The sequence below is a fragment of the Nonomuraea sp. NPDC049625 genome (assembly GCF_040675285.1).
GTDB classification, from domain to species: Bacteria; Actinomycetota; Actinomycetes; order Streptosporangiales; family Streptosporangiaceae; genus Nonomuraea; species Nonomuraea angiospora_A.
This window is the reverse complement of record NZ_JBFAOQ010000010.1, coordinates 55,976-165,755: the sequence shown is the minus strand read 5'-3', so window position 1 is coordinate 165,755 and position 109,780 is coordinate 55,976. Positions and strand designations below refer to the sequence as shown.

Here is a 109,780-nt window from a genome sequence, read left to right as displayed (position 1 = left end):
CCGCCGGCCTGCTGGACGACGTTCAGCAGGCCGGCGGCCGACCCGACCCCATGAGGACGGCGGCGCGCCAGGGGGCGGCGAAGAACGCGACGCTGGTCATCGTGTTGCAGGTGCAGCTCGGCCTGAAGCGCATGACGAACCACGCTTGGCGGCGAATGCGCGTGCGTTGTCGCCGCATGTCACGGTTTCCCCGGCGGCGGCCACCACCGACGCGGCTGTGACACAACCATGACACGGCGCGAACGAGGCGGGGATGCGGCCAGCAGACAGTGAACGGGTTGCACCGGCGGGCGAGTTACGGAGCGATCCGGCCGCTCGCGTCGGGTCGATGCTGTTCGGCCGGGGTGGCCTCGGTGACTGCGGCGTCTCCCTCATCAAGCAGGCGAGGTGAACCGGCCGGGGCTGCTGTGACCGTCCGCTGGGACAGAACGTTACGACAAAGGCGATCACGAAAGGGAGAAGGCGTGGCTGATGACGGGAAATGGGACCGGCATTCGGTGTTCCGGGGCGCCGCCGTGCTGGCCGGTGCCGCCGCGACCGCGCCGCTGCTGGGTGCGGCGGCCACGGCGTCAGCCGGCAGCGGTGACGCGGACGCGCTGTTCAAGGCCGGGGAGTTCGAGCAGGCCGGCCGCGCGTACGAGGAGATCCTGAAAACAGACCCCACGAACGTGCATGCGGCCCGCCAGCGCGGCTATGTAGGGCTGCTGTCCAACCGGTTCCCCGACGCCGAGAAATACCTCAAGATGGCCATCGACCTGGCGCCCGACGACAGCCCGAGGCTTCTCAGTTACCTGAGATGCAAGGTGTACGGCCTGAAGCTTGGCGACACCGAGCTGGACCAGCTCGCCTCCCTCGTCGCCGGCAATCGGTACGGCGACATGAGCTTCAGCTCAGCGGGCCGGGAGTGATTGATCACTGCTGCTCAGAGCGGATCATCTAACTGTTGAACCTCGGCGCTTGGTTCGGCCCGTAAGGGGCCCTTTTCATCCTTCAGCAGCACGAGCGCGTGATCAAGGGGCGGATCCCTTCTTGTCGTTCCGGCAGTGCCCATGCCCCGCCGGGTGCGACGCGCAAAGCGGCACCGCAGTTACATGCCTGCAACCTGTCTGGCCGCGGTGTCCACTTCGGGCTGGGCGCATCCGTCCACGACTGGAGCGACCCGTTCGGCCGGCTGTTCCTCCAGACCCTCGCCATGGTCGCGGGGTTCGAAGCGAACATCGGGCACCAGCGCACCCGCGAAGGCATGGCCCTGGCCAAGAAGAACGGCAAGCTCAAGGGCAAGCAGCCCAAGCTGCCCGAACCGGCGCGGCGTTCCATCCGCCACCGCTACGCCGAAGGCGAGGTCTCCCTGGCCGACCTGGCCACCCAGTACAGCGTCGGCCGCTCCACCATCTACCGCATCATCCACGGAGCCCCAGAAACCCCTAGGTAGAAAGCGGGATCACCGCCTACTCTGCCCCTCGCCGTAGCTATGGGAGCTCCGGGCCGGTTTGGGATCCTGCGCAGCGAGGTCACGGCGTCCCGACCGGCGAGCCCCGGCTCCTGCGCCACGACCCTGGCCAGGCCGCCGGTCGGCTGAAGATTCTCAGAGCGTGACCGAGCGCAGCAGTTGCTCCAGGCGCCGCTCGCCGTCGCGGGTCTGCGCGCCGGCCGCGAGCGCGCTGCGGAACAGTTTCTCCGCAGCGGGCCGGGCGAACTGACGTGCCCATGCCTCGTGCTCGCGCACCATCCCGGCGGCCAGGTCCTGCGGCGGCAGGGCACTCTTGACGGCCGCGATCGTGCCGTCCGGCAGGTCCGCGATGTTTCGGGCGAGCCGGTCGACGAACGCGTCGATCTCGTCGGCCGGCAGCGCGCGATTGACCCAGCCGTAGCGTTCGGCCGTCTGCGCGTCGAACAGATCCGCACCAAGGACGATCTCCAGAGCGCGGTTGCGGCCCGCCCGGGCCAGCAGGTACTGCGTGCCGCCGCCACCGGGCACGATGCCGCCCAGCACCTCCATCTGGCCGAGCCCGGCCCGGCCGATCGCCGCGAAACTCATGTCGGCCGCCGCGACGAACTCGGCCCCTCCGCCACGAGCCATCCCGGTCAGCTTGACGATCGTCACCTGGGGCTGGGTGCGCAGGGCCTCGCCGAGTGCCTGGAAGACGTTGAGCCCGGCCGGCGCCCCGGCGGTCGGGTCGGCGGTGGCGTCCTCGTCGTCCACGAGCGTCATGTCGACGTGGGCGATGAAGAACTCCGGGTCGGCGCTCTCGAACACGACAACCTTGGCCGTCTCGTCCTCCCGCAAGGTGGTCAGCAGCGTCATCAGGTCGGCCATCATCGCCAGGCTGAGAACGTTCACGGGAGGGTTGTCGATGACGACCTTGACGACGCCGCGGTCGCGCGTCACGTGCAGGGTGGGGAAGGTGGGCTGGCTCACGCCGGGGGACTCCTATCCGGAAGCGGCGACGGCAACGCGACAGTGGCTGCCGCGCCGCTAGGTATCTGATGTATACCTATGGTTGGGTGATCGCCCGGGGGCGTCAATAACGCACTTTTGGCATCTCAAGCATCGCGGAGGATACCTAGGTGACCGATACCAGCGAGCCGGACTGGACCTTCCGCGCCGACTGCCCGACCCGTCCGATCCTCGACCAGATCGCGGACAAGTGGTCGATGATGACGATGGCGGTGTTGGCCGAGCCGAAACGGTTCAACCAGATCAAGCGCCGGCTCGAGGGAGTCACCCAGCGCGTGCTCACCCAGACCCTGCGTCGTCTGGAACGCAACGGCATGATCGAACGCCGTGTCCTGCCGACCTCGCCCGTAGGGGTGGAGTACTCGCTCACGCCACTCGGCGAGTCGCTGCGCGAGCCGTTCTTGCACCTCTACACCTGGGCGGTCGAACACGCCGACGACATCGGCGCCCGGCAGCGGGCCTACGACGCGCGCTCCGCAAGCGCCCGCTCCAGTGATGGTTGAGCGCTCATCGTCCGTGATCGGCACGGCGGCAGTTCGCGGTCTCGGGCTGTTGGGACAACCGCCGGTCGGCGGGCCGCCCAGGCAAGGCATTCCGGCTCCTTCGTCGAGCTGGTCGCGCCACACGCCTTCGCTCTCCTCCAAGTAGTCGCCCTTCCCCCATCGCCCGTACGGTCCACGTGCCTTACGTGCCTGACAAGATCGTCGCGCTCTGACCTGCGGAAATAGGCAACAACCCAAGATAACGATTGAGCCCTGAGCTGCGCAGCGCGCCGTGAGGCCGTCAGTCTGTCCCGGTGGCGGGCACAGAGCCGGGCCCGCCGTCAGACCAATCCATTCCGACGGTGTAGTGGTCGATGCCGCTGTGGCCGGGAACGTTGTTGCATCGGAACCACATCCCGAGATATATGCTGTCGAACTGCTGTGTGGTGTCCCATGCCAGTTTCAGTGCGTTGCAGAACCCTTCGGGGAAATTCACTCCCGGCCGCCCGAACAGGCCTAAAACGCCCAGAGCACGGAAGATGAGGAGCTGGGCCGTATCCCGATTCTCTGGTGGTTCGGCGACGATGACACCCCAGACGGCGTTGTCCTCGGCTTCAGTCAGGTAGCGCAGGGGCGGGGGAAGCGGGACCGGCGTGGGGATCTGATCTTCGGACATGCCGTCACCATGGCATAGGGGCGTTGCCCCCGTCACCATGGCCACTTCGCGGACGGTGCCCTTCTCCCCCGGTCCCCTGCGTCGTACCTCGCTGGTCTGCCGCAAGCGGGGTTCGGACACACGGTTCGATGCACCTTTGATCGTCCGGTGTGCTTTCGGCGAGCTCGACGACGGTGGGGTCCACCCGGACGAGGGGCATGCCCATCATGGCGCCGAGCGAACGTGGGGTGGTGAGCACAGCGCGCAACAGGGCGATGCCGTCGTAACCGCTGCGCAGGCCGTCGTCCTCGCGCAAGGGGATCTCGTAGGCCGCCAGCCGGTCCGCCCGGCAGGCGCCGGCGGCGCCGACGACCACCCTGATCGCCTCGGCCGGAGCCGCGACTGGCAGAACGCCGCGGACACGCTCGGGGTCGAGGAGCAGGGCGTGGATGCGGTGGAGCAGCAGTCGGATGATGTCGACCTGCTGCTCCATGATTTCTTGGCGTGATTATGTCATCCCCCCATTTAGCCGCCCGTGGCCCTGCATCCAAGCAGGCGCTACATGATCGTTATCCAGAGGGGTCGAGCAGAATTGACGTTCTGGCCAGTGCGCTGATCGCCGTTGCCCCTTTCCGGCTTACGTGGCGTGCCCCGTCGAGACATGCCCCTCGCCGTAGCTTCGGGAGCACTGGGCCGTCCTGCGTAGGCCGCGTTGAGCAGTGCTGCACGGCCCCCGCCACCTTGGAACGTCCCGCCGCCCTCGGGGCATCCAGTTCCCTTTGCTAGGCTGACTTTAGGTCTAAACTCCAAGGAGGGATGAACATGACACGCACGACAGTGGTCACCGGCGGGGGCACCGGCATCGGCAAGGCGGTGGCAGCGCGCTTCGCTGCCGACGGCGACCAAGTCGTGATCATCGGCCGCCGCGCCGACACGCTGGAGCAGGCAGCCAAGGAGATCGGCGCCACCGCGCTGCCGGCCGACCTGAGCGAGCCGGCGCAGGTCGAGCGCGTGCGCGCCGACCTGACCGAACGCTTCGCCACGATCGACGTGCTGGTCAACAACGCGGGCGGCAACGTCGAGACGCACGGCGGTTCCGGCGGCCTCGCGGAGCGGTGGACGGGCAACTTCCGGGCCAACGTGCTGACGTCGGTGCTGGCGACCGAGGCGTTCCGCGAGCTGCTCAACCCGTCCGGGCGGATCGTGTTCATCAGCTCGATCGCGGCCTTGCGGGGTTCGGCCGGCACCTCCTACGGCCCGATGAAGGCGGCCCTGCACCCGTACGCGTTCGACCTGGCCACCGCTCTCGGACCGCGCGGCATCACGGTGAACGTGGTCGCCCCGGGGTTCATCGAGGACACCGAGTTCTTCGGCGGCACCCTGGACGACGGACGCCGCGCGACGCTCGTCGCGCAGACCCACACCGGTAGGCCCGGCACACCGCAGGACATCGCCGGGACCGTGCACTGGCTCGCCTCGCCCGACGCCGGGCACATCACCGCGCAGATCATCCAGGTGAACGGCGGCGCCGAACGTGGCCGCTGACCCGCCGCGCGACGGCGCCGACGCCATCCAGGATGCCTGGCGGCGCGAGCTGCCGGGCGTCCCGGTGGAGTCGATCGGAGTCATCACCCGGATCTGGTGGGCGGCCAAGGTCTTCGGCGACGAGCGCCGCCGCCTCCTGGCGAAGCTGGGCGTGGACGTCGCGACGCTGGATCTGCTGTCCACGCTGCGGCGTAGCGGCCCGCCGTACCGGATGAGAGCGGGCGAGCTGGCCGAGGCGTGCATGGTGACGCGCGGCGCGATCACCCAGCGCGTGGAGCGGGCGGCCCGGGCCGGGCTGGTCGAACGGACCACCGCCGGGTCGGGCTACCACGCGCGCGCGGTCGCCCTCACCGACGCGGGCAACGCCCTGCTCGACCGCGTCGTCGCCGACCTGCTCGCCACCGAGGACCGCCTCATCGGCCACCTCGCGCCCGAACGCCGCGACCAGCTCGCCGACCTGCTGCGCGACCTGCTCGCCGGACTGGACGGCACGACTGTGACCGGGCAGGTCGGGGACTGAACCCCACGTTCCGAACGTGGCCTCGATCCGTCGAATCAGCCGCCGGCTGCTTGACCCTTATCGTGACGGCGCGACGGGCTGAGGGTGAGAAGGTCCCCTCAGCTGTGCGTGGCCCAGTAGCGGCAGTGATGTTGTGCTGCGACATCTCCGTCGCGTCCATCCAGGGTCAGGGTGTGGACATCGTTCGCGCTGGTACTGGTCAGCGGCTTCCAGCGGGGCAGGCCGGGACCGTTCGGGTTGCCCATGGCGGCGAAGTTGGTCCAGTAGCTGGCCGGATGGGGAACGGGTGTCGATGGCGGCTCCCAATCGTCAAAGAGATAGGACAGTTCGGCGCCGGCCGGATCCCTTGCCGACAACCGCTTCGCGGCCCGGCCGAAGGCGGTGCGCAGGGAACTGCCCGGCTCCTGCGGCAGTGTGTCCGTTCCGTAGGAGGGTGCCCAGGTGGCGGGCACCTTCTGCTGCGCGGCGAGCAGTCGTGAGGTGGGCACGCGGCGCAGGCAGGGCATCGTCCGCGTCGCGTCCGTGCATGCGACCGGCTCGGCGACAGCTGCGGCGATGCGCTCGCCGTCCTGCCGGGACGGCCAGATCGTGTCTCCTCCGGCGGGGTCGATGCCCAGCTGGCGCATCGAGCAGCCACCGCTCTGGGTGATCGCCTTGTCGAACAACCCTGTCGCTACGGGTGAGGTCAGCTGGGCGCAGGTGCTGAAGGCACCGGCGTTATCTGGGGTCGCCGTGAGGCGTCAGGCACGTAGGGCATGTGGGGGTGGTGCGCACGTGGCTTGCGGACATCCAGGGGTTGTTCTGTCACGTCAGCCACGTAAGGGATGTGCCGTGCTCCAGACTTCGCCCTGAACAAACGGTGGGAGCGTACGCAGCGCACCGTCGGACCCCCGTCCGTCTCCACGGTTTGTTCAGGGGAATGTGGCACGCCGGCGTCCGGCAAGACCCTCACCATCGTCTGCTGGAGGTTTCCGTGTCGGAGGCCGACTACGGGTACGACTGCCTGCGCCTACGCGCCGCTCGGGAGGCACAGGGGCTGACGGTGGCGGAGATCGCGGCCGCTGCCGGTCTGTCGGAGCGGGCGGTGACCTTCTACTTGGCCGGCACCCGCCGCCCTCGCGCTCCGGTCCTGCCGCGGCTGGCTCGTGCGGTCGGCTCGCCCGAACCTCTCGACCTGTGTGACCTGCGCGACGGCGAGGGGATCGTGCATCTGCGCGTGCGAGTGGGCAAGAGCCGCGTCCAGATCGCCGCCGCCCTCGGGTGGCACCCCGACACCTCTCGGGACTGGGAGCTCGCCGGACGGGCCGAGGACAAGATGGGCGGAGAGCAAGCCCGGGAGAGCGATTTGGACCAGCCGGAGCGGGGTCGCTGGGCATCCGCGCCGTTCTTCAACCGGGACGTGCTCCAGCGCGGAGCCATGGTCGACGGCGGCTGGCGGCCGCCGGTGTACGGGCCTTACCAGTACGGCAATCCCAGCCACTTCGCAGCGTTCGAAGTCCCCGCCGAACGCCTCCGCCAGGCCCTCCAGCGCATCCGCGCAGACCGAGAAGCACAACTCGGAGAACTCCTACGTGGCTGACGCGCCTTACACCTCCCCGAGCTCCTGACCAGCGCTTTCGCTCAACCACCCCAGATAAGCGACGGGTCGTGGTCCAGGCGGCGGAAGGCCCGCGGGGCACCGCGGTGCATGCCGAGTACGAGCGCCTGGGCCTGGGCCTGGGCCTTCGACGTTGTGTACCGTCCAGCACATCCCTAGGGGACGTCGCACAGGCCAACTATGTTCCGTTTTACCTTGTCCCACTTCACGGCGTTATCGACGGTGCGATTGAGAATGTCATAGATCGGTTTGAGGGCATTGCCCGATGCGCAGCAGCTATCGGCACTTGAGTAGAGGCCTACTCATGCGCGAACGCGGCGCAGGAACCAGAGTTCCCGTAGCAAGCTCAGGCCTGAATCTCGGAGGACACATGGCACTGAAGCGAACCCTGGGCGTTCTGACCGGAGCAGGCGTCCTCGTGCTCGGCGGCGGGGTGGTGGCGTATGCCGCCATCCCCGATGGAGACGGCGTGTTCAACGGCTGCGTCGCCAAGCTGACCGGAGTTCTGCGGGTCATCGATCCCGCCGAGGGACAGCGATGCCTGGTCGTCGAAACACCGATCAGCTGGAACCAGGTCGGATCACAGGGTCCGGCTGGCCCACAAGGCCCACAGGGTGCCCAGGGGCCCCAAGGGCCGCCTGGCGTGGGTGCCAGCGGGCCCGTCTTACGAGTTGGCGCCGACGTCCACGTCCCCCAGGGGGAGAGAGCCTCCACCTTCGCGGCGTGCGAGCCAGGCGAGGTCGCCACCGGCGGCGGCTTCCATGGGACCATTGTCGCTGATTGGACCATTGAGAAATCCCAACCGGCGCTCATCCCTGAGGACCAGCAGGGCGCGAGCGTAGGTAGGCCCGGAGAGCCCGTCAACGGATGGTGGGTCATAGCAACGCCGACGCGCAGCGGATCGGGGTCGATAAGGGCCGAGGTTTGTGTATGAAGGTGAGATGACGGCATCCAGGACGGAATGCTCCTCCACGCTGGGTTCCAGCAGTCCGTAGCAGATGTCCATGCGCCTGCCTCGACCTTGACGTCCTCGTCGCCGTGGACGATCCACCGGGTCGCCAACGCGACGCCGTCCTCGGCGACGACCAGGCCGTCGGGCAGGTCCGCGTCCGACAGCGAGCCGACGCCGGCCAGGTGGTCACCGCTCTGGCCCATGGCGATGGTGTATGCGCGGTCACCAAGCCTCGAGACGGGCGATGATCTGGACGCTGTGGCCGGGACGAGGGCGAGGGAAGGCGGTACGGAGAGCACGCTGAGCGACGAACTGAGTGACATCCGGAATGCACTGCCCCGCTCAGCTGTGCACAACTCTGCACACGAAAACATCGAGTTCCAGGACACGCTCAAGCCGGTCGGCAGATTGTCCGTGCCCGCAGGTTGTCCGTGCCCGCAGGCTCCTATCTGGCGAGCGCGTACTTCTCACTGCGGAACGACTACGACTCCGCCGTACATCAGGTGACCTGCAGGCTCGCGGCCAACTGTCCACCCGGCGAGGCCCCGATGGATCAATTCGCGCTGTTCAACCTGCCGGTGCCGCGACAGGCGCCATATAGCATGCAGCAATGCCTTCACCTTGACGGAGCCCGGCTCCATCGTCCCGTCATGCCATGCAATCCCCGGCTGGACGGCACGGGTGACCAACATCCAGCTGACGCGATCCAGGCGTCCGCCGTGGTGAACGAGGACATCCGGGTCGAATGACTTCGTGTATCGGCATCCTCTGCCTGTCGTGCTGATCGCCCGGCGGAAGTTGAGCATGCCCTACTCATGCGGCGCCGCCGGTGATCCCTGACGCTGTTGACCATGACAAAACTCGTGGCGCTGTTCCTAGTGTTCTGGGGTCCTCTGTACCACCCGACGTACCTCGCCTCGATGTCCGGGACGTACGAGAACGGCGTGGTCGACGGGGAGATCTGGGCATACGCCGGCCAGTGCGCCAGGGCCTTCATCGAGACCAGCTACCAGCCTGCGGGCGCCGGATATTACATCAAGCGGTGGTCATACTCGGAGCCTGCCTGCTCGCCGACGGCGTTGGAGACTACGACACCGTTCCAGATGTACCTTGACGGGCCGGTCGAGGAGATCACCCACATCGGCGCCTCCGTCTGTCGGTGGACGGCATGGGAGTCCATGACCTGCGGCCCTACCCAGACCATCTTCGCTCGCTGACTTAGCTGGCCCCGTGCTCGCTGACCGCCTCTGCGCCGGGTTCTGCCGTACCCCATTTCTCGCCGACCTGGCCCACCACCGCCTGTGGCATCACCTCGGAAGGTTGCCCTGCCCCCAACCTTCCGGACTGCGGACCCCGAGTAGGGTTCGTCACGGAGGGGGGCGCTCCGATGGTTGCCGTAGGCGACCATGGCGACGGTATGCGGTATCGGGGTGGCCGTCATGACCCAGCGTGTGCGGCGACTTGTCGGTCTTGGCGCGCAGGGCGTTACTGCGAGCGGAAGACCATCCTGGCCGACGCCAGTAGCTTCCAGAAGGACGATCCCGCCGTCGTGCTCAGCCACGAAGTATCCGAGCCCACGACCTATCAGGGCACCCAGATCATCGAACTGGACTCCCCGCCGAATACTTCGCCCCACCACCCGAGCCACCGCTGATCGAGCAGATCACCCAGGCCGTGCGAAACCTGGCCGAGCGGCAGAGCGCGGTCGTGGCAGACCTGGAGGCACGAGTGGAGAGCGCGCCCGAGGCGGCACGCCAGTGGCTGGCGGACACGGCCAACTTCCACCGCAGCACCATGCCGAACATCACGGCTGTGGCCGACACCTGGCGCAGAACCCCGAGCCGGCGCTGGCCGAAGCCGACGCGCTGGTGGTCGGCGGCGGCAGCACCGATGCACCTCTGGGGATTCCGGGCCCATGCAAGGGATGAACGGCGGACGCGCTGGCCGATACCGCGCCACGGCCGCCGCTGCCGGGGAACGCCGACCACCTCCTGGTGATCACCGCGCTTGAGGGACAGGGCCGCGAACCTCGCGCTTATGGCTGCCCGGTTCAGCACCGTGCCTTACAAGGCTAACAAGATCATCTCGTTCTGACCTGCGAGAAAGGGCCAAGAACCCAAGATAGCGATTGACGCCGCAGTCTTCTAACGGATGCTGGTGGAGTACTTGGAAGAGCGCCGGCCCGCCCTGGGCTACGTCAGTCTGAGGACGCTGGCCTACCCACTCGGGAGCCAATTCTGGGCCGACATCGAGCGGCATCACCCCGGCATCGACACACGCGACTGCCTGCCGAGATTGCCGCCGCCTGGAAACAGCGATTGCGGACCCGGACGAAGAAGTCCACGACCAGCGGCGGGGAGACCGTCGAGGTCATCGCCGAGCGCATCAACTTCCGCGAGAGCATGACCCCGGATCCACGCCTGCCAGGATGGCGTACGTCAGTGGCTGTTCCGTAGCGGCTCAGTGGTGGCACCGTGTGCAGCGCGGATGTTCAGATGCGTGCCGCCCGCCAGACTGGCCGTACATCGTCGAACAAGGAGGTCACGATGCCCGACCCGACCGTGTTCCCGGATGCGGGGTGAGCGTCATGGACGGGCTCTCGATCCATTGGACGCCGTTGCTTGCTGAAGAGCGGCACCCGCCCGCGGACTGGCCGGCCGAGCGGCCCAGCAGAGCCGATCGCCGCCACCGCTCTGCCTGCCGTATTCGACGCAATATCACCGAACGCGCCGCGGGGGCCCCGATGGCCGTTGTCCACCGGGTCCAGCGGGGGCCGGCGTCATGACCGACGTGGACCTGGACGCCCACGCCCGGGGGCTGATGGACGCCAACCTGTACGCGGTCCTGGGCACCGCCGGCGCCGACGGCATCCCGTGGACGTCGCCCGTCTATTTCGCGACCGCCGACTACGCCGAGATCTTCTGGGTGTCCAGCCCCGATACGCAGCACTCCCGTAACCTCGCCGCGCGCCCTGAGCTGAGCATGGTGATCTTCGACTCGACGGTGCCGGCCTACCACGGCCGGGCGGTGTACCTGTCCGGCACCGCCACCGAGCTGACCGGCCGCGACCTGGACCGCGGTATCGAGATCTACCCCGGAGAGCCCAGCCGGGGCGGGGCCGCCCTGTCGCTCGAGGACGTCACCGCACCGGCGGCGTGGCGCCTGTATCGCGCGACGATCAGCGAGGCGTCCGTGCTGTGCCCCCGCGAGGCGCGCCGACCGTGCCCGCTGCACGGCCTCGCCTCCGACCACCGCGCGCCCGTGATGCCCTGGCGCCATCCGGCCTAGTGCTCGACGGCGACAGGCGTCGCGGCGCGCCTCGATCGCGTGGACGACAGCGGCCATGTCCCGCCCGCCGCGCCACGGATCCACCTGCCGCAGGAGCAACGCTGCGGCAGGCCTCGAACAAGGAACATCTGTCTGGCCGTTACCCCACATCCCCGTGACGGTACGGGCAGGCCACATAGTCAGGCCAGGTGCGCTCGCCCTGCGCCGGCAAGGAAGGAAACCAATATGTCGAAGTCCGTGTTGTACATGTCGATGTCGCTCGACGGGTTCATCACCGGCCCGGACGACGGTCCGGGCAACGGTCTCGGGAACGGCGGTCTGCGGCTGCACGAGTGGCTCGGCAAGTCCGTGTCCGATCCGCCGTACTTCGACCCGCCGGGGTTGAGCGGGCAGGTGTTCGGTGAGTCGATGGCGACGGGTGCGGTCGTGGTGGGTCGCAAGACGTTCGACTATGCCGGTCACTGGCATGGTGATCACCATGGTGTGCCGATCTTCGTACCCACGCGTGGTGTCCCGCCGGCGCCGCAGAGCGGCTGGGTTCACTACGTGCCCGAAGTCGCAACGGCGATGCGTGAGGCCAAGGCGGCCGCCGGCGACAAGGACGTGATGGTGCACGGTGCCGCACTCGCCCAGTCGCTGCTGGGCGAGGGTCTGCTCGACGAACTGGAGATCCACCTGGTCCCGGTCGTGCTCGGTGCTGGGCGGCGGCTGTTCGGCGCGGACCGTATCGAGTTCGAGCTGACCCGGGTGCTCGACGCGCCCGGTGTCACGCACCTGCGCTATCGGGTGACCTCGGGGGCCGGCCGGTGACCACGGCGACCGGCGCCACCGCCGCACACCGGACAACTCCCGCGAACGAGGGTGGGTCCTCCCCACCCATCAGCTGGCGCCTGCAGATCCGCATCAGCCTCGTCCATCGAGGTCGAGCGCATGGGTGGGCGATGTCCACCGGAGCGCCCGAGCTGGTCATGAGAGTCGATCAATAGCCAGGAGTGTCCATGTCCAAGGTGTGGTTCGTGACAGGAAGCACGCGCGGTCTGGGGCGTGCGTTCGTCGAGGTCGCGCTCGAAGCGGGTGATCGCGTGGTGGCGACGGCGCGTAATCCGGAGCGGTTGCGGGATCTCCTCGGCACCTACGGCGATAGGGTGCTCGCCCTGCGGCTGGACGTGACCGCCCATGACGCGGCCGTACGCGCGGTCGCTCAGTCCGTGGAAAGGTTCGGTCGCATCGATGTCGCCATCAACACTGCCGGCTACAGCGACCTGGGCTCGTTCGAGGACACCTCGATCGACTCCTTCCGTACGCAGGTCGACACCGTCTTCTACGGCGTCGTCAACGTTTCCAAGGCGGTCGTGCCGATCCTGCGCGGGCAGGGCCATGGTCATCTCATCCAGGTCTCCTCGCTCAGCGCCCGCTTCTCCGCCCCTGGCCTGACCGTCCACCAGGCGGCGTATCGATTCCCCTGCCTGCTTCGGTGGGTAGGTGCAGGCCCCGCTTACCGGCGGGGCCTTTGCGTTTTCCCCGCCTAGTTCGGCCGACAGATCCCTCATCATGGCCGGTTCCGCCGGTTTTCGCCAGCGCTTGGACCCGGTCAGAGTCCGACGTTGCGCATGGCGTTGTCGCGCCAGCGGTCCACGGCGCGGATGTAGCGCAGCACGACGGGCGAGGCGGGGGCCCAGCGGCCGTGCTTGGCGATGACGGCGACGGGGACGCCGGCGGCGTAGGCCACGGTGGCGCCGCCGGCGCGCAGGCTGTGTGCGGTGATGGTCTCCGCGCTGGGCACGCCGGCCCGGACGGCGAGGTCGCGGACAATGGTGTTAACGGCGTCGGCCCCGAGCGAGGGCCCGATGGTGCCGTGCCGGTTGATGCGGCGCAGCAGCCGCCCGCCGGTGTGTCCTGCCTGGTCGAGCACGGCGAGCCAGTCGCGCCAGGCGGCGACGGGGTCGGTGAGCGGGTGGCTGCCGCGCGGGATCGCGATGGTCTCGCCGGCCGAGTCCTTGTCGGTCTTGGAGGTGCGGATGGTGACCTCGAGGCCGTCGGCGACCTCGCGCACGTCCTCACGCAGCAGGGCGACGAGCTCGCTGCGGCGGCCCATCAGCGCCAGGCCGAGCACGAGCAGTAGCCGGTCACGCCGCCCGATCGTCGTGTCCAGGTCGCAGGCGGCGACCATGGCGCGCAGCGCGTCGATGGTGACGGGCGGGGCCTCGCGCTGGCCGCGGCCACCGGCTTCGGCGCGCTGGCGTTTGTAGGCGCGCAGCGCGAGGCGGGCCGATTCGGTGGCGGGCCGTCCGGTGTGGCCGGCCAGGCGGTGCATGGTGCGCACCGCGGCGATGGCCTGCTCGATGCTGGCCGGGGCCTGCCCGGCCTCGCACAGCTGGGAGGTGTATTCGGCCAGAGTGTGGGCGGTGGCGGGCAGCGCGACGCGGCCGTGGTCGGCGCACCAGGCGGTGAAGGTGGCCCACTGGCGGGCGTAGGCGCGGCGGGTGTTGGCGGGCACGCCGTCGGCAATCCGGGTGCGGGTCTGCTCGCTGAGACTGTAGTCGGCGGCGCTGTGCGAGCCGGTATTTTCTGGCGGCACGAAAATCGGCGGCCGCTCCCCCGCCGTCGACGCCGGCAGCGTCTCCCAATCGTCGTCCACGCCCGTCTCCTGCCCGCTTCCGGCGCGTCCCGGCGCCGTAATCCTGACCCGCGATAAGGAAGGTTATCACGGGTCAGATCATAAGTAAGAACCGATTGCGAACGCACGAAAAGGCTGCGTTCGAACGCCACGAACGGTAATCTGTGAGACTGTGGCAGACGATCAGGAAACTGTGGCGGTGGCCAACCCAGCCGAGGACGGCGAGCCGGCCAAGAAAGAGAAAGCCGGGACGGATCCGGAGCCGCAGTGCGCCGGTCCTGGGTGCGCCAAGACCTTGCCCGGGCGCAGCAGCCGCGCCAAGTACTGCAGCGACGCCTGCCGGGCCGCCGCCTATCGGGCGCGCACCACGGCGCATGCCGCCCCCGTGGCCAACGCCCTGCTACGCACCCAGGACCTGCTGCCGCCGCTGCTGGCCGCCGGCGAGCAGTGGCAGACCGCTCAGGACGCGCTGCGTAGTCAATTGGCCGAGCTGAGCAGCGGCGCGCTCGCCCAAGTCGAGTCCGCCGAACAGGCCGCCGAGGAGGCCCGCGCCGCCGCGGCGGCCGCCGAGCAAAACGCCACGGCCGCGACCGCCGCCGCCGCCGCCCGCATCGCTGCCGCGGAACAGGCCCGCGAACAGGCCGAGATCGCCCGCGATCGCGCCGAAGAACGCGAACAGGATGCCTGGCGCCAGGTCGGCGAACACCAGGCCGCCCGCGCCCAGGCCGAGCAGAGCGCCGCCGACGCCGCCGCCCGGCAGCGCCAGGCCGAAACAGACCGCGCCGCCGCCCAGCAGCGGACCGCCCAGATTACCGAGTTGCACACTGCCGCGACTAGTCGCATCACCCAACTGGAGCAGGAGGCCGACGACCGGCAGCACGAGTTCGCCGGCCTGCGCCGCCAGGTACAGGCCCAGGAAGAGCGCGCGCGCGAGGCCGAACGCGAACGCGACCAGGCTCGCGGTACCGCCGCGGCGCACGCCCAGGAAATCGACCGACTCCACCAGGCGCTGGCCGCCGAACAAGAGCGACGCGAGCAAGCGGTCACCGCCGCGGCCGTGGCCGAGCAGGCACGCACCGCAGCCGACCAGGCCAAAGAATCTGCGGCCATGGAAGTGGAACGGTTGCGCGAAGAGCTCACCAAACTAACCGCAGCGCTGACGGAAGAACACCGCCAACGCGAGCAGGCGGTCACCGCCGCGGCCGTGGCACAGGCCCTCCTGCGCGAGCACGAGTGTCCCAGCCCGGCTGATCATTCCGCATACGCCCCAGCGGTTCCTGCCGACACGACGGAGGCATCTGTGCCGTCGGACATTAATCCGTAGATTCCGAGTTCGAGCCCCGGGCGCCCTACCACTCCACACCCCATCCGACCTGGGATTTCTCGTTTTCCATGGGCCTTCGGCGAGGCGGAGACACGCCGTTGGTTGCTCGCCGGTTGCTCTTCGGCACGGTTCGGGCACATGGCCCGGCGTTCTCAACCTCCGCATGGGGCCGTTTGCCAGGCCAGACCCCAAAGACGATCAAGAGAATGCCATGCCAGAAGCTCTGGCGGGCGTGTGGGGTGCGGAAACTCGAATTGCGCGCTGATCTGGGGCTTCGTACGTGCTGTGTGGGGACACTGGATCTTCTATGCTGCGCGGTGATACTCGTTGATGATGCCGCCGAGGATCTTATGGCGTTCGATCCGGTGCTTGGTCAGATCCGCCGGTTCCGGCGGCGCATCGGGAGGGAAATGGTCCAGGGACCGGTGGGGCCGTTTGCGGTTGTAATGATCGACGTAGGCACGAAGGACTGCTCTGCAGTGTCGCTCCCCCAGGATCAGCAGCCGGTCCAGGCATTCCCGGCGAACGCTCCCCACCCACCGCTCGCAGATCGCGTTCGCCCGCGGCGCGCGAACCGGCGTCTTGACGATCCTGCATCCTTCACCGATGAACACCTCGTCGAAGGCCGCCGTGAACTGGGCGTCGCGATCATGAACGATGAATTTCACGCTGGCCAAGCGATCGCCGAGGTCCATGATGAGGTTCCTGGCCTGCTGAGCCACCCATGGCCCGGTCGGGTGGACGGTCACACCGGCCAGATGGACGCGCCGGTTGAGGTGCTCGATGAAGAACAACGCGTACAGCTGGACACCGAACAAGGTCTCCACGTGGAAGAAGTCGGTTGCGATGATGCCCTGGGCCTGGGCGGTGAGGAACTGCCCCCAGGTCGGCCCCGAACGGCGAGGAGCGGGACCAAGCCCGGCACGAGCAAGAATCATCCGGACCGTGGTCGGCGAGACGCGGTGACCCAGTTGCTTGAGCTCGCCATGGATGCGCTGGTAGCCCCAGTTCGGATTCTCCTGCGCCAGCCGGATCACCAGCTCACGCACCGTATCGGGCATCGGCGGGCGGCCTGGTGTCCGGCGGGGATAGCGCCATCGTCGCCGCATCAGATCACGGTGCCAAGCCAGCAACGTCGCCGGAGTGATGAAGAACGCACTCCAGCGCACGCGAGGAAGCAACGCGACAACGCGGCCAGCCACACCCGATCCGCAGGCTGCAGCAGCGGACGGGCGATCTGCCGCCGGAGCACGGCGACCTCATGCCTCAGCACCAGGATCTCGATTTCCTTGACGCCGCCGCTACGCGCGAGCAGCACCAGCCCTCCGACCAGATGCCGGACAATCATGTAGAGCACTGACCACATCATGCCTAGAGAACATGCCAGACGATCAGCCTTGATCACCGTATAACCGCAGGTAGCAGTACCAGGTCGAGTTTCCGCATCCCGCACCCATCTGAGCGACGTCGCCGGATATCGCTCAGGTCTTCAAAGCAAGGCGGCCCGCCTCAGAAGCTGGGGCGCGTCCGCTACGAGGGAATGACGTACGCGTTGGTGCTAGACCGGCCGGTGCCGTTCACGGCGGTGATGTACAGGAACGGCCGGCGCGGATCGACGTCGGTGGGCGTGGTGAAAGGGACCCATGCGGCACTCGCCTCGTCCGGACCTTGGGCGACGGTCACCGTCTTCATCGCCGCCCCGGCCCGAGCGTACCGGACCTTGATCGTCCCACCCGCGAAGTTGTGGCCGATGATCGCGATCCCCGCCGCGTTCCTGGTCGCGCCGACGATGCCCGCGCCGAGGTCCTCCTCGACGAAGCCATCACCCCGCCCCAGGTCGGGCCCGGCTGCCGGCTGTCGGGCGGATCCTGGCTGTCCTATTACGACGATCAGCCCGTCGACGACCCCGCCCAACTCGACGTCGACCACATGGTATCTGTAACTCCGCATAGATCAGCGATGTTCAGGCAGGTCAGAACGTCGATGACATACCGCTGACAGTCTGACCGGGGGTGCATCTATTCGCCGTCCAAGGCTGCGAGCCGTTTACCGGATCTGCCGATGAGAGGGCTCAAGTCTCCCGCGAGCAACCGCGCGGTCCGGCTAGGGACTGCGAGCCCGTTGTCTATACCTTGCTCGCCACCACCATGTAGTTCTCGGCCTCAGGGTTGAACGTGCTCATTTCCGCCCGGAGTCCGACGCGGTTCAACTCGACTTCGAGTTCGTCGTATCGGTACGGCCAGCACGACAGCAGTTCCGAGCGGACAAGAACCGACCCAGCCGCATCAACTTGCGCGATCGCAATCTCGATGTGGTGCTCGTCCTCCCAATGCGGCGCAATCTCCCAGCGGTAGACCACGACGGCATTGCGACCGTTCCGGCGGACGAGTCGGTCACTGATGTCCAGCCGGGAACCTCTGGCCCTCACAAGTTCCCAAGTACGGGAGGTGAGCACCAAGCGCCCGCCAGGGCGCAGAAGCCGTGACATCGACTCCAGAGCAGCAACCCTGCCTCTCGCGCCCACGGCATGGTGCAGCGAGTTACCAACGCAGAACACCATGTCGAAGGTGGCGTCATCGAAGTGGTCGGGCAACTCTTGCCAGTCCGCCCGCACTGTCCGGACAGATGCCTTGAACTCCTCAGACAACTCCGCGGTCCGGCGAACCATCGCTTCGCTGGCGTCAGTTGCGACAACCTGCATGCCAAGACCGGCGAGGCCGACCGCCAACTGTCCGGTTCCGCACGAACAATCGAGGACGTCAGCGTTCGACGGGAGGAGACTGAGGACGTCATCGAACGACGCAGCGAAGTCGGCCGGAGCCAGCTTTGCATCCGAGATGAGCCACTCGTACACCTCGGCAAGCGCATTATAACCCGTCACAACTACTACCTCCGTCACGCGGCAGACTCACGGTGGGACGTCAGTACATCAGCGGAGCAAGTCGGGCCACAAATGGTTTCGCAAGGGCAGCCCGTCCGCTCACGACCGCATTCCGCGCGCTTCGTGTCATCCCTCATACGCCTGAAGTCGCCGTCGCAGGCTGAGATTCTCGCCGTGCGCAGCGGCCAGTGCCTTCTGCAACTCCGCGACCTCGGTGCGGTGCTTGGCCTTCGCCTCACGAAGTTGGCCGGCCAGTGCTCGGACTGCACTGCTGGTCGTGTCCTCAGCCACATCGGGCGCATCGGCTGGCGGTGTCGAGCGACCACGAGCCTTCTGTCGTAGGGCCGTGATCTGGTCGCGGAACTGCGGGTGTCGGTAGAGGAAGTCGGTCGACACCTGCGCGTGGTTGGCGACTGCGACGAAGTGGACCTGGGCATCCTGACGGGGTCCCGCTCGCCGAAGCCTGGGATTCAGGCGCCTACGACTGGACCGCCGCCCAACGCCAGGACTACGCCAACGACCTGCGTGATCCCTGGCACCTGGTCGCTGTCACCGCCCGCTCGAACAGGCAGAAAGCCGATCAAGATCCCTCCACCTGGCAACCGCCGTACGAGCCCGCACGCTGCCGGTACGCCGCCGAGTGGACCGTTATCTTGGGTTGGCGGCCTTGTCTTGCAGGTCAGAGCAAGATGATCTCTTCTTCCACGTGTGGCACGTTGACCGCCTCTTCCAGCGCCGTATGTCAGTCCCCGGCTTTCCGGCCGGTTCCTGCCGCCCCGCCGCTCTCCTTGCTCTCGGCCAGGCGCAGCGTCTGCCACCCATCCGCCGTCTCCTCCACCCGCCAGGGGGGCGGCCACCTCTGCCGCACCCCCTCGGCCGCGGGCGCCACACGCACGTCCTCCAGGACCGCCGTCTCCAGCCCCGTTGCACCATCGAACAGGGCATGGCCGATGAAGGTCGCCCCGCTGAACAAGGCGTTGCCTGCGAAGACCACTCCGTCGAACCGGGAACCCACGTTGAAGGTCGCCTCCTCGAACGAGACTTCGCCGGTGAAGGTCGCCCTGTCGAACCGGGCGCCACGGGTGAAGGTCGCCCGGAAGAACCAGGCGTCTCCGGTGTAGGTCGCCCCGCCGAACCAAGTACCGAGGGCGAAGGTCGCCCCGCCGAACGAGGCCTTGCCGGTGAAGGTCGCCCCGCCGAACTGGGGACCGAAGGTGAAGGTCGCCCCGTCGAACGTGGCCTTGCTGGTGAAGGTCGCCCTGTCGAACCGGGCGGCGTTGAAGGTCGCTTTTTCGAACGAGACTTCGCCGGTGAAGGTCGCCCCCTCGAACAAGGCGTCGTCTACGCGACAGTAGCTCAGGTCGAGGTCGATCAGGATGGCGCCGGTGAGATCCAGGGTGATGTCGGGCCAGTGTCGCGGGTTGGGGTCAGGGGGTCGGCGTTGCCACCAGCGGTGGTGGGGTGGAGGCTCATCATGGCGTAGGTGGGCGGTCAGGATGCGCTGGGCGGTGAGGCGGACCTGGCGCTCCTCGAGCGGGTCGCGCCCGGCCGCCGGGGCGGAGACGCCGGCGATGGCGGCGCGCGGCACAGCAGGCTCGTCGGCGCTCTGGTCCGGGTTCTGGCCCGGAGGCGGGACGAACGGCATCCGGAGATACGCACAGATCACGTCCACGATGGTCTGCCGCAGTGTCGGGGTGTCCTGGGCCAGGCGTTCCAGGGCGTATAGGCCGGCCAGCCGTACCGGGGCCTGGTCGTTGCCGAGCTGCTCGGCGGCCTTGCCGTAGAGCTCGGTCACCCGGCGCTCGGCGGCGTCGTGCGTGGTGTGCGCGGCGGTCAGCTCCTGGTGCCGCTGGCGGCGTACGGCCAGCAGCAGGGTCACCGCGGCGCCAACGCCGGCCGCGGCCGCCAACGCCGTCCTGGTCGCCTCGATCCGGGCGGATACCTGCCCGGATACCGGCACCGTGTACAGGTCCTGCAGCAACCACGCGGCCGTCCCCCACGCGGCCGCGCCGATCAGCAGCGCCGCGGGCAGGGTCCACCACCACATCGAACGCGGCGGCCGCAACTCGGGCGGACGCGCAGACGGCCGGGGAGAGCGCCGGAAAAGCCCCATGCATCGATTCCACCCTGCCGCGAACCGTTCCGAGGCGCATTGCTCAACTCGTGATCGCACCCGAACACCATGAGGTGCGGCCTCGGCACCGTGAGGTTTCACCCTCACTGAAGAACCCTCACCACCATCGCTATCTGGGGTTCGGAAGCGAAGTAGCTGGTCAACGCGATACGGGCACCCGTCGTCAGCCCGGCCGGCGCGGGCATGGGCCTGCTTCCAGGCGCCCAAGAGGCCGGGCAGGTGCGTGAAGGGGCGCGCATGCTCGCCGAGACCCGCCCGGACGCGGCCGCCGCGGTGGCCATGCTGGCCGGGCTCGGCACCCGCAGCGGCTCGCTGCTCACGCTGACCGTCGGAGACATCCGCACGCTCGTCGACTTCCCCGGCGTCCGCCATCTGACCGTCTCCTTCCGCAACAAGGGCGGCACGGAGGAACTGCTCCCGCTGCCGACGCTGGCCACGGAACTGCTCAAACCGCTGCTGACCGGCCGCGCCGCCACCGAGCTGCTGTTCAGCAAGCGCGACGGGTGGCCCATCGACCGCTGGTGGGCCGCCGGCGCGCTGCGCGAAGCCGCCCGGCTGGGCGGCATCCCTGCCGAGCGCGCCGCGCAGCTGCACCCGCACATGCTGCGCTCCACCTACATCACCCACGCCTTCGCCCTGGTCATCGCACCGGACAAGGTGCAGGCCGCCGCCCGGCACGCCGGCATCGCCACCACGCTGCGCTACAACCACCCCGACCAGGACCTCGGCGGGCACGTCGCCTACCAGCTCGAAGCCGACTTCACGACCGAGACGAGTAGCGAATCGGGAGAGGCCCCGACATGATCTCTGCGCACGCGGCTCGTTCCAGCGCCGAGTTCGCCGCCGCGTGGTGGGCGAACTACCTGTGCGCTCCAGACGTCGAGGAGGGGGACCTGGCTGAGGTTGACCCGGCCACAGCAGTGCTCGAACCCACCATCGCGGTGATGCCAGCATCGGCGGTCGATGAGGGGGTGATCAGCCAAGAGCAGGTATCTCGGTTGTTCACCGGCATAGCCGAACGTGTGAGGGTCGAAGTCGGGCACGGTCGGCGAGTCCGGCTCCAGGTGAGCCGCCACGCCGTGGACGCGATCCTGGGCGGCGCTCTGGCCGACGCGGAGATCGACCTGAGCGACGGGCGTCTGGCGTTCGCTCTTCCGTCTGCCGCCATGGAGATCACCCATGACGCTGTTGTCGTCCAGCACGCCTACACCACTGATCCTCCGCAGATCGTGTGGCAGCCAAGCTCCGATCAAGCCGGCTCGTAGATTCCGCGCGGCCGCGGTGCCTGCAAGACGCCCTCCGCGCCAGCCGTTGGCGGGAGTAGATTGTTGACGAGCGATCGGGACAAGGTGAGCCGACATGGCACATCGAGTTCGAGGGGTGTCGGAACAGAGAAGCGGAGACCGACATGGAATCCGTTGATCTGCCACTCGACATCCGTCCCTTTGCACGCGGTGGTCGCCCCAAGAGCTAGGTGCCCTACACGGGGCGTGGTTTCCCAGACCGTGCCTCGCCCAAGGGCTGGGCTGTTGCAGTGCGAACTCGTCCCACAAGCCGTGGGGCGGGGTTCCCCCGACTACACGCGTTCGTGCCTGCCATCGGAAAGGACGGGGTCGATGTCCCCAGCCCTTCGTAAGGACAGCTAGCACAAGGTGTGGGCTGCGATCGGTGAAACGGTCAGCAGCCCCTACGTCTGGCTCCTACCGATCGCTCTACCAGTCGTGGCGTTTCTGGGAGTCCTTCGCCTTATGGCCAAGGGCGACGCACACAAGGTGGAGTCGCTGAAGTGGAAGACCAGATTCCTTGGCGAGCTTGAGCTGACCTTCCGCGAATCGGACTCCTCCGACATGGGGGACAGCAGTGGCGATGCCTTATCGGGCAACGTACCTGCATGGAAGAGATGGTGGCGTCGCCTACATAGGCGGGAGTGACCGCTCCTCCGAGGCATGAGCCCTCGAACCTTCCGCGGCCCGGCCATCCATCATGGCCGGGGCCTGCTGCTTTCAGGGTGCCCTAGCCGTCGAACCCCTCCAGCCGCCAGACGCGGCGGGCCACGTCCACCGAGGCCCACAGCCCAAGTACCCCGGCGGCCAGGTGGAGTTCGACCGCACATAAAAGCACTTAGCGAGCAACGCGACCTGGGAAAACGCGTCGCAGGGCGTTATCACGGCCCTCGCCGTTGACGGCGCGATGACCGCCGGCCGACGGGGGATCCCTGCTCAGCCTCGGGGCGTGGCGTCCTTCGCCGGCATGTCCAGCACCTGGAAAAGCATCGTCACGTACCGGGCGAGATCCTCCGGGGGCGCCTCGGCGAGCGCCGTCGTCCCGAGGACGCGGCGCATCAGCCACAGCCCCGCCTGCACGGCGAGCATCAGTTCCGCCCTCATCCCCGCTCCGGCACCGGACAGTTCCTCGCTCAGGTGCCGCCCGGCATGCCGGGCAATGGCGTCGCGCATGATCTCAGCCGCCCGCGGGTTGGCGGCCGACCTGAGCATGAGCAGGAACGGTCCGAGCTCTTCGGCCTCCGGTGCCGTCCGGGCCACGAGTGTCCGCGCGGTCTGTCCGGCCAGTTCCGTGCCTGTGCCGGTGATGACGGTGCGCGGGGCGAAGGCCACGTCGACCGCTTCGGCGAACAGGTGCTCCTTCGAGCCGAAGTAGCGGTTGATGAGCATCGCGGTCACCCCCGCGTTGTGGGCGATGTCGCGTACGCCCACTCCGTCATAGCCGTGCCGGGTGAAGGCGGTCACCGCCGCGTCGAGGATGGCCTGCCGGGTGGCGGCGGCGTCGCGTCGGCGCCGGTCGGGGGCGGGTTCGGAACTCATTCTACAAGTGTATACTTCGAGTAAGTCTACGACCGTAGACATGCGTTCCTGGGGGGAATCATGAACTTGCACCTGACCGGAAAACGTGCACTGGTCACCGGCTCCAGCTCGGGTCTCGGCGAGGTCACCGCCAAGGCGCTGGCCGCCGAAGGGGCCGCCGTCGTGATCCACGGTCGCGACCGCGTCCGCGCCGAGTCCGTCGCCGCCGCCGTCCGAGCAGAGGGTGGCGGCGCCGAGGTCGCCATCGGCGACCTGACCACCGACGCCGGCGCCGATGCGGTGGCCGAGGCGGCGCTGGCCGGTGGGCCGGTCGACATCCTGGTCAACAACGCCGGCGCGTATCCGCACCTTTCCTGGCACGACGCCTCCGCCGAGGACTGGCGCCGGACCTACGAGGTCAACGTCGTCTCCGGGGTTCGCATGATCCAGCGGATGGTCCCCGGGATGTGCGAACGCGGCTGGGGCCGGGTCATCCAGATCGGCGGCGGACTCGCCGTGCAGCCGATCGCGGACCTTCCGCACTACACGGCGACCCTGGCCGCCCGCCACAACCTGACCGTCTCCCTCGCCCGCGAGCTGAAGGGCAGCGGCGTCACCTCCAACACCGTCGCTCCCGGCGCCATCCTGGTCGACGCCGTCCAGCGGTTCGTCATCGACCTGGCTCCCGCTCGCGGCTGGGGTCAGATGTGGGAGGAGATCGAGCGCAACGCCATCGAGGACCTGGCGCCCAACGACGTCGGCCGCTTCGGCCGGGCCGAGGAGATCGCCGCCGCCGTCCTCTACCTCTCCGGCCCACTCGCCGACTACGTCACCGGCACCACCCTCCGCGTGGACGGTGGCGCGGTCAAAGGCGTCCACTGACCCAGCAGGCAGATGCGGAACTTCGCGACTCCGCCTTGTCGGTCATCTCCCGTTGCGGGATGGCGTCGAGCACGAGGCCGAGGAAGCCGTTCACGCCGAGGCAGGGGTTCATGGCGATCCGCTCGACACCCTCGGGCGAGGGCAGCAGTGAGCGGGTGATCGGCCCGGCTTGGGGGCAGAAGCCCTTTCGCCGGTGGCGGGTCCTTGGATTGCGCCTGGGACGGCTGATCGGCGCTGGCCTGATCACCCCGGAACTCGCACCCGGTGCGGAAGTTGAAGGACAAGATCGCGATCAACAGCCCGCTGACAGTGGAGCGACGATTCATGGAATCAAGCGTGTGATCCCGACTGCCGGATCGTCATGAGTAGCCCCCTGCGCATCGCCAGCACAGCGGCACGTTTTCCGGCGTGCTCCGGCCGCCCCCGGGGTTGAAGTCGCCCAGCAGAACGATCTTGTCCAGATCTTCCGCGGCGATGGCCGCGCCCAGTGCGGCGGCGCTCTCGTCCCGCCGGCCGGTGCGAAGCCGTCTGGCAGTCGGATACGGACCGAGGGCAGGTGGGCGATGTACACGGCCACGTCGCCGGATGGCGTCCGCACGGTGGACCGCACCCCTCGGCTCCGGTCTCCTCCGACCTCCACGGGCCTGATGTCCACTGGCCGGGAGTTCGCAAGGGGATACCTGGACCAGAGTCCGACAGTGCCCGAGACCGTGTGGTACGGATGGCCGAACGTGAGGACGGCCCCGTAGACGGGCAGGGCGTCAGGCGTCAACTCCTCCGGGGTCCCCGTAGCTTCGGCTGGAAATCCAACAGATATGCCTCTGGCCTGTATAGACAACAGGGCTCAGGTCTGGCCTATTAACCTGAGACCTCTACATAAGCGCAGGCGAGAGGCATATCCGTTGAATCCTTCGCCATTGCTACCAGGACCCCTCTACCGGGCGCTCGCCGAGCATGTGAAGGCCAGCGCGCCTACCCCGAAGCGATCGAGCAAGCACACGCCGACTTCGCGGCGGCCCTGCCGTAGGGTCCGCAGTCCTCGCGGCCAGAGAACCCGCTACAGGCGCACCAGGTAACCGGGTTCGGCATCCCCGCTCATCTGCTCGACTCCGGTTCCTGAGGAGACTCACAGGGTCGCGGGAGTGGCACCAGCCGGAATCCGGCCGTCGGTGGGCAGATCGTGTTCGGGGGCCCGCTGGTGGTCGCCGCTTACGGAGGATCTGGGCGCGAAGCCGTTTGTTCGTCGCCGTTGTTGTGGGTGCGTTGAGTGATGGTGCGTTCGAGGCCGTCGAGGAGGGCGAGGAGGCCGAATTCCTGGGTGGTGGTGGTTGAGGGGATGGTCACGGTGGTGGCAAGCAGCGGGAAGCGGCTGGCGTTGAGCAGTAGCAGGTCGCGCATGATGGGGGCGGCGCTGCCGTCCGTCCAGGTCTGAGTGCCTTGGGTGGCGGCCGGGTGGGTGGCGCGGATATGGTGGGACACCATCATGACCGCGTCGAGCCGTTCGCGTTCGGTCAGGGGGGTGTCGGTGAGGGCACTGAGGGCTGTTTCGGGCCATGCGGTCTCACGTGGTCCCATGACGCGGTCGCCCACGGTGACCGACGGCAGCCAGGGGTGGCGCCGCCAGGCGGTGGACAGTCCGCGGGCGTACTCCTCCAGCTTGGCCCGCCAGCCGGCCGCCCCGCTCAGGTCGGGGGGTGTGCCGACCGCCGCCTCGATCATGATGGCCATCAGCTCTGTCTTGCCGTTGACATAGCGGTACAGGGCCATCTTGGTGAGGCCGAGCTCGGCGGCGATGCGGTGCATGGAGACCGCCTCCAGGCCCTCGGTATCGGCGACCTTGACGGCGGTGTCGGCCAGCCGGGCGAGGTCGAAGGCGGGCCTGGGGCCTCTGATGCGCGGCTTCCGCAGGCCCCACAACAGTTCCGCCAGTGTCCTCGGATCCTCGTTGACCGCCACGTCGCCTCCCGCTTGCCATCCGCCAAAACTGTCTCTACCGTACACAGTGTTTTGGGGACACAGTTAATCTCCGGACCCGGGAGCAGGCGGTGGCCGAGGGGCCACGCCGTGAAACAAGGAGTGGGCCATGTCCAAATCAGTGCTCGACATGTCGATGTCCCTCGACGGGTACATCGCCGATCCCAACGACTTCCTCGGCGGCAACGATGGGGAGCGGCTGCACAAGTGGGCTGACTCGGACCAGCATCCCGGGCCGGTCAAGCAGTTCCAAGACGAATGGAACGGAGCTGGTGCGATCCTCGCGGGACGGCGGACCGCTGAGCTCATGGACCACTGGGGCGGCTCTCACGGCGGTCTCCCGATCTTCGTCCCCAGCCACCGGCCGCCCGGCCCGGCCGCCAGGTGGGGCTATCCGCTGGTGACCTACGTGAACGACGGGATCGAAAGCGCGATGGCGCAGGCGAAGGCCGCCGCCGGGGAACGGGACGTCCAGATTCGTGGCGGCGCGTACACGGTGCAGCAGGCCCTCGAGGCCGGAGTGCTGGATGAAGTGCAGATCCACCACATTCCAGTACTCCTGGGCGCAGGGCGCCGGTTGTTCGACGTCCTGCCGTCGGAGATCGAGTTGGAGATCATTCAGGTGCTCGACACGCCCGAGGCCACCCACATCCGCTACCGCGTCCGCCGCTGAGCCGATCGGCCACGGACCGGGCAGGGATGAGCGCGTCGCAGCGGATCGAGCTGACGTTGAGCATGACGACCGGGCCGCCACGGGCGGCGGAGCGCAGGTGGCCGGCCGTCGGGGGCAGCAGGAACGTCTCGAACCCCGGCAGGGCCCGGACCTCGCGTACCAGGGCCTCCCACCGGAGGGCCAGGCTCATCCTGCGGTCCACCGACGCCGCGACCGCGTTCAGCTCGGTCTCCTCCATCGGCGCCAGCGCGTCATCGTCGGTCCGTACCGTCGCCGCCGGCGCGTTGAGCTCGGTCCGTACGGCGCTGAGGGCGGCGGCGAGCCCCGGACGCGCCTCGCGCAGAGCGGTGATGTCGGTGGCCACGTCGAGGGACTACGCCCAGAGCACCCCGCGTCCCTGTTCGAGCAGTTCGATCGCCAGGTCCGGCCGGCCCCGCCGCAGTCGACGTCAAGTCCGGCGTCCTGCCCGACGAGGCGGTGCACTGGCTGAAGACCAACTTCTTCAAGACCGAACTCGAGCTCGGCCACTGCCTGCGCCTGCCAGCCGAGGGCCCATGCGAGTGCGACCTCTATTTGACCTGCGCCAAGTTCGTCACCACCCCGGACTACGCCCCCACGGCTCCGGGCCCGTCTAGAGGTGGAACAGCAACTGATCCAGGACGCCGACGAACGCGGTTGCACCCGCGAGGTCGAACGACATCAGGCCGTGGTCCGGCGGCTCGAAGCCCTCCTCGCTGACCTCGGACAAGGCCCCATCCAGACGACCCCTCCACCCTGCCGACGCAGATGATCGAAAGGTTTGTCGGGGTTGAATGCGAAACTCCGCACATGAATCTCTACGTTCAGGCAGCCTGACGTGTAGACGTTTGAGCCGTTCACCCTCGCGCCGACCAATGAAGAGTGGCGCAGCGCGAGAATCGCTCGCGGGGAGCTCTGCGATCAGCGGTTCCCATTTCCCGCCGGCGTGACCGACGTGATCTTCGACCGCGCGAGATCGGTCAAGGTGGACTTCACCGCGATGCGGTTGCCCTGTTTCGTTGCCTTTGGCAGCGAGTTCGACGGCTGCGACTTCACCGGCACCGCCTTCGAACAACTGTTGATGGGCAGCACCGGCACGGGCGGCGGCGGACAGGAGTGGGACGGCGCCGCGCGGCCGCAGACCGTCTTTCGCGATTGCGTGTTCCGCCGCACTCGATTCGCGGAGTTCACTGCCTTCGGCAACGTCCGGTTCGAGGGGTGCACCTTCGACCGGTCTCGCCTGCGGCAGCAGACGAACACGAGCGAGGCGGAGTTCGTCGACTGCGTCTTCCGCGGCCCGGTACGCAGCATCAACTTCTGGGGCCGCCCGGCCGATCGCGACCAGGCAGTGCTTGGCAGAGACCACAACGACTTCAGTGGCAACGACTTCACCGCCGCCGAACTCGACAACGTCTCCTTCCGCCACATCGACCTGCGGGCTCAGCGCTTTCCCGGCCTGCCCGGCTACGCGCTCCTCGACCGGATCGCCGAGCGGGCGAGTTCGGTGCTGCCGCTGGTCGACAGCTGGCCGGACGAGAAGCATCGCCAGGAGGCCCGTTCCGCACTGGAGTTCCTCGCCGACACGGCGCGCGCATGGACCGACGATCAGGCTCTGGTGAGCCCGGCGAGGCTGGGCCGCAAGCTACCGCCCGTCCTCCACGAAGAGCTGTTCGCCCCGTTCAGACGCACATCCAGCGATACATCCCGTGGCTGAGCCGCACCGCCTCGCGGGCCAGGTCCCGCAAGGCGGTGATGCGTTCGATCTCGTAGTCGTTGAGCAGCTCGTCCTCGGCATACTCACTCAGCCGCGCATTTTCTATGGCGGCGAGCGCGGCGACCGTCTCCGGCACCACCCGGTCCACGCCCGATACTTCACTGTCGTCCACGACGACCTCGCTGTCGCCGAACTCGCTGACGTCGCGTCCGCTGAGCTCGGCTACCAGGTCTCCGAGTTCGTCGATCCACCCCTTGCAGTCGACATATGGCAACTTCACGCGCGCGGGCCCGCCGGACAGAGCTCGTTCGGCTGACTGATCTGACTCTGCCGTGAAGTAGTCGACCAAGACGCCCATGGCCGAACACCTTATCGATCAAGGCGCCATGAGGACAGAGAACGTCGCTGCTTGACAGTGTCCACATAACGACCCTGGTGAACTTCGGGCTGTTCGACCTGGTCGGCAAGGCCCTCACCCCGCGGATCCGGGATTTGGGGCGGATCACGATGCTGCGCGTCGACACCCCCGGCGCGACCAACGCCCTCTACCCGCACGCCGGGCCGCTCCTGGCCGACCGGTGGAACACCGATCTGATCATCGAGTGCTATCCCGACCTGCTGCGGATGGGCGGGTCACTGAAGTTCGGCGAGGCGACCGCGTCGCTGATCGTCGGGAAGTGGTCGGCGGCGTCCCGGCAGAACACGCTGGCGACGGCGCTCAAGGAGTGGGGGCGGATGCGCCGGACCCTGCACGCGGCCCTAATAGCTACCTGTCGGATCCGGTGTACCGGCGGAAGATCTCCCAGCAGCTCAACAAGGGCGAATCCCTGCATGCCCTGCGCCGGGACCTGCACTACGCCCAGCAGGGCACCATCGTCCGCCCCACTTCCAAGACCAGACTGAGCAGGCGTGGTGCCTGACCCTGCTCACCAACGCCGTCATCACCTGGACGACCGAGTACTACGGAGTCGCGATCTCCGAGCTGCGCTCCCAGGGCCGGGAGATCCGCGATGAGCTGCTGTCGTTCATCGCCCCCGGCCACCGCGAGAACATCAACTTCTTCGGGTTCATCACCGTCGACATCGAAGCCGGACTCGCCAAGCTCGTCGAGGGCTGGCGGCCGCTGCGACCTACCGCCGTCACCGACGTGGGCACCAGCTTCCTCCTCAACCCCTGAGTCTCCCGCCTTCGCCTCGTTCGGGCTGGTCGTGGCGTTGAGCGTTTGTCGGCGTCAGATGAGTGAGTCGCGGATTGCGGCGGCTCGTTCTGGGGTGAAGACGCCGGTGTTGAGCATGTCGTGGATGGAGGTGACGGTTCCGCTGGATCCCCAGTTGCCTTCGTCGATGGTGCGGAAGTTGACCCACCAGGTGGGGGCGGGGGTGTCGGTTCCGCAGGCTTCGGCCATGGCGGCGAGGATGCGTTGGATGACGTCCGGCGCGGACGTCGGGGTTCCAGTGGGGGGGCAGACCAAGTAAGACGGAATGGGCTAATAGGGCTGGTCAGGAGACCGTCATCGACGAGGGCCGAATGGCTGGCCTGGTTGGGCAGCGCACCCTCTGATCCAGCCGCCCACCCGTGTGCCGCTGTCCGGCGTCGAGACGGGCGGCGGCATACGGTCAGCCCAGTTGGGCGGTCGCCAGCCAGCCGCGCCCGGCGTCCGCACGGTCGGGGTCGAACGCGGGCGGTGCGGGGCGTCGGCAGGCGGTGGCGGCCTCGGTGATGTCCGTCACGTCGGGCTGCCAGCCGCGCCTGGCGAGCCACGTGTCCAGGTTCTCGGCGGGGCCGCCCTGCCACAGGTCGACGAGTTCGGCGGAGATGTCCGCGCGGGCGGCGCGCAGCAGTTCGGAGTCCTCGGCGTGGTCAAGGACGAGTGTGCTCGCGGGGGCGGAGGCGGCGGTGATCCGGTCGAGGAGCAGGTCTGCGGCGCTGGGTGGGAGCGCGTAGAGAATGCCCTCGGCCAGCCAGGCGGCCGGTCGCTCCAGGTCGAAGCTGGCCGCTTCCAGCGCCTGTGGCCAGTCCTGGCGCAGGTCGGCGGCGACTTCGATGCGCTGGCACGCAGGGGTGGCATGGTGGCGAGCCAGTACGGCGCTCTTGAACGTGAGCACGTCGGCGAAGTCCAGCTCGAAGATCGTGGTGTCGGGCGGCCAGGGAAGCCTGAATGCGCGGGCGTCCAGGCCGCACGCCACGAGGACCACCTGGTCGCAGCCCTGCGCGGTCGCGTTCAGCAGCGCGCGGTCGAAGAAGCGGGTGCGTACGGCGACTTGTTCGGCCATCGCCTGCAGGAAACGTGCCGTTGCGGGTGAGGCGCCGGCGGCCCATGGAGTGGAGTCCGGGGCGACGGCCTGGAGAAAGCGCCGTGCGTAGGGGTCGTCGAACAGGCGGTCCGGGCGTTCGCTCTCTTGGGCGCGCAGGAGAGCTACTCCCAAGGCGGTCGCGCCGATCCCGGTCAGGCTGTCGGGGACGGTCGGGTCCGGTGTCATGGTGTCGTCTTTTCCTTTACGGGTGTGGTGCCCAGGGCGTGGAAGTAGTCGTTGACGGGTGCGAGGTCGATGCTGTCGCCGCGGTAGCCGACGTATTTGTCCGGGCGGATCATGTACAGGCTGGGGCGGCGGACGCCGTAGCGGTTGTGGGCCTCGCTGCGCAGGTCGGCGAAGACGCCGCCGGAGAGGCCGGATGGCAGGTGGCCGCGGGTGATGAGATGGACCTCGCCGTGCCCGGCCATCGCCTCGTATGCCGTGGCCTGCCAGTGGGCCAGGGTGGTGGAGTCGGTGGTGTCCGCGGTGAACAGCAAAAGGTGGTGGCCGGGGGTGCGGAGGAGGTGCCGCAGTGAGACCGGGCCCTGGCGGTTTTCGAGGTAGACGTCGCGCATCAGCTCGCCGGCTTCCGGTCCGGTACCGGCGATGTCACTCCACGCCCTGGCGGGGGACTCGTGCCAGCGTTGGAAGACGAGGTGGCTGTCGCGGTAGTGGACGAGGTGTTCGCCGAAGGCGTTCGACAGGCGCTGCTGCACGGGGTTGAGCCTGCCGAGCAGGCGCAGCGCGTGCCGTCTGGCTCTGCGGGCGACCAGGGTGGTGCCGGTGGCGACCTTCGTGGTGGTCGAGGTTGCCTCTACCACGGCCTTTACCACGGGCCAGCGTTCGGTCTGGTAGCTGTCCAGGAGGGATTCCTCGGCGCGGCCGGTGACGACGAGCGCGAGTTTCCAGCCCAGGTTGTAGGCGTCCTGCATGCCGGTGTTCATGCCCTGGCCGCCCACCGGGCTGTGGCTGTGCGCGGCGTCTCCGGCCAGCAGGATCCGGCCGTCGCGGAGCCGGTCGGCCAGGCTTTCGCGGGCCACGAACGACGAACTCCACTGCAGGTCGCGGACTCCAGGGTCGAGGGGGGTGCGTTCGGCGATCCAGGTGGCGAAGTCGTCCAGCCCGGGGGTGCGCGGTGGCCGGTCGTCCGGCGTGCTGGCCAGGATGCGCCAGTAGCCTCCGACCATGGGGAAGACGGCCACCAGGCCGGATCGGTCGAAGTAGACGTGGAAACGGTCCCGCGTCAGCGGCCAGTCCACGGCGACGTCGCCCAGGATGAAGCCCCGCTTCAGATCGGTCTTTGCCCGGCCGATGCCCGCCGTCTCGCGAACGGTGCTGTGGGCGCCGTCGGCACCGATCAGCCAGCCTGTTCGATACCGCTCGCGGCGGCCGTCCCCGTGCTCGAGTTCCACGCTGACGCCGTGCTCGTCCGCCTCTTGCCCGAGCAGGCGGGTGCCCCATTCGACGGTGACCCCGAGGTGCTCGGCGCGCTCACGCAGCAGCGCGACCGTCTGCCACTGCGGGATGCACAGGTCCAGCGGGAACGAGGAGTCCACGGCTGTCACGTCCATCTCGGCCAGGGTCGTCGTGCCCTGGTAGAAGTTCAGCGTGTGCAGCGGGACGCCTCGGTCGAGGGCGGCCTGGGCCAGCTCGAGGTCGTCCAGCATTTCCAGCGATCGAGCCACGATGGAGACCGCCCGGCTCTCTCGGTGGTCGGCGCTTTCGGCGTTGACGACGCGCGGGATCACGCCTCTGCGCGCCAGCTCTATGGCCAGCACCAGGCCGGTCGGTCCCGCACCGGCGATGAGGATGTCAGCGTTCACTGTCACGGATCCATCCCTAGAACGAATGATCGTTCTTTTAGAACAGCACGACCCCAACGCCAGCGTCAAGAGCGAATGTTCGTTCTCTATTGGCCGGTCTGCGCCGACGCCGACATTAGGGCCTTCAGCCCACTCCTGAACGCCGCCGGATCCGCGTGGCCGTACACCGCACGCAACACCAGGAACCCGTCCACAAGCGCCACCAGGACATCGGCCACATGCCCCGCCGGGACGTCCGCAGGCAGAAGCCCGCGCCGCTGGTGGCGGGCCACGAGGCCGCCGACCACGCTGCGCGCCTCCTGCATGACCTCCTTCAGCTTCGCGCACAACGACGGCGAGCGCAGCGCCTCCGACCACACCTGGACCAGCAACTGCGCGGACTCGCGTGAGCCGGACAGCGGCGGACGGCCGACGCCCAGCACGAGGTCGACGATGTCGTCCAGATCCGGCGGCGTCGCGTCGTCCGCCTCGAACGCCAAAGCGACCTCGGCCAGAGCTTCGGAGGCGGTCGCAGCGATGATGTCGTCCTTGCTCTTGAAGTAGCGGTAGACGGCTCCGGCCGACAGTTCCGCCTCGGCCAGCACGTCCTGCATGGACGTGGCGTGGAAGCCGTTGCGAAGGAAGCAGCGGCGGGCGGCGTCCAGGATCTGGCGGCGGCGGGCTTCGAGATGTTCTTTGGGCATGCGTGCCATGGGACAGAACGTAGAACGAACATTCGTCCTTGACAACTTCGCCGCCCACGCCATAGTGAAGGAACATTCGTTCTTTGTTGGAAGGGTTCATGCCATGTCGTTCGCCGCCACCACACTGAGCGCTCTGGTCGCTCTTGTCTTCCTGCTCGCCGGCGCTCAAAAGCTGCTGCTGCGCCCTCAGGTGACCGCCAACCTCTTGCGGCTCGGCGTGGGCTCGGCGATGACCCGAACCATCGGCGTCCTGGAGATCGCCGGTGCCCTGGGGCTTGTGGCTGGCCTCCTGTGGAGGCCGATCGCCGTAGCGGCAGCGGCCGGTCTCACGCTGCTGCTGATCGGCGCGATCGGCTATCACGTGCGCGCCCGCGACTTCGCCCATCGGCGCCACCGCTCCCACGCCACGGCTCCCGTGCTCCTGGCAGTGGTCGCCGGGGCAACCACGATGCTGCTGCTGCTGACGCCGTAACGATGACCAGGCACAAACCAGAAGGGCCATGCCCCGGACTGCCGCAGTAAATACCGGATTTACTGCGGGAGGACGGGAGGGTCGCGAACCATGAGCGCGAGCGCCGCCGAGGTGATCCCCCTCGGCCGCGACGAACCCGAGACCTACGCCGACGCGGTCGAGGCCTACCTCCGCTCCGCAGGGATCGGCGCGTCGTCCAAGCGCGCCTACAAGATCTCCCTCACCACGTGGGCGTGGCTCGCCCGCGGCGAGCAGGCGCCGCTCGGCGTCAACCGCCGCCGCGCCGTGCCGCCGGTCGTTGCATTCGCCGACCTGAACGCGCCCGGCGCGGTCGAGGCGATCACCGCCGCTTTCGTCGAGCGGGCACGCCTGGTCGACCCGAACACGGTCAACCGCGAGCTGTCGGTGATGAAGGCCGCCGTCGCCTGGTGGCGCGGCCGCGGCTGACTGACGGCCATCCCCATCGCCGGCATCGAACGCCGGCCCGCGCCGCCCGACCGCACCAAGGCCCTATCCCGCGACCAGATCGCCGACCTGTTCGCGTTGAAGGTCGCGCTGCGGGAGCAGGCGCTGTGGCGGATGCTGTACGAGACGTGCGCACGGGCGGAGGAGATTCTGACCCTCGACGTCGACGACCTGCTGCCCGACGACAAACGCGGCAAGGTCGTCTCCAAGGGCGGCGCGACCGACTGGGTGCACTGGCAGTCCGGCACCGCCCAACTCCTGCCCCGCCTCACCAAGGGCCGCAACACCGGGCCGGTGTTCCTCACCACCCGCAAAGCCCCCGCCCGCACCGCCACCAGGGACAAATGCCGGACCACCGGCCGGGCCCGCCTGTCCTACCGGCGCGCCGCCGAACTGTTCGAGTTCCACACCCGCGCTCTGGCCAATCCTGGCGTCACCGGCCCCGACGAACTCGAACTGCTCGGCGGATGGACCCTCCACCAGCTCCGCCACTCGGCGCTGACGCATGAGGCTGAGGACGGCACGAACACCCCGACCCTGCTCGCCCGTTCCCGGCATGCTTCGGTGCGCTCCTTGGAGCGGTACGCCCGGCCAGGCGTCGACGCCGTGGCCGACCACGTCGCCTCCCGCGACCCCGCCGCCGCCCGACGCAAACACCGATGACCGGGAGCTGACCGATCCGCGAATCCCGAAGGCTCCGCTGGCCACGGGTGGGTTCGTTGGATTCTCCGCTGTTGCTGCCCGACGGTCCTGTGCTCGGGGCCGCTCCCGATAGTTCCAGGGCCTGAACGCTCCACCAGCGGATGGATCGGGGTTGACAACCCTCTCCAAGCAGGCGTCCAGCGTGCCGATCAACCCACCTAAGAGCCGGTGTTAACGCAGGTCAGCGGCGGGTTCGTTGGATTTTCGGCCAAGGCCACTGAGCCCCCGGGACCACCCACCCACGACCCGGTCGACGTTGCCGCTGACGCCTGCAGGCGCTTCGCCACACATCTGGAGTTGCTGGCACACCAGCTCGGCGAGGCCGCCCTGGAACCGGGCGATCGTGAGCGCTTGGCCGCCGCGCTGAAGGCGGTCGAGAAAGTGGTCGAGAAAGTGGTCGCCAAGGTGGCCGCGAACGTTGGCTCGGCGGAGAGTTGACCGTTCCCACAGCCTGTTTACGGGCTGCGCTGACGTGCTGGCTCAGCGGAATCGGTCGTAGACCATGGCGAGTTCGCCCAGCTCGCCGGTCTCCTGGCGGGTGAGCGTCCATTTCGTAGCCGGCAGGCCGTCGTCGAACAGTCGTTGGCCGCCTCCGGCGATCTCGGGGAAGATCATGAGGTAGAGCCGATCGAGCAGGTCTGCCGACAGGAGTGGCTTGATGATGCTGGCGCTGCTGTTGACGAGGATGTCGCCTTCACCGCTGGTCTTGAGCTCGGTGACGACGTCTGCGGCGGGGGCGTTCACCACGCGGGCGCGTTCCCACGGTGCGTCGGTCAGGGTGGTCGACAAGACTACCTTTTCCGTGTCGACCAGCCACTTGGCGTATCCGCGGTCGCGCGGATCGGCGTTGTCGTCTTCGGCGACCGACGGCCAGTAACCCAGGAATCCCTCGGCGTTGATCCGGCCGAGCAGTACCGTCGTCGCGTGCTCCCACATGCGGGTCATGTGGTTGCGGGCGACGTCGCTGGTTACATACGGGGCGAACGCGGCGAAATCGCCGGGCCCGCCGGGACCGTTGTAGCGTCCGTCGAGGGTGAGGCTCAGGTTCGCGGTCACCCTGCGACCGGTCGTGTTCGTCATTTCGTGCTCCTTGTATTGGTGTTGTGCGTGTCGGTGTTGTACGTGGTGAGGGTCGCCGCAAGCTTGTCGAGGGTCTGGCCGTAGCCGATCTCGATGCCCGCGATGAAGTCCGCGGAGTCGACGGTGCTGTCGGTGATCTGAACTTGAACGTCGAGGTCGGTGCCGGTGTCGGTGGGCCGTAGGTCGAAGGCGACGTGGGTGGTGAAGGCGATGTCGCCGCTGGGAAGCATCGGGGAGGAGCGGTAGGCGAGGCGCTCGCCGGGGCGTACATCGTCGACGACTCCCTGCGCGCGCCCGGCGACCAGGTCGGAGCCGTCGGCGTCCTCGGCGTCGCGGTATTCCAGGACGATCCGTCCACCCGGTCGCGCCTCGAAGACGAGTTCGGAGACGCGCAGGTCGTCGGGCGTCCACCAGCGGGCGAGCAGGGGCGTTTCGGTGAGGTGGCGCCAGATCAGCTCGGGGCGCTGCGTCAGCGACCGGAGGAACCTGAACGAGCGGCCGTCGGCCCACCCCGGCTCCTCCGCGGCGAGTCGCTCCGCCTGGAGGCTGAGCCCGTACCGGTCGTAGGTCTCGCGCGGGCCGCCGGCCTGCTCTGCGGTGTCGGCGAGCCGGCTGAGCGCCGCTGCCAGGTGGCGCAGCGGAGCGGAGCGGAGCGCGTAGACGCGGCGCTGGCCGGTGCGCTGGGAGGTGACGACGCCGGCGCGCTCGAGGGTCTGCAGGTGCTTGGTCGTCTGCGGCTGGCGCGCCTCGGCGAGCTGGGCGAGGACGCCGACCGAGCGGGGCCGCTCGGCCAGCAGGGTCACTAGCCGCCAGCGGGCCGGGTCGGCCAGTGCGATGAGAAGTGCGTCCGCTGTCTCCATAGGCAGAAGTATTCGCCATAACGAATATTCGTGTCAAGGAATAGTTTGGGTGAGCCGGGAATCGGCCGAGCAGGCCCGGAACTCCCATAGCTCCGGCGAGCCGCCACTCGGTTGATCAGTGGGTACGGCGGCGGGGTGCCAGGACCAGGGTCCACCTGCTGATCAGCTCATTCCTGTTCCCAGTCGGTACGCACGTCGGAGTTCCTCCCCAGGCCCATGCCATCAACGGGCCCGATCACCATCGAGAAGCCCGGCCGTCGCGGGCATGCGAAAGGGCCCGCCGGTGGCGGGCCCTTGGGTCTGCGGGGTGGCGCGGTGCGGCGCCGGTGTCGGTGGGCGTGCTACTCGTCGCGGTCGGCCGGCCTGGGCAGGGGGCGCTGTTCGGCGTATCCCCGGATCCACGCGGTGCGCAGGGTCGACGTTCCCGGGTAGGGGCAGACGGTTGGCGGGTCGCCGCGGCGGCCTGCTTCGCGGCCGGCCGTGACTGCCTTAGTGTTGTCCTCGCGCGTGCCCATGCTGCGCCCTTTCCAGCTGTGACGTAGACGAACGGAAGTTCTGTGTCACGGTTGGGATGGGCCGAAGGCTCTGCCGCGAGCATGTGTTCCGCGCTCCTGAGTGGAGTGACGCATGTCACGTCGCGTCCTGTCATGTAGCTGTGATCCCCGGTGTCTTGAGGGCATGACCGAACACAACACATCCCACAAGGTCGTGGTCATCGGTGGCGGCTACGCCGGAACGCTGGCGGCCAACCGTCTGCGGATGCGCGACAACGTTGACATCACTCTGGTCAATCCCCGCCCGGAGTTCGTCGAACGCATCCGGCTGCACCAGTTCGTGGCCCGTACCGGCGACGCCACGATCGACTACGGCACGCTGCTCGGCGAGGGCATCCAACTGGTCGTCGACAGCGCAACGCGCATTGACACCGCCGCCCGCACCGTGCGGCTGGCGTCGGGCCGCGCGCTGGACTACGACTACATCATCTACGCCGTCGGCAGCACCGGCGCGGTCCCCTCGGTGCCAGGCGCGGCCGAATTCGCTTGGCCCATCGCGGAATTGGAGTCCGCGCAGCGGCTGCGCGCCAGGCTGGAGGAGTTGCCCCTCGATGCTCCGGTCACTGTGGTTGGCGGCGGATTGACCGGCGTCGAGACGGCCGCCGAACTGGCCGAACAAGGGCGCAAGGTCACGCTGGTGTGTGGCCGGACCCTGGCGCCCTACCTGAGCGCAGGGGGGCGCCGATACGTCGCCAAATGGCTGACCCGCCATGATGTCGCCGTGCTCGAGGGCGGCGCGGTGACCGAGGTTCGGCCGGACGCGGTCGTCCTGGCCGACGGTTCTGCCGACAGTGTGGTACGTCCGAGCGCACTGACCATCTGGACGGCCGGTTTCGGACTGCCGGAGCTGGCGGCTGCGAGCGGGCTGCGCACCGACGCGCTCGGGCGGCTGCTCACCGACGAGACGCTGACCAGCATCGACGACGACCGCATCGTCGCGGCCGGGGACGCCGCCGCACCGTCGGGCCAGCCGCTGCGGATGAGCGGCTACGCCGCCGGGCCGCTCGGAGCGCAGGCCGCCGACACCGTGCTGAGCCGCATCGCGGGGACCGAACCGGCGATGATCAATCTGGCCTTCACGGGCGCGTGCGTCAGCCTCGGCCGGCACGCCGGCATCAGACAGATCGCCGGTAAGGACGACACCGCCGTGAACGTCTACATCCCCGGCCGCATGGGCGCAATAATCAAGGAAGTGACCTGCAAGTTCGTGGTGTCGAAGAGGATCCGCGGCGAGGCACGCAAGCCCGGTTCCATGGGCTGGCCCAAGGGTGGCCCGCGCCCGGACCAGTCGGCCTCCGCTGCGCGGGCGGTCACCTCCCCGTGAGCGCCGACGAGCACGCCGAGCGGTTCACCGTGTTGCGGCCGCTGCTGTTCACGATCGTGTACGAGATCCTCGGCTCGGCGACCGAATCCGACGACGTGCTGCAGGACAGCTATCTGCGGTGGGCCAAGGTGGATCTCGCGGCGGTGCGGGACACCAAGTCGTATCTGGCGCGGCTGGTGACCCGGCAGGCGCTCAACGCCTTGCGGGCGAGCACGCGCCGTCGCGAGGAGTACATCGGCTCCTGGCTGCCCGAGCCGCTGCTGCTGGAGGAGAACGACGCGTCGGCCGATGTGGTGCTCGCCGAGTCGGTGTCGATGGCGATGCTCGTACTGCTCGAAACGCTCACCCCCAATGAACGCGCGGTGTTCGTGCTACGCGAGGTGTTCGGGTTCGACTACGACGAGATCGCCGCAGCGGTGGGCAAGTCCGTGGCGACGGTGCACCAGATGGCGCACCGAGCCCGCGGGCACGTACAGGCGCGGCGTAGACGTTTCGACCCCGTCGACGCTGGGACGACCACGCAGATCACCGAGCAGTTCATGTCCGCGGCGGCGACCGGTGACATGGAGGGGCTGCTCTCGCTGCTCGCGCCGGACGCCACGTGGACCGCCGACAGCGGCGGCAAGGTCACCGCGGCGCGCCAGCCGGTGGTGGGCGCGGCGAAAGTGGCCGTGCTTGTCACGGAACTGTTCCGCGTGGGGCGGCTGCCGGACTCGCGGATCGAGATGGTCAACTGCAACAACGCGCCCGCGATGGCCGCCTACGACGGCGATCACCTGGTAGGCGTCTGCCTGTTCGAGGTCGGCGACAGGAAGATCACCAACTTCTACGTCATCCGCAACCCGGACAAACTCCTCGCCCTGACGGTTCCGCGTCAGATCAGCCGGTAGGAGTCGGCAAGCCACAGCGCAGTAGGTCGCGATCGCACATGTCTGGCGCAAGCGAAGTTGCCGCTGCAGATGCGCCGCCGCAGGAGACACGTCCTGTGGCGGTCGATGAACGCGTCTCCGCCTCTTTGCGTGTGTTGACCAATTCGACTGAAGGACGACCAAGGAGTTGACCATGACCGATACACAGGTAGTGATCGCCGGAGCGGGGCCGACCGGGCTGATGCTCGCGTGCGAGCTGGGGCTCGCCGGCATCGATGTGCTCGTCCTCGAGCGGCTCCCGGAGCCTCGAACGGTGGAATCGCGGGCCGGAGGCCTGCACATCCGCACGATGGAGGTGCTCGATCAGCGGGGTCTGCTCGACGGGTTCCTCGAGCGCGGACGGCCGCGGCAGGACGTGCACTTCTCCGGACTCGGTCTCGACCTATCCGATATGGCGACGCGATATCCGTACGCTCTGCTCATCTTGCAGGCCGAGGTGGAACGGCTGCTGGAGGAGCGCGCGGCGCAGTTGGGGGCACGGCTGCGCCGCGGCGCCGAGGTGACGGGGTTCACCCAGGACGAAACGGGTGTCACGGTGGAGCTCGCGGACGGGTCGCGCGTCCGGGCGGACTACCTCGTCGGCTGCGACGGCGGCCGTAGCGTCGTGCGCCGGCTCGCCGGCATCGCCTTCCCCGGCACCCCGGCCACGATGACCGCGATGCTCGGCGACGTCGAGCTCGCCGAGCCGCCCGCGGCCGACATCTTCCAGGAGCGGCGCGAGCACGGCAGGTTCTCGGTGCTGTCGTACGGCCCGGACTGGTACCGGGTGCTGACCAACGAGTTCGATCACGTCGCGGACCGGGACGCACCGATGGCTCTGGAGACCCTCCGCAAGGCCATGCTCAAGATCGCCGGGACGGACTACGGGATGCACTCGCCGCGCTGGCTCTCCCGGCACGGCGACGCGGCCCGCCAGGCCGACCGTTACCGCGCAGGCCGGGTTCTCCTGGCCGGCGACGCGGCGCACGTCCACTTCCCGGCGGGCGGTCAGGGCCTGAACACCGGCGTGCAGGACGCGGTCAACCTCGGCTGGAAGCTCGCCGCCGTCGTCCGCGGCCAGGCCCCTGACCTGCTGCTGGACACCTACCACGCCGAACGCCACCCAGTCGCCGCCCGCGTCTTGCACAACACCCGCGCCCAGACCGCGCTGTGGCGGGTGGACGACCACACCTCAGCTCTGCGCGAGGTGCTGGGCGACCTCATCGGCATCGACGAGGTACGGCTGCGCCTGGCCGGCATGATCACGGCGACCGACGTCAGGTATCCGATGGAGGGGACGGACGACCTTCTCGGCCGCCGGATCCCGGATCTCGATCTCGACCGCGGCCGCGTCTACGAACTCCTGCACCGCGCCCGTGCGGTTCTGCTGGATCTTGGCGGTCTCCCACCGCTCGACAGCGTCGCGACCGGCTGGGCGGACCGAGTCGATCTCGTTCGCGCCCGTCTTGCCGAGGGCTCCGATCTGGACGCGGACGCCGTACTCATCCGTCCCGACGGACATGTCGCCTGGGTCACCCGCGCCGGCGAGCGGCCGGACTCCGACGCGCTCCGGACCGCCCTCACGACGTGGCTCGGCCCGGCCGGCTTTCACGGTGCGCAACTACGCCACCGGCCCGCCCCGTGGGCCACGCCAACCCCGGATTAGTGGGCAAATCCCGCTCCAGCCAGCTCATCGGGGCGGTCCTCGACCATGTCCTTGCCACCAGATCGAGCCCATGACGTTCCAGCGCTGCCGCTATGGGCCAGACCTCGTCCTGCTTTGCAACGGCTGGCCGCCGCGCAGGACGAACCCGATGACCTCGCCGCTGTGGGGGCATTCGTACCGTCAGCGGGCCGGTGGGGTGGTGTCCGAGAGCCAGCCGGTCTGATCATCGGATCGGACCGATCGGCGTTCCCAGGCCAGGGCCGTGACCACACCGATGGCATAGGCGACCAGGTCCCATGGGTCGGGGAACGCGCCGACCAGGACACCGCGGATCCCCGGCGGGGTCATGCCGACTATTTGGTAGAACTCGACGGCGGCGGCGATCGCGGCCGTGGCCAGGGCGCGGCGTGCGGCGGTGGTGCGCCACAGCAGCCCCAAGAACGCCTAGACCAGCATGGTGGCGCCGACGTCGCTCACGTAACCGCGGACGAACGGTTGTCCCGGGCCCCGGTAGAAGAGGACGAACGCGCCGACGCCAAGGGCGACGCCACCCGGAAGGACCATGTCGCGGCGCATGAGATTGACATCTTCCCCGAATCTCAACGATCAGGACGAACCTGATCATAGAGCTCGCCCCTTATGGCGGCATGCTGATTGCGGCAGGTCAGCGACCGCGGTGGAGTGCCATGGCGACGGCATGCCAGCACGCTGGAACGCAGTGACGATCCATCCGGAATGAGGCCCGATCAGATGAAACAGTGCCCCGCGTGGTGCGAGGAAGAGCACTCCAACACCCCTTCATGATCCACCAAATGTGGGTTTTGACCTTATGTGGGCTGAACCCCCTGACGACCCTCGCCGGGCTGCTCGCCGGACCGGCGTGATCTTCCTTGGCACGCGCGGCGTGGAACTGCTCGACCGTCACCCGTTCTCGATCCATTCCCTCGGCAGACAAGACGATCATGAGTGTGGAGTTCGCGCTGCGCTGTCCCATCAGTACCGCGCCCAGACCACGGCCCGCAGAGCAGGCCAAGACCACCGCCGAAGCCGCCGCCGACGCCTGCGCCAGGCCCGCGCCGAGCTGGACCGGGCCCGCCAGCAGCATGTGAGCGATGCCGACCGCCTGCGCGAGGACCTCGCCGCCGCCAAGGATCAGCTCAGCGACGTACGCGCGCAGCTCACCGTCGCCCAGGCCGCCGCGGCGACCGCCCGACTGCAAGCCGACGCCGACCCGTCCCAGCACGCCCGCTGGTACAGCGACGCCGAGCTGGCCGCCGTGCGGGTCGTCAAGCCCGACTCCGAGGACGGCGCGTACTGGGTCGTGGCCGCCGGCGACCCGCTGGGCACCGTGGGCCCGGCCCATACGGGCTGGCCCGCCCGGCGCCGGTCCGGCACGCCCATCACCCGGACCGGGCCACACCCGCGCCGCCGCCGACGCCGCCGAGCCGCCGCTGCGCCTGCTGCTGTCGGGCCCGGCCTTCGACATCGCCAAGGCCGTGTACGCCCAGCGACTGCAGACCTGGGCCGAGTGGGAGGACACCTCCCGCGCCGCCGGCTGACCCGCCCCCACGTTGGTGCCGGCATCAGTGACGCAAGGGTGCGAGCGGGGCAGTGCGGCGTCATGAGGGCGTGCGCAGGTCCGCCCTCAGGTCGTCGGCGGAGGGCGTCTCGGGCGAGGCGAGGCCGTGTTCGATGACCTCCGCGAGGTTGGCTGGCGCGTAGAACTCCTCGGTCAGGCCGAGGCGGCGTCGCATGGCCTCGCGTGCCCCGTCGGGGCCGCGGTCGAGGATGTGCTCCAGCATTACGGTGTGCAGGGGTCACCGGCCTCCCACACCTCGCGTGATCCACCGCCGAGCGGAGCGGCGGCGCCCACCTGATGGCCGGCGGCTTTGCCGTGGGCGGTCCGGTCACCCGCAACACCCTCGCCCGGATGGAGGACCAGCACGTCAACCACCAGATCGGCGTGTACTTCCCCTGGGACTCCCCGCACCGCGATTGCAGGGCCGTCGTCGCTGCCAGCCGCTCCGCTTCCTCGTTCAAAGCCGTCGGGACAGCACGATTACCCGTCTCGCCCACCGGCTCCCCAGCCCGCACTCCCATGGGCCTGACCGGGGCGCCCCGATTGTCGTTGAGATCAACCCGACGCTCCTGAGCGCGCTGCATGCGCCCAGAGTCGCTGATGTGCTTCCTTCGCCGCTGCGGCGAAGACCAGGTTAAGCGCGGCGCGGTTGCGGCCGTGGGTGACCAGGCCATGGCAATTGCGGCACAGGGCCAGCATGGTGGACGGATGGTCACGGGCTCCGCAGGCGAACGCGGCGGCAGGGTCCCCGTCGGCGTGATGGACCTCCAGCAGCGGGCCGCCGGCATCGGTGACATCGTGCCGGTATCCGGTGTCGGTGCAGGTGGGATTCTCACACCAGCCGCCGCTGCGCTCCAGGACAGCCTTGCGAGTTCTGGCCTGCCTGGCTCGCTGCTCGCGGACGATCAACGTCCGCCTTTGATCGCGGCTGGTGCGCTCGGCGGCTTCGGCCTGCAGGCACCACTGCCGGTACTGGCTCGGGGCCGCCGCGGCCATCGCCGCCAGCGTCTGCAGCGCCGCTCGCGCGCGCTCGAACGCCCGGGCCGAATCCGTCACCCGGCCGGCGAGCTGGGGCTGGCATCGGTTGTCCCACTGACCGATGAATCGTGAGCGGGCCAGGCGCAGACAAGCGAACCGGGTATGGCTCAACCTGTGGAGCATGACCTTGTGCCCGGGCAGCAACTCGCCGTTAAAGTCGCAATGGATGCCGTCACCGGCGCGCAATTCCAGCTCGCAGAACAAGACGCCGTAGGTGCGGGCCCGGTCCAGGCACACGACCTGGCGTCCCTGCAGCATCGCGGCCACCGTGGCATGAATCTCACGGAAGGACGGGGCGGCCCGCACCTGCTTGGGCGTGACGTGGTGCCGTGCTAGGTCCGCGGCCGGAAGAACTTCGCCGGGAAGTGGGTTGACCAGTGTCTTCAGCAGGGCTCGCCCGTGCTGCTGTAGATCGCCAGGTCGCACAGCATGGCGCGCTCCTGCGGACCATCGATGGAGTCGTCGATCTCTCCCCAGGTGCCGACTTCCAGGATGACGCTGTCGGGATCGGCCAGCACGCTCGCAGCCCACGCGGCCGCATCCCAGCGATCCTCGGCACGTTCGGCTGCCGTGGGCGGTCGGCCATGAGGCAGCGCCTGTTTGCGTCGATACAGGGCACGTACCGGGTAACGGTCGACGATGCATGGAAACTTGCCGGGGATACCCAAAGATGCGGCCACGAGGAGATGGTGGTCGTCGACGGCGGCGTTCTGTACAGACCGGGGCACGGAAGCCGGATGCCCGTTCACGTAGGCAGGACCGATGAGGAACGCGTCGGGCCCCAGCGCGTTGCGCGGCCGCGGCCCGCACGCGGCCAGATGCTCCGCGGTGGCCAACTCGGCCGGTACGGCCGGCCACAGCTTGCCATAACGGCGAAACGCCTCGTGGGACACCCAGCCCTTCAGATCAGCCGAGTAGATCGGCACATCCCACCCAGCGGGCAAGCCCCACCACAAGGGCCGCCAACCCGAGGGCTCAGGCGGCGCAACGGGCCTGGCAAGTTCGGCGTTTGTCCACACGTCCAGAGGGCGCATGGGTCCGATTTCAACGCCATGGATGCGGGCTTCGCCGGTGAAGTGCTCAACTCGTGATCAGATGCTCCGACGGCATGCTGGTGCGCGTACGACGATTGCTCGGGTCGGCGCGGCAAGCTCGAGTCTCCCGGCTACGGAGCTCAGATGGCCGAGGATGAGGCGCGCCACTTCGTGCGGGGCCTCCAGGTGCATGTCGTGGCCGGTGGCCAGGTCGGCGAGGCAGAGCAGCGGAGTCTGCGCGGCGGCCGTCCTCAGTTCGCGAGCGAAGCCGCGGACGTAGGCGTCGAAGGCCACCGAGACGGCCGGGGGCAACATCGCACTCAGGTCCGAGCCGCTGGAGGAGACGACGAGGAGGGGACAGCGGGCCGCCCGGTAGACGGCGACGAGGTCGAGCGCGTCCATCTGCGCGATGAAGTGGGTCATTTCCGGATCGCCCGCCGTCTGTTCGGCGAGGAACGCGCGCATTGTGTGCTCGGCACCGACCGGGTCGACTCCATCGAAGGGCCCGGTGGGATTGGTATGCCCGTCCAGATTGACCGCGAGCGGGCACTCGGGATGCTCTGAGGCCCACAGGGCCGCGACGATGCCGCCCAGCGAGTGCCCGACCACGGCAGGATGCTCCAAGCCGTGGTCGTTGATCGCCTCACCCACGGACTCGACGGCTCCAGCCCAAGACCACGAGCCTAGATCCGGCAACTCGACTGCCACCGTGCGTAGCCCCGCTGCCTCCAGCAACGGCGCAGCGAGCCGCCAGTCCGTGGACCTCCGCCCACCGCCGGGCAAGAGAAGAATCTCCGTCATCGTGGCACTCTCCCGGCCCGGCGGCCGCCCCTGCAACCCGATTCCGCCCCTCGGCTGCCGCAGGCCGTGATGCAGTGGCGACAGCTACCACGTCCCCGATCCGTGGTCGAGAAGGCGGGCTTCATGGTAGGCGATTCGCCGCTCTTGGAAACGGACGTTGAAGCGAGCGGCCTTGAGCCGTTCGTCGAGGACCCGGTTGCCGGCAGTGAGCTGAGCGTGCGGGTGGCGGAGCTGGAACGCCGGCAGAAGCGCAACTCCGGCAACTCCTCGGTACCGCCTTCCAACGGCCCCAATGGGTCCCTGATTTTGGGTGATGTACGGGCGAAGCCCGTGTCACTGTGATCTTCTAAATGAGATCTTGTCTCAATCCGGCGCCCTTTACAAAGTAGATTTCCTAGTTGTCCACGGTGTCCCCGTTGACGACCCGGCGCGTTGTCCGGCGAGACATCCGGCTATCGTTTCTCGGGACAGAAGCCGTGGACCCAGAGCGTGTCTCTCACCGTTCGCTCCACGTCCTTGAAAGGGCGTTCATGACAGCCGACCAGCCGGACATCTGCCCGACGTGCCAAGGCGTGGTCCCCGCCACGCACCCCGCTGCCTACACCGCCGCCCGTGGACGGCTGATTGTCGCCAACGGGTACTGCCCAGGCCATGCCTCTGCAACGTCACGCGATTCCGGAGCCCCCGGAACGGTCGAGAGCACAATATCCTCACACCGGTCGATGCTTGCTGTTTCCGCTTCAGTACCTTTGGGGTGATCTGCTCGGTCTATGTCGCTGTGGGCTCGGGGGTCTCTCGTGCGTTTGCTCGTGCCGCCGAGCCGGGGTATCGGCGGGATAGCGTCCGCGGCGTTGCCCGGCGGCCGTGGGCGGAGCGCGATACGAGGGGTGCCGGCGTCAATGTCGGCGCCCACCCGGACCGGGCCGTGAGCGAGCCCGTTTCTGGATTTTCCAGCCAGGTCTTCGCGCGTGCGCGTGTGAGTGGCTGTGTCTGACCCTGTCTACCCAGGTCAACGCGCCGGAGGAACAGGCGTGGTTGCTGGTGGACACGGAGGTGGCTGTTAGTGCTCTGGTGGGGGTGGGGGCTGCTGGGACGATTGCGGCCGGTGCAGGAGTTCGCGCAGCGCTTGGCGTACGGGAATGAGGGCGCGGAGGAGATCGGTGACGGCGGGCGGGATGCGGGCGGCGGTCTGCAGGAGCAGGACGGTCGCGCCGATCGTGGTGAGAATCGTGGTGGTCATGACGTCCACGGTCAGGCCCGGCCGTATTCAGACGCATCCGGTATCGCACATTCGCAGAAACCGGCAAATAGCAGATGACGGACAGCTCTACGATCCCGAACGAAACCGAATAGCCGAACCGAAAGACGCCTCCATCGGGAGGGTTGATGGCCGGCCCGGCCAGGATCAACAGCCGTGCGGACCTGCACGCGGCGCTGCGCCAGCTGTTCGAGGAGTTCGAAGGCAGCTACCTGGATGTGGCCACCGCGGCGGGCTCCGGCGTGGCGACCGTGCACGACATGGTCAGCGGCAGGAGCTTCCCGCGGTGGACGACCCTGCGCAAGGTCTTGGGCGTTGTCGGGGTCACCGAAGCCGACTTGGGTGCCTGGAAGCAGGCCCATGCCCGCGCCGGCCGGGCTGACGACGGGTGCCCGTATCGAGGTCTGGAAGCCTTCGAGCCCGAACACGTGCAGTACTTCTTCGGGCGCCGGGATCTGACCCGCGTGCTGTGGGATCAGGTGTCGGCGCAGATCGGGCGGGACGGGCCGCTGCTGGTGACCGGGCCCTCGGGAGCGGGCAAGTCGTCGCTGCTGCGGGCGGGTCTCATCCCCGCCGCCGACAAGGCCTGGCCGGAGGGTCACGTGATCCTCACGCCGACCGGGACTTCCGAACAGTCCCGCGGTGACTCCGTCCGGGTTCTCGCCGAGCGGTTCTGCGGCCAGGAGGCTCCAGACGACGTCCGGGATCGCCTGGCCGACAAGCCCGCTCTGCTGCACGATCTGCTGACGCGGGCCCAGTGCAGACTCCTGATTGTCGACCAGTTCGAGGAGCTCTTCACCACCCGTGCCGACGCGGACGACCGCCGGGTTTTCATCCAGGCGCTGCACGCCGCCTGCGCCCCCGCGCAAGGGGCATCCGCGGCGGTGGTGGTGCTCGGGATGCGCGCCGATTTCTTCGGCCACTGCGCCGCCTATCCCGAGCTGGCGCCGGCCCTGGCCCGTCCGGTCGTGGTCGGGCCGATGAGCACGGCGCAGCTGCGTGAGGTCATCGAGAAGCCCGCCGAACGCGTGGAGCTCACGTTGGAGGGCGGGCTGGCGGAGCGGATTGTGGAGGACCTGGGAGTTGCCTCTACCGGCGGCACGGTTCTCCCCGCGATCTCCAGTGATCCCAGTGGCGTCCTGCCGTTGTTGTCGCACACCCTGCGCGCGACATGGGGGCGCCGGGAGGGGCGCAAGCTCACCCTGGCGGGCTATCAGGCGACCGGTGGGGTCAGCACGTCGTTGGCCCGCACCGCCGACACCGCGCTGGAGAAGGTGGGCCTGGCCAACCGCGACCGGGCCCGGAGGTTGCTGACGCGGCTGGTCCATCTCGGCGAGGGCAGCGAGCCCTCGCGCCGCAAGGTGCCGCTGGCCGAGTTGCTCGGGCCCGAGGACGGTGCCGGACATGGCGTGGCCCGCCAGGTCCTCGATCGGTTCGTTGAGCACCGGCTGGTGACCGTGAACTGGACCGGGGACGGTGTCTGCGCGGACAGCGCCGGCAGCACGGCCGAGTTCACCCACGAGGCGCTGATCCGGGCCTGGAAGCAGTTGCGCGACTGGATCGAGGAAGACCGGGATGCGCTGCTGGTACGGGAGCAGCTCGACCGGGACGCCCGCGCGTGGGCTGGCAAGGGTCGCGATGCGGCCTACCTGTATCGGGGTCTGCGGTTGGCAAGTGCGCAGGACGCCAGCGGAGACGACGGTGACAGGCTCGGGAACGACGCCCGTGACTTCCTCGACGCCAGCATCCGGCAAGACCTGGCCGAGCGGGAGGCAGCCCGCCGGCGCGCCCGCAACCGCACGGTGCTGAGCGCGGTGCTGGCTGTCCTGCTCATCACCGTCACTGACACGGCGATGACGGCGATCGCCCAGATGCGGGTCAGCGCGGAGCGGGCGGCGGAGGGGCGCTCACGCGCGCTGGCCAGCCTCACGGAAGAAATGGCCAAGAACGACCCAGGGCTGGCCGCCCTGGCCGCTGTCGCGGCCTACAAGACCGCGCCGACGCAGGAAGCCCGCAGCGCGCTGTTGCGCCGATACGACCAGTTCAAAGACGCCGCATGGGTGCTGAGCGGTGTCCAGGGGCCCATAGAGGATGTCGCAATGAGCTCAGACGGCTCGGTGACGTTGGCGACATCCAAATTCGGTCGCGCGACGCTGTTCGCCCGCCAGGCCGGGGGGAAGGTGCTGCGTCAGCATCTCAACCTCCTCGGCAATGCGTTCTCTCCCCTGGTCAGCCGGGACGGGCGGCGCATCGCCTACGTGCTGGAGGACCTGTCCGGCTCGCTCTCGGTGTTCTGGCACGAGGTGCACCCCACCGCACACGACATCATCCTGGGCCCGGCACACCGGCTGCACGGCGGCGAACTCACGCAGGTCACCTTCGCCGCAGAGTGGGGCAACGACAGGATGGCCGCGGCGCCTGTCGAACCCCCTTGACATACGCGATCTCCGCATTGACGGGGTCGACCCCGCCTACTTCACCCCACTGCCGTACCCCGAGCCAGGGTACGTGCAGATCGTGAGCCTGGCCGACCATACTCTGCGCGCTGTGAATCTCCAGACGGCCACGGAGAACCCGGACCTGCGGGTCCAACTGGGCCCCGACCTGCTCACCGGCAGAGTCAGCCGTAGTGGTCGCTTCGCCATCGTCGCGACCAGAGGTTCCATGGTCGAGCTGTGGTCGGTGCAAGACCGCCGTCGACCGGAAAAGGTGCTGGGCCCGCTCGGACCGGTGACGGTGAACGAATCGCAGATCGGGGGCTGGGGAGATCCCCAATTCTTCCTCGCCAACGGGAACTCCGTGCGTTTCATAAGCGTGGCGGACGCCGGTCGTATCGACATCGAGTCCTACGACTTCGCGGACAAGCAGATCTTCCTGGCAACGACCCGCGATGGGAAAGCCCTACTGAGGAGCACACCAGTCCGTGGGCTCATTGACCTGTTCCGGCTCGACCCCGCACTCTGGCAGCGTCACCTGTGCGACGTTCTCGGACGCGACCTCAGCGAAGACGAGCGCCGCGGCCTGCCACCAGAACTGCCGAACGTCATATGCCCGCCTCGATGAACAACTTCAGCATCAAGGCCTGCCGGTAAGGATCGCGCCACACGGCCCCAACGAGCGGCGTCGCCGAGGGTCACCGTGCGCGATGGTGTCACTCGTAGAGGGCCGGTTTCGGTCCGGGCGTTCGGGGATGAGTCAGGCGCCCTGCGGCGCGATAACGCTGGATCGAGCGTTTCCGCAGGTCGCGTTGCTCGCTAAGTGCTTTTATGTCAACCGGCTGCCCCTTCCAGCCGTACTTGGGCTGTGACCTACCCGGCATGGGATGAGGTCGTGGGGCCCGTCCATGCGGCGAGAGGTCTGTGGTCTGCGAGCCCCGACCCGGCCGTAGCCGTCCGGGGGCTCCGCGCGCCTGCCAGCCATCAATTCAAGGGGATTGGCGTCGCGCGCCGACGAAGCCAGCCGCTGTCGACACCGATGGATGACCCGTGAGCGTCGGCTATGCCGGTGTCGCTGGGGGACGAGCCTCTTTTAACGTGGTGTAGATCAGTCGCGAGGCTGCCGCTTGGCCAAGCCTCGTACCCCAATGACGGCGACAACCAGGGCGACGATGACCACCACCGGGCCGATGACCGCCCACGCGGTGACGCCGCTCATCACGCTGCCGCCCAGAACGCCCAGCCCTTGCAGCGTCCACACCGCTCCCAGCAGGGCGAACAGCACACCGCCGACGAGCAGGATCCATGCTTTCACTGCTGATCTCGCCTCTTTTCGGGAAGGGGTCACCGCTCAGTGTGCGCACCCTGTAGGCGAAGAGGCAAGCCCGCCATCGACTCACAGGCGGCTATGTTCGGCCACAGGCGCAAGCGTGTCCGGCCACGGCCAGACACGCTCCGCGCAGGCGGCGGTGCCGTCGACGCGCCGCCCCGTTCCATCAGCGGATCGGCCATAGAAGGCGTTCGAACTCTCCCCTGCCTTTGCCTTCGGCGCGGTCGAGCTTCGTCGAGGTCGGAACGCCAACGACGCTGGACGCGGTCGTACCGGACGGGCCCGAGCTCGAACTGGGTGAGATCGAGCGTGACGAGTTGCTGATAACCCTCTTCAGGAAGGTCGGTGTCCAGAACGATCTGCAGCCCAGTGGCTGGGTCCTGAAGCACGACTGGGCGGCCGGGGACGGAGTCAGGCACGGAGCCGCGGCCACCAAGGACCGCACGCACGGCCTTCTGAAGTCCTCGGTAGCCGTCATCGGCGATCTTGGTACCCAGACCGCTCAGGAACGCCTGCAGCGGCAGAGCGGCCAGGATCAGCCACTCCAGCCGCTCAGGGCCTCGACGCGGCGGCAACATCCTGACCCGGGTGGACAGGTTGAGTCACTCGATCAGCGCCGGCGGCGTGTCCCATCGAACCCTCGGGGGGTGCCAATCGCTAGATGGGGACCACGGGCACGGCCCACGTGTCGCACTTCCACAAGGTCAGATCGAACGTGACCGACCGGCTCTGGAGGTTCAGGCGGTCACCCGGATGAGGCCCTCCGCTCCCGAACATGGCCCCAGCCCCAAAGTAGGTTCTGATCGGCCCTCCGCTCACGAAGGCCCAGCAGGTTAGCGTGGGTGATCTTGAATATGACGCAAGCGTGCGATAATCCGCCGATGCCTTCACCTGTGGATGCCGTCGTCGCCGCCGAGATCGAGGATCTGCTCGCCGTCCCCGTCGCCCGCTTGGAGGAGCTGGACGGACACCCCTGGGTGCTCCGCGCCCACCTCGCCGACGGCTCCCCTATCATCGTCAAGCGCCTGCGTCTCGGCGGCTACGGCCTGCGTTCCGCCGCGGAGTTGATGCGCTGCGAGCGCGCCGCGCTGGAGCTGCTCGACAAGGACTTGGGCCTCGCCCACCTGGGGCCGCGGCTGCTCGCGGCGGAGCCCGACACCCAGATGCTGGTGATCGAGGACCTCGGCCCACGCACCGAGCTTGCCCGGCTGCTGCGCCACAACGGCCTCACCCCGGAGCTGGACGACCGGCTCACCGATTTCGCCGCCGCCGAGGGCGAGATCGCCGCCGCCTCCGCCAGCCGCGCCGCGGACTTCGCCACGCGCCGCGCCGAGCTGGGCACCCCGGCGCAGGAACTCGACGACGGAGAGCACGCCTGGACCGGGCTGTGGCGCACCGCGCCCGAGCGGGCCGCGGAGTTCGGCGTCCCGATGCCGGACGCCGCGGAGCGCGACCTGCGGGCCGCTGGGGCCGAACTCGCCGAGCCCGGGCCGTTCCTGGCCTTCACCAACGGCGACCCCGAGGCGAACAACTATCTCACCATGCCGGACGGCGACGGTCGGCTGATCGACTTTGAGGGGGCGGGCTTCCGCCATGCGCTCACTGCCGCGGCCGGGTTCGCCGTCCCCGGCTCACTGTGGATGGCGGTCTGCGGGGAGCGCCAGATCGCCGCGTTCCGCACTGTCCTGGCGCGCGGCATCCCCGAAGCCGAGGACGACCGGCGGTTCGGGTTCGGCCTCGCCTCGGCGGCTGCGGTCGGGACGGCGATCCGCTCCAACGACCTGCGCAAGCGGGAAGCGCGCGAGCCCGGCGACGACTCCCGGATCCAGCTGGTGGCGGGCCTGGAAGCGGGGGCGCGCACCTCGGACGCCTACGGGGTCTTCCCGCACTTCGCCGCCTGGTGCCGGTCGACGGCCGAGGTGCTGCGCCGCTGCTGGCCCGACACCGACGTGGAAACTGCGGCCATTGCGCCCTACACCTGGAGGTCGCGGCCCTAGCCAAGTGCACACGGGCCGAAACCTTCGGTGTCCTCAAATGATCGTTTGACGACAGGAAGGCAATGCGTCCAATGAACCCGTGCAATCCGGGAGGTTCACGGCGCCGCGAATCCAATCAGATCCGATGGTGATTGCTGACAGGGTTTGACGACAGATAGGGTCCGATCCTCCGTACGGAAGGGGTCCTTCGGTGGCGAACCTGGTCTACAAGCGGGTCTCGACGGATCAGCAGTCGACCGCCCGGCAGAACCTCGTCCTGGACGAAGCCGGCATCGAGGATCCGGTCACCTTCGAGGAGGACACAGGCACATCCAGCCGCCTCCACCCCCTTCAGCGCCCGAAGTTCCGCGCACTCCTCGACTACGCCAGGCCCGGGGACACCGTGCACATCTCCGAGATGTTCCGCCTCGTACGCGGCACCGGGCACATCCTCGACGTGCTCGACGTCCTCCACCGCGACCGCCTCGCCCTGCGCATCCACGACGGCGCGTTCTCCGCCATGGACCTCACCGCCCGCCACCCGCGCACCAGCGAGCTGCTGTCCACCGTGAAGTTCATGGTGCAGACCCTCGCCGCCGCCGGCGAACTACAACGCGACCTACAGCGCGAGCTCACCTACGACGGCCTGCGCGCCGCCGAGGCCAAGGGCAACAAGGGCGGCCGCCGCCCCGCCGTTTCGGCCGACAAGCTCGAAGACGTGCGCGCCGCGTACCTGGCAGGCCGCTCCATCGCCGCCCTCGCCCGCGACCACGGCGTCAGCCGCGGCGCCATCCGCACCGCCGTCGCCGACCTCCTGCCCGACCGCACCGCCGCTGAGGAGAAGGCTCCCGCCCCGGAGCTGCCGGTCACCCTCGACATGCCGGGCAAGGTCGCCGACTTCCTCCGCGCCGCCGACCTGGACGACATCGAGCGGGCCGCACTCGACCAGGGGGCGCCCGTACGGCGCGGTCAGGGCTACACCCTGCGTGTCACCGCCATCCCCGCCGTGCACCGCCAGCTCCTCGCCCGATGCCAACCGCTCGACGGCGGCCACGGCGTCCCGGCGGTCCCGGCTCAGCGCAAGGCCCGCCACGAGTACGAGAACCGAGTCAGCGCACTCACACCCTGACCATGATCGTTCTCAGCGCCAACGGCTGTACCGATGTTCCCCGAGGCCGGTCGAGCCACTGGGCGTCGTCGATCAGGCCGCCGCGGCCCTCGCGTGCCCCGGTGACCAGGCGGCCGATGCGCGCCTGTTCGGATGATCGACCGTAGAACCTCACGCGCACGGTCGTCCCCGCGCTCGCCGACCGGCGGGAGCGCGCTCATCATGCGGGGACCCCTGAATTTCTCACGGGTCCCCCGCGGGCGCGCCTCCAGGCCGGGCCGCTCCCTCAACCGCGTCGGTGAGGACCGTGTGCGTCGTCAGCGTGTTGGGGTGGTCGGGCCCGAACACCCGCTCGTGGTCGGCGACCGACCGTTCCAGCAGCGGGATCGCCTCGGCGACGCGCCCGGCAGCGTAATAGGCGTACGCGAGGTTCCCGCGCGCGATCACCACATCCGGATGATCAGCCCCGCTCACGCGCTCGCTGCGCGCGACGACCCTCCTGAGCAGCTGGATCGCCCGGGAGAGCTCTCCAGCCCCGGAATACGCCATGGCCAGGTCGTTCTGGGACGCCAGCGTGTGCGGGTGATCACGGCCGAGCGCCCGGCGACGGTCGGTCACCGTCCGTTCGAGCAGGGCGATCGCCCGCGCGAAGTCCCCGGCGGCGAGATGGGCGGAGGCCAGGCTGTTGCGGCTGGTGAGGGTCACCGGATGGCGGGCGCCCCGCTCCTCCTCCTGGCGCGTCTGCTCGGCACCCTCCATGAGTCTCAGGTCCTACGCGAGGCCCGCAACTTCATGATCATGCTCGTGAAGTACTCCGAATCTCTCGACAGCCCTGACGACGTCTTCGAACCCGAGTTCCTCGAACGGCCCTGGGACGACGGCGCCTTCTACGAGTACATGCGCGAGTTCGGGTCATACCCCGACGAGCCAGAAGACGGTTGAGCCCGCCCGCCACCCAGACCCCCTCGAACGCGCCAAGGCCCGTCTGCAGGACGCCACCTACAACGCGATGCCGGTCGATGAGATGCTCGAGGAAGCGGTGATGGTGCAGGCCCCTGCGCGCAGGCGCAGGTCACGCACTCCGATCGGTCCCGCCGAACAGCCTGTCCAGATACAGGTCGATCGCGGCAAGCGCGTCCCGGGGCCTGATCACGTCCAGTTCGATCAGGGGGGCGAAGCCGGTGAGGGCGAGGAGCAGGTTGGTCTCGGTCGCCGGGTCGCGGTGGGAGTCGATGTGCCCGTCGGCGATCGCCTGGCGGACCAACTGCTCGACGAGGGCCCGTCCTTGGACGAGGCCGTGGCGCGCCTGCTCGTGGACGGCCTCGTCGTGCAGCGCCTCCAGGACGTAGGCGGCGTTCATCCGGCTGGTCGCGCGGGCGTCGGCATGCAGGGGGAGCATTTCCGCGAGCGTCAGTCGCAGCACGTCACGGGGGTGCGGACGGTCACCGAGCTTCTCGAGGCCCTGGCCGACGCGCAGCGAGGTCTGCTCTGACGCGAAGTCCATGGCAAAGGAGAGCATGGCGGCCCGGGAGGCGAAATAGTGCTGAAGTTGCCCGAGGGAGATGCCCGCCTCCTGCGCCACCACGCGCATCGTCAGCTGCGTGACGCCGCGCTGCTCCACCACCCGCCACAGCGCGCGGGCGATCGCTTCGCGGCGTCCGCGGTGATCCACCTGTTTCGGCATCGCCGGCCCCTCCCTCGTACCCCGGGACTGTTCCAATACAGTTGACATAATACACCTGACCCATAATCCTGGGGTCCACTCGAGGGAAGGAACCGTCATGTCCGAACAGCCAAAGGTACGGACCACGGAAGGCGTGGTGCAGGGGCGCCGGCGGCAGGGGCACGCGGTGTTCCGCGGCATCCCCTACGCCCAGCCGCCGGTCGGAGCGCTCCGCTTCGCCGCGCCCGCGCCGCCGCACCGCTGGGAGGGGACGAGGCAGGCGGTCGAGTTCGGCCCCGTGGTGCCGCTGTCCCTGCCGATCGACGTGCCCCCGCAGGGCACCGACTGGCTGACGCTCAACGTCGGCACTCCGGATCCCGGCGCGGCGGGACTGCCGGTGCTGGTGTGGATCCCCGTGGGCGGCTACCTCTCGGCGGCGTCGAGTGACCCGATGTTCGACCCGGCAGCGCTGGCCGAGGCGGGAGTCGTCGTGGTGACCATCAACTGCCGCGTGGGCGCGGAGGGTTTCGCGTTCCTCGACGACGTGCCGCCCAACCGCGGATTCCTCGACCAGATCGCGGCGCTGGAGTGGGTGCAGCGCAACATCGCCGCCTTCGGAGGCGACCCCGGCCGGGTCACCGTGGGCGGGGTGTCTGCCGGGGCGGGCTCGGTCGCCGCCCTGCTGACGATGAAGTCCGCGCGCGGCCTGTTCCGGCGGGCCATCGCCCATTCGGTGCCGGGGCTGCACAGCACCCCCGCGCTGGCACGGCAGGTCACCGCCGCGTTCGCGGACCGGCTCGGCGCGGCGGCCCCCACCGTCGAGGCCCTGCGCGACATCGACCCATGGCACCTGGCCGCCGAGCTCACCTCCTTCAACGCCGGCCTCCACGCGCACCGGGAGAGCTGGGGACGCCTCACGGAGACCGGCACCGCCCTGTGCCCCGTCATCGACGGCGAGGTCCTCCCCGAAACGCCCTGGCCCGCGCTGACCGGCGCGCGCGCGAGCGGGACCGAGCTGCTCGTCGGCCACACCCGGGACGAGTTCCGGCTGTTCAGCGTCATGAGCGGACGGCAGGGCACCTTCACCGAGCAGGATGCCCGTGCTGCTTTGGAACTGCTCGCCCCGCAGCCGCACGGTGCGGAGGCGTACCGTGCCGCGTTTCCGCAGGCCGGCCCGGAGGAGCTGGTGGAGACGGTGTACTCCGACGCCCTGTTCCGCATGCCGTCACAGAAGCTGGCCGAGGCGAACGCCGCAGCCGGCGGCACCTCATACCTGTTCGAACTGCGCTGGAGCGCCCCGGCCCTCGGCGGCGCCCTGGGCGCCTGCCACAGCCTCGACGTCCCCTTGGCGTTCGGCACGCTGGACAGCCCCATCGCTGCCCAGCTCATCGGCGAGGAGCCCACTCCCGAGGCCGTCGCGCTCTCCCACGAACTCCAGGAGGCATGGATCCGCTTCATCACCACCGGCGATGCGGGATGGGCCGCCTACCGGCCCGACCAGCAGCTCACCCGCGTTCTGGACGCCGAGTCGCAGACTCTGCCCTACCCCGAACAGGCCTCCTGCCGGATCTGGGAAGGCCACTCTCCCGCCCCCTTCGATCTCTCGTAGGGCGGCGACAATGCAGGAAAGGCCGGCTCCGGAGTCCTGGCCGTACTCGATGGCCACTCGGGTGCCCACCCCTACAAGGGCCGCGGGCGCGCAACCGGCGCGATCCTGTCAACTCCAACTGACGCGATCTGGCCCTGATCGCTTGGCCGGGCTGATCACTGTTAGTCCCGCAGGGCGGCATGTCATGATCGCAAATATGACCGCCATGTCCCTGGGGCCTGCCTACAGTCGACTCTGGACCGCGACGGCGCTGTCCAACCTCGGTGACGGCATCAGGAGCGCCGCGTTACCGCTGCTTGCCGCCTCAATGAGTACCGACCCGGTCATCGTGGCAGGGGTCGCGGTGGCAGGACAACTCCCCTGGCTGCTCCTAGGCCTGATCGCCGGAGCGCTGGTCGACCGGTTCGACCAGCGCCGCCTCGTCGTCCTGGTCGACTGCGGGCGCACGGCCCTGCTGGCGGCGTTGACGGTGGCCGTGCTGACCGGGTCCGCCACTGTGGCCTGGATCTACGCGATTGCCTTCGCCTGCGGCGTGGGCGAGACGTTGCGTGACACGGCCACCGCCACCCTGCTGCCTCCCCTTGTGAACGACGCCGACCTGGAGCGGGCGAATGGTCGGCTGGTCAACGCGGAAGTCGCGGGCAACGAGCTGATCGGCCCGCCGGTCGGGGGCTATCTGTTCGGCGTAGCCATGGTCCTGCCCATCGCCATTAACGGCGGCACGCTGGCCCTGGCCGCAGCTTTGATCTTCAGTCTTCCCAGTGTCTTCGCCCCCGCCCCAACCTCGGAGTCGAAGGGTCGCATTTGGAGCGAAACCATGGCGGGCCTGCGCTGGCTGGTCCGCTCGCGCCGCATGTTCACGCTGTCGCTACTATCGGGCACGTTCGCCTTCGTAGACAGCATGTGGTTTGTCGTCCTGGTCCTCTTCGTTCAGCAGATACTTGAACTGCCCGCCGCGATCTATGGCCTCCTGGTCGGCATCGGTGCCGTGGGTGGCCTGATCGGTGGATTCCTCGCTGCCCGTATCGTGCGCCTGCTCGGACCGGCCCCGACCCTCACCACCTGCCTCCTCGCGGCCGCCGCCGGCCAGCTCATGCTCGGCCTGGCTTCGGAAGTGGTCCTGGCCGCGCTCGGTCTGGCGGCCACGAGCGCCGCCTTCGGCGTTTGGATCGTCGTCGCCCGCACCCAACGCCAGCGCAGCACCCCCCGCGACCTGCTCGGCCGCGTCACCAGCGCCTCGACGACCGTGGTGATGACCGCCTCACCTCTGGGCGCTCTGGTCGGCGGTCTGATCGGTCGTGAGTATGGCTTGCGCGCCGCCATTCTGCTCGGCGTGCCCGCACTGGTGATCGCGGCGTGCCTGGCTTATGCGGTACTGCGGGAGCGGCGAGAACCCGCTCCTTGATTCCACCCGCCCGGCGGGCAGTCCACTCGCAACGGCCGGACGTCAGCAGCTTGGAAGGCCGCCAGACCGAGGCCAGCGCCTTTTCCGCGGCACACTGCCCGATCGAGGCTGATCAGCTTCAAACCCCCGAGTCCCAACGACGCAGACGCGCAGCTACCCCTCAAGCGGTGTTTCATAGACGAGGGCTCGTGGAACAGCTCTGCCGGTTCACGGACGAATGTTGATCTCCCGGGCGGCCTGACGCAGGCTTGGCCGCCCGCGAGCGTCGTTGCGCTCGCCACGCAGGGCGGCGGCCTGGCCCCGATCACCGTGGCCCACGGTCACCCCGACGACGACGAGGACCTACACCTGATCTGCGAGGTGCTGCCCGCGCTGGCCGAGCAGGCGGGGCCGCCCGTGTACCGGCAGGGCGGCGGCGACTCCATCACCTACGTCTTCGGCCCGCCCGGCGCCGCGGCGGCGGCCACGTTCGAGACCGCGGTCCGGGCCGTCGCCCGTGGCGGCGCATCACCACGTTGCTGTCCGGTCGCTGAGGTGCGGAGTTGTCCTGCGCTGCAGCGAACACCGCCGCCGCGGGCTTGGGAACTGAAGCCGTAGACAAAGGAAGGGCAGTGATAGCCGCCTGCCGCCTGCGGCGTCGACGTCAGCCGGTGTGTCGCCACGCCAGGGACAGCCGCTTGACCACGTCGATCCGGGAATCGTGCACCGGCTTGACCGCGATGTGATCCACAAGCATGGCGAGCAGTTCCTTCTGCGCCGCCGGGTCAGCGTTGCCCCACCAGCTCTCCACGGTGTCGGTACCGGGCGGCACGATGTCGGCGCCCCGCTTCTGCGCGATGGCCAGCAGCAGCCCGGGCGCCAGTTCGGGTGTTCGCAGCCGTTCCAGCACCTGCTCGGCTACGGCGGGTGCGAGCACGCGCGCTGCGATGCGGACCTGTCTGCACCCGTCGGCCGGGCATGTGTGGCTGATGACGCCGGCGGCCTGGTCCTGCTGCAGGTGTGCGCCGCACGCACCGCACCTGAGGAGGCCTTCGAAGATCATGTCGGCGCGCCAGCCGTACTCGGCCTCGTTGCCCTCCCTGCCGGCCAGAGCCGCGAGCATCCCGGCGGCCTCCACATGGGACAACTCACCGGCAGCGTACGCGGCTCTCACGTGCTCGACCTTGTCGGCGGCATCCATCCGCGGCGGCGGCTGCGGTCGTTCGTCGGTCGTGTCCGGGTGAGGCGGGACGACGGAGAGACGGCGCCGCTATGGCTGCTCGGTCATCGTCGACTCCTGGGGGAAGTGGTCGCTGACCCAGCGTAGGCGCGAGGGCGGAGAGCGTTACGAACCTGACCAGCCAGCCGCTGCTATCGCGGCCCGGACGCACCCTTCAGCCGTTGTGCCGCCACCGGAGCATCAACGCGGCCGGATGCTCAGGCGCCATCACGATGAAGTGCTTGATGGGCGCCGCCATCAACACACGTTTGGCCGACGGCCCCGGAGGCCGCCCACCAGGTCTCCAGGGTGTCGAACTCGTCCAGCAACTCTGCCGTGGCCAACACCATCTCGCCGGTCAGGTTCGGTGATCGCAGATGCTCGAACAGCTGCTTGACGGCGAACTGCTCCAACTCGGCCGCCTCAACCCGGGTAAGCCCGCAACCGTCGGCCGTACACACGTAGGAGGTGATGCCATCGGCCATGGCGGCGTCGAGATCGGCCAGGCAAGCGCCGCACGTGAGCAGCCCTACGAGGATCGCGTCCTCCGGTATCTCGGGCATGTATCCGCCTCAGGATCGACGGCGTGGGGAGCACCAGCCTATGCACGCCGGTGCGGCCGCGTCACCTCCACTTACTGGCGCCGTGCGCAACCCGCAGAAACCTTGCGATTGCAAAGAGTCACATGACGCCTGCAAATCGAAACTGTAGATGGCTTTGCGACTCACGTGAAGAGACACATCTGCAGCAGGCCCCACACAGCCGAGCACAGCTCTCCCTTTGCGACTACAGAGCCGCCGGGTGGCTCGCCGTTTGACGTCGGCTTGTAAGCCTTTGATCGCTTCATACCAAGTATGTGTGTAGATCGACGAAGGGAGCATGGCCGGTGCGTCGTAAACAGGCGGAGTTCGCCACAGACTCCGTGGCGTTCGAAGCCTTCTACCGGCGGCACGTCGAGGGAGTCACGCGATTCCTCGCCCGCCGGGTCGATGACCCCCATGCGGTCGCGGACCTGGTGGCGGATGTGTTCCTTGCGGTGATGGAGTCCGCTCACACCTACCGGCCGGGACGGGGCAGCGAAGTCGCGTGGCTGTACGGCGTAGCACGCAACACGCTCTCGGCCGAGCGGCGCCGGGCCTTGAGGGAGTCCCAGCTGACCGACCGAGTAAGCAGGCGGCGGCCGCTGGACGGCGACGACATCGCCCGGCTGGAGGAGCGGATCGACGCGGAGCGGCCCGCTCGGCGGGCTTTCCAGGCCATGGCCGACTTGCCTGAGGGGGAACGCGCCGTACTGGAGTTGGTCGTCCTCGACCAGCTCACCGTTACCGAAGCCGCGAGCTCCCTCGGTATCCGGTCAGGGACCGCCATGGTCCGGCTGCACCGCGCGCGCCGAACGCTCAAGGAAGTGCCCTTCGTCATGGAAGGAAACGGCACATGAGTTTCGAGGAGCAGTTGCTGATGGATCTGAAAGTCGAATTCGCCGCGCGGGCCGAACGCCGTCGCCGGACCGTTCGCCGTATTTTCGTGGGAGCGGCGATGGCCGGCCTCGCCGCCGCGGCGGCCGTCGCCGTACCGCTGGTGACCGGTACGGAGAGCCCGGCGTACGCGGTAAGCAAGAAGGCGGACGGCACGGTGGGGGTCGAGATCCGTGAGTTCAAAGACGCCGATCAACTGGAGCGGGACCTGCAGGCGGCGGGCGTCAGAGCGGACGTCACGTACCTCGAGTCGGGCAAGCAGTGTGAAAAGAACAGGGGAATGAGCTCTCTTCTGCCAGAAGGGGCCATTCACATGCGGGAAGGCGGACTGGACATCGATCCCCAGCTGCTCGACAAGGACAAGACGCTGGTCCTGGAGTTCGCCGGGAACGAAGAGGAAGTTTCCGCAGCGGAGCCGCCGAAGACGGGTAAGACCTGGTGGGTGCTCACGACGCTGATGATCCCCGGCAAGGTCGGCCCGTGCGTCGTCGTCGACAAAACGGACTGGGACGACGTTGATGGCCCGCAGGGCCAACCTCCAGCGGGAAGCTAGCACTCCGATACGGCGACGCCCGCGCTACCGTCCAGTCCGGCGCCACGACTGGTTTCGGCGGTGAGAAATGGGACCGGTTGTCGGTCACTCCTGGGACCATATAGCGATCACTCGGCCATGATCTGAAGGCTAGTTGTGGTACCACCCCGAGGCAGTCGCGCTGAGCGGAACGGCTAGGGCCGGTCGTCGTCTGACCGCAGTCGGCGTGCGGTCAGACGCCCGGCCGCAGTCTGACGGTCGATGCCCGACTCCGGCCGGGCGGAAGGTGTGATCACGGGCCAAATCCTCGAGACTGACCGAGGCGCGCCGGGCGTACGGGTGGCGGGCGGACACGGCGAGAACGCGTGGCTCGGACAGGACGACGGGACCGGTGGTGATGCCGGGTTCGTTGACCGGGAACTGGGTCAGCGCCAGATCCACCTCGTCCTCGCGCAGCGGCCGGCAGGGGTCGGCGATCTGGAGCTCGCTCAGTTGGATGTCCAGGCCGGGGTGGTCGGCGCGGACGACGGTCATCACCTCCGGCACGACCCGTCCCGCGACCGGCGTGAAGAATCCGATGCGCAGGACGCCGCTGATGCCGCGCCCGGCTGCCTGGGCCCGGCCGAGGGCGTCCAGGACGGCCTGGTGGGCCGGGCGCAGGTCGTCCAGTCCGGCTCATCAATCATCCCGTGCTTCGCGATTGATCGTCCGCCCCCCGTCCCGAGATGGTGAGGGTAGGCCTGCTCGCGAACTCCTCCAGGTCAGCCCCCAGGTGAAGCTGTGTGTCCAGGCGTTCGGGCGCCGCGACGGCCCTGCCGTCCTGCTCATCGGCGGCGCGAGCCGGTCGATGGACTGGTGGGACATCGGCTTCTGCGAACGGCTGGCCGAGGCCACCGGCGGGCTGGTCATCCGCTACGACCACCGCGACACCGGCGAATCGACCTGGTACCCGCCGGGTTCCCCCGACTACACCTTCGCCGACCTGGCCGCCGACCCGATCGCGATCCTCGACGCGCTCGGCCTGGCGCGGGCGCATCTGGTGGGCCTGTCCATGGGTGGCCAGCTCGCCCAGGTCGCCGCCCTGCACGAGCCCGGGCGGGTGGCGTCGCTGACCCTGATCGCCACCAGCCCGGAGCCACGCGCCCCAGATCTGCCGCCGACCACCGGCCCGCTGCAGACCCACTTCGACACCGCCGTGCCACCGGACTGGGCCGACCGCGCCGCCGTCATCGACTACGTCGTCGCCCAGGACCGCGCCTACGCCTCGGACTGGCCCCCGCAGGAGGGGGCCGTCACCCGCGAACGAGCCGCGGCCGTCTGCGACCGTACGGCGTGCGTGCAGGCCAGCCACACCAACCACTACGCGATGCGCGGCCACGCCCGCTGGCGCGACCGGCTGGGCACCCTGAACATGCCGACCCTGGTCCTGCACGGCACCCGCGACCCGCTGTTCACCATCGAGCACGGCATCGCGCTGGCCGCCGAGATCCCCGGCGCCCGCCTGCTGCCACTGCCCGATCGGCCACGAACTCCCTCACCACAGCTGGGACACCGTGATCCCCGCGATCGCCACCCACATCACCCAATCGACGAACCGAAAGGACCACCGATGACCCACCGCACCGGAACCCGGGACGAACGGCTGACCGCCAGCCACGCCCTGCTGGAACGCGAGAAACAACACAGCCGCAACGGCGACCACCTGGCCCGCCTGCGCCGCGACCTTCCCTGGGTACCCGTCACCAAGGACTAACCTTCGCCACCGACGACGGACCTGCGACGCTGGCCGAGTTGTTCGACGGACGGTCCCAGCTGCTGGTCAAGCACTTCATGTTCCATCCCGGCTCCGACGCCGGCTGCGCCAGCTGCTCGCTGACCGCCGACCACTTCGACGCCGCCATCCCCCACCTCAACAGCCGCGACGTGACCCTCATCAGCGTCTCCCGCGCGCCACTGGAGAAGATCAACGCCTACAAGCGGCAGATGGGCTGGCGGTTCACCTGGGTCTCCTCCCACGGCAGCGACTTCAACTACGACTTCCGCGTCTCGTTCACGCCCGAGCAACAGGCCAACGGCGCCACCTACAACTTCCGTCCGGAGCCGCACCTGGCCGCCGAGCTGCCCGGGATGAGCGCGTTCGCCCTCCAGGACGGCACCGTCCACCACACCTACTCCAGCTACGCCCGCAGCGCCGACTCCATGATCGCCGCCTACCAGCTCCTCGACCGCGCACCCCGCGGACGCAACGAGGACGACCTGTCCTACCCGATGGCCTGGGTCCGCCGCCACGACGAATACACCCCGTAACGCTCGCCCTGGTCCTCTTCGATTGGCTCGGGCCGCCCGCTAGGCCCGATCGGGTGGTCCTGTTGGGTGAGGCTCGGTCGCCGGAAGCGTTACGGCTGCCTGCGGTGCCGGCGTGGGATCCACAGGCCGAGGCCGTACATGGTCAGGCCGAGTAGCGTCATGCACACGATGGTCGGCCATTGCAGCCATTCGGGCAGGTACAGGGCCAGGAACCAGCCGCGTGACCCGGTCCCGGCCACCTTGAGGATGCCTGGCACGATGCCTTGCGGGATGAGCGGGATCGCGCCGAAGCCCCAGCAGATGGCGGTGATGATCTGCTCGCGTCTGGGCAGGTTCTGCGGGGTCTTGGCGGTGGTGGGCGGGCGGCCGGTCCGCATCAGGTGGAGCAGTTCGGGGCCGTGTGTGCTCAGTCGCCGCTGGGCCAGGTGGCCGAGGCCCCAGGCGCACGAGAGGCCGGTCAGCAGGCCCACGGCGACGCCCGGCCAGCCGTACAGCCAGGCCACCAGTGCGGCGGGGGCGGCGGTGAGCGCGCACAGGGCGAGCATGGCGTACACCAGGCCGCTGGCCGAGCCGTCGTCGTCGGTGGAGCGCAGCGGGTTGCCCGGCCTGCGGTGCGGGTCGGTGCCGGGGACCAGCGCGTACACCGACATCAGCGGCACCAGCCCGGCTCCACCACCCAGCAGTGCCACCAGGAGGGCGAGCACCATCGGCCACGGGCCGTCCACCAGCGCCGTTAGCGTCACGGTCAGGGCGGTCGCGGGCGGGCCGACGGTCGCCAGCCAGGCCAGTTGCCTGCCTCGTACGTCCTTGGCGTCCGGGATCATGAGGGTGAGCCACAAGGCGGTGCCGTCACCGCTGTAGAGGTTGGCGGACATGCCCGCGGCCATGGCGACGAAGATTGGACCCGCCCAGCAGAGCATGCCGGGCCAGCCGAGAATGAGCGGGGCGGCGGCGAACGCCAGGCCGTAGGCGAGGGCGAAGGTGAGCTGGTGGGTGCGCAGCAGGTCACGCGACCAGGTCCGGAGCTCCTTGCCCAGCACGACCCGGCTCTGCGGCACCGCCTGCCTGTCTTTCGGCTGGCCGCCCTCTCGGCGACCTGTCGGTGTGGGCGCTCGTCCGTTGGTCCGGTTCGCGCTCGTACGCCTGGTCAGCAGCGCGGCCCATGCGGCCAGCAGGAGGGCCACCAGCAGCGCCATCGCGGCCAGTGCCATGACCGCCCGCCGCCAGTCGCCCTGGACGGCCAGCACCCCCCATCCGGACGGCAGATACCTGACGAACTGCGGCACCGCCCCGTTCACGCCGAACGCCACCGCGAACACCCAGCCCTGCCCGAGCGCCGCCAGGATCGTCGCGTTGATCACCCCGGCCAGCACCGCGCCCAGCCGCGAGCGCAGCACGATCGCGAGCACCGCCACGGCCACTTTCGACAGCAGCACGAACATGGCCAGGTGCAGCACCATCGCGGGCACGGCCACGACAGCGGCTCCGGCGCCGTGCCGTACCCCCTCGACCAGCAGCCCGCCCAGCGCGAGCAGGCTCGCCGCGGGCGCCACCCCGACGAACGCCGACGCCAGCAGTGCCCTGGCCAGCCGCCGCGGCGCTAATCCCAGCAGGGCGAAGTACTCGGGCCGCAACGTCTCGTCCCCGCCTCCGGCGAAGACGGGCCCCAGCATCCAGCCGAGCATCCACACGGCGTAGGCGGCGGGCAGCAGCGCGGGCGCGGACAGGGCCAGCACGATCGTGCCGCCCGCCAGCGCGATCCCGAGCAGCCCGCCTGTGGCCACGATCCCGGCACGGCGGCCGGTCAGGGAGTGCCGCAGTACGGCGGTCTTCATCCGTACCATGATCAGCCCGGCAGCCACGTCAGCCCCTTCATCGCGGCACGGTCGCCGGTCGCGACGAGGTCCACGAACCGCTCCTCCAGCGAGCCGCCACCGCTGACCTCCTCCAGCGTGCCCGCCGCCACGACCTTGCCCTTGTCGATCACCGCGACGTGGTCGCACAGCTGCTCGACCAGCGCCATCACGTGACTGGACAGCACCACCGAGCCGCCGCCCGCCACGAAGGCGCGCAGGATCTGCTTGATCGTCGCCGCCGAGATCGGGTCCACCGCCTCGAACGGCTCGTCCAGTACCAGCAGCCTGGGCGCGTGCAGCAGCGCCGTGGCCAGCCCGATCTTCTTGCGCATGCCGGTCGAGTACTCGATCACCAGCGTGCTGCCGGCCTGGTCCAGCTCCAGCACCTCCAGCAGTTCACCGGCCCGTTCGGCCACCACCGGCTCGGGCAGTCCGCGCAGCAGGCCGAGGTAGGTCAGCACCTCCCGCCCGGTCAGCCGCTCAGGCATCGCCAGGCCGTCGGGCAGGACGCCCACCAGCCTCTTGGCCCGGTGCCGCGGATCGGCCCAGACGTCGGTCCCGAAGATCCGCGCGGTGCCGCTGTCGGGCCGCACCAGCCCGACGGCCATCGACAGGGTGGTGGTCTTGCCCGCCCCGTTCTGCCCGACCAGGCCGTAGAAGGATCCCTGCGGGATGGTCAGGTCGAGGTGGTCCACGGCGGCGTTCGTGCCGAACGTCTTGGTGAGACCGGCCAGATCGAGAGCGGCCGGTTCGAGTGCCGCCGTCATGGCTGCCTCCGCGTGGCGATCGTGAACAGGGTGGTCAGTTCCCGAGCCAGCAGCTCCAGGTCGAGCTCTGGGTTCTGCAACAGCTGGGCGGGCACGGCGTCCACCGCTCCTCGGATCGCGATGGCCGTCGAACGCAGATCGAAGTCGCGGAACTCCCCGCTCTTCTGCCCCCAGGCCAGCACCTTCTCGATGTCCTGAAGCGCGATCTCGTGCTGCGCCGTGTACGGGCCCGGGGTGTCGGTGCCGCCTCGTGCGTGCGTGATGATCTCCACCAGCGCCAGCAGCGGCTTGCGGTGGCGGCCCATGAACGCCAGGTTCGTCTCCAGGTAGACGCGCAGCGCGTCAGTCGCCGTGGGCTGCGCGACGATGGCCGGCTCCATCATCTCGGTCGCCAGCCTGGCGACCTCGCTGACGACGGCCTGGATGAGCTCGTCCTTGCTCCCGAAATGGTAGGAGATCGATCCGGGGGAGATCTTCGCCAGCTGCGCGATCTTCGCCAGCGACGTCTGCGCATACCCGAGGGTGGCGATGGCGTCGATGGCGCACTCGATGATCTGGGCCCGCCGCGCCTCTTCAATGAACGTTCGACTTTCTGATGACACAATCAAAATTTTAAACGGTCATTCAAATTGTTGGCAACAGCTTCGGCCAGGACACGGCCGGCCCATGTCACCACCGTATGGAGGAGGGGCACGACGCGCCCCTCGCCGTCATCGATCGTCGATGTGACGCAACGACACCGTCAGGGCGCAAACGGTGCGACGCGTTGAGATCGACCCGCCTGACCCGCACGTGCGGCTCGGCCAGCTGGCCGTCGTCGCCTCTCGATGCTGCCTACCCCGGCTGGATCGCGACCTGCCCGCCTGAAGTGGCGATCCAGCTGACCGGTGTACATCCGGTCTGCGGCACCAGAGCGGCCAGACTGACTCCGGCGGGCTGGCCGGACATCTGCCGGGCCGCCATGGCGAGGAGCGTGTCCTCCTGCCGGGGCCGCCGAGTACTTCTGCAGGACCGTCTACACCGAGCTCGACCCGCATGGCCGGGGGTGGGCTCGCGCATCGACTGCGCCACAGCGCGTTGACCCTCCTGCCCGCTGCCCACCTGCCCGCTGTCGGCGAAGGCGGTCTCTACTGCGTGAACAGGGTGATGACGCGGTGGATCAGGCCGTCCTTGACGGTGAGGATGTCGATTCCGCGGACGGCGGGCGCCCCCTCAGGGCCGAACGCCCACGCGAGGGCGCCGGTGTCCGCGCTGAGGTAACGCGGGCTGTCGGCGTACTCATTGGTGTGCAGAGGTGCGTACGAGTAACGGCTCTGCCGCTGATCTTGTGACGCGGGACGTCAGTCCCGAAGCAGGATCTTCTTCCGGAGAAGGTCAAAGTTCGCGCGGCCGTATCCCTGCCGTTCGATCAGCTTGACTCTCGTGTTCTGTCCTTCGGCCTGGCCAGAACTCCAGGGTACCGACAGCCCGGCGGTCACCGCGTCCAGGTCGAACGCCAGACCGGCGGCGTACTGGGCCAGCGCGGGCAGGCCGCCGCCACAGACCTCCTCGATCCGCACCGCGAGCCGTTCGCCGCGCAGGTCCCGCATCATAATGGCGAAGTCGCGCACGTATCGCCGAGCGCGCTCCGCACGTAGCCTGGCCAGCTCCTGCTGGGCCTCTTCGACGGAGGCATCACGCAGGTCGGTACGGGTGATGAGATACGGGCCCGGCGACGGGAGGATGCGTTGCCGGCCGTCGTCGCCGACCACCATGCGCAGCATCGGGTGGTGCTCGACGAGCATGTTCCAGGCCTGTTCCAGGCGGTCGAGATCGGCGTCCTGGTCGCCGGAGTGCCTGTCGTACTCGTGGAAGAAGAACGTCGCGACTCCGCCCAGCGGGAACGCGGGATCCCGGCCCACCCAGTACGCCGACTGGGCGGCGGTCAGCGGGAAGCCGGCTCCGTCCGGCGAGATCCGCTGCGCGATGGAGCGTGCGGACGCTTCGCCCAGGAAGGACGCGATGGGCAGGTCCGCGCCCACGCACTCGCGCAGCCTGCGCCGCAGCCGTACGGCGGTGAACGACTCCAGGCCCAGCTCCGTCAGCCTCGCGTCTGGTTCCACCTCGCCTTCCTCGATGCCGAGCACCTGCGCCACGCAGGAGACGACGTCGTCCAACTGCGGGCACGACAGATCAACCAGTGGAAAAGGGGTCACCAAACCTCCACGAACGTGGGCGGAGCATCAAGACGCGGGCCAACCGGCCAAAGCCATGTCTAACATCATTGAAAACGATTATCAACACCGTTATCAGGATTTCGCCCACGTCGGCGGCGGCTCACGGGAAGCCTCGCGCCGACAGACAGGCACGTCGGCAGCACGAAACCCGGCACCGCCCCCGGCCAGCGCCGCAATCAACCGCGTGAAGACTGGGGCGAGGCGGCAGACTTCAGGGCAATTCAGTGGTCGTCCCAGTGCCCTTCGTGTGCCGCGTGGCGGTGCCCCTCGTGGATGTAGTCGACGTGGTCACCGTGAGGGACGGCCACGTGCCCGCATCCGGCCCCGTGCCGGTGGTCATGGGCGTCGTGCGTGACGTGCACCTGCGGCTCGCACTCGTCCACGTGCCCCTCGTGGAGGCGATGGAGGCATCCGTCGTGAACGTAGTCGACATGATCGGCATGCGGAACAGCCACATGCCCGCACCCAGGGCCGTGCCTATGAGTGTGATCAGCATGCTGGCGGTGTTCGGCGGCCACAACCATGTTCAGCACCCCCTACCGAATCGTCGACGATCCTTCACATCGGGGAGGTCTCCCGAATAACGCTACGCCGGAAAGTGTGATATGGGCCACTTGATACCTGCCGTTGGAGACGGCAAGACCTTTGCCGCGAAGCCCTCCGATCACCGGCGGAGGCCCCGGCTCCTCGTGCCCGGAGAGCCCCGGCGACGACCGCCGCACTCTTAACGATCACCTCACCCATCTCTAACCTCGCAAAAACGGTAATGATTATCAATGTACGACGAGGGGTGTGGAAGTGGCAGACCAATACGAGCGATCAGCGGAGTTCGTGGACGTGATGATCGCGCCGCACTGGGCGGCCCTGGCACCGTCGCTGTCGCAGGTGCTGCGCGACGTCACCGGTCCGATCGTCGATGTGGGCGCCGGCGGAGGGCAGGGCACCCGCGTGATCGCGGAGGCGGTGCCCGAGGCCGAGATCGTGGCCGTCGAGCCGTCGGCGGCGCTGCGGTCCGTCCTGCTGGCGCGGGTGAACGAGAGTGCGGAGCTGCGTGACCGGGTGACCGTGTTGCCGGAGGGTTTCCTCGAGGCGGCGCTGCCTCAGAAGCTGGGCGCCGTCGTCGCCATGAACGTCATCGGCCACTTCGACCCGGTCGGACGACAACGGATCTGGAGTCTGCTCGCCGAGCGCCTCGTCCCCGGCGGCCGAGCAGTGCTGAACCTGCAGCCGCCCACCGAGCCGATGACGGTGCCGGAGTCCCGGTTCGCCGACGTGCGGGTCGGGCGGCGCAGGTACGAGGGATGGGGCCGCGCCGAGCCCGCAGGCCCCGACCGGATCACCTGGCACATGACATATCACACCTACCACGATGATCAGCTCGTGGACGAGCTGGAGGTGGCCTACGCCTGGTGGGTGCTCGACGAGCGGCAGCTCAAGGCGGAGCTCGGCGGGCACGGCCTCGCGCCGACCCCTACCGGTCCGGCCGGACTCGGCATGTATCTCATCGACAGAGCAGGTGCGTGAGATACGAGGTGATCGTGACCGGGCGAATGCTCTCCTCACGCAGTTTGAACACGGTTACCGTTCGCATGGGGTTGGTTCGGCCTTTGATGGGAGCTCAAGTGCGAAGACGAGCCGCGATCATGCTGGTGGCGCTCTTGGGAGTGGTCCTGTCGGGATGCGGCGGTCAGGAGCCCGCCGCGCAGGATGGGAAGCAGCTCACCTTGGCGGCCCCGCGTGACCTGGTCGCCGGACCCGAGGATCCGTACTACACGCACCAGACGTTGCGGGTGTGGGAGCCCTTGGTGACCGTGGACGACAGGTTACGGCCTGTCCCGGCGCTGGCCGTCTCCTGGGCCGCCGCGGACGGGGGTCGGCGGTGGACGTTCACGCTGCGCGACGGCGTGCAGTTCAGCGACGGGACGCCGCTGACCGCCGAGTCGGTGGTCGAGAACGTCAAGCGGTTCCTGCGGATCGCGCCCCGCCAGTCGGCGTTCTTCAGCCTCGACGCCGGCATGGAGGTGGCGTACGGCAAGCTCGGCGACGTCCGCGCCGAGAACGGCAAGGTGGCGTTCGTGCTGAACGAGCCCGTGGCCGACTTGCCGGGCAGGCTGGCGGGCTTCTACAGCATGGTGCAGTCGCCGAAGGCGTTCGCCTCCTCGGGGGACTTCGCCGGCAAGCCGGTGGGCACGGGGCCATACACGCTGGTCGACTGGACCAAGGGACAGCAGGCCGTGCTGGCCGCGAACCCGCACTACTACGGCGCCGCCCCCGTCTACAAGAAGATCGTGGTCAGGGTGATCCCGGACGCCAACGCCCGCGTCGCGGCGTTGCGCGCCGGCGAGGTGGACGGGCTGATCGACAAGGGCGCGCTGCTACCGGGGCAGGTCGCGGCTGTCGCCGACGGGTTCCGGGTCGTCCGAAGCCCCTCGGTGCTGACGCACTACCTGACCTTCAACGCCTCGCGCGAGCCGTTCTCCGATTCCCGCCTGCGCCAGGCGGCAGACCTGGCAATCGACCGTCAGGCCATCGCCGGCAGACTGCTCGCGGGCACGGCCAAGGCGGGGGCGGGGTTCCTGTCACCGGTCTTCGGTGACCTCGCCGACCCTGGCATCACCGCAGGCCACGACCCCGGCAAGGCCCGCGAGCTGATCGCCGCCGCGGGGCCGCCTGCCAAGCCCGTGAACATCCTCATCTCCTCTGCCGAGACCGGCCAGTTCCCCTACGCCGACATCGCCGAGGTGCTGCGCGCGGCCTTCGAGCAGGCGGGCCTGCCCGCGAAGGTGACCGTGGCCGAGGCCACCAAGTCCGTGATGGAGGCCGGGGACTACGACATCTTCCTCAGCGCCTACAGCGTGCCCAACGGCGATGCCGACTACCTGTTCCGCCGGTTCCTGCGCTCGGACGCGTCCTGGAACGTCGACCGGAAGCTCGGCTACCGGAACACCGAGTTCGACAAACTTGTCGACCAGGCCGCGGCGCAGACGAACCCGAACGTCCGTCGCGACCTGTACCACCGGATCCAGCGTCTGCTCGCCACCGACCGCCCGATGATCCCGCTGGCCTACCAGGACAATCCCATCGTGACCATCGGCAAGGTCAACGGGGTGACGCAGAACGCGGCGTATGTGGTCGACCTGGGCAAGCTGGCACCCCTGAAGTGACCGCCGTCCTGCTGCGACGTGCGTCGGAGCTCCTGCTCACGTTGCTGGTCGTGTCGGTGCTGGTCTTCCTGCTGACCTCGCTGGCGCCGGGGGATCCGGCGGAGGAGATCCTGCGCCGCGGTGGCATCCAGCCCTCGGCGCGCAGCGTCGCGGTCCTGCGCGCCGAACTCGGCCTGGACCAGCCGCTGTTCACCCAGTACCTGCGGTGGCTGCTCGCCGTGCTCCGCGGCGACTTCGGACGCTCCTACACCGACCGCTCCCCCGTCGCCGCCGAGATCCTCTCGCGCGTCCCGGCGACACTCCGGCTGGCGGGAGCGGCGGCGCTGGTCTCGGTCACGCTCGCCGCGCTCGTCTCGATCAGGGCCGCGTTCAGGCCGCGCGCGCCCGGCAGTCGCGCCGTCGCGCTCGTGACGGTGGCGATGACCGGCGTTCCGCCCTATATCGTGGGGATCCTGCTGATCAGCATTGTGGCGGTCGGCCTGCGCGCACTGCCCACAGGCGGCGACGGCAGCCCCGGCGCGGTGGTGCTGCCCGCTCTCACCCTCGGCCTGGCAGGCGCCGCGACGCTGCTGCGGCTGCTGCGGGCCGACCTCGCCCAGTCCTTGCGGCTACCGTTCATCAAGCTCGCGACCGCCAAGGGGCTGCGGCCCCGGCGCGCGGTCATGGTGCACGCCCTGCGCGTGGCCGCGCCGAACGCCATCACGGCAACCGGCATGGTGCTCGCGGAGCTGCTGGCCGGTGCGGTGGTGGTGGAGACGCTGTTCTCCTGGCCGGGCGTGGGGCAGCTCGCGGTGTCGGCGATCAGGCAGCGCGACCTGCCCATCGTGCAGGCGTACGTGCTGGTCACGGCGGTCGCGACCGTTCTGGTCCTGGCTCTGGTCGAGCTCTGCCTGGCGGCCGTCGACCCGCGGGTGCGCCGCCGGTGAGGGGCTGCGCCGGCGTCGCGGTGTTCGCCTCGGTCGTGCTGTTCTGCCTGCTCACGCCGGTGGTGTCGGTGTACGATCCGCACGTCCCCGACCTGGAGCGCGCCCTGCTGCCGCCCGGCGCGGAACACTGGCTCGGCACCGACCAGATCGGCCGTGACCTCCTCACCAGGACGGCCGCGGCCGGCCGTACGTCCCTGCTGTTCGCGCTGGCCGTCACGGCGGCGACCACGGCTCTCGGTACGGTGTTCGGTGCCGCGGCTGGGCTTGCCGGTGGGCTGCCCGACCGGCTGCTGCGCTTCGCCGCCACCGTGGCGCTCGCGTTGCCGGGTCTCACACTGGCGCTCGCGCTGGCGGGTGTGCTGCGGCCCGGGTACGCGACCGTCCTGGCCGCCCTCGTGCCGCTCGGCTGGGTGAACTGCGGCCTCGTCGCCCGTACGGCCACCCGGCGCGTGGCCTCCGCCGACTATGTGCTGGCCGTGCGGGCCATCGGCGCGTCACCGCTCTACCTGCTCCGGCGCACCATCGCCCCTCATATCGCCGGACCTGTTCTGACGGTCGCCACCGCGGACTTCGCCAGGACGCTGATCGCGGTCACGTCCCTGAGCTTCCTCGGCATCGGGCTGCCGCCACCCGACACCGACTGGGGCGGCATGGTGAGCGAAGCCACGCCGCTGCTGGTCGCCGCACCTCGCCTCGCGGTCGTGCCCGCCCTTGCCCTCGCCGTCACCGGTCTGGCGGTCGCGCTCATAGTGGACGCCCGCCGAAAGTTGTCCCACGCCTGAAGCGTGACCCGCGACTTCGCGGCGGCGGCACCATCGCGCTGATCGGGCCGGTCGTTGTATGGCGTCCCCTGGTCTTCGCCAGCGTCGATCCCGAGGTGGCCGCCGCGCGCGGTGTGCCGCTGGTCGTACCCCAGCCGCGGCCGCCATGCGTGTCACCGCCTCACCCCGTTCGGTGCCGCTGCTCAGCGTCGCCTTCACCCTCCATCTGTCCTGCCGCGCCATCGGCGCCCTGTGCATGCGCGACAGGTCGGCGGCACCGGCGACGGCGTGAAGAGCATCGGGGGCGTCGTGTTTCGATCACGAGAAGTGCCGGATTGTCGGCCTGATTCTGGCAAGTCGGTACGTTCTCGGCTGGATCATCGCTGATTACACTCCCGTTCGGACCGATCCACCCTTACCAGGGCGGCGGTCCAGCTCGTCACCCACCGGGGAGGGTCAGTGATCTCTCCGGCGTACCGGAAATCGGGGTGACACGACGCCTCCCGGGCGGGCCCACGCAGCCCCTCGACGAGGAGGTTCTTCGTGTTATCCCGTTCCCGCTCATCCCGTGTACGACGGCTGGTGTCGGTGGCCGTCGGGCTCAGCGTCGTGATCGTCATGAGCCCGGTCGCGGCGCAGGCCACGCCGACGCCGCCGCCAGGGAAGTGGCGCGCCACTCCCCTGACCGGCCCCGAGCTGGTCGAGGGCGCCAAATCCCCCACCGGCAAGCTCGCCAAGAGCGACCAGGCGCTGCTGCGGGCCACCTCGCCCGCTCCGGTCAACGTCGTGGTCAAGCTCGACTACGACTCGCTCGCCGCCTACCGGGGCGGGCTGCCCGGGCTGCCGGCCACCAGCCCCGCCACCACCGGCAGGGCCCTCGACACCAGGAGCACCGAGGCCAAGCGGTACGGCGAGCACATCCAGGAGGTAGAGAACGCTTTCCTGGGCGAGCTGACCAGGAAGATCCCCGGAGCGGTGGTCGGCCAGCGGATCCGGACCGTGTACGGGGGCATCGCGCTCAGGATTCCCGGCGACAAGGCGGCCGAGGTACTGAAGCTGCCCGGCGCGGTCGCCGTGCAGGAGGACAGGCCGCAGCAGCTGCTGACCGACTCCAGCCCGGCGTTCATCGGCGCCGGCACCATCTACAACCAGCTCGGCGGCAGCGACTCCGCGGGCAAGGGCGTGATCGTGGGCGTGCTGGACAGCGGCGCCTGGCCCGAGCACCCGTCCTTCGCCGCCAAGCCCGGCCTGCCCGCCCCCGGGCCGACCAAGGATGGCACGCCACGGGTGTGCAACTTCGGCGACAACCCGCTCACCCCGGCCAGCGACCCGTTCACCTGCAACAACAAGCTGATCGGCGGACAACCGTTCCTGGAGACGTACAACGCGGTCTTCGGCGGCGAGGTCTACCCCGACAGCGCCCGCGACTCCAACGGGCACGGCACCCACACCGCCACCACCTCCGCGGGCGGCGCGGTGGCCGACGCCAACCCCATGGGCATCAGCCGTGGCCCGATCCACGGCATCGCGCCCGCCGCTGAGGTCTCGGTCTACAAGGTGTGCGGCGCGGAGGGCTGCTTCCCCTCCGACTCGGCGCAGGCCGTCGCGCGGGCCATCCTGGACGGCGTACGCGTCATCAACTTCTCGATCTCGGGCGGCTCGGACCCGTACAGCGACCCGGTCGAGCTGGCCTTCCTGGACGCGTACGCGGCGGGTGTGCTGGTCTCGGCGTCCGCGGGCAACTCCGGGCCCGACGCCAACACCACCGATCACCGCAGCCCGTGGGTGACCACGGTGGCCGCCTCCACCCAGACCAGGACGTTCCAGTCCACGATCACGCTGTCCGGCGGCGGTGCCACGGCGACGATCAAGGGGGCTTCCGTCACCGCGGGTCTCGCCTCGCCGCTGCCCGTCGTGCTGGCGTCCGCGCCACCGTACTCGCGCCCGCTGTGTGACGTCCCGGCGCCCGCCGGGATCTTCACCGGGAAGATCGTCGCCTGCGAGCGTGGCCCGAACCGGGTGCTGAAGAGCTTCAACGTCAGGCAGGGCGGCGCGGCCGGGATGATCCTCTACAACAGCTTCCCGTTCGACGTCTTCACCGACGCGCACTGGGTCCCGTCCGTGCACATCGAGAAGCCCGAGACGGACACGCTGATGGCCTTCCTGGCCGCCCACCCGGGCGCGACCGCGTCGTTCACCCAGAGCGCCAAGGCCGGCTGGCAGGGCGACGTGATGACGTACTTCTCCTCGCGCGGTCCCGGCGGGGACTTCCTCAAGCCGGACGTCACCGCGCCCGGCCTGCACATCCTGGCGGGCATGACCCCGACACCCGAATCGCCGCTGGAGGGGCCGCCGGGCAACCTCTACCAGGTCATCCAGGGCACCTCGATGTCGGCGCCGCAGGTGACGGGCGCGGCCGCGCTGGTGTTCGCGCTGCATCCGACCTGGACGGCGGGACAGGTGAAGTCGGCGCTGGAGACCACGGCCAGGACCGCGGTCACCAAGCCGGACCGCACCACGCCGGCGGACCCGTTCGACATGGGCGGCGGGCGCATCGACCTGACCAAGGCCGGTGACCCCGGGCTGACCCTGGACGAGAGCGCGGCCAACTTCGTCGCCTCGGCCGCCGACCCGCTCGACCGGATCGACCTCAACCTGCCCTCCGTGAATGCGCCGACCATGCCGGGCATCATCACCGCCAAGCGAACGGTCACCAACACCACGGGCAAGTCGCTCACCTTCTCCGCCTCGGCCACGACCGTCAGCGGGGCGGACATCACCGTGCTGCCGTCGCTCTTCACAGTCGCGCCGGGCAAGAGCGCCAAGCTGAGCGTGGTCATCACCGCCCCGGAGTTGCCCGACGGGCAGTACTTCGGCCAGGTGAACCTCAAGCAGGTCGGCGGCCCGCGCGCGCTGCACCTGCCGGTCGCGTTCTTCCGCCGGGAAGGCGCGGTGCCGGTCGACCAGACCTGCGCGCCGTCCACCATCCCCAGGAACACCGGCGAGTCCACCTGCACGGTCACCGTGCAGAACAACACGCCCAAAGACGCGGAAGTCACCGCGCTCACCACGCTCGACGGCCGCCTGCGCCTCAACAGCGTCACGGGAGCCACCAAGATCGGCAGCCAGATCGCGACCACCAAGGCGACGCTGGCCGCCACGCAACCCGCCCGGCCGACGATCGCGTCCGGCGCGGGACCGGCCGGCTACCTCCCGCTGGACGCCTTCGGCGTCACCCCGATCCCGATCGGTGACGAGCAGGCGCTCAACTTCACCGTGCCCGCCTTCACCTTCGCGGGCCAGACCTATACCAGGCTCGGGGTGACCTCCAACGGCTACAGCGTCGCGGGCGGCACCGCGGGCGGCGACGACATCACCTTCCAGCCGCAGACGCTGCCCGACCCGGCGCGCCCGAACAACGTGCTCGCCTCCTACTGGACCGACCTCGACGGCACCGGCGCCCCCGGCGTCTTCGCCACGGTCCTGACGGACGGGGTCAACCGCTGGCTGGTGGTGGAGTGGCGGGTCAACCTCTTCGGCACCACCGACCTCAAGGTGTTCCAGCAGTGGATCGGGGTCAACGGCGCCGAGGACATCAGCTACGCCTACGACCCGGCCAACCTGCCCGGCGCCCCTCCCGCCGCCGCGGGCCTGACCGTGGGCGCCGAGAACGCGGAGGGCACGGCGGGTGACCAGATCACCGGACCGCCCACCGAGGACCTGGTCGTCAAGAGCACACCGGCCGTTCCCGGCGGCACCCTGACGTACTCGATGAAGGTCAAGGGCGTCAGTACGGGGGCCGGCAAGGTGACGACGGCCACCTCGACACCGCAGGTGAGGGGGATAACGGTCGAAGTAGACAAGATCACCATCCAGTGACCCGTTAGCGGCCGCGGGCGGCCTGTCCGCCCGCGGCTGATCCACTCCAAATGTCAAGTGGAGACAAATCCGGAGAAAATCGCTACTTTCCCATGGCAGCCAATGATCACGGGGAGTATCCATGAACATTCGCGGAAAGGCCTCGACCGCCGCGGCGGCCGGTGCACTGCTCACCATCACCACCCTGGTCGCGGGCGGATTACCCGCGGCCGCCCAGGCCCGAGCGGCGAACGCGGCAACCGAGGTCCCGGTCACGCATGAGCAGAACCCACGGGTTCCCGAGGGCGCCGCATGGACGGAGGCGTACTTCCCGTCCTCGGACGGCAGTGGCGTCGAGCTGCACGCCGACGTGCTCCGCCCGGCGCACCTGCCGGCCGAGGTGAAGACGCCCGTGATCGTCTCGGTGGGCCCCTACTTCGCACACGCGGGGCAGACCGGTCCCGAAGGGTGGGACCGGGTCGGACCGTCGGCGCGCTTCCAGGACTTCGTCAACGGCGCCGGCCTGATGGCGCGCGGCTACACCTTCGTGATGGTCGACCTGCGCGGCTTCGGCGGGAGCACCGGGTGCCTGGACTGGGTCGGCCCGGGCGAGCAGGCCGACGTCCGGGCCGCCATCGAGTGGGCGGCCAGGCAGTCCTGGTCGACCGGCAAGGTCGGCATGTACGGCAAGTCGTACGACGCCGTCACCGGGCTGGTGGGCAACAACCTCAAGCTGGACAGCCTGAAGGCGGTCGTCGCCCAAGAGCCGGTCTGGGACATGTACAACTACCTGTTCAGCAACAAGGTCCCGCGCCCCAACGTCACAGGCACGCCGAACGCGTACAACTCGATCGCGACGATCCCCGCGATGGCCGACGACAGCGACCGGTACAAGGCGAACGCGGCGTACGAGGCGAGCCATCCGCAGTGCCTGAGCGACAACCTCACCAACAACAACAATCCGGACCCGCGCTCGGCGTACTGGAGCGCCCGCAACCTGGCCGCCCACGCGGCCGGCACCAGGACGCCGTTGTTCGTCACCCAGGGGTTCATCGAGCCCAACACCAAGCCTGAGGACATGGAGGAGTACCTCGACAACCATCGGGGCCGGGAACGCGGCTGGGTCGGCCAGTGGGAGCACGTGCGCGGCAACGACACCGACGCCGACGGCCGGCTGCTGCAGGGTCGTGCCGGCTGGTTCGACGAGGTGATGCGCTTCTACGACCAGTACCTTCGCGGCATCGCCCCGTCGGTGAGCGACCCGGCGTACGCCGTCGAGGACAGCCTCGGCGAATGGCGTGCCCAGCCGACCTGGCCCGTGGCCACGACGTCGTACGACGCGCGACTCTCCGCCGGCCGGTACCTCGACGACGGCGGCGGCTCGGCGGCGGCCGCCCGGGCGGACGGCGGCCGCTGGGACATGGAGCACGCGCCGCGGATCGAGCCGCTGTCCGGCACCGAGAAGAGCGCGGCCAAGCAGGGCGACACCGCGGCCACCAGCTTCTGGACCTGGTCCACACCCGCGCCGCAGAAACTGCGGATGACCGCCACACCGCGGATCAGGCTCAACGCGAGCACGACCGGGAACGTGATGGTGCGCCTGTGGGACGTCGCCCCGGACAGCACGGCGACGATGTTCGACGAGAACGTCGCCCTGCTGGAGCGCAGGGGGCCGATCTCGTTCGACCTGAAGTCGACCGACTGGACCTTCGAGCGGGGGCACCGCCTGGGGGTCCAGATCGGGACCATCGACTCCGGCCGCTGGTGGGACGTGCCCTCGGGCAACACGATCAAGGTCTCCGACGCGCGGCTGACCCTGGACGTGCAGGCCCCGAGGTTCGACGTGCCGACACAGGGTGACCGCTCCCCGTACCTGGACCAGTACCTCGCGGCGAACACCACCACGCTCAGCAACATCGGTCCCGGCACCTTCCCACTGAGGGTCTGGCAAGGCTGACCGACCGGCTGACCGGTACCCGCAACAGCGGGTACCGGTCAAGCTCACTTCGATGTTCCGGAATGGTCAAGGTGTGTGGCGGATGCGATCCTTCTGCCTGGCCTGTGGCTCGTGCGTATCCGCAGTCGCGGGTCGCCATCCACGCTGCAGGGCCAGCAGCAGGGCCCCGGCGAGTACGGCGGTGCCTGCCGTCAGCATGACGTCGCGCATGCCGGTGCCGTACAACCGCTGCAAGGTCGTCGGATCCGCATCCGCGAGGCTCTGGGAGAGGATCGCTCCGAGCACGGCGATGCCCAGGGCGCTGCCTGCCTGGCGTGCGGTGTTCACAGTGGCGGAGGCGACGCCGGATCTTTGGCGTGGCACGAGTTGGAGGGCGGCGGCGACGGCGGGGGTGATGGCCAGGCCCTGGCCGATGCCGCAGAGCACGAAGAGCGCTCCTGTCGCGAGAAGGGACTGGCCGATGTCGAATGTGGCGAGTCCCAGCAGGCTCGCGCCGACGAGGGCGTACCCGAGCAGCATGGGCAGGCGCGGGCCACGGGATGCGGTCAGCCGCCCGGCCAGGACGGAAGCGGGCATGATGGCGACTGTCATAGGCGCCAGGAGCAGCCCGGTGGCCAGTGCGCTGTGCCCCTGAGCCTGCTGGAGATAGAGCGACAGGAGGGTGAAGGCGCCGTTGGCGCCGAAGCCGAGCAGGACCGAGGCGGCGTTCACGCTCGCGAAGCGGCGGTCGGCGAGGAGGCGGACGGGCAGCATCGGCGTGGCCTGCCGCCACTCGACGATGGCGAACGCCGTCCCCGCTGCCACGGCCAGCGCCAGCAGGATGATCGTGATCGGTGAGCCCCAGCCGTTGGCGCGGGTCTCGATGATGGCGTAGATCAGGATCGCCAGGGTGACGATACCGAGCGCTTGGCCGGCCGGGTCGAGCGCGGCGTGGTCGGGGTCGGCGCTCTCGTCGATCGTCCGCCGGCCGAGCAGGATGGCGGCGGCTCCGATGGGCAGGTTGACCAGGAAGATCGCGGGCCAGCCGAAGCCGTCCACGAGGAGGCCGCCGATGATCGGCCCGGCGAGGACGGCGGCGCTGGCGCACATGCCCCAGTAGCCGAGGAGGCGGGCTCGGCGCACCGGGTCCGGCTCGGCCTGCCCGATGATCGACAGGGCGCCCGGGACGAGGAGAGCTGCGGCCATCCCTTGCACGGCGCGGCCGGCGACCAGGTAGCCCAGCGTCGGCGCCAGGGCGCAGAGGAGGGAGCCGGCCAGGAAGAGCGCCATGCCGATGAGGAACCAGCGCTTCCTGCCGTACCGGTCTCCCAGCGAGCCGCCGGACAACATGCAGGCGGCCAGGCAGATGGAGAAGGCGTCGACGATCCACTGGCTCCCCGTGATGGTGGTGTGCAGGTCGGTCTGCATGGCGGGGAGCGCGACGGCGACGATGGTGAGGTCGAGCAGGGCGATGAAGGTGGCGGAGAACGCGGCGATCAGCGTTCCCCTGCGTCGCGGGGTGGTGGACAAGGTCATCCCCTCTGTGGTGCGAGATTCGAGTACGTGTGCCGCCGGGCCCAGAGCACGGCCACGGCGGTCCCGGCCAGGGAGAGCAGCACGGAGGCCGCGATGAGGAGCGGGTAGCCGGCGAGGCCCGCGAGCACCAGCCCGGCCGCGCCGAGCAGCATGCGCGGCACGCCCAGCACGGAGACCTGCACGGTGACGTCGGTGGCGGCCGCCCCGGCCATGGGGGCGAAGGTGTACTGGACGGGCGCGATGCGTTCCATCCCCCATCCGGCCGCCGGCAACATCGCCGACTGCACCGCGGTGGCCAGGTACAGCCCAAGGGCCGAGAGCGGCATCACAAGCAGCGTCCACGCCGCCGATCTGCGCGACCCGAACACCCCGGTCAGCGACCGCCAGAGCGGGACCGCATCGCCGGCTGGCCATGGGCCGGGTTCGGTGAACCTGGCCAGCACGGCGAGCGGGACGCAGAACACCGCCGCCACGGCGGCCGGCGTCACCGCCCACCCCGCCCACGTGTATTGCAGCAGGGCGCCGCCCGAGCCGACGAGGATGGACAGGCACGCGGCGGCGGCCTGGATGCCGTTGGCGGTGCCGCGCTCGTCCGGGGCGAGCAGGCGTGCCGGCAGGCCGTTGACGGCGGTGTCGTGAAACGCGGAGACCACCAGCACCGCGGCCATCACGGCCAGAACGGCGGGCAGGTCGGCCACCGGATCCAGCACGGCAAGGGCGAACAGCGCCGGCTGCGTGCCGATCAGCCAGCCGCAGTAGTCGCCGTACCGGTCCACGACCGGACCGATGCGGAACCGGCCGGCTTGCCAGAGCACAGTTGGGTCCCGCACTATCGCCTCCAAGGTGACTGACAGTCAGTCGGAACATAACGGAAACGATTTTCATTGACAAGAGGACGGATGCGGAGATCCGCTAAGGTCGACAGCAGCCGGAAGGAGGCAGGTGGCCAGGACCAAACCCAGCGAGCAGCGGCGCAGCGACCTGCTCGACGCCGCCGAGTCACTCGTCCTGGCCCACGGTGTCGACGCGCTCAAGATCGACGACGTGGTCGTCGGTGCGGGAGTCGCCAAAGGCACCTTCTACCTGCACTTCGCCAGCAAAGACGAGCTCCTGGCGGCGCTGCGCGACCGATACGTCGAGCGGTTCGTTGCGCGCCAGCGGCAAGCCTCAGAAGCGGAGAGCGGCACCCCCCGGGTGCACGCCTGGCTGCGGGCCGGAATCACCGAATACCTGTCCGACACCCGCCTGCACGACGTCCTGTTCCGGCACAACTCCCACGTCTCCCGGCCGGGCGAGCAACCTCGCCCCAACCTGGCGATCGACGCGTTGCGCAACCTCCTCGAAGAGACCGCGACACTCCCCGACCCCGGAGCGACCGCCATCGTGCTCTACCACGCCATGCACGGGACCGCCGATCACATCCTGCACGCCCCGGAGGATCAACGGCGGCTGCTCGACGAGGTCACCCGCATCTGCCGCGCGCTGCTCGAAACCTGACCCGCCGGTCAGCAGAACGTCGTGGTCAGAGCCTTCTGCAGGGTGTCGGCCGGGGCGTTGCCTGTGTACGGGTTCGCGGAGATCACGAGCGTACGGCCCGAGTCGGATCTGAGGGCGTAGGTGAGGTAGCCGAAGGTGCCGCCGCTGTGCCCGTACACGCTCTTGCCGCAGGTCAGCTTGAACTCCTGGAGGCCGAGCCCGTACCCCATGCCCGCGCCTGCCGGCTTCGTGGCCCGCATCTGCTCGAGCGCGGATCGACTGACGAGCTTGCCTCCCAGGAGGGCATCGAAGAAGCGGGCCAGGTCGGCCGTCGTCGAGATCATCTCGCCTGCGCCGAACTCCAGCGACGGGTTCATCCGTGTGGCGTCCACGATCTTGCCGTTGTAGGTGGCGTAGCCGTGCGCGTGCGGGCGGGGTATCGCCTTCGCGTGGCCGGGCAGAAGCGTGTGCGTGAGGCCGAGCGGATGCAGGATCCTCGTCTTGATCGCGTCCGCGTACGAGCCGCCCGTCAGCTTCTCGATCAGCATGGCCGCCACGACATAGTTGGTGTTGGAGTAGTGCCAGCCCGCACCAGGCTTGAAGTAGGGCGGCTTGGACAGGCCGACCGCCAGGAGCTCCTGCGGCGTCTGGTCGTACAGCGTCTCGACCGGCCGGTAGTCCCTGACCGACCAGCCTGGGATGCCCGCTCCCGCGTAGTCGAACAGGCCGCTGGTGTGGTTGAGCACCTGCCGCACCGTGATCGGACTGCCCTCGGGCAGGGCGGCGGGCAGATACTTGCCGACCGGGTCATCGAGGGACAGCTTGCCCTCGTCGGCGAGCTGGAGCACGACGGTGGCCACGAACGACTTGGTGACGCTGCCGATCCGGAAATAGCCGGAGGCGTCGGCAGGCTTGCGTGAGACCGCGTCGCTGAAGCCGGCCGCGGCCGTCCAGTCTCGACCGTCCCCGCTCACCCGTACGAGGACGGCGGACATGGTCTTCGACGTCACCAGGTCGTTCACTTGCCGCTCCAAGGAGTCGTGCGTCGGGCTGAGGCTGGTCAGGGCGAGCGTGACGGCCAGGGTCTTCATGAGAATCATGGAGGCAACGCTAGGAACGCCGGAAGCGCCGGACCATGCGGGCCACCGCACGATCAACTGCGGAAAACCGCAGCTCACCCGCTACCGTTGTGGCAAAGGGCCTGCCAGGCGATGCTGCCGCGCATCGACCTGCCCGAACTGCTGCTGGAGGTGCACTCCTGGACCGGGTTCCTGGACGCCTACGTGCATCCGGCCGACATCTCCACGCGCATGCACGACCTGCCGAGATCACTGGCGGCGCTGCTGATCAGCGAGGCCTGCAACGTCGGCCACACCCCGGTGATCAAGGACGGGGACGAGGCGCTCACGCGCGGCCGCCTGTCCCATGTCGACCAGAACTACGTGCGGGCCGAGACGCACGCAGCCGCGAACGCGATCCTGATCGAGGCCCAGCGCGGCGTGCCGATCGTGGCACTGTGGGGCGGCGGGCTGCTCGCCTCGGTCGATGGGCTGCGGTTCGTCGTCCCGGTCCAGACGATCAACGCCGCTCCCTCGCCGAAGTATTTTGGGGACAAGCGCGGTCTGACGCTTCTCAACGCAGTCAATGATCAAGTAATGGGAATCGGGCAGATGGTCGTACCCGGCACGCCGCGCGACTCGCTGTACATCCTGGATACCCTGATCAACATCGATGCGGGCCCGCAGCCCGAGGTCGTCACGACGGACCAGGCGTCCGATTCGGACACGGTGTTCGGCATCTTCTCCATGCCCGGCTACCGGTTCGCGCCCCGCTTCGCCGACCTGGGCGACCAGCGGTTCTGGCGCTCTGAGGTGCCCGGCAGCAACACCCCGGGCGACTGCGGGCCGTTGGAGGCGATCGCCCGCAACAAGATCAACCGGCAGAAAATTCACATCCAGTGGTCGGACATGATCCGGGTCGCCGGGTCGCTGGTGACCAACCAGGTCCGCGCCTACGACCTGCTGCGCATGTTCGCCCGCAACGGGCGGCCCACCCCGCTCGGGCAGGCGTTCGCCGAGTACGGCCGCGTCGACAAGACCCTGCACCTGCTGTCCATCCTGGACCCGATCGACGACACCTACCGCCGCAAGCTGAACAAGCAGCTCACCGTCCAGGAGTCCCGGCACTGGCTGGCCCGCAAGATTGCCACGGCGCAGGCGGGCAGATTCGCAAGGCCTACCGTGAAGGGCAAGAAGATCAGCTGGCGGCTCTGGGGCTGGTCGTCAACGCGGTCGCGCTGTGGAACTCCAGATACCTGTCGGCCGCGGTCGACCAGTTGCGCGCCGAAGGCGTCCCGGCCAAGGATGAGGACGCCGCACGGCTGTCTCCGCTCGGCCACGCCCGCCTCAACGTCCTGGAACGCTACTCCATCTCCTCCTCCGCGCAGGCCGATGGTCTTCGGCAGCTCGGCGAGATACCCGACGGCGGCGGCGTGGACGATGAGTAGGTGTAGACCTAGGCTTGCGGCCCGGGTCTTCTCCCGAAGCTTCCTCGAGCCCTGTGATCCGATGAGCGTCACCCATCGGATCCGGCGAATCCGAGGTCGAGGAGCGCGGGGACAGCCCGCCGTCTCCGGGCCGAAGACCTGAACCAACGCCGTTGCTTGAGCATCGCCTTGACTTGCTCGAACAGCTCAAAACGGCTAATGGCTGCCCCGTCGCTTTTCGACCTCGGAATAGGGCGGACGGGTTCAGGCTGATGTGGGGTCTTCGGTGTTGGCGGGTGGGATGTTGTGATTGAGCCGGAAAGTGTTGTCAGGATCGTAGACGGCCTTGATTTCGGTGAGGCGCTGGTAGTCCTTGGGCTCGTACGCTGAGCGCACCTCCTTGGCGGCGTCCTCGCCATTCATGAAGTTCAGGAGACGGCCGCCGGTGCTCCACGGGACGAGCGCTTCGAGCATGCGTTTGTGTGCCGGCCGAATTTTGGTGATGTCGGCACGTTCCAGCCGGGAGACCACGTTGAACAGGTATCGCGCGTCCCGGTGACCCACGGCGTTGGCGGCGGCCGGTGGGAGGGCGAGTCGGCCGCCGAGGTGACGCAGTTCGAAGATGTGCGGCACCGGGGCGTGGGGTGGGGCCAGATCGAGGATGGTGCGTACCGCCGTGGTGTCGAGTTCGCCGAGCAGGGTGGTATTGGCCTCGATGTATCCAGGAAAGGGGGGATCGGCGTAGATGGACCCGGCTTCCGTGTAGGGCAGTACGTCGAGGGTGTCGCTCATCGGGCCGAGTGCCCGCAACGGCTCGACCAGGTTCTCGGCGGCATCGAGTACATCCGCGGCGTAGGCGATGCGGACATGGACGGCTTGTCGGCCTCGCAATGCCGCTGGAAATGCAGGGATGTCCGGGTAGGACATCTGCATGATCGATGAGCTCATCTCATCGGGCACGGTGGCCGTCCAGCGTAGGTAGGTGTCGAACACCTCGGCGGCCAGTTCGCCGGGGAACTGCAGTGATCCGCCATAGAGGGTGGTGATCGGCACGAGGCCGATCTCGATGCCGGTGACCACACCAAAGTTGTCCCGACCGCCACGTAGTCCCCAGAACAGGTCTGGGTAGGACTTCTCGGTGACATGCCGCAGCTGGCCGTCCGCTGTGACGACGTCGATGCTGCGTACGTGATCGGCGGCGTAGCCGTAGCGCCGGGAGAGCAGGCTGAGTCCTCCGGCCAGGGTGTAGGACACCACGGCGAGGCCCGGATAGGAGCCTGACAACGGCGCCAACCCGGCAGGCGCGGCCTCGTGAATCACTTCGTCCCATCGGGTTCCGGCTGCCACCCAGGCCGTGTTCGCCTCGAGGTTCACCCGGACACCCGTCATCCGGCTGGTGTTGATCAACACTCCGCCCTCACCGGCGATGCCGGCTGACGCATGTCCGGTGCCCTGCACGGCCACCGGGAGCGCGTGGCTTCTTGCGAATTCCACTGCGGCCCGCACGTCCGCGGTTCCGGTCGCGCCGACCACGAGGTCGGGCCGATGCTGGCGAGCGAGCTGATACCCGGCTCGTTCGGTGTCGTAGCCCTCGTCTTCGGGTGTGAGCACCGGACCTCTCACCCGTTTGGTCAAGGCCTTGACCTTGGCTGGGTCGATGCCGGCGGGCTGGAAGCGTTGTGGATGCGAACTGCTCATGATCATTCCTCGGGTCTGTCGGTATTGGCACTCGATCGGACACGGCGGCCGTAGATAGTAAGGTGACCGTACTATCTGTCGGTACGGTATTGTCAAGTCGCCTGACGAATCACGGCGGAAGGGGGATGTCCAGGATGACGACGCGCGCCGGAAGGCAGGGCGACCAAGGTGTGAGCGAGATCCCGCTTCCCACCTTGTTCACGCAGGCCAAGGACGTCACGATCGCGGAGCTGCACCGGCAACTCGACAAGGAGGGATTCGAGGGGATTCGTTACAGCCACGGCGCCGTTTTCCGGTTCATCGACGCTGAGGGCTCGCGGCTGACCATGCTGGCTGCACGCTCAGGGCTCTCCAAGCAGGCGCTCGGTGAGGTGGTTACCGAGCTCGAGCGGCACGGTTACGTCGAGCGGACGACCGATCCAGACGACCATCGTGCCAAGATCATCCGACTGACCGAACGGGGAACGAAGGCACAGATAGCCGCCGCTCGAATCCTCGGGGATATTGAGCGGCGGTGGGCACAGCGCCTCGGCCAGGATCGAATCGCCGGCATGCGCATAGTGCTGGAAGAGGTCGTCCGCTTCGAAAGAAGCTAGGCGGCGGGCCCTCCCGTTGTCGATCTGCGACCACCCAGTACGACGGCACGTACCAGAGTGTCGATCTTTGTGCTGGGCCTCGGTGAAGGCTGAGGCTTGGTGCGGCTGAGATGAACTGATGTTCCGCAAGGGGATCCCCCACCGGAACACCAGCCGCCGGGCAACCGCCCGAGGTCAGGGTGTTCCGTACAGGTGTTCCGCGAACTGTTCCGGTGAAGGCCCCCTATCCGGAACACTGGCGCGCGTGAACGGAAGCCGCGTCGGCTACGCCCGCTGCTCCACCGACGAACAAGACGTGATCGTCCAGACCGAGCAGCTGCTCGCGCTCGGCATGCCGGAGGAGCGGATCTACATTGACCGCGGGTTCTCCGGCACCACGCGCCGTAATCGAGCCGGCCTCGACCAGGCTCTCGCCGCCGGGTGGACCGGCACCGTCTTCACGGTGACTAAATTCGACCGGTTCGCCCGCAACATGGAGATTCTCACTGGCCTGTCAGGGCGGCGTCCTGTTCGGCCTGGGCGCCAACATCTACGACTGGAACGACCCGTTCGGGCGGCTGTTCCTGCAGACCCTCGCCATCGTCGCCGAGTTCGAGGCCAATTTGGGGCACCTGCGCACTCGCGAAGGCATGGCGCTGGCGAAGAAGAACGGCAAACTTCAGTGCCAACGGCTGTTCCTGGGTTCCTCAACCCCGGTCTTCGAAGATCACGGAGAAACGACCTATCGATTGTTCGGCCCGAACCACCGTCATCATCTTGTCTGTCAGTCCTGCGGCACGGTGATCGAGGGGCCTCCAGTGCCCGAACTACGCCGGTGGCTACGACGCCTGGACACCGAGCACGGCTTTCAGGCCGAACGTCACCACTTTGAGGTCTACGGCACCTGCGGCACCTGCCGTCTCGCCGGAGAGCCTGGCAATATCGCGCCACCCACCCAATGAGACGACGACATGCACTGGCCACCGGGCACGTCGTCGCACCCGGTGGCCGCATGGCCTTAGTCGATCGTGATCAGTCCCCGCTGGTAGGCGCGGACGAGACGGCGGGGGACGCGCAGCTCCCGCCCGTTCACGATGATCGGGACGAGGTCGGGAACGGCGGCCTTCCACTGGCTACGGCGGTGCCGGGTGTTACTGCGCGAGGTTCTGCGCTTGGGCACGGCCATGGCTACCAACTCGCCTTCGTGATGCCGGGCAGTTCGCCGCGGTGGGCCATCTCGCGGAAGCGGACGCGGGAGAGCCCGAACTTGGTGAGGTGCCCACGGGGACGGCCGTCGACGGAGTCGCGGTTGCGGACGCGGGTGGCGCTGGCGTCGCGCGGCTGTCGGGTCAGCTCCCGTGCGGCCTGCGCCCGCTCCTGCGGAGTGCCGGTACGGATGAGCTCCTTCAGCTCCGCCCGGCGTGCGGCGTAGCGCTGGACCACAGCCTTGCGTCGCTCGTTGGCGGCGATCTTGCTCTTCTTGGCCATCAGACCTTCTCTCCCCGGGCCCGGATCTGCGCGATCGCCCTGTCGATGCCGATCCGGTCGATGGTCTTGATCGCCCGGGCGCTGAGCGTGAGCCGGACATAGCGGCCCTCGCCGGGCAGCCAGTAGCGGCGCTGCTGAATGTTGGGGTCCCAGCGCCGCCGGGTGCGGCGGTGGGAGTGGGAAACGTTGTTGCCGAACACCGGCTTGACGCCGGTGAGCTGGCAGTGCGCGGACATCAGGTCCTTCCGTAGCGCTGGTTGAACCGCTCGACGCGGCCTGCGGCGTCCAGGACGCGGTTGCGGCCGGTGTAGAAGGGGTGGCTCGCTGAGGACATGTCCACGACCGGATAAGTGTTGCGGTCGGTCCACTCGATCGTCTTGTCGCTCCTGATCGTGGAGCGCGTGAGGAACGCGAAGTCCGCGCCGGGGTCGCGGAAGACGACCGGGCGGTAGTCGGGGTGGATGCCCTTCTTCATCGCTCCTCCCTGAACAGCACGTGCTGGCGGATGGTCGGGTCGTACTTGCGCAGGGTGAGCCGGTCCGGGGTGTTCCTGCGGCTTTTCCTGGTCACGTAGGTGTATCCGGTGCCTGCCGTGGATCGCAGCTTGATCACGGGTCGCACCTCATTTCTGGCCAAAGCGGTTCCTTTCCACTGGCGAAGCCATGCAATGATAACGAAAACGGTTTTCACTTCAACTCCTGGAGGCTCAGTGTCCACCCCCGTCGTCCTCGTCGCGGGCCTGCACGCCACGGCCCGCGACGCCACCGTCGAGCGGCTGCTCGCCGAGCACCCGGGATCGCTCGCCATCCACCACGACCTGAGCGACGTCGCCCGGGGACATGTGCGGCGCAGCGTCCGCGACGCAACCCGCGTGCTGGAGACGGCCGACGTGCGGCTCGCGCACGGCTGCGTCACCTGCACCGTGCGCGAGGACCTGCTGCCCCAGCTCGTCCTGCTGGCGTCCGGCGCACCATTGCTGATCGCGGACCTGTGGGACTCGGTAGAGCCCCGATCGGTGGCCGAGGCCGTCGACTGCGCCGAAGCCCGGGACATCCTGCGGCTCACCGCCGTACTCACCGCGCTGGACGCCGAGGCCATGCCCGACGACATCACCCGCGGCGAACGCCTCATCGAGGTAGGCAAACCCGCGGCCGTCGGCGACCAGCGCTATCTGGCCGAGGTCCTGGCCCGCCAGCTCGAATACCCCACCGGCCTGGCCCTGCACGGCGGCGACGAAGACGACCACGAACTGTCCCGCGCCATCCTCGCCCACCTCGCCCCCGTCACCCCGATCCACACCGTCTCCTGTCTGCCGCCGGTCACCGGCATCGCCGTGTGCACCGGCGAGCTGGCCGAACGCGTCGACCCGGCCACCGCCCAACTGCCCTGCGACGCCCAGACCGACGAGATCGTCACCGCCGTCTGGCGCAGCCGCCGCCCGCTGCATCCGGCCCGCCTGTTCGAGGCCGTTGACGAGCTGGTCACCGAGTCCGTACGCTCACGTGGCCGCTTCTGGCTGGCCACCCGACCCGGCCAGCTGCTGGCCTGGGACGCCGTCGCCGGCATCGTCTCGGTCGAGGACGCCGGCCCCTGGCTGGCCGCGCTGCCGGAGGCGGCCTGGGAGCTGGTCTCCCCCGCCCGCCGCCTGGCCGCCGCTCTCGACTGGCATCCCGAGCGCGGCGACCGCGTCCAGCACCTCGTCTTCACCGGCCCCGGCCTCGACCCGGCCCGATTCCGCGCCCTGCTCGACTCCTGCCTGCTCACCGAGGCGGAGGAAGCAGCAGGTCCGGACGCCTGGGCACGTTTCGACGACCCGTTCGCCCCCATCCTCACCATCAAGGAGAGCGCATGAAGAACCGCCGCACCCCGCGCAAGAAGCCCAACCCGCTCCCGTACGTCGACCGCATCGACTACAAGGACACCAACCTGCTGCGCAGGTTCGTCTCCGACCGGGGCAAGATCCGCAGCCGCCGCGTCACCGGCGTCACCGTGCAGCAACAGCGCCAGATCGCCAAGGCCATCAAGAACGCCCGGGAGATGGCCCTGCTCCCCTACACCTCCCGGCCCGACGCCTGACCCAGCCGCCGAACCATGCAAAAGCGGCCAAAACGATCCTGTCGTCGCAGCATGAACCGCTACTCTGCTGCCAGCACGGGCGGGGAGGGCGATGACCGAGACGAGCGCGACGGACCAGCTCGCGCCCCATTCCGGGCAAGGCCGGGACGCCGGCGGGATCCGGCTGCCGTGGGCGTTCATCGTCCTGGTGGCCTTGCTGGCGGCGGGCCGGTTCCTGCTGGCGCCGTATCTGACGGCTCCGGCGCTGCAGACGTGGGCGACCGTGTTCGTGGCGGTGTGCGTGCAGGCGCTGCCGTTCCTGGTGTTCGGGGTGGCGCTCGGCGCCCTGCGTATGCGCGCCGGCTGGGGCGAGAGATCGGCGGCACCGGCGACGGTCTGACCGGCACCGCAACGGCCCGGTCGTCACCGTCCAACCCACACTCACCCACACCATCGTCAAGACGCTTGCCTCGTGCGACGCCGTCGTACCTGGAGCTGTCCCGGTGGCGGCCCGCTGGAGCAGCACTCCGCGTGGCAGTACCTCTTCACCTACGTCCTGGCCCGTTGCCGCGTTCGAGTCCTCGACCTGTTCAACCAGCCAGGACACCGGGTGGAGCCGCACGACGGCCCGCCCATGTCCACCGACACTCGCAAAGGACCCTCACTCATGCGTGACCATCTCAGCCGCCGCGGCTTCCTCGGCCTGACCGCCGGAGCCGCCCTGCTCGCCGGATGCGGCACCGGGACCGCCTCCTCCGGCGGCTCCGGCGGGCGGCTGCGTGCCGTGTTCGCCGGCGGCGGCGCCACCGAGGTGCTGGACCCGCACCTGGCCAACCTGTTCAACGAGGCGGCGCGCGCCAAGGCCCTCTACGACAAGCTCGCCGACCTCGGCCCCGATGTCTCACCGCAGCCCCGCCTGGCCGAGAAGTGGGAGCCCAACGCCGACTTCACCCTCTGGCGGATCACCCTGCGACAGGCGCAGTTCCACGACGGGCGGCCAGTGCGCGCCCAGGACGTCCTGGCCAGTTACGCCCGGATCACGGATCCGAAAAAGACCTTCCGCGCCAAGTCCAGCCTCGCGCTCATCGACCTGCCGAACAGCCGGGCGGTCGACGACCGGACGGTCGAGTTCCGGCTCAAGCGGCCGTTCGCCGAGTTCCCCAATGCGCTGGCCGCGTTCGGCGCCTACATCATCCCCGAGGGGAGCACGGACTTCAGCAAGCCGGTGGGCTCGGGCCCGTTCTCCTTCGTGTCCTGGAAGCCGGGCAGCTCCGTGCTGCTCAAGCGCAACCCGAACTACTGGGAGGGCGCGCCGTACATCGAGGAGCTGGAGTTCCTCATCGCCAACGAGGAGTCGGCGCGGGTCAACGCGCTGCTGGGCGGGCAGGTCGAGTACGCGCACGACCTCACGCCAGCCTCCGCCCGCCAGCACGAGGGACGCATCACGATCACCCGCGCCCCCAACAGCGCGATGCACGCGTTCGCCATGAAAGTGGACCGTGCCCCGTTCGACGACCGGGACCTGCGGGAAGCGCTGTTCCTGCTCACGGACCGGCAGCAGCTGGTCGACACCGTCATGCCGGGGGCCGGGCAGATCGGCAACGACCTGTTCGGCAAGGGCTACCTGCATTACGCCGAGAGCATTCCGCAGCGCGCGCTCGACCTCGACCGGGCGAAGTCGCTGATCAAGAAGGCCGGAGCGAACGGGCTCACCATCGAGCTGACCACCTCCACCGCCGCGGCCGGCTTCGTCGAGGCGGCCACGGTCTTCGCCGACCAGCTGCGCGCCGCCGGGCTGAAGGCCACCATCGTCAACGGAAGCAAGGACACGTACTGGTCGGACATCCTCACCAAGGGGTCCATCGCCAGCTTCCGCTCCGGGGCCATGCCGATCGAGACCCACATCGCGCAGCGGCTGCTGTCCGGCTCGACGACCAACGCCACCAAGTGGGCGCGGCCGGAGTTCGACGCGCTCTACGAGACGGCCGTCTCGGCGCGGAACCCCAGCGATAGGGAGGCCGCCTACCTGAAGATGCAGCAGTTGCTGCACGCTGATGGCGGGCTGCTGGTGTGGGGCTTCGCCGACTGGATCGTCGCGACCTCGCCGAAGGTGAGCGGGGTGCAGAACGCGCCCGCGAACACCCTGGACTGGGCCCGCTTCGACAAGGTGAAGCTGGCTTGAACCTGACCCGCTACGCCGCGCGGCGGCTGGCCGTGGGCGCCCTGCAGGTCGCCGGAGTCGCCTGCCTGGTGTTCCTGATGGTGGAGGCGCTGCCCGGCGACGCCGCGGTGGTGTTGGCGGGCGATCAGCCGGATCCGGCGCGGATCGCGCAGATCCGTGCCGGGCTCGGCCTGGACCGCCCCCTCGCGGAACGCTTCGCGACGTGGGCCTCCAGTCTGGTGCAGGGCGACTTCGGTGCCTCACTCGTCTCCGGCCGACCGGTCACCGAGATCATGCTGGACGCGCTGGCCCCCACCGCGATGCTGGCCGGGCTCACCGTGCTGCTCCTGGTCCCGCTGTCGGTCCTGCTCGGGGTGGCCGCCGCGCTGCGTGAGGGAAGCCGGCTCGACCGGGCGCTGACCGCTTTGAGCACCGCGCTCTATGCGGTCCCGGAGTTCGCGCTGGCCATCGTGCTGGTGGCGATCTTCGGCGTGACGCTGGCGTGGCTGCCGCCGACCGGGCTCGGCGGGCTCACCGCCGCCGCCCTGGTGCTGCCCGTAGCGGTGCTGCTGGTCCGGCCCGTCTGCTCCACCGGGCGGCTGGTCCGCTCCGCGATGATCGACGTGCTGGCATCCCCGTACGTGAAGCATGCACGACGCCTGGGCCTCGGCTGGTTCGCGCACGCGCTGCCGAACGCGCTCGCTCCCGCCGTACAGCACCTGGCCCGCACCGTCGACTGGCTGCTCGGCGGCGTCATCGTGGTGGAGGCCGTCTTCGTGGTCCCCGGCCTGGGCAGCACCCTGGCCGACGCGGTCGGCCAGCGAGACCTCCCGGTTCTGCAAGGGATCGCGCTCCTGTTCGCCGCCACGACCGTCCTGGTGAACCTACTCGCCGACGTCGCAGCCTTCCGATTGGCGCCACGCGCATGAGACTCCTCCTGCTTGCCGTACCCCTGGCCATCGCCCTCGCGGGGCCGTGGTTCATTCCGGACGAGTTGGTCCGTGCCGCCTCTTTCGCCGACCCGGGTCTGCTCGGCACCGACTTCGCCGGACGCGACGTGTGGCACCAGGTGCTCCTGGGCGGGCGAGCCCTCGTGCTGACGGCCGTCCTCGCCACCGCAGGGGCCTACCTGCTGGGCACCGTGTGGGGCCTGGCCGCGGCAACCGGACCGCGGATGGTCGACGAGTTCCTGATGCGGCCGCTCGACGTGCTCATGGCGGTGCCTTCCCTGCTGCTGCTCCTGGTGGTGGCGACCCTGGCCCCCGGCGGAGCGCTCGTCTGGATCGTCATGCTCGTCCACCTGCCCGACATCGCCCGTCTGGTACGCGCCTGCGCGCTGGAGATCGGCGCCCGGCCGGCCGTGGAGGCCATGCGGCTGCAGGGTGAGAGCTGGTGGCGGATCACCGTCGGGTACGTCGCGCGTTCCATGTCCCGCGTGCTCGCCACCGACGCCGGCACCCGGCTGACCGGGTCGCTGTACCTCATCGCCGCCGCGAGCTTCCTTGGAGTCGGGGTGTCGCCGGACGCCGGCGACTGGGCGGTGATGGTCGACCGCAACCGAGGCGGGCTCTTCCTCAACCCGTGGGCGGTCCTCGCCCCCGCCTTGCTGATCGTCATGCTCGCCGTCGGGCTGAACCTCACCGTGGATCGCACCCTGAAGAAGGCACTTCATGATCACAGTTGACGATCTGGCAGTCGCCGTCCCCGGACGGACCCTGGTGGACAGGATCAGCTTCACCCTGCCCGCGACGAAGACGCTGGCCCTGGTCGGCGCCTCCGGCAGCGGCAAGACGACCACGGCGCTCGCGCTGCTCGGCGAGCACCCACCCGGCGCCCACGTCACCGGCCGGGTCGTCGTGGCCGGACACCAGGTCGCACCCGGGCAGCCCCCGCCGCCCGGGACCGTCGGGTTCATCCCGCAGCACCCCTCCGCCGTCCTCAACCCGGTGCTGCGCATCGGGTCGGTCCTCCGGCAGATCGCGGCACGGCACGGCACCGGCGTCTCCGAAGCCCTGCGCAAGGCACGCCTCCCCAACGACCGGGACTTCCTGCGGCGCTTCCCGCACCAGCTGTCCGGCGGCCAGCAGCAGCGGCTCGTCCTGGCGCACGCACTGCTGGCCGACCCGTCCGTGATCGTCGCCGACGAACCCACCACCGGCCAGGACGCCATCACCCGGGCCGAGGTCGCCGCCGAGTTGTCCGGGCTGGGCGTCGCCGTCGTCCTGCTCAGCCACGACCTCGGCCTGGTGCGGGAGCTGGCCGACCAGGTCGTCGTGCTCAAGGACGGGCGGATCGTGGAGTCCGGGCCCGCCGTACTGGACGCCCCGCGCAGCGAGTACGCCAAGGCGCTGATCACCGCGCGAGCCGAGATGTCGAAGACCCGCATGGAACCGCTCCCTGTGCTGGAAATCGCAGGTCTCGGCACCGAGATTCTGCGCGAGGTAGACCTCGACGTCACCCGCGGCGAGCGTCTGGCCATCGTCGGCCGCTCGGGCAGCGGAAAGACAACGCTCGCCCGCTGCGTCGCCGGCCTGCGCCCCTGGACCTCCGGCTCCGTACAGCTGGTCGACCACCCCCTGCCACGGTCGTCCCGTCGACGCAGCCGCGCCGACCTGGCCCGCGTACAGTACGTCTTCCAGGACGCCCGGGCCTCGTTCGACCCCCGGCGTGCCGTCGTGGAGCAGGTCGCCAGAACCGCTGTACGGCTGCGCGGCCTGGCCTCCCCCGCCGCACGCGGGGAAGCCTTCGAGACCCTGGCCTCACTCGGGCTGGGCCGGGAGACCGCGCAGCGACGCCCGGACGGACTGTCCGGGGGCGAACTCCAGCGCGCCGCTCTGGCCCGCGCTCTGCTCGCCCACCCCGACGTGCTGATCTGCGACGAGATCACCTCCGGACTGGACCCCATTACTCAGGCGGAGGTCCTCAACCTGCTCACCGGCCTCGACCTGACCCTGATCGTCATCAGCCACGACCTCCCCCTGGCCGCCCGGATCGCCGACCGGGTCGCGGTCATCCACGAGGGGCGCCTGATCGAGCACGGCCCGGCCGATCAGGTGCTCCGCCACCCGTCCCACCCCGTCACCCGTGCCCTCACCGGCCTGACCGAGGAGTCCTCCCATGCCCTATGACATCCGCCCCGCCCGCCCCGGAGACCTGGATGGCGCCCGCAGCCTCATGCTCGACACCTTCTACCGGGAATTCGGCTACGGCTACCTCCCGGAGTGGCACCAGGACGTGATCGACCTGGAAGGCACCTACCTCCGCACACCCCGGCACGCGCTGTTCGTCGCCGTCCACGGCGACGAGGTGGTGGGCACGACCGGAGTGCGGGCCGTGGGACCGAAGAGCCCTCCGCATCCGGCGTGGCTCGCCGAGCAGTACCCCTCCGGCAGCACCGCCCAACTGTTCCGGGTCTACATACGACCGGCGCACCGCCGCCAGGGCCTTGCCCGCGAGCTAGTGAAGCGAGCATGCGCATACGTCGCATCCGCTCCCGGCTACACCCACCTCTACCTGCACACCGATACCCGCGTCGAGGGCGCCGAGCCCTTCTGGAGGTCGGTCGCCGTCCCGATCCACGACGACCGGGACGGCGATCCGTCCCGCTTCCAGACCGTCCACTTCGAAGTCCCGCTTTGAGCCCGTGCCCTGGAGCCGCCTCTGGTACGGATCGCGATCCGGCACCCCCTGACCAGAACCTGGCGATAGGCCGCCACCGACTCCCGGCGTTGCTCTGCGCATCCGCCTGAATAGCCGTGCGGCAACTCCCGAAGGTTCAGATCAGGGGTACGGGTGGCGGATGCTCGCCACCCGCACCTGGCCGACCGGGGTCAGCGGAGCTGGCGGAAGAAGCCGCGAATGTCGTCGACCAGCAGGTCGGGCGCGTCGGGCGCGGCAAATGGCTGCCTTGTCGTACACGTTCCAGGACAGGATGTTCTTGTGGTCGCGTTCGGCTGATTGCACACGTGTCACGGTGTGCAGCCTGAGCGGCGACGGCTACCGCGCCGCGGCCAAGCACGCCCATGTCGATGCTCAGCATGTACCTCGTGCCCGACAGTATCCACCGCAGGATTGGTTGAAACGGTCATAGGCCGTTCCGGTCGAGTGGTTCAGGCACGAGAGGAGGCCTCGGCACCTAGCCGAGGCCCCTTCTTCGCCAGCGTCGGTAGGGGGTCAGAAGTCGAACTCGCCCTTTTTCGCACCGTCGATGAACGCGGCCCATACCTCGGGCCGAACGACGAAGGGAGCCTGGTCAGGCGCTTCGGTGTCACGAATGCCGACACGGCCGCCGGACAATGGTGCGACTTCGAGGCAGTCTCCGCCGTTTCCGGTCGAGCGTGTCGCCTTGCGCCAGGCCGCCGTCTCCAGCTCGGCCGTCAGGTCCATTTCTCCACCATCTTCCTGATGAATTCGACCGACGCCCTCTGAGGGAGAGCATCCGCCCTGATGGCGTCCAGCTTCATGGTAACCAGCTCAACCACCTCGGCGTAGCTCGTCACGACGGGCTCGGCTGCGGTCTCCAGATAGACCGTGTGACGGACGCCGTTGGGCGCTTGCGCGATGACGATACCTCCGCTCAAGCCGGGGTTGGCGCCCAGTGGACAGATCTGCACGGTGATGTGCGGGACTCGCGCTGCTTCCAGCAATCGCTCCAGTTGCTCCCGCATGACTCCGGGGCCGCCGATGGGCCGGCTGAGCACCCCTTCGTCCAGCACCACCAGGTAGCGAGGGGGGTGGGTGCGGGTCAGGATCTTCTGCCTGGCCAGGCGGGTGGCAACGAGGGCATCGATGCGTTCAGTGTCGTAACCGGACTCGCTTTCCAGCAAGGCGCGGGCGTAGTCGGCTGTCTGCAGCAGCCCCGGGACCACCAGGGGCTGCCAGGTGCGCAGGGACTGGGCCTGTTCTTCCTCCTGGAGCCAGGGGGCGAACCAGGTGGGAGCCGTGTCGCGATGGTGTGAAAGCGATGCCCACACCTCGCGCAGCCCGGAACCGAGTGCTTTCTCGCACTCGCTGAGGAACTGTTCGGTGGGCGAGCGTTTGCCGACCTCGACCGCTCCTATCTGACTGGATGAGTATCCGGCGCGGCGGCCGAGCTCTGCTTGGGTGAGCCGTGCCTCTTCACGCATGCGCCGCAGTTCAGCGCCGAAGGCCGCCGTCCTGCTCGCGTTCGGATCAAGTTTGCGTGCCGCGGGCATACTCCACCTCCGCATGACTGTTGCCACACCAACCGCGCATCCCACACCCAGGAATGCGACAACCTGTCGGATGAATGGCGGTGAAAACTGTCCCACAAATTACTGCCGAGACGCAAAGCTATGGAGATATCACTGGGAGTCAAGAGGTTCTGAAGCCTCTATCCCACAGATGATCTCGGAGGCGGCGTGGCATACAACTGCCACAAAGTGAACAAAAGCGGCAGGGTGGCGGCTTACGTGAATTCGCATTCATGTCCGGCAGATATAGGGTCCGGCGAATGGCCGGGCAATGGCCTGGCCCTGTGTCAGGCCAGTCAGGTCGCCGCCGTTCGGACCGATGCGAACCACGACATCATCGGCCTGCCTCGAGGGCCCATCCACGAACTGATCGCCCATGCTTCTGACCACGCCGCCGCCGATGCTGAGGCCATGAGCCACCTCTGTCGGTATCGAGCTCACGATAGTCCAGAACCCAGACGCGTTGTGGCACGCGGCAGGCGCTCCGGAACCACCCGCACAGCTTTGGTGAGCACCACGTTTCAAGCGCCAAATCTCCGCCTCAAGCGTGGGCGAAGGCCGGCGATAACGATGCTCACATTCGTTTCATGAAGGACACAGCTGGTGATCGAGAAGTAGCGAGGCAAATCAGGTGATCTACATACCCGTACTGACCGAATGTCAGAAACTCGGCGTTATCCAACTGGCGCGCGATGAGCGGGCGCCGTATCTGGCACGGGAGGCGGTCACTGCCTGGGCAGGCTCCGAGCATCCAGCCCGGGAGATCTTGGTCTTGGTGGCATCCGAGTTGGTTACCAACGCCGTCAAGCATGCTGCTCTCGAAATCGGCCCCGGCAGCGACCCCGACGGGATCGAGGTCAAACTGTCCCAGGGGCGTGATTTCCTGCGGTTGGGGGTGACCGATCCTGGGTCGGCCTGTTCGACACCCTCGTGCATCCCGATGCAGACATCGAACCTGTACGCGATGCGGGGGCGGGGGCTGGCGATCGTGGACCGCCTGTCGCGCGGGCGGTGGGGAAGCCACCAGCTGCCCGCGAGCGGGCACCGTGTCGTGTGGTGCCATCTCGACCTCAGCCCTACCCCGGCAGAGCTCGAGGAACTCTTCCGCGCCTCCGTCTAACCGGCTACTCCGGGGCCCATCACCGTCCATCCCGCCCTGGATGCTTGCTGTCACCGAAGAACCGGAGCAGTGCTGTACAGCGCCACCACCTGGTCCTGCTTGTCCCGGTGCCTTCCCCGCAGGTTTCGTCGCCTGGGTCACTGCCGGTCCCGGCGCCGACCGGACGCAGTGATCTGGTCGTCGCGAGGCGCGACCTCGGGCCGACTGCCATGCGGCTGCTCCGCACTGACCCCGCTGGCATCTCCTGCCGACTGCTCATCCCGCTCGCGGTTCGACCGCGACCTCCCGCAACTCCAGCAGCCGCCCCGCAGTTTCCTCACCAATGGAGTCTCGTCATGTCTCGCCAGAAGACGATCATCGTCTTGGCTGTGTTGCTGACCGCCGGCGACATCGTCTTCGCCTTGCTGGCCCCTGCCAGCATGACCAAGCCGGTGTCTCGGGTCCTGGTCATGCCCTGCTGATCGGCTACCTCTCCGCCGCTCTGCGGGCGATCTACCACGCCCGGCGAGCCGCCAGCCGCAACCAGGCCCAGCCGGAACACCCCCAGCCGCCGCACCCGCCTGCTTCGTGAAGAGCAGGCCGTCCCTCTCCCCACCACCTGTCTATCCTTTGGAGCCAGCCATGCCCGAGCCTGTTACCCCCGCCATAGCCGCGCAAGCCGTCACCCACCTCACCAACCTGCAGGAACTACTGCACGATCTCGGCCTGCACGCCCGCCTGCTCACCCCGGACGAACGGCTACCGTGCTACGAGTGATCAACCCCCAAGCCACCACCCTGTCGGAGATCATCTCCGCCGCACCCATGGACGACCAATGGCTGTTTTGGTGGTCATGGCCCGAACCGATCAACGACGTCACCGACCCCGCCACAGCCGCCAAACGCATCTGCCACGTCCTGGCCACCACACCAGCGGGCACCGCATAACCACGGTCAGTGCGACACAACCGACGCTCACGTGGACGCCCAATGCCGACGCCCGGCAACCCCAAGGATGCCCGTCAGCGGCGGGGTTGCGTCCCTTCGGGTCGTCTGCGTGCCTGTCGCGATGGCCTCCGGCATCCACGGTCACCTCTCAAAGGGGTCGAACGCATGTGGGTGGCAGCATCCCATGACGTTTCTTGGGCTAACACTGAGCGGTGGCGCAGTCGCGCTCGCCACATCCTCGAGACCAGTGGCAGCCCCATTCCTCAAAGGCCCCGGTCAGCCACCTCCCTCGGCGACGATCATCACGACCCGCCGTTCGCCGGAACGTCACCGAAAGGCGATCCCTCGCCTCCTGAGATAGCCGCGGCCGGACCCCGGCGACGCGACGCAACACGGCGGGCCGTCCAAAAGACGTCCGGCAGCAGCGCCCCCTCTTTTGTTTGCGTGTGCTGCTGTCGGGCTCGGGTCCCTGCGGGTAAGACGCGGATGCCCCACATCCCTGGGGCCGCATCATCCCTTCCTTACCCACAGGGCTCCTCCCCACGGGGAGGCCAGGAGTGGAAGATCACGGAAGCAGGTCGGCCGAGCGAACCACGGCCGACCTGTCTCCCCGACCACGTCTACTACCCGAAGGTCAACGTGCCCCTCTCGGACGTCACTGTGGCCGCCTTGCAGGCGGCAGGTGGATCAACGAGCCGCCAATCTCTCTAGACGTGTCGTTCGCCGTCGGCTTGTGGTCTGTTCGGGGCCGGGCGGTGCGGCGTCCCGGCAAGGCCGACGGTGGTGCCGGGGAAGGTTGGGCGGCGAGCAGTGCGGCGGTCGCTTCTGCTGCCGCAGCGGCGGCCTCGGGGTAGACGCTGGTGTAGGTGTCGCGAGTGAACGCCGACGAGGTGTGCCCGAGCGTCTCCTGCACAATCTGGATGTCCACCCCGGCGGCGAGCATGGCGGTGGCCGCTCCGTGGCGCAGGTCATGCAACCGGATCGGCGGCAGACCGGGTTCATAGCACAGCCAGTAGAAGCGGTCAGTGACGTGCTGTGGGTGCAGCGGCCGGCCCAGCTCATCGGTGAACACGAATCCGGACTCGGCCCAGTCCCCGCCGACCGCCAGCCGTTCCCGGGCCTGACGTTTCTTGTGCCCTTTCAGGATAGCCATCGTCTCGGCATCCACCGCGATCTCACGGTCACTGGCATCGGTCTTCGGGGCGCCCTGGATCGCGGCCCAGCCGAGCTGGGTGATCTGCCAATGCACACCGATCCGCGACTGCTCGAAGATGACGTCCGGCCACCGCACCCCGACCCCTTCACCACGCCGCAGGCCGCGTACCGCGATCAGCCGATACAACGCGAACAGCCGATCCCGGCGGGCGTAAGCGAGAAACGCCGACGTCTGTTCAGGCGTCCACACCATCACCGGCGACGGACGCGGAGCACCGATGTAGGCGGCGACCGGGTCGACCCGCTTGCCTTCGCGAGCTCGCTTGAGCCGGTCGGCGTGCTTGGCGTGGTCCTTGCGCCACTGGGTCGACGACGATGCGCCAGGCGATTCTCGCCTCCGAGTTATGGACGTAGCTTTCGCCGGAGCAGGCTGTCTTGCTGGAAGGATATAGGCGCCCTTCACCTCCGCGAGGCGTCAGATGACGAATTCGCTGACCTGATCGCCAGGATCGGCCCCCTTCGAGCCGGCCAAAAGGTGTTTCTGCTTCGCGCCGATTCGCTCGAGGATTATATTATCTCCCACAGCGTCCAGTGGGCGGAGTTCGATCTCCCCGGCGGGGCGCAGAGCCCTCTCGTCTCAGACGACCTCGAATATCGCCAAATTCATCAGCCGGTCAATGGAGAGACATATTCTGCCTAGCCGGCTGATGGGCATCCTTTCTCCGTAGAACTTAGGACTTCGGCGGGTGGGTCGCCATCCGGCTCTGATGCTGGACGGGCTCACGACGGAGACCTACGACGGGGCCCGCGCATGTCGGGCTCACGCCGGCCCCTGGAAGAGCTCAGCACCTCGCCGCGGGAGGATTCACGGGTCGCGTGGCCGGCCGTGCGGGCCGTGCGGTGGCAGGATCGTGACCTGCTGCTCACCAGCTCGGCCTATGAAGGAGTAATGGCCCTGTGGGACCTCGACAGGCCGGTTGGCCCCGAACTCGGACGCGAGGAGCGCATTAGCGACGTCTGCTCGGCCAAGTCCGCGGAGTCGGACGAGGGCGTAGACGTCGGCGGGCAGAGCCCACCGACAGTCCCACCGGCCGTTCTCGGAAGTTCTGCCGGACTTGTTCGCAGCACGTAGGGCAGGGCGGGGCATGAGGCTGATTTTCCTTACCGGTAGTCATGCGGCGAGCATGTCGAGCGGTCCGCCGACAAGCACCAGGGCGAACGCCGCCCAGCGGAACAGATGCAGCGGCCGAGTGCGATGCAGGAGCGCGCCGAGAAGCATCTCGAAAGCGCCCCTCACAGCCCACCACGCTGCCTTGGCGAGCAGCCAGCTCCAGCCCCCTTTCAAGAACCGTTGCCGATCAGCGGGCACGTGTTCCGTCAGGAACGCGTCGATCCGCAGAGAAATGTGATGATGCTGTCCGGCGCACAGATCGTCGTGCTCGCGGTCGCATGGATTGCCGTCGTCCCCCGCGTGGACGCGGGGCAGCTCTGCGATGACGCTCCGGTGGAAGGCGTCGTACTCCTCAAGCGAGCAGCCCAGCGCGCGGGGGACGTAGCCCGGACTACTACGTACAGCCCACATGCGGGCTGCCAGGCCCGTCTGCTCATACACGCCTACGGAGATGAAGTGCTGCCTGACAGTCGTATGAAGGCGGGCCACGCCGACTTGAGACAGCCTGAGCCGGGCACGGGCGAGAGCGCCGGTAGCGCGAGCCTTCAATTCGCCGCCCCGCATCCGCAGCTTGTGGGGGTCGAGAAGGTCCAACACGATGGACAGCGCGGCGAAGTACAACACGACCTTCCCGACACGGCCCCACACCAACATGGGCCACCCCCACACCACCATGCTCGTGGTCGAACGGCCGTCGAACCATGTGGCGATGACGTCAAATAGTTCGTTCACGGCCTGCTCCTTCGCGTGTGCAGCGGCCTTCACACAGGTACCGGTCTTCTCCCGGTTCGCCCAGCATCAGCTACGGCGCATCCAGGGACATGCGCAGGCTGTACCACTGAGCGCGATCGGGCTCCTACGCGTGAGGTCACTTGGCGTGCGGATAGGCGACCATGGTGTTGGTGGAGTCGTCCCAGAACAGACCGTATCCGGAGTAGTCGCCGAAGGGAGCCACGATGTAGTCGCCGAGCTGGACCTGGCCTGTGGCGAGGTCGATGGTGACCCGCGGGTCGGCCTGGTCGGCGGTCGAGGCGCCGATGCCGAAGGCGACGCCGGCGTCGGTCACGCCGGTGAGATGGACCGGCTTGTCTTGGTCGGTCTCCTCGAAGCAGTGGCCGGTGCCTTTGTCCAGGTCGAAGGCCGTGTGGCTGCGGACGAGATAGCGTCCGTCGGCGGACAGGGAGGCTCCCTTGGAGTCGTCGGCCGTCACGCGCTGATCCGGTGCGCAGTCGACCTTGGCGCGGACCTTTCCCGTGGCGGGGTCCAGGACGGCCCACGTGTCGTTGGGCGCACCTTCGTCGCGCCACTGTGCGACGAGGGAGTCCTTGACCCGGGTAATGAAGAGCTTGTGATCGCTGCTGGTGGTGAGAGTTCCGCCTGACCAGGCTCCCGGCACCCAGTAGTGGCGGCGGGGCCGGGTGTTGGTGGCCAGCAGCGGCCCGCGAGGGGTGACCGCTACGGCCTCGGTCGAAGCGAAACACAGCTTGCACTCGCTGGCTGGGGGTTCCATCTTCTTCAGGTCGTACGTCTTCGTCGCGCCGGTGGCCGGATCCACGGTCGCCACCACGTCGTTGTCCAGCTCCACCAGCAGTCCGCCACCGCCGTTGCTGACCGCGCCCTCGCCGTCCAGTTCGAGATGGTGAGCCGGCTTGACGCCGTCTCCAGCGGCACGGGCAGGGAAGATGTCGACCGTCGTGACCTGCCGGCCCTTGCTGACCACGTCGGCGCCCTGAAAGCCGGATGCGGAGGCGACCAGGTAGTCCTTTCCCTGCACGGTGACCGAGAACGCTGACATCATGCCGGGGCCCTTCAGCTCGGCCTTCCACACGATTTTGCCGCTGGTCACATCGAGCACGGTGAAGGTGCCGTCGTTCTTGCCGCCCTGCCGGAAGACGGCGACCGCCCCGGAGTGCGGCAGGGTGAGCTGGTCCCCCGGCAGATCTGACTCCCAGCCGTGGGAGGTGTCATAGAGGCTGGGGACCGACAGCTGTGTTCTGGGCGCGACACGTTCAGGCGAGGCGGACGAGGACGGCGTAGCCGTGCCGGTCTGGGCCCCGTGCGACCCTCCCGAGTCATCGCTTCCCGGCCCTCCTCCGCAGGAGGTGAGAAGGCCGGCGGCCACCACCGCCACGAGTACGCACCTGGGCCGATTCACACCAATCCTCCATTCAGCAGAACGCGTGGGTCGGTTCGGTTGCCGAGATCGCCGCAAGGTTCCGGATCCGGCGCGGTTGCTCTCACCCATTGCCCACTGCCACGTACGGGCTACGGTGACGTGGTTGATCATGGTGACGGTCCCCGCCGGAGGCGCGCGCTTTCAGCGCCATTCGATGAATGCGGCAGTGTCGCCGAGCGCGGAGAACTCCCCGGTTCGCTCGACCTTCTGGGGCGTGGATCCCGGCTTGGTGTCGCAGAGGTAGTAATCCATCGCGGCCCCCTTCTGGGAGAGAAACGCGAATCTCTGACCGTCGGGGGAGATCACCATGGCGTGGTTGTCGTGGTCGTTGCTGGGGAGTATGGGCGCTCCAGGCTTCGCCCCCGAGGCGATGTCGAGCGCGGCGAACCTGCCGTCCGCGCTGCACAGCACCGTGTCGTTGTCGAGCCAGCCACCACCACAAGAGATGTATCTGCCCTTCTCCACGAGGTCCGGGCTCACCCCTTGGCCCTCCGCCGGGACGTCCAGGACGTACCCTCTCGCCAGAAGGCGTTTGCCGTCCGGCGAGAGGAAGGCGCTGCCGGCCACCACGGCCCTGCTCGGAGTTCTCCCCACCATGAGGAGCTCTTGGGCAGTCCTGACCTCCAACTGGTCGACCGCCTTGTGATCCCCGGCAAGCGCTCGGCTCGCGATCCGGCCCTTGGTTGAGATCCCAGGCTGGTCGGTTACCTCGTACGTAAACCAGACCGCGCTCCGTCCCGGGAGAAGGCCGCGTTCTGCTCGTGCGGAGTGTTGCCGAAGTCCTCGTTCCCGGTCAGATCGGTGAACTTGCCCGCACGATCGACGTAGCCGACATGAGTCGCCGCGGTCTGCGGGTCCTGGGTGACCACGGCCATCTTCGTGAAGTCCTGGTCGAAGAGCGATCTGATGGCTGTCACATCCTCGGCATCAGCGGGCAGCTCATCGGGCTCGCACAGTTGCCTCACGGCGGTGTTGGGCTCGGATCTGTCGTACTCGACAATCGCCGTGTCCGGAAGCTGGAACTCCGCATGCGCCAAGTGCTTCCAGCTTTGCGGGTTCCAGCCATCAACGTTGATGACTCCGCCGCTGCCGTACCCCCGCGAGCAGACCGCCGTAATGATCATGTTCTGCTGGGTGAAATCTCCACTGGTGCCAGTCTCCGAAGACCTGTGGCCGGCGTCCGCTCCCGCCCCGCGCTGGTCTCCGTCTGATGAACAGGCAGCGAGGCTTGCTGCCAAGACCAGCGAGAGAAGGGGCGCCGTTGCTTTCGGCGTGTCAACCATTCGTCTCTCCCCTATCCAATTTCGGCCCGCTTCGCACAAAGGGCTCTGACGCGCCGTCACCTCATCAACTCGCCGATGAAAGCGAGTGGTTCGAGACAAGGCCGAAGTTGCGGCGTCGGTCGGGAAGGCGCACCTGCGCCGCTTTCCGCCTTGCCGCAAGCCCAGGCATTCCTGGTCCGGGGGTGAGCAGACCCGCCGCCAGGATGGAGGTGATGGCCGCTGGTTCTTGATTCTCCCAAGGAGTTCTTCTACGAGTGGTCGCGATCGGCGTCCGGCCTGCACGTCTCGTAGTTCGAGTGACGGATGGAACTGAAGTTGTCGACGGACATCCAGCCGTATGTCCCCGTCCCCTTCACCCGGCCATAGACCCAGAGGTTGCCGCGCCCGTTCCGCACCCAGCAGTGGAAGTAGATGACCCGGCCCCTGCCGAGCCTGGTCACGTTCCCGCACCGGTCCGCATAGGGCCCCTTCTTGAGGTTGTAGGAGCCCATCATCACGCCGTAGCCGCCGTCCAGGTTGGAGATGGAGGAGTTGTACGCGTAGCACGGAGACGGGGTGGCCGACGCGGCCGGCCCGTTCACGAGTGTCGCCGCCATGATCGCGCCGGTCGTAACCAGCATTCCTACCGCCTTGGTCCCGAATCGCATGTTGCCCCCTTGGTCCTGTTATCAACTGGCGATCCACAGGGTGCGCCGGGCGGTGTTGAGAACTTGTTGAGTATTCGTTGAGGGGGCGGGAGAGCATCGATGGGGAATGACGCGGTGCGGCCATGGCCGAGCTGGCGCTGGGCTGCATGCGCGCCAAAATCGGTGACCTGTCGATGGCATTGGAGGGCCGCTTCAATGAGCATCACGCGCTGATGTGTCGCCTGCACCTGCAGCATCTCGATCTTCTCGATCAGAGGCTCGCCAAGCTGGATGCGCAGGTCGAGGAGATGATGGTGCCCTTTCGCCTCGCCCGGGAGCTCATGCCAAGCATCCCCAGGATCGGGCCGATAGCCGCCGTCCAGGTGATCGGCGAAATCGGTGTCAGCCCGCACTTCCGGATGCGATCCTTCAGCCGGCTGGCGGCCTTGGAATCGACCCGGATCTTGACTCCGGAGCGGGTGAAGTAGAACCAGAACCCCAGCAGCGTCGCCTGCGACGCGTGCCGGACCGAGAACTTCTCCCGGTTCACCTTGAGCTTCAGCCGCTGCTCGACCACGGTTGTGACCGAGCCGAGCACCCTTCGGGCGGCTCGTTCACTCCGCACGAAGACCCACAGGTCGTCGGCATAGCGCACGAACCGGTGACCGCGCCATAAGGATGTCGAAGTTGACCCGGTCGAAGAACCGGTCAAGATCGACGTCCACCACCTATCGCAGGCCGTCGTCGATGGCTCGCCGCGCGGCCCGCACCGCCTGATGGGCGGACTTCCCGGGCGAAACCCAAACAACGAACTTGAAAAGGACGGGTCGAAGATCGGCGTCAGGACCTGCGCGATCGCCTGCTGGATCAACCTGTCCAGCACAGCGGGCACTCCCAGCAACCCGTACCGCTTCAAAATTCATCACGTAGGCCTTGAGCTGGAAGTTCTCCAGAGTGGCTACGCGGCTCGGTGGTACTCGTTGATCAGCCCGCCGAGCACTCTCCGGCGTTCGACCCGGCCTTCCAGCGGTACAACGGTCTGCTCATCATGATCGGGTGGCCGCTGCGCGCGGGACTGGTGCGGCCGGTGGCCGTTGTAGTGAGCGGCATACTCGATCAGAACGGACCGCAGGTGCCGTTCGTTGTAGATCAGCATGCGGTCGGTGCATTCGGTCCGCACCGTGCGCACCCACCGCTCGGCTTAGCAGTTGGCCCGCGGCGTCCGCGGCGGCGTCTTCACCACCGTCACGCCCGCGCCGGCGAAGACCGCGGCGAAGACACCAGTGAACTTGGTGTCTCGGTCGCGGATGAGGAAGCGAAACGAGCTGATCCGGACGCCGAGGTCCATGAGCAGGTTGCGGACCTGCTGAGCCGTCCAGGCACCGGTCGGGTTGGCGGTCACGCCGAGGATGTGCACGTGCCGGGTGGGGACTTCCATCACGAACAGCACGTACAAACGCTTCAAGGAGATCGTGTCGATGTGGAAGAAGTCGACGGCCAGCAAACCTTGTGCTTGGGTGCGCAGGAACGTTCGCCAGGAGGTGCCGACGTCTCGGGGCGCCGGGCCGACCCTCCGGCCCCGCAGGATCCGCCGCACGGTCGCTTCACTCACGCGATAGCCGAGCCGGACCAGTTCACCGTGCACCCGGCGATACCCCCAGGACGGGTTCTCCCACGCCAGGCGCACCACCAACTCCCGGATCTCCTTGCGCGTCCTCGGACGGCCGGACCGGTGCGGATACGTCCACCGATCTCGGACCAGGCGCCGGTGCCAGGCCAGCAGGGTGGCCGGCGTCACCAGTCGATGAGCCCGCAACCCGGGCGGCAGGAACCGTGCCAGCGCGGCCAGGACCGCCCGATCAGCCCAGTCCGGCTTCGGCCGGGTGACTTGCCTCCGCAATATCGTCACTTCGTGCCGCAGCACCATGATCTCGACATCCTTGACCGCCTCGCTCCGACCCAGCAGCGCCGGCCGGCCGAACACCCGGAGCACGATCAGATACAGGAGACGGAGAGACACAAGAACCGATCTTGCCCGTACCACCGCATCAGGTCGATCCGCAGGTCAAGCGCCCTGCGATGACTTTTGAAGCGGTACAGGTTTCCTCGCTGCGGTCTCCCAGGCGCGCCCGTGATCCACGTGCGGGGCGTTGGCGATCACCTACCCGCGTGCTCGGCGGACGTCAGCCTCGCGTCGATGCCGGGTTCGCCCGGACCTCGCGGCCGGGCAGGGGCGGCGAGCCGGCTGACCTGGAGCCCGGCGGCGGTCCACGCCTGGAAGCCGCCGATCACGTCGGTGGCGTTCGCCAGCCCGATCTGCCTGAGGGACGAGGCGGCGAGGCTGGAGGAGTATCCCTCGTCGCACAGGATGATCCAGCGGATGTCCGCCGAAATGGCCTCGGGGATCCGGGCGTCGCAGCGCGGATCGAGCCGCCACTCCAGATGGTTGCGTTCGATCACGATGGCGCCGGGCACCTCGCCGCCGCTGCGGCGCTGGAATTCCGGCCGGGTGTCCACGATGAGGCCTGTGCCACGGCTCGCCGCGGCGCAGGCCTCGGCAGGAGATAGGCGGCGCAGCCCGGTACGCGCCCGAGCCAGTAGCGTGTCGATGCTCACGAGACTCCAGGGGTGGGATCTGGGCGGAGACGGTCGCCATCCGCGTGATGGACGGCATCAGCGAGGACCTCAGGTGCGAGGGCGTCACCCTCGTTCCCCGAGAGCCCTCGAGGGATGTCAGATCTTGACGATGATCTCCGCGCGGCCCTTCTCCGACGTGGCCGTGATCTTCCAGCAGCCGCGTGAGGGGAAGCGGACGCCCATCGGCAGCGGCCCCGGCAGTCCCTCCGACGTGGGGCTGAGCGTGGCCTCTCCCTTGGCGCTCGTCCCGACCGCCGTGACCGTCACGGACGGCGGCTTGTCGCTGGATGTCCATAGCGGGCGTTTGGCGTAGAACCCGTTGCCGGCCGGTTCCACAGAAGCGCCCCAGGTGGCGTCGTCCGGCGCGATGAACCAGATATCGGATTCGCCCACGGCCCGTTCGATGCCGTCGTCCAGGAGC

The 109,780-nt window shown here is 68.6% G+C and carries 121 protein-coding genes and 9 pseudogenes (1 of these 130 only partly in view); 66 read left to right on the top strand and 64 right to left on the bottom strand.

Annotated features, from left to right (window positions below; all coding sequences use genetic code 11):
- The 3 genes from AB0J87_RS37695 to AB0J87_RS37685 all read left to right on the top strand — a co-directional run.
- The coding region (locus tag AB0J87_RS37695; protein ID WP_363973450.1) for a hypothetical protein at nt 1-221 on the top strand (221 nt) is incomplete at its 5' end.
- A gap of 243 nt (nt 222-464) precedes the next feature.
- Nucleotides 465-908: a tetratricopeptide repeat protein gene (locus AB0J87_RS37690; protein ID WP_363973447.1), complete on the top strand. Its 444-nt coding sequence runs from the start codon at nt 465-467 to the stop codon at nt 906-908.
- A 98-nt stretch (nt 909-1,006) separates the two neighbouring features.
- Nucleotides 1,007-1,432 carry a recombinase family protein gene (locus AB0J87_RS37685; RefSeq protein WP_363973444.1) on the top strand — a complete coding sequence of 142 codons (426 nt, stop codon included), beginning with the start codon at nt 1,007-1,009 and terminating at the stop codon, nt 1,430-1,432.
- A gap of 153 nt (nt 1,433-1,585) precedes the next feature.
- Here the strand turns inward: AB0J87_RS37685 and AB0J87_RS37680 are convergent, their stop codons facing one another.
- Nucleotides 1,586-2,419, bottom strand: coding sequence for an enoyl-CoA hydratase/isomerase family protein (locus AB0J87_RS37680; protein ID WP_363973441.1), 834 nt, complete (start codon nt 2,417-2,419; stop codon nt 1,586-1,588).
- Nucleotides 2,420-2,568: 149 nt separating this feature from the next.
- On the opposite strand from AB0J87_RS37680, the gene AB0J87_RS37675 reads away from it, so the two are divergent.
- Complete coding sequence (locus AB0J87_RS37675; protein WP_363973438.1) at nt 2,569-2,961, top strand: helix-turn-helix domain-containing protein; 393 nt, start codon at nt 2,569-2,571, stop codon at nt 2,959-2,961.
- A 280-nt stretch (nt 2,962-3,241) separates the two neighbouring features.
- Here AB0J87_RS37675 and AB0J87_RS37670 read toward each other — a convergent pair whose 3' ends face one another.
- Nucleotides 3,242-3,616: a hypothetical protein gene (locus AB0J87_RS37670; protein ID WP_363973435.1), complete on the bottom strand. Its 375-nt coding sequence runs from the start codon at nt 3,614-3,616 to the stop codon at nt 3,242-3,244.
- Nucleotides 3,617-3,620: 4 nt separating this feature from the next.
- Nucleotides 3,621-4,088, bottom strand: a complete 468-nt coding sequence (locus AB0J87_RS37665; protein ID WP_363973432.1) for a hypothetical protein — start codon at nt 4,086-4,088, stop codon at nt 3,621-3,623.
- A gap of 329 nt (nt 4,089-4,417) precedes the next feature.
- On the opposite strand from AB0J87_RS37665, the gene AB0J87_RS37660 reads away from it, so the two are divergent.
- Both AB0J87_RS37660 and AB0J87_RS37655 read left to right on the top strand, forming a co-directional pair.
- Nucleotides 4,418-5,140, top strand: coding sequence for an SDR family oxidoreductase (locus tag AB0J87_RS37660; protein WP_363973430.1), 723 nt, complete (start codon nt 4,418-4,420; stop codon nt 5,138-5,140).
- A complete protein-coding gene (locus tag AB0J87_RS37655) occupies nt 5,130-5,660 on the top strand; it encodes a MarR family winged helix-turn-helix transcriptional regulator (RefSeq protein ID WP_363973427.1) in 531 nt (176 codons plus the stop codon). Before AB0J87_RS37660 ends, AB0J87_RS37655 begins: the two co-directional genes overlap by 11 nt.
- Before the next feature lie 98 nt (nt 5,661-5,758).
- On the opposite strand, the pseudogene AB0J87_RS37650 reads toward AB0J87_RS37655, so the two are convergent.
- A pseudogene (locus AB0J87_RS37650) lies at nt 5,759-6,370 on the bottom strand (carboxylesterase family protein); the annotation flags it as partial.
- A gap of 263 nt (nt 6,371-6,633) precedes the next feature.
- Between AB0J87_RS37650 and AB0J87_RS37645 the strand changes: the two are divergent.
- A complete protein-coding gene (locus tag AB0J87_RS37645) occupies nt 6,634-7,239 on the top strand; it encodes a helix-turn-helix transcriptional regulator (RefSeq protein ID WP_363973424.1) in 606 nt (201 codons plus the stop codon).
- 1,437 nt (nt 7,240-8,676) lie between these two features.
- On the opposite strand, the gene AB0J87_RS37640 is transcribed toward AB0J87_RS37645, so the two are convergent.
- Complete coding sequence (locus AB0J87_RS37640) at nt 8,677-9,015, bottom strand: hypothetical protein (protein ID WP_363973421.1); 339 nt, start codon at nt 9,013-9,015, stop codon at nt 8,677-8,679.
- Nucleotides 9,016-9,060: 45 nt separating this feature from the next.
- Between AB0J87_RS37640 and AB0J87_RS37635 the strand changes: the two genes are divergently transcribed.
- The 5 genes from AB0J87_RS37635 to AB0J87_RS37615 all read left to right on the top strand — a co-directional run bounded on the left by AB0J87_RS37635 (nt 9,061) and on the right by AB0J87_RS37615 (nt 13,026).
- Nucleotides 9,061-9,426 carry a hypothetical protein gene (locus AB0J87_RS37635; protein ID WP_363973419.1) on the top strand — a complete coding sequence of 122 codons (366 nt, stop codon included), beginning with the start codon at nt 9,061-9,063 and terminating at the stop codon, nt 9,424-9,426.
- Nucleotides 9,427-9,883: 457 nt separating this feature from the next.
- Complete coding sequence (locus AB0J87_RS37630; protein ID WP_363973416.1) at nt 9,884-10,207, top strand: hypothetical protein; 324 nt, start codon at nt 9,884-9,886, stop codon at nt 10,205-10,207.
- A gap of 783 nt (nt 10,208-10,990) precedes the next feature.
- Entirely contained in the window at nt 10,991-11,497 is a 507-nt protein-coding gene (locus AB0J87_RS37625; RefSeq protein ID WP_363973413.1) for a pyridoxamine 5'-phosphate oxidase family protein, read from the top strand.
- Between the two features lie 225 nt (nt 11,498-11,722).
- Nucleotides 11,723-12,307 carry a dihydrofolate reductase family protein gene (locus AB0J87_RS37620; RefSeq protein WP_363973410.1) on the top strand — a complete coding sequence of 195 codons (585 nt, stop codon included), beginning with the start codon at nt 11,723-11,725 and terminating at the stop codon, nt 12,305-12,307.
- A gap of 188 nt (nt 12,308-12,495) precedes the next feature.
- The gene (locus AB0J87_RS37615) at nt 12,496-13,026 is read left to right on the top strand and encodes an SDR family NAD(P)-dependent oxidoreductase (protein WP_363973407.1); all 531 of its coding nucleotides are present in this window, start codon (nt 12,496-12,498) and stop codon (nt 13,024-13,026) included.
- Nucleotides 13,027-13,088: 62 nt separating this feature from the next.
- On the opposite strand, the gene AB0J87_RS37610 is transcribed toward AB0J87_RS37615, so the two are convergent.
- On the bottom strand, nt 13,089-14,135 hold the full coding sequence (locus AB0J87_RS37610) for a tyrosine-type recombinase/integrase (protein ID WP_363973404.1): 1,047 nt from the start codon (nt 14,133-14,135) through the stop codon (nt 13,089-13,091).
- A gap of 151 nt (nt 14,136-14,286) precedes the next feature.
- Between AB0J87_RS37610 and AB0J87_RS37605 the strand changes: the two genes are divergently transcribed.
- Nucleotides 14,287-15,438 (top strand): hypothetical protein, encoded by a 1,152-nt coding sequence (locus AB0J87_RS37605; RefSeq protein ID WP_363973401.1) that lies wholly within the window; start codon nt 14,287-14,289, stop codon nt 15,436-15,438.
- Nucleotides 15,439-15,743: 305 nt separating this feature from the next.
- Here the strand turns inward: AB0J87_RS37605 and AB0J87_RS37600 are convergent, their stop codons facing one another.
- The 6 genes from AB0J87_RS37600 to AB0J87_RS37575 form a co-directional block, all read right to left on the bottom strand.
- Entirely contained in the window at nt 15,744-16,547 is an 804-nt protein-coding gene (locus AB0J87_RS37600; RefSeq protein ID WP_363973398.1) for an integrase core domain-containing protein, read from the bottom strand.
- Nucleotides 16,547-16,795 (bottom strand): hypothetical protein, encoded by a 249-nt coding sequence (locus AB0J87_RS37595; protein ID WP_363973395.1) that lies wholly within the window; start codon nt 16,793-16,795, stop codon nt 16,547-16,549. The genes AB0J87_RS37600 and AB0J87_RS37595 overlap by 1 nt, the downstream gene beginning before the upstream one ends.
- A gap of 173 nt (nt 16,796-16,968) precedes the next feature.
- A complete protein-coding gene (locus AB0J87_RS37590) occupies nt 16,969-17,388 on the bottom strand; it encodes a hypothetical protein (RefSeq protein ID WP_363973392.1) in 420 nt (139 codons plus the stop codon).
- Between the two features lie 175 nt (nt 17,389-17,563).
- Nucleotides 17,564-18,337 (bottom strand): class I SAM-dependent methyltransferase, encoded by a 774-nt coding sequence (locus tag AB0J87_RS37585; RefSeq protein ID WP_363973389.1) that lies wholly within the window; start codon nt 18,335-18,337, stop codon nt 17,564-17,566.
- Nucleotides 18,338-18,445: 108 nt separating this feature from the next.
- Nucleotides 18,446-18,715, bottom strand: coding sequence for a hypothetical protein (locus AB0J87_RS37580; protein WP_363973386.1), 270 nt, complete (start codon nt 18,713-18,715; stop codon nt 18,446-18,448).
- Between the two features lie 346 nt (nt 18,716-19,061).
- Nucleotides 19,062-20,432: a pentapeptide repeat-containing protein gene (locus AB0J87_RS37575; protein ID WP_363973383.1), complete on the bottom strand. Its 1,371-nt coding sequence runs from the start codon at nt 20,430-20,432 to the stop codon at nt 19,062-19,064.
- Between the two features lie 258 nt (nt 20,433-20,690).
- Between AB0J87_RS37575 and AB0J87_RS37570 the strand changes: the two genes are divergently transcribed.
- Both AB0J87_RS37570 and AB0J87_RS37565 read left to right on the top strand, forming a co-directional pair.
- On the top strand, nt 20,691-21,257 hold the full coding sequence (locus AB0J87_RS37570; RefSeq protein ID WP_363973380.1) for a tyrosine-type recombinase/integrase: 567 nt from the start codon (nt 20,691-20,693) through the stop codon (nt 21,255-21,257).
- Nucleotides 21,254-21,718, top strand: a complete 465-nt coding sequence (locus AB0J87_RS37565; RefSeq protein ID WP_363973378.1) for a hypothetical protein — start codon at nt 21,254-21,256, stop codon at nt 21,716-21,718. The genes AB0J87_RS37570 and AB0J87_RS37565 overlap by 4 nt, the downstream gene beginning before the upstream one ends.
- A 954-nt stretch (nt 21,719-22,672) precedes the next feature.
- Here AB0J87_RS37565 and AB0J87_RS37560 read toward each other — a convergent pair.
- Nucleotides 22,673-23,275 carry a TetR family transcriptional regulator gene (locus tag AB0J87_RS37560; RefSeq protein ID WP_363973375.1) on the bottom strand — a complete coding sequence of 201 codons (603 nt, stop codon included), beginning with the start codon at nt 23,273-23,275 and terminating at the stop codon, nt 22,673-22,675.
- 60 nt (nt 23,276-23,335) lie between these two features.
- Between AB0J87_RS37560 and AB0J87_RS37555 the strand changes: the two genes are divergently transcribed.
- Entirely contained in the window at nt 23,336-24,136 is an 801-nt protein-coding gene (locus AB0J87_RS37555) for an SDR family NAD(P)-dependent oxidoreductase (protein ID WP_363973372.1), read from the top strand.
- A gap of 110 nt (nt 24,137-24,246) precedes the next feature.
- Nucleotides 24,247-24,501, top strand: a complete 255-nt coding sequence (locus AB0J87_RS37550) for a hypothetical protein (RefSeq protein ID WP_363973369.1) — start codon at nt 24,247-24,249, stop codon at nt 24,499-24,501.
- A gap of 844 nt (nt 24,502-25,345) precedes the next feature.
- On the opposite strand, the gene AB0J87_RS37545 is transcribed toward AB0J87_RS37550, so the two are convergent.
- Nucleotides 25,346-26,092, bottom strand: coding sequence for a TetR/AcrR family transcriptional regulator (locus tag AB0J87_RS37545; protein WP_363973366.1), 747 nt, complete (start codon nt 26,090-26,092; stop codon nt 25,346-25,348).
- A gap of 127 nt (nt 26,093-26,219) precedes the next feature.
- Between AB0J87_RS37545 and AB0J87_RS37540 the strand changes: the two genes are divergently transcribed.
- Nucleotides 26,220-26,783 carry a dihydrofolate reductase family protein gene (locus tag AB0J87_RS37540; RefSeq protein WP_350742320.1) on the top strand — a complete coding sequence of 188 codons (564 nt, stop codon included), beginning with the start codon at nt 26,220-26,222 and terminating at the stop codon, nt 26,781-26,783.
- Here the strand turns inward: AB0J87_RS37540 and AB0J87_RS37535 are convergent.
- Nucleotides 26,725-27,147 (bottom strand): hypothetical protein, encoded by a 423-nt coding sequence (locus AB0J87_RS37535; protein WP_363973362.1) that lies wholly within the window; start codon nt 27,145-27,147, stop codon nt 26,725-26,727. The genes AB0J87_RS37540 and AB0J87_RS37535 overlap by 59 nt on opposite strands.
- Before the next feature lie 600 nt (nt 27,148-27,747).
- Here AB0J87_RS37535 and AB0J87_RS37530 point away from each other — a divergent pair.
- Entirely contained in the window at nt 27,748-28,515 is a 768-nt protein-coding gene (locus tag AB0J87_RS37530) for a hypothetical protein (protein WP_363973360.1), read from the top strand.
- Here AB0J87_RS37530 and AB0J87_RS37525 read toward each other — a convergent pair.
- A complete protein-coding gene (locus tag AB0J87_RS37525; protein WP_363973357.1) occupies nt 28,481-28,873 on the bottom strand; it encodes a hypothetical protein in 393 nt (130 codons plus the stop codon). The genes AB0J87_RS37530 and AB0J87_RS37525 overlap by 35 nt on opposite strands.
- A gap of 77 nt (nt 28,874-28,950) precedes the next feature.
- On the opposite strand from AB0J87_RS37525, the pseudogene AB0J87_RS37520 reads away from it, so the two are divergent.
- Nucleotides 28,951-29,259: pseudogene (locus tag AB0J87_RS37520) on the top strand (Tn3 family transposase); the annotation flags it as partial.
- Nucleotides 29,193-29,692 (top strand): annotated as a pseudogene (locus tag AB0J87_RS37515) (Tn3 family transposase). The pseudogenes AB0J87_RS37520 and AB0J87_RS37515, both read left to right, overlap by 67 nt.
- A 54-nt stretch (nt 29,693-29,746) precedes the next feature.
- Here the strand turns inward: AB0J87_RS37515 and AB0J87_RS37510 are convergent.
- From AB0J87_RS37510 to AB0J87_RS37495, 4 genes are all read right to left on the bottom strand, one after another.
- On the bottom strand, nt 29,747-29,920 hold the full coding sequence (locus AB0J87_RS37510; RefSeq protein WP_363973354.1) for a hypothetical protein: 174 nt from the start codon (nt 29,918-29,920) through the stop codon (nt 29,747-29,749).
- A gap of 211 nt (nt 29,921-30,131) precedes the next feature.
- A complete protein-coding gene (locus tag AB0J87_RS37505) occupies nt 30,132-30,995 on the bottom strand; it encodes an SAM-dependent methyltransferase (RefSeq protein WP_363973351.1) in 864 nt (287 codons plus the stop codon).
- A complete protein-coding gene (locus AB0J87_RS37500; protein WP_363973348.1) occupies nt 30,992-32,638 on the bottom strand; it encodes an FAD-dependent monooxygenase in 1,647 nt (548 codons plus the stop codon). The genes AB0J87_RS37505 and AB0J87_RS37500 overlap by 4 nt, the downstream gene beginning before the upstream one ends.
- Nucleotides 32,639-32,718: 80 nt before the next feature.
- Nucleotides 32,719-33,315 carry a TetR/AcrR family transcriptional regulator gene (locus AB0J87_RS37495; protein ID WP_363973345.1) on the bottom strand — a complete coding sequence of 199 codons (597 nt, stop codon included), beginning with the start codon at nt 33,313-33,315 and terminating at the stop codon, nt 32,719-32,721.
- Between AB0J87_RS37495 and AB0J87_RS37490 the strand changes: the two genes are divergently transcribed.
- The 4 genes from AB0J87_RS37490 (at nt 33,314) to AB0J87_RS37475 (ending at nt 35,392) form a co-directional block, all read left to right on the top strand.
- On the top strand, nt 33,314-33,787 hold the full coding sequence (locus tag AB0J87_RS37490; RefSeq protein ID WP_363973342.1) for a DoxX family protein: 474 nt from the start codon (nt 33,314-33,316) through the stop codon (nt 33,785-33,787). The two genes, AB0J87_RS37495 and AB0J87_RS37490, sit on opposite strands and share 2 nt — an antisense overlap.
- 90 nt (nt 33,788-33,877) lie before the next feature.
- Nucleotides 33,878-34,234, top strand: a complete 357-nt coding sequence (locus tag AB0J87_RS37485; protein ID WP_363973339.1) for a hypothetical protein — start codon at nt 33,878-33,880, stop codon at nt 34,232-34,234.
- Nucleotides 34,235-34,915: a tyrosine-type recombinase/integrase gene (locus AB0J87_RS37480; RefSeq protein WP_363974053.1), complete on the top strand. Its 681-nt coding sequence runs from the start codon at nt 34,235-34,237 to the stop codon at nt 34,913-34,915.
- Nucleotides 34,916-35,122: 207 nt separating this feature from the next.
- The gene (locus AB0J87_RS37475; RefSeq protein WP_363973336.1) at nt 35,123-35,392 is read left to right on the top strand and encodes a hypothetical protein; all 270 of its coding nucleotides are present in this window, start codon (nt 35,123-35,125) and stop codon (nt 35,390-35,392) included.
- 42 nt (nt 35,393-35,434) lie between these two features.
- Here the strand turns inward: AB0J87_RS37475 and AB0J87_RS37470 are convergent, their stop codons facing one another.
- From AB0J87_RS37470 to AB0J87_RS37460, 3 genes are all read right to left on the bottom strand, one after another.
- Nucleotides 35,435-36,034: a dihydrofolate reductase family protein gene (locus AB0J87_RS37470; RefSeq protein WP_363973333.1), complete on the bottom strand. Its 600-nt coding sequence runs from the start codon at nt 36,032-36,034 to the stop codon at nt 35,435-35,437.
- Nucleotides 36,031-36,894, bottom strand: a complete 864-nt coding sequence (locus tag AB0J87_RS37465) for a metalloregulator ArsR/SmtB family transcription factor (RefSeq protein WP_363973330.1) — start codon at nt 36,892-36,894, stop codon at nt 36,031-36,033. Before AB0J87_RS37465 ends, AB0J87_RS37470 begins: the two co-directional genes overlap by 4 nt.
- Before the next feature lie 341 nt (nt 36,895-37,235).
- A complete protein-coding gene (locus tag AB0J87_RS37460; protein WP_363973327.1) occupies nt 37,236-37,409 on the bottom strand; it encodes an Rmf/CrpP fold protein in 174 nt (57 codons plus the stop codon).
- A gap of 163 nt (nt 37,410-37,572) precedes the next feature.
- Between AB0J87_RS37460 and AB0J87_RS37455 the strand changes: the two genes are divergently transcribed.
- The 3 genes from AB0J87_RS37455 to AB0J87_RS37445 all read left to right on the top strand — a co-directional run bounded on the left by AB0J87_RS37455 (nt 37,573) and on the right by AB0J87_RS37445 (nt 41,346).
- Nucleotides 37,573-38,772 carry an FAD-dependent oxidoreductase gene (locus AB0J87_RS37455; protein WP_363973324.1) on the top strand — a complete coding sequence of 400 codons (1,200 nt, stop codon included), beginning with the start codon at nt 37,573-37,575 and terminating at the stop codon, nt 38,770-38,772.
- Entirely contained in the window at nt 38,769-39,662 is an 894-nt protein-coding gene (gene sigJ, locus AB0J87_RS37450) for an RNA polymerase sigma factor SigJ (RefSeq protein WP_363973321.1), read from the top strand. The genes AB0J87_RS37455 and sigJ overlap by 4 nt, the downstream gene beginning before the upstream one ends.
- Nucleotides 39,663-39,834: 172 nt before the next feature.
- Nucleotides 39,835-41,346, top strand: a complete 1,512-nt coding sequence (locus AB0J87_RS37445; RefSeq protein WP_363973318.1) for an FAD-dependent monooxygenase — start codon at nt 39,835-39,837, stop codon at nt 41,344-41,346.
- A gap of 180 nt (nt 41,347-41,526) precedes the next feature.
- Here AB0J87_RS37445 and AB0J87_RS37440 read toward each other — a convergent pair whose 3' ends face one another.
- The 7 genes from AB0J87_RS37440 to AB0J87_RS37410 form a co-directional block, all read right to left on the bottom strand.
- Complete coding sequence (locus AB0J87_RS37440; protein ID WP_363973316.1) at nt 41,527-41,784, bottom strand: hypothetical protein; 258 nt, start codon at nt 41,782-41,784, stop codon at nt 41,527-41,529.
- A 6-nt stretch (nt 41,785-41,790) separates the two neighbouring features.
- Nucleotides 41,791-41,922, bottom strand: coding sequence for a hypothetical protein (locus AB0J87_RS37435; RefSeq protein WP_363973313.1), 132 nt, complete (start codon nt 41,920-41,922; stop codon nt 41,791-41,793).
- A gap of 88 nt (nt 41,923-42,010) precedes the next feature.
- Nucleotides 42,011-42,589 (bottom strand): hypothetical protein, encoded by a 579-nt coding sequence (locus tag AB0J87_RS37430; RefSeq protein WP_363973310.1) that lies wholly within the window; start codon nt 42,587-42,589, stop codon nt 42,011-42,013.
- Between the two features lie 376 nt (nt 42,590-42,965).
- Nucleotides 42,966-43,148 carry a hypothetical protein gene (locus AB0J87_RS37425; RefSeq protein WP_363973307.1) on the bottom strand — a complete coding sequence of 61 codons (183 nt, stop codon included), beginning with the start codon at nt 43,146-43,148 and terminating at the stop codon, nt 42,966-42,968.
- 332 nt (nt 43,149-43,480) lie between these two features.
- On the bottom strand, nt 43,481-44,221 hold the full coding sequence (locus AB0J87_RS37420; protein ID WP_363973304.1) for a hypothetical protein: 741 nt from the start codon (nt 44,219-44,221) through the stop codon (nt 43,481-43,483).
- Between the two features lie 125 nt (nt 44,222-44,346).
- Nucleotides 44,347-44,889, bottom strand: coding sequence for a hypothetical protein (locus tag AB0J87_RS37415; protein WP_363973301.1), 543 nt, complete (start codon nt 44,887-44,889; stop codon nt 44,347-44,349).
- Nucleotides 44,890-45,054: 165 nt separating this feature from the next.
- Nucleotides 45,055-45,798 carry an alpha/beta hydrolase gene (locus AB0J87_RS37410; RefSeq protein WP_363973298.1) on the bottom strand — a complete coding sequence of 248 codons (744 nt, stop codon included), beginning with the start codon at nt 45,796-45,798 and terminating at the stop codon, nt 45,055-45,057.
- Between the two features lie 102 nt (nt 45,799-45,900).
- Here AB0J87_RS37410 and AB0J87_RS37405 point away from each other — a divergent pair, with 102 nt between their 5' ends.
- Complete coding sequence (locus AB0J87_RS37405) at nt 45,901-46,140, top strand: DUF6444 domain-containing protein (RefSeq protein WP_363973295.1); 240 nt, start codon at nt 45,901-45,903, stop codon at nt 46,138-46,140.
- 718 nt (nt 46,141-46,858) lie between these two features.
- Here the strand turns inward: AB0J87_RS37405 and AB0J87_RS37400 are convergent.
- A complete protein-coding gene (locus AB0J87_RS37400) occupies nt 46,859-47,038 on the bottom strand; it encodes a hypothetical protein (protein ID WP_363973293.1) in 180 nt (59 codons plus the stop codon).
- A gap of 146 nt (nt 47,039-47,184) precedes the next feature.
- On the opposite strand from AB0J87_RS37400, the gene AB0J87_RS37395 reads away from it, so the two are divergent.
- Both AB0J87_RS37395 and AB0J87_RS37390 read left to right on the top strand, forming a co-directional pair.
- Nucleotides 47,185-49,491 (top strand): hypothetical protein, encoded by a 2,307-nt coding sequence (locus AB0J87_RS37395; protein ID WP_363973290.1) that lies wholly within the window; start codon nt 47,185-47,187, stop codon nt 49,489-49,491.
- Nucleotides 49,492-49,564: 73 nt separating this feature from the next.
- Complete coding sequence (locus AB0J87_RS37390) at nt 49,565-50,119, top strand: hypothetical protein (RefSeq protein WP_363973287.1); 555 nt, start codon at nt 49,565-49,567, stop codon at nt 50,117-50,119.
- A gap of 480 nt (nt 50,120-50,599) precedes the next feature.
- Here the strand turns inward: AB0J87_RS37390 and AB0J87_RS37385 are convergent, their stop codons facing one another.
- The gene (locus AB0J87_RS37385) at nt 50,600-50,806 is read right to left on the bottom strand and encodes a hypothetical protein (RefSeq protein WP_363973284.1); all 207 of its coding nucleotides are present in this window, start codon (nt 50,804-50,806) and stop codon (nt 50,600-50,602) included.
- A gap of 896 nt (nt 50,807-51,702) precedes the next feature.
- Here AB0J87_RS37385 and AB0J87_RS37380 point away from each other — a divergent pair.
- Complete coding sequence (locus tag AB0J87_RS37380) at nt 51,703-52,818, top strand: hypothetical protein (protein WP_363973281.1); 1,116 nt, start codon at nt 51,703-51,705, stop codon at nt 52,816-52,818.
- Between the two features lie 190 nt (nt 52,819-53,008).
- Complete coding sequence (locus AB0J87_RS37375) at nt 53,009-53,926, top strand: recombinase family protein (RefSeq protein WP_363973278.1); 918 nt, start codon at nt 53,009-53,011, stop codon at nt 53,924-53,926.
- A gap of 222 nt (nt 53,927-54,148) precedes the next feature.
- Here the strand turns inward: AB0J87_RS37375 and AB0J87_RS37370 are convergent, their stop codons facing one another.
- Nucleotides 54,149-54,664 carry a tetratricopeptide repeat protein gene (locus AB0J87_RS37370; protein ID WP_363973275.1) on the bottom strand — a complete coding sequence of 172 codons (516 nt, stop codon included), beginning with the start codon at nt 54,662-54,664 and terminating at the stop codon, nt 54,149-54,151.
- A 45-nt stretch (nt 54,665-54,709) separates the two neighbouring features.
- On the opposite strand from AB0J87_RS37370, the gene AB0J87_RS37365 reads away from it, so the two are divergent.
- Nucleotides 54,710-54,847 carry a hypothetical protein gene (locus AB0J87_RS37365; RefSeq protein WP_363973272.1) on the top strand — a complete coding sequence of 46 codons (138 nt, stop codon included), beginning with the start codon at nt 54,710-54,712 and terminating at the stop codon, nt 54,845-54,847.
- 130 nt (nt 54,848-54,977) lie between these two features.
- Here the strand turns inward: AB0J87_RS37365 and AB0J87_RS37360 are convergent, their stop codons facing one another.
- Entirely contained in the window at nt 54,978-55,589 is a 612-nt protein-coding gene (locus AB0J87_RS37360) for a TetR family transcriptional regulator C-terminal domain-containing protein (RefSeq protein WP_363973269.1), read from the bottom strand.
- Nucleotides 55,590-55,686: 97 nt separating this feature from the next.
- On the opposite strand from AB0J87_RS37360, the gene AB0J87_RS37355 reads away from it, so the two are divergent.
- From AB0J87_RS37355 to AB0J87_RS37345, 3 genes are all read left to right on the top strand, one after another.
- Entirely contained in the window at nt 55,687-57,177 is a 1,491-nt protein-coding gene (locus AB0J87_RS37355; RefSeq protein WP_363973266.1) for a carboxylesterase family protein, read from the top strand.
- 196 nt (nt 57,178-57,373) lie between these two features.
- Nucleotides 57,374-58,582 carry an MFS transporter gene (locus AB0J87_RS37350; RefSeq protein WP_363973262.1) on the top strand — a complete coding sequence of 403 codons (1,209 nt, stop codon included), beginning with the start codon at nt 57,374-57,376 and terminating at the stop codon, nt 58,580-58,582.
- 309 nt (nt 58,583-58,891) lie between these two features.
- Nucleotides 58,892-59,179, top strand: a complete 288-nt coding sequence (locus AB0J87_RS37345) for a hypothetical protein (protein WP_363973259.1) — start codon at nt 58,892-58,894, stop codon at nt 59,177-59,179.
- Between the two features lie 46 nt (nt 59,180-59,225).
- On the opposite strand, the gene AB0J87_RS37340 is transcribed toward AB0J87_RS37345, so the two are convergent.
- Nucleotides 59,226-59,762, bottom strand: a complete 537-nt coding sequence (locus AB0J87_RS37340; RefSeq protein ID WP_363973256.1) for a hypothetical protein — start codon at nt 59,760-59,762, stop codon at nt 59,226-59,228.
- Nucleotides 59,763-59,998: 236 nt separating this feature from the next.
- Nucleotides 59,999-60,343, bottom strand: coding sequence for a hypothetical protein (locus tag AB0J87_RS37335; RefSeq protein ID WP_363973253.1), 345 nt, complete (start codon nt 60,341-60,343; stop codon nt 59,999-60,001).
- Between the two features lie 323 nt (nt 60,344-60,666).
- Here AB0J87_RS37335 and AB0J87_RS37330 point away from each other — a divergent pair, with 323 nt between their 5' ends.
- Nucleotides 60,667-61,218 carry an RNA polymerase sigma factor gene (locus tag AB0J87_RS37330; RefSeq protein ID WP_363973250.1) on the top strand — a complete coding sequence of 184 codons (552 nt, stop codon included), beginning with the start codon at nt 60,667-60,669 and terminating at the stop codon, nt 61,216-61,218.
- Nucleotides 61,215-61,808, top strand: coding sequence for a hypothetical protein (locus tag AB0J87_RS37325; protein WP_363973247.1), 594 nt, complete (start codon nt 61,215-61,217; stop codon nt 61,806-61,808). The genes AB0J87_RS37330 and AB0J87_RS37325 overlap by 4 nt, the downstream gene beginning before the upstream one ends.
- 129 nt (nt 61,809-61,937) lie before the next feature.
- Here the strand turns inward: AB0J87_RS37325 and AB0J87_RS37320 are convergent, their stop codons facing one another.
- A complete protein-coding gene (locus AB0J87_RS37320; RefSeq protein WP_363973244.1) occupies nt 61,938-62,333 on the bottom strand; it encodes a LysR substrate-binding domain-containing protein in 396 nt (131 codons plus the stop codon).
- Here AB0J87_RS37320 and AB0J87_RS37315 point away from each other — a divergent pair.
- Nucleotides 62,284-64,094 (top strand): annotated as a pseudogene (locus AB0J87_RS37315) (alpha/beta fold hydrolase). The gene AB0J87_RS37320 and the pseudogene AB0J87_RS37315 sit on opposite strands and share 50 nt — an antisense overlap.
- A gap of 89 nt (nt 64,095-64,183) precedes the next feature.
- On the opposite strand, the gene AB0J87_RS37310 reads toward AB0J87_RS37315, so the two are convergent.
- From AB0J87_RS37310 to AB0J87_RS37285, 6 genes and pseudogenes are all read right to left on the bottom strand, one after another.
- Nucleotides 64,184-65,929, bottom strand: a complete 1,746-nt coding sequence (locus AB0J87_RS37310; protein WP_363973241.1) for a hypothetical protein — start codon at nt 65,927-65,929, stop codon at nt 64,184-64,186.
- Between the two features lie 11 nt (nt 65,930-65,940).
- Entirely contained in the window at nt 65,941-66,717 is a 777-nt protein-coding gene (locus AB0J87_RS37305) for an ABC transporter ATP-binding protein (RefSeq protein WP_363973238.1), read from the bottom strand.
- Complete coding sequence (locus AB0J87_RS37300; protein ID WP_363973235.1) at nt 66,714-67,319, bottom strand: TetR/AcrR family transcriptional regulator; 606 nt, start codon at nt 67,317-67,319, stop codon at nt 66,714-66,716. The genes AB0J87_RS37305 and AB0J87_RS37300 overlap by 4 nt, the downstream gene beginning before the upstream one ends.
- Before the next feature lie 738 nt (nt 67,320-68,057).
- Nucleotides 68,058-68,198, bottom strand: a pseudogene (locus tag AB0J87_RS37295) (transposase); the annotation flags it as partial.
- A 483-nt stretch (nt 68,199-68,681) separates the two neighbouring features.
- Nucleotides 68,682-68,912: pseudogene (locus tag AB0J87_RS37290) on the bottom strand (acyl carrier protein); the annotation flags it as partial.
- A 242-nt stretch (nt 68,913-69,154) separates the two neighbouring features.
- Nucleotides 69,155-69,388: a threonine dehydratase gene (locus AB0J87_RS37285; RefSeq protein WP_363973232.1), complete on the bottom strand. Its 234-nt coding sequence runs from the start codon at nt 69,386-69,388 to the stop codon at nt 69,155-69,157.
- A gap of 343 nt (nt 69,389-69,731) precedes the next feature.
- On the opposite strand from AB0J87_RS37285, the gene AB0J87_RS37280 reads away from it, so the two are divergent.
- The 7 genes from AB0J87_RS37280 to AB0J87_RS37250 all read left to right on the top strand — a co-directional run bounded on the left by AB0J87_RS37280 (nt 69,732) and on the right by AB0J87_RS37250 (nt 79,599).
- Nucleotides 69,732-70,457, top strand: coding sequence for a class I SAM-dependent methyltransferase (locus AB0J87_RS37280; protein ID WP_363973229.1), 726 nt, complete (start codon nt 69,732-69,734; stop codon nt 70,455-70,457).
- A 98-nt stretch (nt 70,458-70,555) separates the two neighbouring features.
- Nucleotides 70,556-72,097, top strand: coding sequence for an ABC transporter substrate-binding protein (locus tag AB0J87_RS37275; RefSeq protein WP_363973226.1), 1,542 nt, complete (start codon nt 70,556-70,558; stop codon nt 72,095-72,097).
- Nucleotides 72,094-73,023 (top strand): ABC transporter permease, encoded by a 930-nt coding sequence (locus AB0J87_RS37270; protein WP_363973222.1) that lies wholly within the window; start codon nt 72,094-72,096, stop codon nt 73,021-73,023. The genes AB0J87_RS37275 and AB0J87_RS37270 overlap by 4 nt, the downstream gene beginning before the upstream one ends.
- Entirely contained in the window at nt 73,020-73,805 is a 786-nt protein-coding gene (locus tag AB0J87_RS37265) for an ABC transporter permease (RefSeq protein WP_363973219.1), read from the top strand. Before AB0J87_RS37270 ends, AB0J87_RS37265 begins: the two co-directional genes overlap by 4 nt.
- A 145-nt stretch (nt 73,806-73,950) precedes the next feature.
- A complete protein-coding gene (locus tag AB0J87_RS37260) occupies nt 73,951-74,076 on the top strand; it encodes a hypothetical protein (RefSeq protein WP_363973216.1) in 126 nt (41 codons plus the stop codon).
- 251 nt (nt 74,077-74,327) lie between these two features.
- Nucleotides 74,328-77,663 carry a S8 family serine peptidase gene (locus AB0J87_RS37255; protein WP_363973213.1) on the top strand — a complete coding sequence of 1,112 codons (3,336 nt, stop codon included), beginning with the start codon at nt 74,328-74,330 and terminating at the stop codon, nt 77,661-77,663.
- 121 nt (nt 77,664-77,784) lie between these two features.
- Complete coding sequence (locus AB0J87_RS37250; protein ID WP_363973210.1) at nt 77,785-79,599, top strand: CocE/NonD family hydrolase; 1,815 nt, start codon at nt 77,785-77,787, stop codon at nt 79,597-79,599.
- Nucleotides 79,600-79,665: 66 nt separating this feature from the next.
- Here the strand turns inward: AB0J87_RS37250 and AB0J87_RS37245 are convergent, their stop codons facing one another.
- Nucleotides 79,666-81,114, bottom strand: coding sequence for an MFS transporter (locus AB0J87_RS37245; RefSeq protein WP_363973207.1), 1,449 nt, complete (start codon nt 81,112-81,114; stop codon nt 79,666-79,668).
- Nucleotides 81,111-81,944, bottom strand: a complete 834-nt coding sequence (locus AB0J87_RS37240) for a hypothetical protein (protein ID WP_363973204.1) — start codon at nt 81,942-81,944, stop codon at nt 81,111-81,113. Before AB0J87_RS37240 ends, AB0J87_RS37245 begins: the two co-directional genes overlap by 4 nt.
- A 112-nt stretch (nt 81,945-82,056) precedes the next feature.
- Here AB0J87_RS37240 and AB0J87_RS37235 point away from each other — a divergent pair, with 112 nt between their 5' ends.
- Nucleotides 82,057-82,611, top strand: a complete 555-nt coding sequence (locus AB0J87_RS37235; RefSeq protein WP_363973201.1) for a TetR/AcrR family transcriptional regulator — start codon at nt 82,057-82,059, stop codon at nt 82,609-82,611.
- A gap of 8 nt (nt 82,612-82,619) precedes the next feature.
- On the opposite strand, the gene AB0J87_RS37230 is transcribed toward AB0J87_RS37235, so the two are convergent.
- Nucleotides 82,620-83,690 (bottom strand): serine hydrolase domain-containing protein, encoded by a 1,071-nt coding sequence (locus AB0J87_RS37230; RefSeq protein WP_363973198.1) that lies wholly within the window; start codon nt 83,688-83,690, stop codon nt 82,620-82,622.
- Nucleotides 83,691-83,801: 111 nt separating this feature from the next.
- Between AB0J87_RS37230 and AB0J87_RS37225 the strand changes: the two are divergent.
- Nucleotides 83,802-85,096, top strand: a pseudogene (locus AB0J87_RS37225) (transposase).
- A gap of 243 nt (nt 85,097-85,339) precedes the next feature.
- Here AB0J87_RS37225 and AB0J87_RS37220 read toward each other — a convergent pair.
- Nucleotides 85,340-86,773 (bottom strand): FAD-binding oxidoreductase, encoded by a 1,434-nt coding sequence (locus tag AB0J87_RS37220; RefSeq protein ID WP_363973195.1) that lies wholly within the window; start codon nt 86,771-86,773, stop codon nt 85,340-85,342.
- Nucleotides 86,774-86,907: 134 nt separating this feature from the next.
- Between AB0J87_RS37220 and AB0J87_RS37215 the strand changes: the two genes are divergently transcribed.
- The 4 genes and pseudogenes from AB0J87_RS37215 (at nt 86,908) to AB0J87_RS37200 (ending at nt 88,310) form a co-directional block, all read left to right on the top strand.
- Nucleotides 86,908-87,369, top strand: coding sequence for a MarR family transcriptional regulator (locus tag AB0J87_RS37215; protein WP_363973192.1), 462 nt, complete (start codon nt 86,908-86,910; stop codon nt 87,367-87,369).
- Between the two features lie 118 nt (nt 87,370-87,487).
- Nucleotides 87,488-87,790, top strand: a pseudogene (locus AB0J87_RS37210) (recombinase family protein); the annotation flags it as partial.
- A gap of 64 nt (nt 87,791-87,854) precedes the next feature.
- Nucleotides 87,855-87,965: pseudogene (locus AB0J87_RS37205) on the top strand (hypothetical protein); the annotation flags it as partial.
- Nucleotides 87,966-87,998: 33 nt separating this feature from the next.
- Nucleotides 87,999-88,310 carry a transcriptional repressor gene (locus AB0J87_RS37200; RefSeq protein ID WP_363973189.1) on the top strand — a complete coding sequence of 104 codons (312 nt, stop codon included), beginning with the start codon at nt 87,999-88,001 and terminating at the stop codon, nt 88,308-88,310.
- Between the two features lie 56 nt (nt 88,311-88,366).
- Here the strand turns inward: AB0J87_RS37200 and rpmF are convergent, their stop codons facing one another.
- Genes rpmF through rpmG form a run of 5 tightly spaced genes read right to left on the bottom strand, consistent with a single transcriptional unit; the run spans nt 88,367 to nt 89,472 of the window.
- Nucleotides 88,367-88,534, bottom strand: coding sequence for a 50S ribosomal protein L32 (gene rpmF / locus AB0J87_RS37195; protein ID WP_185074868.1), 168 nt, complete (start codon nt 88,532-88,534; stop codon nt 88,367-88,369).
- Between the two features lie 2 nt (nt 88,535-88,536).
- Nucleotides 88,537-88,836 (bottom strand): 30S ribosomal protein S14, encoded by a 300-nt coding sequence (gene rpsN, locus AB0J87_RS37190; RefSeq protein WP_363973185.1) that lies wholly within the window; start codon nt 88,834-88,836, stop codon nt 88,537-88,539.
- Complete coding sequence (rpmB, locus tag AB0J87_RS37185; protein WP_363973182.1) at nt 88,836-89,072, bottom strand: 50S ribosomal protein L28; 237 nt, start codon at nt 89,070-89,072, stop codon at nt 88,836-88,838. Before rpmB ends, rpsN begins: the two co-directional genes overlap by 1 nt.
- Nucleotides 89,072-89,311, bottom strand: a complete 240-nt coding sequence (locus AB0J87_RS37180) for a type B 50S ribosomal protein L31 (protein ID WP_363973179.1) — start codon at nt 89,309-89,311, stop codon at nt 89,072-89,074. The genes rpmB and AB0J87_RS37180 overlap by 1 nt, the downstream gene beginning before the upstream one ends.
- Entirely contained in the window at nt 89,308-89,472 is a 165-nt protein-coding gene (gene rpmG, locus AB0J87_RS37175) for a 50S ribosomal protein L33 (RefSeq protein WP_132630004.1), read from the bottom strand. The genes AB0J87_RS37180 and rpmG overlap by 4 nt, the downstream gene beginning before the upstream one ends.
- Nucleotides 89,473-89,545: 73 nt before the next feature.
- Between rpmG and AB0J87_RS37170 the strand changes: the two genes are divergently transcribed.
- The 8 genes from AB0J87_RS37170 to AB0J87_RS37135 all read left to right on the top strand — a co-directional run bounded on the left by AB0J87_RS37170 (nt 89,546) and on the right by AB0J87_RS37135 (nt 96,691).
- The gene (locus AB0J87_RS37170; protein WP_363973174.1) at nt 89,546-90,688 is read left to right on the top strand and encodes a GTP-binding protein; all 1,143 of its coding nucleotides are present in this window, start codon (nt 89,546-89,548) and stop codon (nt 90,686-90,688) included.
- Nucleotides 90,685-90,912 carry a 30S ribosomal protein S18 gene (gene rpsR, locus AB0J87_RS37165; protein WP_363973171.1) on the top strand — a complete coding sequence of 76 codons (228 nt, stop codon included), beginning with the start codon at nt 90,685-90,687 and terminating at the stop codon, nt 90,910-90,912. The genes AB0J87_RS37170 and rpsR overlap by 4 nt, the downstream gene beginning before the upstream one ends.
- A 91-nt stretch (nt 90,913-91,003) precedes the next feature.
- On the top strand, nt 91,004-91,291 hold the full coding sequence (locus AB0J87_RS37160) for a hypothetical protein (protein ID WP_363973168.1): 288 nt from the start codon (nt 91,004-91,006) through the stop codon (nt 91,289-91,291).
- 72 nt (nt 91,292-91,363) lie between these two features.
- Nucleotides 91,364-93,073, top strand: a complete 1,710-nt coding sequence (locus AB0J87_RS37155; protein ID WP_363973165.1) for an ABC transporter substrate-binding protein — start codon at nt 91,364-91,366, stop codon at nt 93,071-93,073.
- The gene (locus AB0J87_RS37150) at nt 93,070-93,981 is read left to right on the top strand and encodes an ABC transporter permease (protein WP_363973162.1); all 912 of its coding nucleotides are present in this window, start codon (nt 93,070-93,072) and stop codon (nt 93,979-93,981) included. The genes AB0J87_RS37155 and AB0J87_RS37150 overlap by 4 nt, the downstream gene beginning before the upstream one ends.
- Complete coding sequence (locus tag AB0J87_RS37145; protein ID WP_363973159.1) at nt 93,978-94,736, top strand: ABC transporter permease subunit; 759 nt, start codon at nt 93,978-93,980, stop codon at nt 94,734-94,736. Before AB0J87_RS37150 ends, AB0J87_RS37145 begins: the two co-directional genes overlap by 4 nt.
- The gene (locus AB0J87_RS37140) at nt 94,723-96,180 is read left to right on the top strand and encodes an ATP-binding cassette domain-containing protein (protein WP_363973156.1); all 1,458 of its coding nucleotides are present in this window, start codon (nt 94,723-94,725) and stop codon (nt 96,178-96,180) included. The genes AB0J87_RS37145 and AB0J87_RS37140 overlap by 14 nt, the downstream gene beginning before the upstream one ends.
- Nucleotides 96,170-96,691 (top strand): GNAT family N-acetyltransferase, encoded by a 522-nt coding sequence (locus AB0J87_RS37135; protein ID WP_363973153.1) that lies wholly within the window; start codon nt 96,170-96,172, stop codon nt 96,689-96,691. Before AB0J87_RS37140 ends, AB0J87_RS37135 begins: the two co-directional genes overlap by 11 nt.
- A gap of 534 nt (nt 96,692-97,225) precedes the next feature.
- Here the strand turns inward: AB0J87_RS37135 and AB0J87_RS37130 are convergent.
- Complete coding sequence (locus AB0J87_RS37130; protein WP_363973150.1) at nt 97,226-97,438, bottom strand: DUF397 domain-containing protein; 213 nt, start codon at nt 97,436-97,438, stop codon at nt 97,226-97,228.
- Nucleotides 97,429-98,247, bottom strand: a complete 819-nt coding sequence (locus AB0J87_RS37125; protein WP_363973147.1) for a helix-turn-helix transcriptional regulator — start codon at nt 98,245-98,247, stop codon at nt 97,429-97,431. The genes AB0J87_RS37130 and AB0J87_RS37125 overlap by 10 nt, the downstream gene beginning before the upstream one ends.
- A gap of 649 nt (nt 98,248-98,896) precedes the next feature.
- On the opposite strand from AB0J87_RS37125, the gene AB0J87_RS37120 reads away from it, so the two are divergent.
- The 4 genes from AB0J87_RS37120 to AB0J87_RS37105 all read left to right on the top strand — a co-directional run bounded on the left by AB0J87_RS37120 (nt 98,897) and on the right by AB0J87_RS37105 (nt 100,311).
- A complete protein-coding gene (locus AB0J87_RS37120) occupies nt 98,897-99,385 on the top strand; it encodes an ATP-binding protein (RefSeq protein WP_363973144.1) in 489 nt (162 codons plus the stop codon).
- 335 nt (nt 99,386-99,720) lie between these two features.
- Nucleotides 99,721-99,846 (top strand): hypothetical protein, encoded by a 126-nt coding sequence (locus tag AB0J87_RS37115; RefSeq protein WP_363973141.1) that lies wholly within the window; start codon nt 99,721-99,723, stop codon nt 99,844-99,846.
- A gap of 160 nt (nt 99,847-100,006) precedes the next feature.
- Nucleotides 100,007-100,141 carry a hypothetical protein gene (locus AB0J87_RS37110; RefSeq protein WP_363973138.1) on the top strand — a complete coding sequence of 45 codons (135 nt, stop codon included), beginning with the start codon at nt 100,007-100,009 and terminating at the stop codon, nt 100,139-100,141.
- Nucleotides 100,138-100,311 (top strand): hypothetical protein, encoded by a 174-nt coding sequence (locus tag AB0J87_RS37105; protein WP_363973135.1) that lies wholly within the window; start codon nt 100,138-100,140, stop codon nt 100,309-100,311. The genes AB0J87_RS37110 and AB0J87_RS37105 overlap by 4 nt, the downstream gene beginning before the upstream one ends.
- A gap of 655 nt (nt 100,312-100,966) precedes the next feature.
- Here the strand turns inward: AB0J87_RS37105 and AB0J87_RS37100 are convergent.
- From AB0J87_RS37100 to AB0J87_RS37075, 6 genes are all read right to left on the bottom strand, one after another.
- Nucleotides 100,967-101,929 (bottom strand): site-specific integrase, encoded by a 963-nt coding sequence (locus tag AB0J87_RS37100; protein ID WP_363973132.1) that lies wholly within the window; start codon nt 101,927-101,929, stop codon nt 100,967-100,969.
- A gap of 708 nt (nt 101,930-102,637) precedes the next feature.
- Entirely contained in the window at nt 102,638-103,369 is a 732-nt protein-coding gene (locus AB0J87_RS37095; RefSeq protein WP_363973129.1) for a hypothetical protein, read from the bottom strand.
- A 136-nt stretch (nt 103,370-103,505) separates the two neighbouring features.
- Nucleotides 103,506-104,792 (bottom strand): hypothetical protein, encoded by a 1,287-nt coding sequence (locus AB0J87_RS37090; protein WP_363973126.1) that lies wholly within the window; start codon nt 104,790-104,792, stop codon nt 103,506-103,508.
- Between the two features lie 162 nt (nt 104,793-104,954).
- A complete protein-coding gene (locus tag AB0J87_RS37085; RefSeq protein ID WP_363973123.1) occupies nt 104,955-105,440 on the bottom strand; it encodes a hypothetical protein in 486 nt (161 codons plus the stop codon).
- A 77-nt stretch (nt 105,441-105,517) separates the two neighbouring features.
- Entirely contained in the window at nt 105,518-106,096 is a 579-nt protein-coding gene (locus AB0J87_RS37080) for a hypothetical protein (protein ID WP_363973120.1), read from the bottom strand.
- A gap of 248 nt (nt 106,097-106,344) precedes the next feature.
- Nucleotides 106,345-106,716: a hypothetical protein gene (locus AB0J87_RS37075; protein WP_363973117.1), complete on the bottom strand. Its 372-nt coding sequence runs from the start codon at nt 106,714-106,716 to the stop codon at nt 106,345-106,347.
- 149 nt (nt 106,717-106,865) lie between these two features.
- Here AB0J87_RS37075 and AB0J87_RS37070 point away from each other — a divergent pair, with 149 nt between their 5' ends.
- Nucleotides 106,866-107,210 carry a hypothetical protein gene (locus AB0J87_RS37070; RefSeq protein WP_363973115.1) on the top strand — a complete coding sequence of 115 codons (345 nt, stop codon included), beginning with the start codon at nt 106,866-106,868 and terminating at the stop codon, nt 107,208-107,210.
- Nucleotides 107,211-107,680: 470 nt separating this feature from the next.
- On the opposite strand, the gene AB0J87_RS37065 is transcribed toward AB0J87_RS37070, so the two are convergent.
- The 4 genes from AB0J87_RS37065 to AB0J87_RS37050 all read right to left on the bottom strand — a co-directional run.
- Complete coding sequence (locus AB0J87_RS37065) at nt 107,681-107,911, bottom strand: integrase core domain-containing protein (protein ID WP_363973112.1); 231 nt, start codon at nt 107,909-107,911, stop codon at nt 107,681-107,683.
- A gap of 12 nt (nt 107,912-107,923) precedes the next feature.
- Nucleotides 107,924-108,742, bottom strand: coding sequence for a hypothetical protein (locus tag AB0J87_RS37060; protein WP_363973109.1), 819 nt, complete (start codon nt 108,740-108,742; stop codon nt 107,924-107,926).
- Between the two features lie 137 nt (nt 108,743-108,879).
- Nucleotides 108,880-109,338 (bottom strand): rhodanese-like domain-containing protein, encoded by a 459-nt coding sequence (locus AB0J87_RS37055; protein WP_319713232.1) that lies wholly within the window; start codon nt 109,336-109,338, stop codon nt 108,880-108,882.
- 117 nt (nt 109,339-109,455) lie between these two features.
- On the bottom strand, nt 109,456-109,780 hold the 3' portion of the coding sequence (locus AB0J87_RS37050) for a hypothetical protein (RefSeq protein WP_350738645.1). The gene runs 44 nt beyond the window's last position; only the last 325 of its 369 coding nucleotides appear in the window; the start codon falls outside the window, past its right edge; the stop codon is at nt 109,456-109,458.

Coding starts and splice junctions, on each gene's coding strand:
- AB0J87_RS37670 (WP_363973435.1), bottom strand. CDS start 3,616: ATGTCCGAAGATCAGATCCCCACGCCGGTCCCGCTTCCCCCGCCCCTG.
- AB0J87_RS37665 (WP_363973432.1), bottom strand. CDS start 4,088: ATGGAGCAGCAGGTCGACATCATCCGACTGCTGCTCCACCGCATCCAC.
- AB0J87_RS37660 (WP_363973430.1), top strand. CDS start 4,418: ATGACACGCACGACAGTGGTCACCGGCGGGGGCACCGGCATCGGCAAG.
- AB0J87_RS37640 (WP_363973421.1), bottom strand. CDS start 9,015: ATGCTCAACTTCCGCCGGGCGATCAGCACGACAGGCAGAGGATGCCGA.
- AB0J87_RS37635 (WP_363973419.1), top strand. CDS start 9,061: ATGACAAAACTCGTGGCGCTGTTCCTAGTGTTCTGGGGTCCTCTGTAC.
- AB0J87_RS37625 (WP_363973413.1), top strand. CDS start 10,991: ATGACCGACGTGGACCTGGACGCCCACGCCCGGGGGCTGATGGACGCC.
- AB0J87_RS37620 (WP_363973410.1), top strand. CDS start 11,723: ATGTCGAAGTCCGTGTTGTACATGTCGATGTCGCTCGACGGGTTCATC.
- AB0J87_RS37615 (WP_363973407.1), top strand. CDS start 12,496: ATGTCCAAGGTGTGGTTCGTGACAGGAAGCACGCGCGGTCTGGGGCGT.
- AB0J87_RS37600 (WP_363973398.1), bottom strand. CDS start 16,547: ATGCGGCGACGATGGCGCTATCCCCGCCGGACACCAGGCCGCCCGCCG.
- AB0J87_RS37590 (WP_363973392.1), bottom strand. CDS start 17,388: ATGCGGAGTTACAGATACCATGTGGTCGACGTCGAGTTGGGCGGGGTC.
- AB0J87_RS37575 (WP_363973383.1), bottom strand. CDS start 20,432: ATGGGGCTTTTCCGGCGCTCTCCCCGGCCGTCTGCGCGTCCGCCCGAG.
- AB0J87_RS37570 (WP_363973380.1), top strand. CDS start 20,691: ATGCTCGCCGAGACCCGCCCGGACGCGGCCGCCGCGGTGGCCATGCTG.
- AB0J87_RS37565 (WP_363973378.1), top strand. CDS start 21,254: ATGATCTCTGCGCACGCGGCTCGTTCCAGCGCCGAGTTCGCCGCCGCG.
- AB0J87_RS37560 (WP_363973375.1), bottom strand. CDS start 23,275: ATGAGTTCCGAACCCGCCCCCGACCGGCGCCGACGCGACGCCGCCGCC.
- AB0J87_RS37555 (WP_363973372.1), top strand. CDS start 23,336: ATGAACTTGCACCTGACCGGAAAACGTGCACTGGTCACCGGCTCCAGC.
- AB0J87_RS37550 (WP_363973369.1), top strand. CDS start 24,247: ATGGCGATCCGCTCGACACCCTCGGGCGAGGGCAGCAGTGAGCGGGTG.
- AB0J87_RS37540 (WP_350742320.1), top strand. CDS start 26,220: ATGTCCAAATCAGTGCTCGACATGTCGATGTCCCTCGACGGGTACATC.
- AB0J87_RS37525 (WP_363973357.1), bottom strand. CDS start 28,873: ATGGGCGTCTTGGTCGACTACTTCACGGCAGAGTCAGATCAGTCAGCC.
- AB0J87_RS37510 (WP_363973354.1), bottom strand. CDS start 29,920: ATGGCCGAAGCCTGCGGAACCGACACCCCCGCCCCCACCTGGTGGGTC.
- AB0J87_RS37505 (WP_363973351.1), bottom strand. CDS start 30,995: ATGACACCGGACCCGACCGTCCCCGACAGCCTGACCGGGATCGGCGCG.
- AB0J87_RS37490 (WP_363973342.1), top strand. CDS start 33,314: ATGCGTGCCATGGGACAGAACGTAGAACGAACATTCGTCCTTGACAAC.
- AB0J87_RS37495 (WP_363973345.1), bottom strand. CDS start 33,315: ATGCCCAAAGAACATCTCGAAGCCCGCCGCCGCCAGATCCTGGACGCC.
- AB0J87_RS37485 (WP_363973339.1), top strand. CDS start 33,878: ATGAGCGCGAGCGCCGCCGAGGTGATCCCCCTCGGCCGCGACGAACCC.
- AB0J87_RS37470 (WP_363973333.1), bottom strand. CDS start 36,034: ATGACGAACACGACCGGTCGCAGGGTGACCGCGAACCTGAGCCTCACC.
- AB0J87_RS37465 (WP_363973330.1), bottom strand. CDS start 36,894: ATGGAGACAGCGGACGCACTTCTCATCGCACTGGCCGACCCGGCCCGC.
- AB0J87_RS37460 (WP_363973327.1), bottom strand. CDS start 37,409: ATGGGCACGCGCGAGGACAACACTAAGGCAGTCACGGCCGGCCGCGAA.
- AB0J87_RS37455 (WP_363973324.1), top strand. CDS start 37,573: ATGACCGAACACAACACATCCCACAAGGTCGTGGTCATCGGTGGCGGC.
- AB0J87_RS37445 (WP_363973318.1), top strand. CDS start 39,835: ATGACCGATACACAGGTAGTGATCGCCGGAGCGGGGCCGACCGGGCTG.
- AB0J87_RS37435 (WP_363973313.1), bottom strand. CDS start 41,922: ATGCGCCGCGACATGGTCCTTCCGGGTGGCGTCGCCCTTGGCGTCGGC.
- AB0J87_RS37425 (WP_363973307.1), bottom strand. CDS start 43,148: ATGCTGGAGCACATCCTCGACCGCGGCCCCGACGGGGCACGCGAGGCC.
- AB0J87_RS37420 (WP_363973304.1), bottom strand. CDS start 44,221: ATGCTGCAGGGACGCCAGGTCGTGTGCCTGGACCGGGCCCGCACCTAC.
- AB0J87_RS37410 (WP_363973298.1), bottom strand. CDS start 45,798: ATGACGGAGATTCTTCTCTTGCCCGGCGGTGGGCGGAGGTCCACGGAC.
- AB0J87_RS37400 (WP_363973293.1), bottom strand. CDS start 47,038: ATGACCACCACGATTCTCACCACGATCGGCGCGACCGTCCTGCTCCTG.
- AB0J87_RS37395 (WP_363973290.1), top strand. CDS start 47,185: ATGGCCGGCCCGGCCAGGATCAACAGCCGTGCGGACCTGCACGCGGCG.
- AB0J87_RS37380 (WP_363973281.1), top strand. CDS start 51,703: ATGCCTTCACCTGTGGATGCCGTCGTCGCCGCCGAGATCGAGGATCTG.
- AB0J87_RS37370 (WP_363973275.1), bottom strand. CDS start 54,664: ATGGAGGGTGCCGAGCAGACGCGCCAGGAGGAGGAGCGGGGCGCCCGC.
- AB0J87_RS37360 (WP_363973269.1), bottom strand. CDS start 55,589: ATGCCGAAACAGGTGGATCACCGCGGACGCCGCGAAGCGATCGCCCGC.
- AB0J87_RS37355 (WP_363973266.1), top strand. CDS start 55,687: ATGTCCGAACAGCCAAAGGTACGGACCACGGAAGGCGTGGTGCAGGGG.
- AB0J87_RS37350 (WP_363973262.1), top strand. CDS start 57,374: ATGACCGCCATGTCCCTGGGGCCTGCCTACAGTCGACTCTGGACCGCG.
- AB0J87_RS37340 (WP_363973256.1), bottom strand. CDS start 59,762: ATGGATGCCGCCGACAAGGTCGAGCACGTGAGAGCCGCGTACGCTGCC.
- AB0J87_RS37335 (WP_363973253.1), bottom strand. CDS start 60,343: ATGCCCGAGATACCGGAGGACGCGATCCTCGTAGGGCTGCTCACGTGC.
- AB0J87_RS37325 (WP_363973247.1), top strand. CDS start 61,215: ATGAGTTTCGAGGAGCAGTTGCTGATGGATCTGAAAGTCGAATTCGCC.
- AB0J87_RS37310 (WP_363973241.1), bottom strand. CDS start 65,929: ATGAAGACCGCCGTACTGCGGCACTCCCTGACCGGCCGCCGTGCCGGG.
- AB0J87_RS37305 (WP_363973238.1), bottom strand. CDS start 66,717: ATGACGGCGGCACTCGAACCGGCCGCTCTCGATCTGGCCGGTCTCACC.
- AB0J87_RS37260 (WP_363973216.1), top strand. CDS start 73,951: ATGCGTGTCACCGCCTCACCCCGTTCGGTGCCGCTGCTCAGCGTCGCC.
- AB0J87_RS37250 (WP_363973210.1), top strand. CDS start 77,785: ATGAACATTCGCGGAAAGGCCTCGACCGCCGCGGCGGCCGGTGCACTG.
- AB0J87_RS37245 (WP_363973207.1), bottom strand. CDS start 81,114: ATGACCTTGTCCACCACCCCGCGACGCAGGGGAACGCTGATCGCCGCG.
- AB0J87_RS37230 (WP_363973198.1), bottom strand. CDS start 83,690: ATGATTCTCATGAAGACCCTGGCCGTCACGCTCGCCCTGACCAGCCTC.
- AB0J87_RS37220 (WP_363973195.1), bottom strand. CDS start 86,773: ATGAGCAGTTCGCATCCACAACGCTTCCAGCCCGCCGGCATCGACCCA.
- AB0J87_RS37215 (WP_363973192.1), top strand. CDS start 86,908: ATGACGACGCGCGCCGGAAGGCAGGGCGACCAAGGTGTGAGCGAGATC.
- AB0J87_RS37200 (WP_363973189.1), top strand. CDS start 87,999: ATGGCGCTGGCGAAGAAGAACGGCAAACTTCAGTGCCAACGGCTGTTC.
- rpmF (WP_185074868.1), bottom strand. CDS start 88,534: ATGGCCGTGCCCAAGCGCAGAACCTCGCGCAGTAACACCCGGCACCGC.
- rpsN (WP_363973185.1), bottom strand. CDS start 88,836: ATGGCCAAGAAGAGCAAGATCGCCGCCAACGAGCGACGCAAGGCTGTG.
- rpmB (WP_363973182.1), bottom strand. CDS start 89,072: ATGTCCGCGCACTGCCAGCTCACCGGCGTCAAGCCGGTGTTCGGCAAC.
- AB0J87_RS37180 (WP_363973179.1), bottom strand. CDS start 89,311: ATGAAGAAGGGCATCCACCCCGACTACCGCCCGGTCGTCTTCCGCGAC.
- rpsR (WP_363973171.1), top strand. CDS start 90,685: ATGAAGAACCGCCGCACCCCGCGCAAGAAGCCCAACCCGCTCCCGTAC.
- AB0J87_RS37160 (WP_363973168.1), top strand. CDS start 91,004: ATGACCGAGACGAGCGCGACGGACCAGCTCGCGCCCCATTCCGGGCAA.
- AB0J87_RS37145 (WP_363973159.1), top strand. CDS start 93,978: ATGAGACTCCTCCTGCTTGCCGTACCCCTGGCCATCGCCCTCGCGGGG.
- AB0J87_RS37140 (WP_363973156.1), top strand. CDS start 94,723: ATGATCACAGTTGACGATCTGGCAGTCGCCGTCCCCGGACGGACCCTG.
- AB0J87_RS37135 (WP_363973153.1), top strand. CDS start 96,170: ATGCCCTATGACATCCGCCCCGCCCGCCCCGGAGACCTGGATGGCGCC.
- AB0J87_RS37130 (WP_363973150.1), bottom strand. CDS start 97,438: ATGGACCTGACGGCCGAGCTGGAGACGGCGGCCTGGCGCAAGGCGACA.
- AB0J87_RS37125 (WP_363973147.1), bottom strand. CDS start 98,247: ATGCCCGCGGCACGCAAACTTGATCCGAACGCGAGCAGGACGGCGGCC.
- AB0J87_RS37115 (WP_363973141.1), top strand. CDS start 99,721: ATGTCTCGCCAGAAGACGATCATCGTCTTGGCTGTGTTGCTGACCGCC.
- AB0J87_RS37110 (WP_363973138.1), top strand. CDS start 100,007: ATGCCCGAGCCTGTTACCCCCGCCATAGCCGCGCAAGCCGTCACCCAC.
- AB0J87_RS37080 (WP_363973120.1), bottom strand. CDS start 106,096: ATGGTTGACACGCCGAAAGCAACGGCGCCCCTTCTCTCGCTGGTCTTG.
- AB0J87_RS37075 (WP_363973117.1), bottom strand. CDS start 106,716: ATGCTGGTTACGACCGGCGCGATCATGGCGGCGACACTCGTGAACGGG.
- AB0J87_RS37070 (WP_363973115.1), top strand. CDS start 106,866: ATGGCCGAGCTGGCGCTGGGCTGCATGCGCGCCAAAATCGGTGACCTG.